Below are 115,343 nucleotides of genomic sequence, written 5' to 3' on the forward strand. Positions count from 1 at the left end.
GTTTATATGGAATGATTCCGGAGCAAAGTTTGAAATACAAGTTGGCTGATAAACTTATTCAGAAGACGGAATATGATGAGCTTATCAAATCTAAATTAAGCCTTAAAGAAAAAGATAAACTGAATAAAATTTCATTAGGTAAGTATATTAACTCATATGCCGGAGATGATAAATCAGGAGATAAAGTTGCTGTTTTATATGCTTCAGGATCTATCAATAATGGTGACGGATACAATGAAATCTATTCTGAAAAATATGTTAAGTATATCAAAGATCTACAGGAAAATGATAAAGTGAAGGCTGTGGTATTCAGAATTAATTCTCCCGGGGGGAGTGCTAATGCTTCCGACGAAATCTTGTTTGAGCTTCAGCAGCTTAAAAAGAAAAAGCCTCTTATTGTTTCTTTTGGAGACTATGCAGCATCAGGAGGATATTATATTGCCATGGCAGCAGATAAAATTTATTCTGAGCCTAATACGTTAACCGGATCTATCGGTGTTTTCGGAGTAATACCTTATTATAAGGATATTGCTAATAAAAATGGAATCCGTTCAGATATTGTGGCTACCAATGCCAATTCTCAATATTATTCAGGATTGAATGGAGTGACACCTTATGGTGTAAGTATGATTACAAGAAGTGTTGAGGGAACCTATAAGAGATTTGTACATTTTGTGACACAAAACAGAAAACAGACTTTTGATCAGATCGATAACATCGGAGGAGGTAGAGTATGGAGTGGTACACGAGCAAAACAAATAGGGTTAGTAGATGAACTTGGAACCTTAAATGATGCGGTAAAGTTTGCTGCGGAGAAAGCAGGGTTAAAATCTTATAATATAGCTTCGTATCCTAAGAAGATGTCTCCTTTTGAGCAGATCTTTAAAGATCTTAATGAAGATGATATTTCAGCCAGAATAATCAAAAGTAAAATAGGAAAAACTAATTATGAAATCTTACAGCAGATTACAGATGAAAAGCTAAGATCTGAAGTAAAGATGGAAATGCCTTATCAGATCAAGATCAACTAAATTATATATTGTTTTAAAAAAAGACCGGTTTGAATTTCAAACCGGTCTTTTACTTTTATAAATATTTTTTTTAGCTCTTCCTGGTGGCCATCCCAAATATCCAAAGGACGATAAGGGCACCTCCTACAGCTAAGAGCATACTTCTGAAATCAAAACTTTCAACAGTTCCCCATCCAAGTAAACTTCCAACAAATCCACCTACGAAAGCTCCAACAATTCCTAATATGATAGTCATCAACCAACCACCACCTTGTGTTCCAGGCATAATAAGTTTTGCAATTGCACCTGCGATAAGACCAAATATGATCCAAGTTAAAATTCCCATAGTTCTAAATTTTTAATTGTTAATATGTATGAAATGTGTTTTCTGTTCAAAGAGGACATGATAAAAATCACCTCTTCTTGAAGAATGAGTCAACAAATTCCGTACCATTAAACAATTGTAAATCCTGCATCTTCTCTCCAACCCCTATATACTTCACGGGAATCTGGAACTGATCAGAGATTCCGATAACGACTCCTCCCTTAGCAGTGCCATCCAGTTTAGTAATGGCCAAGGCATTAACTTCAGTGGCTGCTGTAAACTGTTTAGCTTGTTCAAAAGCATTTTGTCCGGTAGATCCGTCAAGAACTAAAAGGATTTCATGAGGAGCATCAGGAATAACTTTCTGCATTACTCTTTTGATCTTTGAAAGCTCATTCATTAAGTTGATTTTATTATGAAGTCTTCCTGCTGTGTCTATAATAACAACATCAGCTTCTTGTGCTACTGCACTTTGAACTGTATCAAAAGCTACAGAGGCCGGATCGGATCCCATATCCTGCTTAACTATAGGTACGCCGACTCTTTCACTCCAGATGGTTAATTGGTCTACTGCTGCTGCTCTAAAGGTATCAGCAGCTCCTAATACTACTTTCTTACCTTCTGATTTAAATTGATGAGCAAGCTTTCCGATGGTTGTTGTTTTTCCAACACCGTTTACTCCGACAACCATTATTACATAAGGTTTTTTGGACGCATCAATATTTCCTGTCCCTGCATGAGGGTTTTCCAGAAGTAATCCGGAAATCTCATCACGAAGTATATGATCCAGTTCGCTTACATTGACATATTTGTCTCTGGCAACTCTGGCTTCAATTCTTTCTATAATTTTGATAGTAGTAGAAGCCCCCACATCCGAAGCAATCAATACTTCTTCAAGATCATCCAATACTTCATCATCTACTGTACTTTTGCCGACTACGGCTTTTGTTATTTTTTCAAAGAATCCCTGGCTGGACTTTTCCAGTCCTTTGTCTAAGGTTTCTTTTTCTTCCTTTTTGAATATATTTTTAAACCAACTCATAGTTTCATTCTTATTTGCTTTTTTTTATTACTGCAGTTGCTTCTACTTCAATCAATACATCATCTCTGAATAATTTACTTACTTCCACAAGACTGCTTACAGGAGGATTTTGAAGATTAATATATAAGTCCCTGACTTTCCTAAAGTCCGGTGTTCTGGAAATATCTGTTATAAAGATTCCCAGTCTTATAATATCTTTTGCTGTTCCTCCATATTCTTTTAAAATACTCTCAATATTTGTAAAAATTTGTTGAGTTTGTTTTTCTACGTTATTATTTCCTATTAAATTCCCATCTTTATCTAAAGGTACCTGACCTGATAAAATCACCATTGTAGAATCTCCGTAATCTATGCTTACAGATTGGGAAAGCCCTTTAATAGGAAAAACATTTTCTGAGTTTTTATATTCTATCGTATTCATTGTTTTTTGACTGAACGAAAATAGAAACATTGCTGTAAAAACCAGAACAAGAATCTTTTTCATATTTCATTGATTAGTCATCTGGTAGGCAAAGATAACAAAAAAACTACCCAAAATATGAGTAGTTTTAATATTGTAAATAAAGTATAGGATTATTTTTTCAAATAACCATCAACTTCGTCTGCATTCATTACTTTTTCTTCGAAAACGTAAGCTCCTGATTTAGAAGACTTCACCATTTTCACAACTTTAGTCATTTTTTTTGACTGACCGCTTTGTAGGGTTGCTACTACTTTTTTTGCCATGGTAAATTATATTTTATAAATTACTTGATTTCTTTGTGTAGGGTATATTTCTTAAGAACCGGATTGTACTTTTTAAGCTCTAATCTCTCTGTTGTGTTCTTTTTATTTTTTGTAGAAATGTATCTAGACATTCCTGCCATACCGCTTTCTTTGTGCTCTGTACATTCAAGGATTACTTGAACTCTGTTTCCTTTTTTTGCCATGATTCAATTACTTTTTAATCAATCCGTTTCTTACAGCTCTTTCTAGAGCTTCTTCGATTCCAATCTTGTTAATCACTCTCAATCCATGAGCTGATACTTTCAGTGTTACGTGCTTATCTTGCTCCGGAAGGTAAAACTTCTTCTCCAATAAGTTAATTTCAAAACGACGCTTCGTTTTGTTATTAGCGTGAGAAACGTTGTTACCAACCATTGCACGCTTTCCTGTTATTTGGCAAATTCTTGACATATCTCGATGTTCTTATTTGTATAATATTTGAGAGTGCAAAATAACGAAGAATTTTTTAGATAGACAAATCTTTTGGAAAATATTTATAAATAACCTGTTGATTAATAATTGCGAAGAAATGCCCGATCAGTAGGTGTTGCCTGTGATAGAAGTAGAACTGATAAATTTCATGTAAAGATCGAAAGAAAAGGAAAATTAATCTTATATCTTTGTTTTTAATTAATCTAAATAAAAATAATATGAAGAAGATTTATGTTTTATTGTATATGATCCCTGTAAGTTTCGCAGCTCAGACTTTTTCCGAAGTACAGACCGATATTAGAAATTTTTATTATCCGGCTGGTGATACGGGAGATGTTAATAATGACGGATTTCAGGATATTGTAATCAATGGAGCTATAGATGCAGACGGAGATGGTAATGTAGATACAACTTTTAATGAGGTGTATAAAAATAATGGGACGACCTTTACTCCTTATGCTAATTTTGGAGCAGATGTTACTCATTTGGGGGATATTAAATTTATAGATTATAATAATGATGGTCTCGATGATATTATTTCTACAGGCCTGAGCTATATGGATATTGTTAATTATAAACATTATAGGTTTCGTAATACGGGTTCGGGGTTTATAAAAGAAGCCGATCTTCCTGGGAAAGTGTATGGCTCGATGGAGGTTTTCGATTTTAATCATGATGGACTGCAGGATTATGCAATCAATGGAACTCAATATGTTGATGGAGCAGGATTTGTTAATAAATTAGATTATTATCAAAATTCCGGTAATGGATTCCAGCAGTTTCAGGGCTGGATGGAGGGAGCCCAGAACAGCAGTTTTAAAATGGTTGATCTGAATAATGATCATCTTCTTGATATGATTATGCTCGGATATGATGTAAATAGTGTTCCTATGTTTAAAGTGTATTTAAATAATTCTGGTACCTTGATGCTGTCCCAAACGCTGCCGGCGCTTGCCAGTGGGAAGTTGGAGATTGCAGACTTTAATGCAGACGGTTATCAGGATGTTGTCGTGGCAGCCCAGGATGAGAACTATGCGGGGTATGTGGCAATACTAATGAATGACGGTACTGGTCATCTCAATATTCAGCAGCTTGCAGTTCCTGAAATTTCTGATCCTTCTCTTGCAACGGGAGATCTGAATAATGACGGCTATTATGATTTTATAGTGTCCGGGAATGACGAAAATAATGATGCTATTGTCAAAATATTTGTATATAATTCAAACAATCAAACATTTACAGAAAATATACCTACAGGTTTGTCTACTTTAGGAGGCCCGGGCTTTGTGCATTTACTTGACTATAACAATGATCATCATTTGGATGTTTTATTGTCCGGATTTGATTGGGCAGATTCGGGAATGCCTTCAGTGACTAAAATCTTCAGAAATGTTTCAACTGAAACCAATTTAAAGCCTGCGCCTCCTACAAACCTGAGTCTTACGAAAAACGGAAATCGATTTAATTTTTCATGGAGTGGAGCTAGTGATGATAAAACTCCTACAAGCGCACTGCGCTATGAAATAAAAGTGGGGACGACTTCAGGAGCCGGAGACATTGCCAAGTATGTAGTAACGACACCTTCATGGTTTTTAGAACTGGATCCATCTGTACAGAACGTTTATTGGTCAGTAAGATCAATTGATGCTTCAAGGGTATATTCTGATCCTTCTACGGCTCATACCTTAGGAGTTAAGGATGTAGTTGATCGAGAATTATTTACTATATATCCGAATCCTGCCTCAGATCGGGTGTTTATTAAAGGAGAAAAAGTAAGTGCAGTAGAAATGTACTCCATAGATGGTAAGAAGTTGAATGTGACACTAAATGCCGATCAATCTGTTGATATATCCGGACTTACTAAAGGCGGATATCTATTAAAAGTAAAAATAAAAGACCAATGGACCATTAAAAAACTCATCATTAAATAATTGAATGTTTTATCAATGAGAAAAGCCAGACGTCCAGCTGGCTTTTCTCTTTTTTTGTACCTTATTTTAAATGGGAATTATGCTTTTTTGCTCTGCATTTTAGCTTGAAATCTTTTGATTAAGAAATAGAAAAGCAAAAATCCTAATGCGAAAATTGAAAACCTGGATAGCAGATCTCCTGCTCTTGTATAAAAGCTTTGTTGATCATATAAGTTGACTTTTGCAAATAGTGTGGTCTGATCTCCATAAAAAGTATCTTCCAGAATCTCACCTTTGGCATTGATATGGGCTGAAATTCCACTGTTAGCAGCTCTGGCAATTTCTCTTCTCGTTTCTATAGCTCTTAATTTAGCATATGACAACAATTGCTTATGTCCTTCTGTAACACCCCACCATGAGTCATTTGTCATAATAGCCAGAAAATTAGCTCCTTTTTTAACATAGTCGGTTACGAATTCTCCATAAATACTTTCATAGCAGATGATAGGTGCCATTTGTCCTTTGTTGTAAGGATTTGAAAAAGCGACTCTTTCTTTATCTGTTCCTAATGATGCTACAGTTCCTCCTAAATTAAGCATAGCATCACCTAAAAGAGGCTTTAATACACTCATGTAAGGGAAAATTTCAACACCAGGAACCAATTTACCTTTGTGATAAACCTCTACTTTTTGATTAGGGATAACCTGGATGGCTGAATTATAATTGGAGACCCAAAGTCCTGGATTAAGCTGATAGGCTTCTTTAGGAAGATTAGTCTCACTGGTGAAAAACCGATGAGAAGAGATTCCTGTTGCAAAAACAGAACCAGGATGCTTGGAAAGAAAGCCTTTAATATTATTTAAAAGCAAGCTTTTTTCAAAAGCGGTCTCAGAGATAGAGCCTCTTCCGGGAATAGCTGTTTCAGGAGCAATATAATAATCAATTTTTCCTTTTGAATTTTTTTCAGCAAGATTTAACAGGTCATTTTCAATGGTTAAACTGTCTTTAGAGTATTTCTCAGCGTATGGATCAAGGTCAGGCTGAAGCATTAAAACATTAACTTGGCCGATAGGTTTTTCATCAAAGTTATTGTATTTCATTAATGAAATGATCATCGGCAGAATGATCAGAACAGCTATCAGGGATGTATTTCTGATCAAATCTTTTCTTTTTCGCCCTGCTTCCCAGGTTCTGACAGTATAAAAAATGAAAATATTAACCAATAGAATCCAGAAGCTTCCTCCTGTAGCCCCTAATGTGTCATACCATTGGATTAGTTTAGGATAATCTGCAAATACATTTCCAAGGTTTAACCATGGCCACGTAAGCTCCCAACTCATGTGGAATTTTTCGAATCCCATCCATATGGCTACAAGGAAAGCGAGTCCCCAATAGGTGCCTTGTGCATTTTTATACCAATGATAACATTGAAAAACCAGGGAGTATAAAAATGAATTGACCAATACAGGAAATACGACAGCCATTAAGGAATGGGTGCCATCCGGGTTTTTTGAGCCATATAGCCATCCGGTTGTCACAATGTTCCAGATAACAAAACATAGATAGGAAAGTCCGAAGACTACCCAGCTTTTTCTTTTGAAACTGGAAAACTTAGAAACACCATGCTCCATCATCAGTAGTGGAACAAGGGCAAAAAAGATAAAAAACGGAACCCCGTAGGTTGGCCATGATATGGACAACAGCATCGCTGAAATGAGCGTAAGTAAAACGTATTTCATTAAATTGATTTAACACACAAATTTAATGTTTTTGAAATGAATAAATTTGTACCTGATGTTAAAGAAATTTTATAAAATTAGTATTCTGGTCGTTTAGCCATTTAATTCTTTAGCACGCTGTTCAGCATTCAAAATGCCCTTCTTTAAGATTTCCTTTAAATGATTGGCTTCGAATGTTTTTAAAGCAGCTTCTGTTGTACCTCCCTTTGATGCAACATCTTTGATGAGATCTTCAAGATTTCTTTCTGAATTATTCATTAAATGGTAAGCTCCAAGCATGGTTTGCTTAACAAATAATTTAGATAGATTTTCATCAATTCCCATTTCAACCCCCGCCTTAATCATTGCATCGACAATGTAATAAAAATAGGCAGGCCCACTTCCGGAAAGTGCAGTAACCCCATCCAGTAACTCTTCATCTTCCAAATAAACAGATCTTCCAGTGCTGTTTAGTAGTCTTTCGATATTAATAAGTTGGCTGAAAGAAATCCCATCTGCAGATGTATAGCCTGTAATCCCCATTCCTAAAAGGGTGGGAGAGTTCGGCATTGCTCTTACAATAAGGGGGTGGTTTAAGAGCTTTTGTATTTTTTCAATTTTAATTCCCGCCATAATAGAAAGAACCATCTGATTTTTGTGTAGGGAAAATTGAATGTTTTCGACAACATTCTGAAAATCCTGTGGCTTTACAGCAATAATGATAAGATCGGTGTCCAGCTCTTTAACTTCATCAAAAGTTGAAATTTTAGAGTTTGGAAACTGTTCTGAAATAACAGGGATTTTAGATTGGTTTCGGGTAATTAAGTGTAAGTTTTCAGGCTTAATCAATTCATATTTCAAAAATGATTTTGAAAATGATAAACCCATATTTCCGGCTCCTAGAATAGCTATTTTCATCTTATGTTTTTGTTAATTTTTAACTAAAATAAGGTTTTTACTTTAAAATTGAAATGAAATTTGAGTGACAAAAAAAGCAACCTGAAAAATTGGCTGCTTTTTTATATTAAAAATGGATATCACTTTTATAAAATATTTACCTCTCTTTCGAGTTCTATTCCAAATTTTTCTTTTACAGAATTGATGATGGCTGTGGAAAAATCAAAAATTTCTTTTCCTGTAGCCCTTCCTGTAGCATTAATAATTACTAGAGATTGTAATTGATGAGAAGCTACATTTCCTATTTGTTTTCCTTTCCAACCGCATTGTTCGATCAGCCATCCTGCGGGAACTTTTACCATATTCCCATTGGGATAGCCCTGTATATCTGGAAACTGTGTTTTCAGAGTTTCAAACTGAAGTAAAGGGATGGTAGGGTTTTTAAAAAAGCTTCCGGCATTGCCAATCATCTTAGGATCTGGTAGTTTACTTTGCCTGATAGCAATAACGGCTTTTGAAACATCCTGTATAGTAGGATTTTCAATACCATTTTTTAATAGCTGGGTTTTAATAGCTCCGTATTCTGTTTTAATATGATGATCTTTTTTGGTGAGTTTAAAGGTAACTTCTAAAATCACATATTTTCCTTTTCCTTCTTGCTTAAAAATAGAATCCCGGTATCCAAATCTGCATTTTTTTAAATCAAAATCTTCAACGTTTAAGGTTTGAAGGTTGAGAACTTTGCAACTGACAAAGATATCTTTGATTTCAGTTCCGTAAGCGCCGATATTCTGCATAGGAGAGGTTCCTACATTTCCCGGAATTAAAGATAGGTTTTCTAATCCGCCATAGTTTTTCTCCAGACAAAACATAACCAGATTATGCCAGTTTTCTCCTGCTTTTGCTGTAATTAAAACACTGTTCTCATCTACGTTCTCTTCGTAAATTCCTCTTAAATTAAGTTGAACAGCTACTCCTTCAAAATCTTTGGTCAGCAATACATTGCTTCCGCCTCCTAAGAATAAAAGCGGTAAGGAATGAGAAGTGGAAAAATGGATGGCATTTTTCAATTCATCAATGGTTTGTACTTCTGTAAAATATCTTGCTTTGGCTTCGACCCCAAAGGTATTATAGGGTTTTAAAGAAAAATTTTCTTGCATGGGCTTATCGGTATTCTTTCGGCAGAATTTCCTGTATTCTGTTTTTGAGCTTTTGAAGCTGCTGATAGTGAATGGTATCATGGTAGGAATTCACATACACATGAGACTTTCTGGGTGTTCTGATCTGAAATGTTTCATCAATCCCGTCTACAGACTGAGCGCTTGGTGAGCTTTTGATCTTGTTTAATGTTTTAACGTCAATAGTGGAGGTTAATTGCTGCCAATTTTTACGGGTGATTTCGGAACCCCAGTATTGATGAGTTTTTTTGGCTGTCATGCCTTGCTCTAAAGAAATGGAGTCTTTAGTTATTTTTATAATCCTGTAATTTCCTAGGTTTCCTCCTATATTAGATACACTAATGAAGGTGATCTCATTGGAGTTTTTAATTACGGGAGCTTTTTCTTGTTTTTTATGACAGGAAAGAAATATCAGCAATAAAAAGGGTGAGAATATAGTTTTCAAACCAAAATTATTTATTGCTGACATCTTTACTTTATTTTTTATAGATTGAATTCCAATTTATATTGTTTAAGTGCATCCTTAAGAATTTCAGCACTTCTTCTTAAATCATCCTCTTTTAATACATAAGCGATTCTTACCTGTTTTTTACCTAATTCAGGATTGCTGTAGAATCCACCCGCAGGAGCTACCATAATCGTTTCATTATGATTGGAATACTTTTCTAAAAGCCATTGAGCAAATTTTTCAGTATCATCTACAGGAAGTTCTGCTACACAGTAGAATGCTCCTTTTGGTTTAGGACAGATCACTCCGGGAATAGCGTTAAGAAGATCTACCAGAATGTTTCTTCTGTGTGTATATTCTTCTCTTACTGCACGGATGTATGCTCCGTCATTCTGGTGAGCTGCTGTTGCTGCAATTTGTCCTAAAAGAACCGGACTTAGTCTTGCCTGGGCAAAAAGCATTGCTGCATCATGAATCTTTTTTGAACGGGTGATCAAACAACCAATTCTTACGCCACACATAGAGTAACGCTTGGATTCAGAATCGATGATAATACAGTTTTCACTCAATTCAGGAAAAGCAAGCATTGATATTTGTTGTTTTCCATCATATACATATTCTCTGTAAACTTCATCTGAAATAATAACGATGTCATATTTCAAAGCGATTTCTGCTAATTGCTGAAGTTCTTCACGAGTGTAAAGATATCCGGTTGGGTTTCCTGGATTACAGATAACAATAGCTCTTGTCCTTGCCGTTATTTTTTTCTCAAATTCTTCAATAGGAGGCAATGCAAAACCTGTTTCAATTGTTGAAGGAACTGCAACTACATTGACATTGAATGTGCTCGTGAATCCATTATAATTTGCGTAATAAGGCTCAGGAATAATAACTTCATCACCATCGTCGCATAAAGTTGAAATAGCAAAATTAAGCGCTTCAGAACCTCCATTCGTAACAATGAAATTATCAGGAGTAAGGTCATTAAAGCCTAAAGAGTGATAATAATCCGTAAGGGCTTTTCTGTACTCAATATTTCCTTCGGAAAGAGCATATTCCAATACTTTTAAATCAATATTTTTTAAAGCATTTAAAGCCGTTTCCGGAGTTTCAATATCCGGTTGTCCGATATTAAGGTGATATACTTTTATACCTTTTTGCTTTGCTTTTAAAGCAAAAGGAACCAGTTTTCTTACCGGTGATGGTGGCATATGTTGTGCCCTGTTTGAAATATTCGGCATTGTTTAAAAAATTTGTATGGCAAAAATAAGATTTAATTTTTCAATATTAAAATATTAGAGAATACTATCCGTAAAGATTTGCTTTTATAAGACATTATGTTCCGAAAAGGTTTTATTGATCCCGGTTTTTTTAATAAATCATTATTTATTCTAATTTTTTAAATGTGTATTGCTGATTGTTTGTGTTATGAGCTTGAAATATTGCAAATTGTTTAAATAAATCTGTTTTGTGTTGATTTTTTTATAAATTTACGATACTAATGTTAAATAACTATGAAAATAAATCGATTCTTTGGAGCATTGAGTGTTTGTGCTTTCTTTTCCGCGTCAGATATGATGGCGCAAAATTTTCAAACGATGCCGGTTCAGTCAGGCTATACGGCGGATGTTGTTGCTAATGGAGTTGGCTCAGCCATGTCTTCTACAACAATAGATGTGGATGGAGTTTCTTTTGCATTTGTTGCAAGGGATTTTCAGCTCACTTCTTCGAGTACGCCTATTAACTATGGAATTCCTGTCAATGGGGTGATCAATTCTGTAGTGGCAAGTACACCAGGATTGAGCTATCAACTGGGGGACTTGAGTGGTAATAATTCTTTAAGGCTTGCCACGATCGGAAGTTCGGGAACATTAACTTTTACGACACCGAAAGCCGCTTTTAAGTTATATATGCTTTCCACCAGTGGAAGCGGTACATCCAGCGTAAGTGCTACAGTAACTTTTGCTGATAATACAACACAGGTGTTTTCAGGGATAAGCCTTTCCGATTGGTATAATGGAGCAAACTATGCGATACAGGGAATCGGAAGGATCAACAGAACGAATAATGTCTTAGAGTCCAGTACCACTAATCCTAGGCTGTATCAATCTACACTGAACATCGATGCAGCTAACCAGACAAAACCTATACAAAGCATTACGATAGCCAAAAGTGCAGGATCTGGAATATCCAATATTTTTGCCATATCTGCTGATGCTTTTACAGACTGCTCCGCTCCGACATTGCAGCCTGTTGGTACCCTTTCTTCAAACTCTGCACAGGTTTCCTGGACTATTCCGCCAACGACAACAGCAGCAAGTTATGATGTATATTACAGCACAACCAATACCGCGCCTACAGGAACGACAACACCTAATATGACCGGAATTACCGGAACATCAACTACGATAGGAAGTTTGTCTTCATCGACAACTTATTATTATTGGGTGAGAACCAATTGTAGTACAGCAACAAGTCAGAGTGGGTGGTCTCTTGCCGGATCTTTTACTACGTTATGCGGAACCATAGTTCCTCCATATACCAATGCTTTTAGCCCTTTCCCGGGAAATTGCTGGGCCAATAACATTTCGGGAGGGACACCTACAACCGGACCAACCGGAACCAATTCCTTGTGGACTGAAGATGGATTTTTAAATGTTACGGGTACGGGTGCTGCAAGAATTAATCTTTATTTGAGTAATCGTACAGGTTGGCTAAAAACGGTTCCGTTTGATCTTTCAGCAGGTGGATATAAAGTGAAATTTGATTATGGGGTGACAACCTATTCCGGAACAGCTTCTTCGCCAATGGGTTCAGATGATGTAGTTCACTTTTTGGTATCTAACGATGGGGGAAGCACCTGGTCAGTATTACAGACATGGGATGTTAACAATGCTCCTACCAATAGTTCAACGGTATATTCGTATGATTTAACCAGTAATACGAGTTCAAATACGGTATTTGCATTTTATGGCACTGATGGAGCGGTAAGCGACGGACCGGATTATAACTTCTATGTAGATAATTTTACGGTGGAACCTGTTCAGCTAAGTACTTCTGAAGTGAAGAGCAATAAAAAAGTGATTAATATTCACCCGAATCCATTCAAAGATATCATATATATTTCGGGGACGAAAGATGTGAAATCCGTAACAATTACAGATGTTTCAGGAAGGCTTTTAAAAACTATTGACCAGCCGGCTAAGGAAATCAATTTAAGTGATTTAAATTCGGGGTTATATTTGATTACCATCCAGTTTAAAGATGGTTCAAAAAATACAGTAAAAGCTATTAAGCAGTAGATTTACTGAAATATAAATAAAAAGACAGCTGGAAATTTTCAGCTGTCTTTTTATTTTCAATTGGTTTGAAAAGGTATTGATAAATTTTGTTAATTTGAAAACTCAAGCAAATACATTAAGATGCAAATTTCCGCAACTTCTATAGAAGACTATATTTCGAAAATTCCTGAAGAAAGAAAAGAAGCGTTCAAAAGATTATTTGATATCATTAATGATAGTCTGCCCAGTGGGTTTAAGGATAATATCAGTTATGGTATGATAGGATGGGCAATTCCACTTGAAACTTACCCGGCAGGATATCATTGTGCCCCCGGCTCACCATTACCATTTATAAATTTGGCGTCACAAAAGAACTTTATAGCTTTATACCATATGGGAATTTATGCTAAACCAGAGCTTCTTGAATGGTTTGTTTCTGAATATCCGAAGCATTCTACAAAAAAACTGGATTTGGGGAAATCATGTGTTCGTTTCAAGAAGATGGACGGTATTCCATTTGAATTAATTGCTGAAGTGTGTAAAAAAATGACTGTTGAAGACTGGATTGAATGCTATGAAACAAATTTTAAAAAATAATCTGACACTAACTATTGTCAGCGTTCTTTTATTTTTCATCACCGGATGCAAAAGCCGGGAAAGTAGAGGGCTTCAAAATGGTGATTTCCTTTTTGTCACCGCAAAGGAAACAGGGCTCTCTGGAGCTATTAATAATGTGACACAGAAGCAGAAAACAGCTTCCTTTGATCATATTGGAATTGTTGAAATAAAAAATCAGCAATTCTACGTTCTGCATGCTGCACCAAAAGGAGGTTCTCAAAAGCAGTCTCTAAATGAATTTATTAAGGAACATACTGCAGAAAAGCAAAGTATTGTGGTGTACAGGCTGAAAGCACCATTTCAAAATACAATTCCTACTGCTATTGAGAAAGCGGAATCGATGTTGGGAAAGCCATACAATTTTAATTATATTCTGGATGAAAATTCTTACTACTGCTCTGATTTTATTGAGAGGGCATTTCGGAATGATCATATCTTCACATTGGAGCCTATGACGTTTATTGATCCGAAAACAGGGAAAACCAATATGTTCTGGGAAGAGTTTTATAAAAAGAAAAACCTGAAAGTTCCCGAAGGAGAGCTTGGTTGTAATCCTAACGGACTAGCTGGTTCGGATAAATTACAAAGAATAAAAGAACTGTAAATAGTAAAGAGAAACGAATGTTTCTCTTTTTTTATGTTAAAATTTAAATTATTAGTCCACTAATTTGGTAGACTAATAATTTTTTATATTTTTGTCAAAGATTTAACACAATAAGAAAATGTAAAGTCAAAATAGTCTAACCAAAAATTGCTTACCAATGATTACACCTAATCCAACATTGCAGGTTTTACCTAATAAGCTGAATCTGCAGAAAAAAGAATTGATACTGGAAATAGAATTAAATGGCAAAATGAAATTTGAATATTTATTAAATGCCATCTACAGTCAGTTTGGAATTTGTCACAGGGTGTTATCTGCCAATGTTGAATACATTGAAGGGCGAAGTTTTGGTTCGGTTCAGTTATATATTAATGCCAGTTCAGATGATTTTCGGGAGCTTGAACTTTATCTGAATAAAAATAAACTTTTGAATACGACGGTAGAGTATATCTGCAGGAAGTATTCTTAGGGGAGATTCATATAGTTTTAATTACGAAAGTGTTCAGTTTACTGAACGCTTTTTTTATTTTTTTAATAGTATCTGAAAAAATAGTACTTTTAAACTCAATAAAAACAAATAATTATGATCGCAATTCTTATTGTCATTGCTTTAATCGTTCTATTTCTTCTGTATGGAGTTTCTATTTATAACCGTCTGGTAAAACTCAGAAATTTGGTTCAGGAAGGTTGGAGCAGTATTGATGTTATGCTTAAAAAACGTCATGATCTTATTCCTAATCTTGTGGAAACTGTAAAAGGATATGCAACCCATGAACGTGAAACATTAGATAGTGTGACAAGGGCAAGAAGCCAGGCGGTAGGAGCTAATTCTGTGGAAGCAAAAGAGGCTGCGGAAAAGAATCTGAATCAAGCGATGATGAATCTTTTTGCAGTAGCTGAGCAGTATCCTGATCTTAAAGCTAATACCAACTTTCAGCAGCTACAGTCAGAGCTGACTTCCGTAGAGAATGATATTGAAAAATCAAGAAGATATTATAATGGAACGGTTCGTGAGAATAATACATTGGTGGAATCTTTTCCAAGTAATATCATTGCGAATATGTATAAATTTGAAAAATCGCCATTCTTTGAATTACAGAATATTGCAGAGAGAGAAGTTCCAACTGTAAAGTTTTAAAGAATGAAAAAGTTTTTGCTGCTTTTGAGCTTTCTGCTTTTTGCGGTTGGCTTTGCTCAGGAAGAACCCAGGAGTATAGATCAGACAGCAATTGCTGAAGGTGCTGAAAGAATACTTTCTTTTCATTCCGATATTGATGTCGATAAAAATTCAAACCTTACCATTACCGAGCAGATTAAAGTTCATAGTCTGGGTGATAATATCAAGAGGGGAATTTATCGTGCATTACCGCTATCCAGAAATTTAAATCATAAGACACAGAAGGTAAAATATACCATTCTTTCTATTAAAAAAAATGGGGTAGAAGAAGATTACCATGATCAGATAGAAGATGGATTTCTTAAAATATTTGTAGGTAATAAAGATGTTATACTGGACCCCGGAGATTATGAATATGAGGTAAAATATACAGCAGAAAACCAAATAGGATTTTTTGATAAGTATGATGAATTGTATTGGAATGTAAACGGGACCTATTGGGATTTTGACATCGATTCAATCTCTGCAAAAATTAATCTTCCGGATGGAGCCGGCATCATCCAGAATTCATGTTATACGGGAGCTTATGGAAGCGGCTCTCAAAGCTGTACTGCTACTATTTTATCGGATCATTCTATTGAATGGAAGGCCTCCGGACTTAAATCCAATGAGGGGCTTACAGTGGCTGTAGGTTTCAAAAAAGGAATTATGATACCTCCTCCGCCACCTACTGCTTTGGAAAAATATGGTATTTTGGTCGGTGGATTTATAGTGTTTTTAGGATTGTTGTACTATTATTACTCAACCTGGAAGAAATACGGAATCGACCCAGAAAAACCAATAGTTTTTCCCCAGTTTAATGTTCCTGAAAACCTTTCTCCCGCATCTTTAGGCTATTTGAAAAGTGAGAGTTTTAAAAATAAGTACTTAACAGCAGCTATTGTTAATCTGGCTGTAAAAGGATATGTTCAGATTATTGAGAAAGAAGATTCCGGTCTTTTGGGGTTGTTCAGTTCAAAAAAGTTTGCAATCAAGAAAATCAAAGAAGCAGATGCTTCATTGCCGAAAGAAGAAATTAATTTAATGAACACTTTATTTTCAAATGGTCAAAATGAAGTGCAATTTGATGGGAAATACGATTCGAAAATTGAAAGAGTAGTTACCAATTTTAGAGAAACCCTGAAATTTCAGCATGACCGGTTTTTAAATGAAGGGAATAACAGTTCAAAACTAATATTGCCAACCGTCACTGTTACCATTGTTTATGCTTTGGGATTATTTTTAAGTTATACCATATATCCTGAGGCGGAAAAAGTGGTTATTGGAATAGCGGTATACGTCATCCTTTTTATAACATTTGTTTTAATTATATTTTTATTTAAAAGCCTATCGTGGAAATTTCTCATTCCAATTCCCTTTTTAATATTTTTTGGAATAGGAGGGTTAATAAGCAACGGTCATGAAGTAGTTGAGAATAATAATTTTAATATCTGCTACATCTTTATTGCCCTGGCGTTTACTTCTTTAATGATTTATCAGTATTTGATTAAAAGACCTTCGGAGGAAAAGTTAAGAATCAAATCCCTTATTGAGGGATTTAAGATGTATATGGGTGCGGCTGAAAATGAGCAGCTCAAATTCCATAATCCTCCTCAGATGACCCCTCAGGTTTTTGAAGCATTGCTTCCTTTTGCGATGGTACTGGGAGTAGATGAGATATGGGGTAAGAAATTTGATGATCTGTTGAAAAAGATGGCAGATGGATCACAGTATGCCCAAACATGGTATATTGGAAATTCTATCAATCATTATAGTTTTGGAAATACATTAAATTCTAGTCTTACCAAATCTATCCAATCAGCGTCTACACAGCCTTCCAGTTCCGGTAGCGGATCAGGAGGTGGAGGCTTCTCCGGTGGAGGCGGAGGCGGAGGTGGTAGAGGTGGCTGGTAAGCTGAGATATCTATCCAATAAAAAAGCGTTCAAATTTTTTGAACGCTTTTTCTATATATAAATTGAAATATATTAAATTCTTTCAATATCGGCACCGATAGCTTTTAGTCTTCCGTCGATATTTTCATATCCTCTGTCGATCTGTTCAATATTATGAATGATAGATTTCCCTTCTGCAGAAAGCGCAGCAATAAGAAGTGCATTACCAGCTCTGATATCCGGGGATACCATAGTTGTCCCACGAAGAGGAGCTTCCTGGTTAAGTCCGATCACGGTAGCTCTGTGCGGATCACATAAGATGATCTGAGCTCCCATATCAATAAGCTTATCAACAAAGAATAATCTTGATTCGAACATTTTCTGATGAACCAGAATACTTCCTTTTGCTTGCGTAGCTACTACCAAAATAATAGATAATAAGTCAGGAGTAAAACCTGGCCACGGAGCATCGGAAATAGTAAGTATCGATCCGTCGATAAATTTCTGAATTTTATAATTTTCCTGAGCAGGAATATAAATGTCATCATTGCTTTGCTCAAGCTGGATTCCCAGTTTTCTGAAAGTATTTGGGATAACTCCTAATTGATTCCAGTTTACATTTTTTATGGTAAGTTCGGATTTGGTCATAGCAGCAAGACCAATCCATGAACCGATTTCAACCATATCCGGAAGCATTGTGTGTTCCGTTCCATGAAGGTGAGAAACTCCTTCAATGGTCAGTAAGTTAGAACCTATTCCTGAGATATTAGCTCCCATTCTGTTCAGCATTTTACATAATTGCTGTAGGTAAGGCTCACAAGCTGCATTATAAATTCTTGTTTTTCCTTTAGCTAAAGCTGCAGCCATTACAATATTAGCCGTACCGGTTACAGAAGCTTCTTCCAATAAAATGAATTTTCCGTTCAGTTCTTTAGCTTTTAAAGAATAAAAATATTCTTCTTCGTCATAATGAAATTCAGCCCCTAATTCTACCAATCCTTGGAAATGGGTGTCCAATCTTCTTCTTCCGATTTTGTCACCTCCGGGAGTTGGCATATAAGCTTCACCATATCTGGCCAACATAGGCCCCATAAGCATAATGGATCCACGTAATTTTGCGCCGTCTTTTTTGAATTCGTCTGACTTTACATAATCAAAATTGACATGATCCGCTTTAAAAGTATAGTCTCCCTGTCCGTTTTTCGTGATTTTTACGCCAAAATCGCCAAGTATTTCAATGAGTCTATTAACATCATGGATGTCAGGAATGTTTTTTATTCTTACTTCTTCATCAGTTAATAATACTGCACATAAAATTTGTAAAGCTTCATTTTTTGCCCCTTGTGGAGTAATTTCACCTTGCAGTCTTTTTCCTCCTCTTATTTGAAACGTTCCACTCATTTACTTTCTATTTTTATGATTGTTGTTATTGTTATGCCTTCTTTTGTTGGTTTGGTTTTTATTATTGCTGTTTCTGTTGTTGTTACTGTTGTTATTATTGCTTCGGTTGTTGGTAGTGTAATAGATTTTACTTTTTTCAAGAGAATCTATTCCTGTTAAATCCAATCTGTTTTCCGATAGCTCCTTCAAATGACGGAAAATAACGTCATCAGTAACATGTTCCTTATTATAAACATTGTAAGATTTCTTCATGTTATTGGCAATTACTTCAATAAGGGCTTCTTTTTCGTCCCCTGGTTCCAGTTCTATTGCTTTTTCTATTAATTGAAGAATACTTTTTCCGTAAAATTTAAAATCGCCCTGAAGTTTTGGATATTCCATTCTTTTGGGTTTTTCTTCAAGCTGCTCTTTTGTAGGAAAAGGATAAGGAGAATCTACATCCAAATCATGATTGGCTAAAATATATAGATGGTCCCAAAGTTTATGTTTATAATTCTCTTCATCACGAAGTTGTGGGTTTCTTTGTCCCATAAAATCAATGATTGCCATTGCCATTTCATTTCTTTCCTCTTTAGAAGAAAGCTCTTTGCAACGCTCAACCAACTGTTGTATAATTCTGCCATATTCCGGCATATTAAGCTGGGTTTTTTGGGTGTTATATTCCATAATATGCAAATATATGGATTAAAAGAAAAAATTATTAAAAATCTTAAAAGTTTATGATTTTTTAATGAAAAATTAGGATCGTGATTTTAATGATATTTTTGTCGATATGTAAAATTATTTAGATGGATTGTAATTTATTTCAATAAAATTGTAATTTAGTTATAAGATTAATAATTAAAATTACAACTATGAAAAAAACACATTTATTCTTTTCATTGATAACTTTAGGAATAATACAGTCTTGTCAGACGACTGATGAATCGATTGATAAGAATCCACAACAATTGGAGGTACATTCTAAAATTGTTAATGTAACCCAACATGATGGGAGGCCTTTCAGTACGAGAAGTGGTTCGCTTAATGGGAAGTTTGTTGCAGGACCTGGTGGAAGCGTTCTTATGCAAGGATTTTACTGGGATGTCCCGGATGGCGGTAACTGGTGGAATACGGTGAAAGATAAATTAACGGGTTGGTCAAATGCAGGTATTGGAGCTGTTTGGCTTCCTCCGGCTTCTAAGGCTCAGAACGGAGCCTACTCAATGGGGTATGATCCTACAGATTATTATGATTTCGGAAATTTTAATCAAAATGGAAGTGTAGAAACCCGCTTCGGTTCAAGAGCCGAGCTGGAGGCTCTGATCACTAAAGCTCATGCTGAAAATATGCAAGTGTATGCTGATATTGTGATTAATCATAATAGCGGTGGACAATCAGAGGCTAACCCTTATACAGGAACGAATACCTGGACTAATTTTTCGGGGATTGCTTCCGGGAAGTTTACCAGAAATTATAATGATTTTTATAAGAACGCTTACGGTAACAATGATGAAGGATCGTTTGGAGGCTTTCCGGATTTATGCCATGCTAATCCTTATGTACAGGATTGGTTGTGGGGACGAGATGACTCTGTTGGTAAATATTACAAAAATGTGATGAAGTTCGACGGGTGGAGATTTGATTATGTAAAAGGTTTTGGTGCCTGGGTGGTGAACAACTGGAATTCTAAAGTGGGCGGATTTTCTGTAGGAGAATTGTGGGATTCTAACGTCAATACACTGGAATCGTGGGCTAATAATGCGAATAGTTCCATATTTGATTTTGCTGCCTATTATAAAATGGACGAGGCTTTTGATAACGGTAATCTTAATGTTTTGAATGATGATATGATGTGGAAAAGGAATCCATACAAAGCAGTTACTTTTGTAGCCAATCATGATACAGATATCATTTATAATAAAATGCCTGCTTATGCTTATATCCTGACTCATGAAGGATATCCAACCATATTTTATAGAGATTATGAGGAATGGCTGAATAAGGAAAAATTAAATAACCTGATCTGGATCCATAATAATAAGGCTACAGGAACCACTTCCATTCTCTATACGGATAATGATGAATATATTGCCAGACGAAACGGGTATAATGGTAATCCGGGATTAGTGGTATATATCAATACTTCTTCAAGTTGGCAGGAAAGATGGGTAGATACCAACTGGAGCAGTAAACAGATCAAAGATTTTACAGGAGCATCAACCTGGTATCCTACAACACAGGCAGATAAAAGAGTAAAAATTCAATGTCCACCGAATAGTTATTCTGTGTGGTCACTGAATCAATAGTGCTTTAAAAGGCGGAATCGCCGAAGAGCTGAATGGCGAAATCGCGGATTTGTGAAATCGTAAAACCGTAGATGTGCAAAGTTGTTTTATATTATGCACAAACTTTGTCATTCAGAACAAAGCGTAACGAAGTGAAGGAATCTCAGCAATTCTGAACGGAAAATAAATATTTATTAATCAATGACAAGTATTATGGAAATTAATCATAGTGTTTGTCATTTGTATTTTAGTAAATGAAATAAAGTCTAAACTTCTATAAATTTTCTTTTCTGATTCTGATCGGGAAGAAAACATTTTTGGGAAGCTAATTTCATTCTGTTTCTTGAGATGAGATCATATACTTTATCACTCAAAGCAAGGGGAATGATTTTTCCTGCAGCAATAAGTTTATAGATACCACCTAACAGATTAGCAATTTGAAGAACGGCACGAGATTTTACTAAATAGTATTGATTAGGTTTCCACAGATACATGGTATTGAAAACCGTTGTCTCCAATCCTCTTTCGGATAAGAACTTTTGACCAAAATCAGATTGCAGAGAAGCGAACAAAAATTTGTTTTTTGTATCACGCTCCAGAATCCATTGTACCCAGAAGTTACAGACTCCACATTCTCCATCAAAGAAGACAATATATTTATCCTGCCAATTTTCCTGCATGATTTCTTAATTAAAATACCATTGATCTTTCGGTTTCTTCTTTTACTTTCTTAAAATACTTAATCAACTCTCCTCTTTGTTCGGGAGTTAATTTAGCATCCTGATGACCTAAAATATAAGATTCCAGAGGCATTTCCTCTTTTTTGACCATTTCTATACATTCCTGCAATTTGTGTGCCTGTCTTTCAGGTTCATACATTGCAAAGGTAGAAAAATTAAGCTTTTTTCTACCTTCATCGATGTGTTTTTTTAAAAACCATGAAGAAGGTGCTATACTTGAATACCATGGATATTTCGTCTCATTAGAATGACAGTCATAACATGAAGTGTTGATGATCTTGGCAACTTCAGGTGGTGTTTTCTTTATCTTTAAAAAATCCATACCGGGATTTACAGGTGGATTCGTCTTGTCAATTGGGAAAAACTGAATGATAATAAAAGCGACTAAAAGAACGATCAATACTTTTTTCATACCCTTGAATTTTTGTTATTTACACTGCTAAATGTAGTCATTTTTTTTATTATAGTAAAAGCTGGAATTATTCTAAATAGTGCATTTTTTTTGAGTTTTCATTACAAATTACAGGTAATTTTATTAACTTATTGCATTAAATAAGACTTAAAAAGATAGATTTAGTTATAGTTTTTAGCTATTATATAAATAAAATCAATAGATCGTGTTTATTGAAAAGGTTATTGTAAGTTTGTCTTGTTCATACCAATTATAAACGATATTAATTAATATAAAAAATTTAAACAAAAATGGAAAAGGATTCAAATGACATCAGTAAATGTCCGTTTCATAATGGATCAATGAAACAAAATGTAGCTGGTGGTGGAACTCAAAATCAGCAATGGTGGCCCAATCAGTTAAGAGTTGATATTTTACGTCAGCATTCATCTTTATCAGATCCTATGGATCAGGATTTTGATTATGCTGAAGCGTTTAAAAAGTTAGACCTTGAAGCAGTAAAGAGAGACCTTCATGCATTAATGACGGATTCCCAGGATTGGTGGCCGGCAGATTTTGGGCATTATGGTCCTTTATTTATTCGTATGGCTTGGCACAGTGCAGGTACTTATCGTGTAGGAGATGGTAGAGGAGGTGCAGGTGCAGGACAGCAGCGTTTTGCTCCGTTAAACAGCTGGCCGGATAATGTGAGTCTTGATAAAGCCAGAAGATTATTGTGGCCGATCAAACAAAAATATGGTAAAAATATTTCATGGGCGGATCTTTTAATTCTTACAGGAAATATTGCATTAGAATCTATGGGCTTCAAAACTTTTGGATATGCCGGTGGGCGTGAAGATGTATGGGAGCCGGATATGGATGTATATTGGGGTTCTGAAATCACTTGGTTAGGAGGAGACCTTCGTTATGCACACGGTTCAGAAGGAGTTGTAGATAAAACCGGAGGTGTTTTGGTTACTGATGATGATGCAGATAGTGCTGTCCATTCCCGTAATTTAGAGAAGCCTCTGGCAGCAGTACAGATGGGGCTTATTTATGTAAATCCTGAAGGTCCGGATGGTAATCCTGATCCTATTCTTGCTGCCAAAGATATCCGTGACACTTTCGGACGTATGGCAATGAATGATGAGGAGACAGTAGCATTGATTGCAGGAGGGCATAGTTTTGGAAAAACACATGGTGCCGGACCGGCTGACCACGTAGGTAAAGAACCGGAAGCAGCAGGAATTGAAGAACAAGGCTTAGGATGGAACAGTAGTTACAAAAGCGGTAGTGGAGCTGATGCAATTAGTAGCGGACTGGAAGTAACATGGACTAAAACTCCAACACAATGGAGTAATAATTTTTTTGAAAACCTTTTCGAACATGAATGGGAACTTACAAAAAGTCCGGCTGGTGCACATCAGTGGGTCGCTAAAGATGCTGAAAATAGTATTCCTGATGCATTTGATCCAGGGAAAAAACATAGACCAACTATGCTTACAACCGATCTTTCTCTAAGATTTGATCCGGTATATGAAAAAATATCCAGACACTTTTATGAAAATCCGGATGCCTTGGCAGATGCTTTCTCCCGTGCGTGGTTTAAACTTACGCATAGAGATATGGGACCTCGTGCCCGTTACCTGGGACCCGATGTTCCTGCTGAAGAATTGATTTGGCAAGACCCTATTCCTGAAGTGAATCATCCGCTGATTGATAGTAATGATATCGAATTGTTGAAAACAAAAATATTGAGCTCGGGATTAAGTACAGCTGAATTGGTAGCAACAGCTTGGGCTTCAGCTTCTACTTTCAGAGGAAGTGATAAGCGAGGTGGAGCGAATGGAGCAAGAGTTCGTCTGGCACCACAAAAAGACTGGGAGGTTAATAATCCGGTTCAATTACAAAAGGTACTGAGTGTGCTAGAGAATATTCAAAAAGAATTTAATGGAGAACAAGCTTCAGGTAAGAAGGTTTCATTAGCAGACCTGATTGTACTGGCAGGAACAGCGGCTGTTGAAAAAGCTGCGAAAGATGGTGGTCATGATATTGCAGTTTCCTTTACGCCGGGTCGTATGGATGCTTCGCAAGAACAGACAGACGTAGAATCTATGGGATATCTGGAGCCTGCGGCAGATGGTTTCCGTAACTACCTGAAGAGAAAATATTCAGTGCCAACAGAATCGTTATTAATAGATAAAGCACAATTACTAACCCTTACAGCTCCTGAATTAACAGTGCTGATAGGAGGAATGCGCGCTTTAGATGCCAATTTTGATGGTTCTAAAAACGGAGTGTTTACACAGAGACCGGGAGCTCTTACGAATGACTTCTTTGTGAATCTTCTGGATATGGGGACTCAGTGGAAAGCGATGTCTGAAGACAAAGAACTTTATTTGGGAACAGACCGTTCTACCAGCCAGCCAAAATGGACGGCTACCCGTGCGGATCTAGTATTTGGATCAAATTCAGAATTGAGGGCAATAGCTGAGGTATATGCTAGTTCGGATGGACAGGCTAAATTTATAAAAGATTTTGCAGCAGCCTGGACTAAAGTTATGAACTTGGACCGATTTGATATAGCCTAACTTTGTAGATTAAATATATGATATCAAGCCATCCTGATAAAGGGTGGCTTTTTTACTGTGCCCAATATTCTACATGACAATAATTTAATTATAACTAGCTTCTGATCGTGAATTATGTGATAAAAAATATCGTAAACATAGGCTTTTTCAGCCAGATGATATTTATCATTTTTGGATCTATGGTATATAATTTGTTTCTTAGTTTTTATTTGTTCTAATTTAAAATAAAATTATGTTTAAACTTATTATTTCACTTTCAGTGGTTGCCGTTTTAACGAGTTGTGCAACACCAATGCCTGCGGTAAAAAATGATATTAGCAGAAATGTTGATAATCTCCATACTAAACAAGATAAACCATTTGATTATTATAATAGTGCTCCAGGTCACCCAATGAGCACTACCCCACAAAAGAACCCATAAAAAAAACGGCGGAAGTTTTTGTTAAATCTTATTTGTGAAGTCATGAAAATCATGATTCATTTTTTAATTCAATTTATAATATTATGATCAAAAAGATATTTGTTTTCTCATTACTATCTTTGTTTACTCCTCTTTTTAGCCAATATTCAATTTCTGAAATAAGCAAAGATTCCTATCTTAAAGATTTTGATGTTGCTGCTGCTATTCTTTTGAATCAACATCCTAATCCTTATAGATTTCATAGCAAAGAAACTGTTACAAAGAAGTTGGATTCTCTTCGAAAGGCACTCGAAAAAGACCCCAGTTACATTAATTTTTATATTAATAGCCCCGGTAGGGTACTAGGCGATGGACATACTTCTTTTAGTACTGACGCCAATTATTATGAAGATTATCTCAATTCTACTTATTTTTTTCCTTTGATGACTTATGTTAATAATGGAAATGTCTATATAAATGGAGATAATAAATACAATATTGAAATAGGGAGTAAGCTTTTGGAAGTTAATAATAAAAGTATTGCTGATATTTTAAAGCAAATTCCGGCATCGGCTGATGGAAATATTAAAGTAGAGGACGTGGATGTATCTCAGTACATTTCATTTCTTAATAGAAATAAAGACAATACTTTTACGATAAAGTATCAGACCCTTAATGGAGAGCAGAAAAAAGCTAACCTGGAAGGGATTAAATTTACAGGATTTAACTACGAATCCAAACATGCTGTTTTACCGATTGATGCAACTTCTGAAATCTATGGGATTTTTGGGTATGAACTCAATCCTGATACATTTTATTTGTCTGTAAAATCATTCTCGTATGATGAAAGTTTTTTTTATGAGAAGCTGAAGAAATATTTTCAGCAAATTAAAAATAAAAAATATAAAAATCTTGTTGTAGATATCCGTAACAACTCTGGTGGTTCAGTTACCAATATTCCGCTTTTGTATTCGTTTATGTCAAAAGAAAAGATTTTCACAAACTCTTATAAATACGGGAGTAAAGTTATTGATATCAATTACAGTGATTACTTAATAGATCCGCAGACGGACCGATATTATTCAGAGAAAGATATCAGGGATTCCAATAATTTCATGAGACAACGGTTTGATAAATCTGAAAAAGGAGATTACTATTTTGGAAATAACAGGTTGGATGATACCTACATCAAAAACTATCCGAGAGATGGGCTGTTTTTCGATGGTAGGGTTGTTCTTCTTACTAATAATCGTACGTTTTCAGCAGCTACTTATTTTGCTTCCCTGTTTAAAAAAGAAAAAAGAGGAGATATTGTAGGAAAGGAAACGGGTTCTTGTAGTAATTTTACAACGGCAGCCTGGTTTCTTACTTATAAGCTGCCAAATACTAAAACGACTATTTCTATTCCACGTACAGAAATCTTTTTTAATAATAATGAAAATGATAACATTCCCAATTGTACGGGGGTGATTCCGGATCATAAGATCGATGATAATTTCTTTTTAAATGCTTTAAAAGAGAAAATAGATCCGGAGTTACAATATTCGGTTGAATTACTTTCTCGTACATCATAAATAAAGTAGGCGTTTGTTACTTTGATAAAATTAATCCGCGGAACAACCTGTTCAACGGATTAATTTTAGTTGTTTTGTTCTAAATAGTTTTATCTAAAACGCTTTGATTCAAAAATATTGATTCCTCCAGAATTTACATTTCCTCCAGATATTCTGGCATATATGGCCCCGCTTTGATAAAAGAAGACTAAGTTGCTGTTATTAGTTCCAAAGCTAAAAGTTATATCGGCTGTGTAAGAAGATATGTTGGTGCTACCATTATCAGATGTAGAGCTTGTCGCAGGGTAGCGAGTTGATCCAGAGCCGGAGCCAGAACTGAAATTAGATACTGAAAACCCTGAGTTAACTCCGAAGCTTATGGTAGCCAGAATATTCGATCCGGTACCAGCAGGACCGAAAACCAAACCCGAATAAACTTTGAATGTTACGACGCCATTAGCTGCAATGTCTGTAATTTTCACTCCTGCTACTGAATTTGGAACAGTATAGTTACCATCAAAACTTAAAGCGGTAGGAGAAGAAGGGTCATAGGCTTTTACAATATAACCATTGGCATCGATGTATGCCGGAGCCAGCTTGTCGTAGTTTACTCCGGGTCTGCTGTTTCCATTAGATTTATCTTCCGTGGAAGGAGGGTTAATGAGTCTGAGGTTGGAACGGGAAGTTGTTCCGTAAAGATTTACCAGTGCATCATTGGTCGTATTGGGTGCCTGGTTGTCTGGTTTTCCTATATAGGTTCTACTATCCTCATATATTTCCATATTGCTGGCATTGGAGGAGTTACTGTTTTCTACGCTCAGAACCTTATTTGTTGAAATAGCGGTCTTGGATTTAACATGCAGGGTTGCATTAGGGGCTGTTGTGTTAATTCCTACTTGGGAATAGATGCTCATAGGAACTACAAGGGAAATGAGCTTAATAAAATTTTTCATAACGTAATTTTTAAATTATCAATGCGTTTGTTAAAACTGTTTTTATGCTTAAATTGAAGAAAGGTTAAAAATTTTCTTATCTTAAACAAGGGATTTTTATTAAATATAAAAAAAAATTTCCATTCTACGAGAAAAAAATATGCCAAAGTAGTAATAAAATAGAATTTTTACTTTTTTGGTGGAAAAATGATATTATGATGTTTATTGTTTATTTATTTTTTAAATATTTTTTTCAACTTATTCAAAATTTTAAATTGATGGTGTTTTGGAGTTGATCGTTGGTATGGAAAATTTTTGATATGCTAATCTTTATAAAAAAAGTTGAAGGGATTAAATAGTTTGAGTTTCAATTGCTAAATATAAAGCCTTATCTTTGCAAAAAATTGAGCTCCAAAAGTTGGAGTAACTCATTAATAACTTATCCTGAGGTTGTCGAAGGATTATTAAACATTTTTTATGTCAAACATTGTTGCTATTGTTGGTCGCCCCAACGTAGGAAAATCCACATTATTTAATCGTTTGCTGGAGAGAAGAGAAGCTATCGTAGACTCTACAGCAGGGGTTACCAGAGACCGTCATTACGGAAAATCAGATTGGAACGGAGTAGACTTCACTGTAATTGATACAGGAGGATACGATGTAGGAACCGATGATATTTTCGAACAAGAAATCCGTAAGCAGGTACAGCTGGCGGTAGATGAGGCTACTTCTATCATTTTTATGATGAACGTAGAAGAAGGCCTTACCGATACAGATTATGAAATTCATGAACTTTTAAGAAGATCCAATAAGCCGGTTTATATTGTTATTAACAAAGTAGACTCTGCTAAGGAAGAAGTGGCTGCCACGGAATTCTATCAGTTAGGAATTGAAAAATATTATACCCTTTCATCAGCAACAGGTTCCGGAACAGGAGAGCTGTTGGATGATATCGTTAAAGATTTTCCGACTACGGATTATCAGGATCCTTTCGAAGGTCTGCCGAAAATTACAATTGCAGGACGTCCGAACGTAGGAAAATCTACTTTAACTAACGCTTTACTGGATGTTGAACGAAATATTGTAACCGATGTTGCCGGAACAACAAGAGATAGTATCCAGACATTATATAATAAATTCGGACATGAATTTGTCTTGGTAGATACGGCAGGAATGCGTCGTAAGGCAAAAGTTTCTGAGGATTTAGAATTTTACTCAGTAATGAGATCGATCCGTTCTATCGAATATTCTGACGTTGTAATCATTATGGTGGATGCAACTCAAGGATGGGAATCTCAGGATATGAATATCTTCGGATTGGCTCAGAAAAACAGAAAAGGAATTGTAATTCTGGTTAACAAATGGGATTTGATCGAAGATAAGAAAACCAATACCATCCGTGATTTTGAAAAAGTAATTAAAGATAAGATCGGACAGTTTCAGGATATTCCAATTCTATTCGTATCAGCTTTAACGAAACAAAGAATTCTGAAGGCTGTAGAAGTAGCCATGGAGGTATATGAAGACCGTAAGAAGAAGATTAAAACTTCAAAATTAAATGAAGTAATGCTTCCGATTTTTGAACAGACTCCACCTCCTGCGAATAAAGGAAAATACATTAAAATTAAATACTGTGTTCAGCTTCCTACACCGTCGCCGCAGTTTGTATTCTTCTGTAATCTTCCGCAGTATGTTAAAGAACCATACAAGAGATTTACTGAAAATCAGTTGAGAAAAGAATTCGGATTTACCGGGGTTCCTATTGAAGTGTATTTCAGACAAAAATAATCATTCATGGAAGTTTGGATAGCCTACTGTTTTCTGGATAGAAATAATTCTGAAAGAGTAGAAGAGCTATTTGCTCAGCTTCCTGAATCTCTTCAGCAATCTGTTAAAAAGTATCAAAATACAGATGACAGACTGGGAAGAATGATATCAAAATTATTATTAGAGATTCTGGTAAGGAAAATAATTCCTCACCAGAATTTTTTTTGGCATTTGTATCAGAAAGATTCTCTGTCAAAGCCTTATCTCGATGGGCTGGAATTTAATTTCAGTACCTCACATAATGAAAAGCTGGCAATAGTTTGTGCTACGCCAGCCGGCCAATGCGGTATTGATTCGGAAGTCGTAAAACCAATAAATCCATCTATTTATTTTGATTTTCTTCATCCCGAAGAAAAAAGATTCCTCAGACAATTCGAAAATCCTATTTTACCTTTCTATGAAATATGGGTAAAAAAAGAAGCTGCATTAAAAGCTTCGGAACTTGGCATATCTGTAGATCTTCAACTTGTAGATACTCATCAGGAATTAATTCTTATTGATAAACAAAAGTATGTAGCTCAGCCTCTCCTCTTATCGTCAGATTGTATAACGTATATGGCTACTAATACAATGGCCAGTATTATTCATAGAGAGGAAGTTATTTTTTAATTATCATCAGCAGGTATTCCAAACCTGGATTAATTATAACCACTTTTCATATAATAGCCTTACGGGTTGATATCCCTGTTTGGCTAACCAGCTTTGCATTGTAGTATTGCTACACAGAGTAAACCGATAGATTTTACGGATATTGTAGTCTTTATATGCTGTTTCAAATGCTTTATTAAGAGCCGTATAAATTCCATGTTTTCTGTATTCCTGCTTTACATAGCCTTCAGAAACATACAGATCATCAGCATCTCCCAATTCAAAGTTACTGTCATCTTTTTCATCAATATACCCGAATAAAAAGCCTATGGCTTTTCCATCCACTTCAGCAATAAGAAATGTTCCGTCATTTTCCTCTTCACAATCAGCCATAAAACGTAAATAATGTTTTCATATCTGGCTCCATTCTGCTGTTTTTTCATTCATCTCTTTTTCAGAAATGTGAAGCTCACCAACCAGCTCATCGACAATAGGAAGGTGGTCTGCTATCTTTATTTTTCGAATGGTATAATTCATTGGTCTGCTTTTTATTATTTTCCCCGTATTGGACTTCCGTGCCATGATGTATGATCAGAAAGTACTTCCCCTTTCATAATGAGAGAGAGGGAGTCAATGTTTACATGATCACCGATTTCGGTGTCATATAAAATGATGGTCCTTGAATGGATTGTAGTTTGTTTTCCGATTTTTACACTACCTACCTTCATAATTCTATCTTCAAAAAGATGGGTTTGGGGGCCGCAATCCTCATTCAGCATAGCTTCATCACCTATGGTGACCATGTCGTATTCTGTAATGTCTGTTGTATTCAGCCATACTCTTTTGCCTATTTTTACTCCCAGGAATCTCATGAAAAAAGGAAGCCACATTGTACCGCGTAAGAAATCCAGAAAGAACAGTACCGGCAGGGCTTCATATATAGTGGTAATCCCCTCGCTTAACCAGACTTTCATACTGTACATGGGCATTTCAGTTTTTTTATACTTTCCGATCAGAATCCATTTCAACAATACCATAAAGAAAAAAGAAGGTAATGCCACGATGCCTAAGTAATAAAAAGGAGAGAACAGTAATAAATAATGAATCTTTCCTTCCAGAAAATTACTGGTATAAGCAATAAACAACACACTACAAATAATGATAACGGTCTGAGGTAGTATAATTCTGATTCCCTCCACAATTCCTCTGGCGAGCTTAAGATGGAAAGGAGGATTATAAGTGAGGCTATCTTTGAATCCATCTGATTTCTGCCTCATAGGTAGTCCGATAGGCGGAGATCCGAACCAGTCTCTCTCTGATGAATGTTCTAACTGTTCTTCGGTAGGTGCTTTGCTCAATACCCCGATCAGCATATTATCATCAAGTTCATATCCTTGAGGGATCAGTCCACTGTTTCCTACAAAGCTGTTATTTCCTATTTTAGTCCTGGCCAGGATCAACTTCTGATTTCTTACATCGTGTTCTCCTAAAATTACTGCGTCGGCAATAAATGAACCTTCACCTATTTCTAAAAGGTTATGGGAGACGTCACTCGCTGTTGAGATTTCTGAGTTTTTACCAACTTTAGCACCCATCATCCTGTAAAATTTGCTAATGTAAATAGAAGCAAAAAGAGGGTGTACAATAATCAGTGAAAGGTTAAAGATTTGGTCTTTGATCCATTTTCTATAATATATAAAACTGTATACCGGGTATACTCCTGGTTTCATATTGTATTGCAGGCATCGTGTAATTATACTTACTACTCCTATAAATAATAATATATATACGGTGGCGAGAATCGGGGCCTGCCATAAATAATAAAAATTGTAGTCTGCAGAACGATCATCCAGATAATAAAGAGTATATAAGGTAGGAGCAAGGGGCAAAATAATTAATAGTGGAAAGAAAAACAGAGAACAGGCGTAAAGTAAAGAATATCTGTTTCTTTTTGATGCCGAAACTAATACAGGAACCCGAACTTCTGCTTCACTTTTTACTCCTGTTTTTTCAGCAGGGCTGCCGTTCCAAATTTCACCAAATCCAATAGTTTTTCCTTCATTCAGGCAGCTTAGGTCCTGAAGTTCTCCAAATTCTTCAATGGTTGTATTTCCACAAACAATGGCAGAAGATCCAAGATAAGAATGAGATTTGAGATGTACTTTTCTTATTTTAAGAAGTCCGTTTTCTACGGAAGCATTATCGATACTGCATCCGGAGCTTGTGGTTACATTTTCATCAATAGTGACCAGATCTTCTGCTGCAATAGGCAGAAGGCTTAATTGTGCACTGGGATGAACCTTTACTCCTAATAATCTTAAATATTTGGGATACAAAGGGGTTTCTACGATAAATTCGGAAGGCATCAATCTTTTAATGGTTTTCCAGAGCCACCATCTGAAATAATACCATCCCCAGAGTGGATAATCTCCTTCTTTTATTCTTCCGATAACAAGCCACTTGGTTAAAAGGATGATGATAGAATAAACCGGTGGGATTAAAGTGTATAGTAACACGGCGCTTAATAAGGCAAGGCCGGTTCCGTAGCCGTTAAGCTGAAAATAATAATAACTCAGATAAGGAAAGAATATCTGGAGGCTCAATAGTGAAAACACTGCCATCAGTGCGAGGGTCTGAGCAAAATTACAGGCATAATATTGAAAGATTGAAACCCTTTTAAAAGGTTCCTGGCTGGATGTTTCCTGTGTTTGTTTATTTTTCAGACATTCTGCATAAGCAGAAAGCGGACGTTTTTCATAAATATCTTTTAAAGAAGCATACGGGATGCCTGCTTTTTGTCGTAAGTGAGAAACGAGAGTAGCTGCGAGTAAAGAATGCCCACCAAGATCTGTGAAAAAATCATGATTGAGCTGAATGTCTTTTCCCGGAAAGACCCATTGCAGGGTTTGGAGAAGTTTTTCTTCTAAGGAAGCATCCGGATTGATCTCGATCGTTTCATTTTTTTCATGAAGAGTAAAGCTATCGGGAATGGGTAATTTTTTACGATCAATTTTTCCACTTGGCATTCTGGGCATTTCCTTCATCTTAATAATAGCTATCGGAACCATATATGGAGCGAGGAATTTAGCCAGTTCTTTCCGCATTTCATTCTCATCAAATGGGGAATCATCGTTCATTATAGCATATCCAACCAGCTGACCTTGTCCATTGGAATCTTCTTTTACGGCTACTGCTGCGGAGGAGATATCAGGTAATTGATTAAGACGCTCTTCTATCTCGCCAAGCTCAATCCTATAACCACGAAGTTTGATTTGATCATCTATTCTTCCCTGGAAATCAATAAAGCCATTTTCTCTTATAATGACTGCATCTCCGGTTTTATAAATTTTATCTCCCGGAAGTTCCGGGAAGGGATTGTCCAGAAATTTTTGCTCTGTCAATTCAGGGAGGTTGAAATACCCATTGCTTACTCCCGGTCCGGATATGATCATCTCACCACGTTCACCTCGGGGAAGAATGTTTAAGTTTTCGTCAACAATGGCAATATGATAATTAGGTAAAGGATTTCCTATGGTAAGTTCTTCTTCACGATTGAGTTTGGCCATATTTGAAGAAACCGTTGTTTCTGTTGGACCATAGCTGTTAATAAATGTCCGATATGGTTTTGCCCATTTTTCCTGCACCTGTTTCGTGCATGCTTCACCTCCTGCATTAACTATTCTTATGGAGGGAACTTCATCGATTATTGCCAGGATGCTGGGAACTGCATGAAGAACCGTGATTTTATTCTGTACCAGAACTTCACTTAATTCATCGATTGCTTTTACGGTAGTTGCATCGGCAATCCAGATGGTTGCACCAGAGAAAAGACTGATCCATACTTCTTCACACCACATATCAAAAGAAACTGAAAATCCCTGATAAACCGTATCAGTATCTTTTATTTCTATAAAATCTTCTTCGGATCGGATAAGATGACATATGTTTCTGTGGGTAATCGGAATTCCTTTGGGGTTTCCTGTGCTTCCGGAAGTAAATAAGACATAGGCCCAGGAATCAGGAGTATTATGATCTGGTGGATTCGGAATTACACTCTCAGGCTGTGGAGTAATTCTTATGGCAGGACAGTGGATGTGAGCATCGGTGTCAGAAAAATAAGTTTTTACGTTGATGTCGGTAAAAACTTTTTTTATCCGGTCTTCCGGCATCTCCCTGTCTAATGGAATATAGGTAGCTCCGGCTTTTAATATTCCCAAGATAGCTACCGGAAGCTCCAAACTTCTTGGATACCATACACCAACACAATCACCGGGTTGTACACCTTCATCTCGAAGCTGCAAGGCTACTGCGTTACTCCAACTGTTGAGTTCTTCATAGGATAGTTTTCTGTCTTTGAATATAAAAGCTGTTTTGTCTTTATAATTTTCAAATACGGGAGCTAATAATTCGGTAAGGGTTTCATTTTTTAGAAAATCGGGAACAATTTTTCCTAAAATAAGGCTTTTCATCATGTACTAATATGTATTGGGAAACTTTTATAAATATACTTTATTTCTGTTGATGTTCAATCTCCGATTTCGTTTTTTAATTGTAATTTTGCAGGAATTTAAGTGAACTAACTGTAATTAAAATTTAAATATTCATGCTTACTATTTTATCGGAAAACTTTTCCCTTGTTAATGAATGGATTAATGAACTTCGTAATGTAGATGTTCAACATGACCGGATGAGATTCCGAAGAAATATGGAGCGTATTGGAGAAATTGCCGCTTTTGAAATTAGCAAAGGATTAGAACAGAGAGAAGTTGAAATTCAAACTCCTTTGGATACGATTAAAGTAAAGGAAATTGCAGTTCAACCTGTTATTACTACTATTCTGAGAGCAGGAGTTCCTTTGTTTGAAGGGATTTTAAATTATCTTGACAGGGCTGACTGTGGCTTTGTAGCCGCTTACAGAAAACACGATGCCAATGATTATTTTTCGATCAAACAGGATTACCTTACATGTCCGAGCATTGAAGGGAGGCCTTTAATCGTTGGAGATCCTATGCTGGCAACCGGAGCGTCACTTATTGAGGCAATCAAAGATTTGCTTACCCATGGAAAACCTACTCAATTACATATTGTAGCAGCTATTGCTTCCAGACAAGGGGTGGAAACTATTGAGAAAGCTTATCCGGAAGCTAAAATATGGGTAGGTGCTATCGATGATGAGCTGACTTCTAAAGGATACATTACTCCGGGATTAGGAGATGCAGGAGACCTTAGCTATGGCGAAAAATTACAACGTTAATATTTAATATTCATTCCAGAAATCTTTCATCAGATCAATCAGTAACTTTGGACGTACTTTATCCATTGGATGTTTGGTATCCGGAAGTATGGACAGTTTTGCATTAAGGATGCTTCGGTAAAATCGTTTGCTTTCGTCTATGCTTACCATATTGTCTTTATCTCCAAGCATTACCTGAACAGGAAGGTTCATGGTGGCCAGGTTGTTTTGGTTTAGGACAGGATTTCTTCCTAAATCAATCATTAAATCAGCAATAGCGGAAAGCAGCTGCTTCCATTGAGAGCCATGTTGTGCTTCCAGTTGTTCTGCATATTGAGGGACTTTTGTAAGAATAGTTTCCGGATTTAGCATAGCAGTTTCTTTTAAAGCTTGTTCCTCTGTCCACTCGAATTTCGTTCCCAATGTTATAACAGAATGTACATAATCCGGTTGCTGTAAGGCGTAACAAAGCCCCACGTAACCTCCCATACTGTGTCCAAAAATATGAACATTTTTTAAATGGTTTTCTTTACAATAGGTGTGTATTTCCTGGACGTATTTTTCAATGGAAATGCCATCTTCGGGTAATTTGGTACCCCGATGTCCTGAAAATAAAGGGGTGTGCAGATGAAAATATCTTGATAATTCTTCCTTGTAAGGGATAAATAAATCACTGTGCCCCAAAGCTCCGTGAAGTAAAAGAAGGTTTTTCATAAGTATTAGTTTGGTGGAAAATTATAAAAAACATTTGAAATAAATAGAATATCACAATAAATAGCAAAAAAAATAATCATATTATTGAAATTATTGAATCAACTATCATTTATTACCCATTACCTATTACTCATTGCTCATTGCTCATCGTTGCTTATTCATCCATCGCTATTACTAAAACACTGACCTTATTATTTCCGTTACTTAAGATCTCCCAGGCAATAGTTCCGAGCGTATTTCCGGTGGTAAACACATCGTCAATTAAAAGAACGTGTTTTCCGGAAATGGGTCTGGTGACTGAGAACGTGTTTTGGCTCTCCAAACGATGCTTTTTATTCTTTAAAGCCTGAGCTTTAGAATCGTGATTTCTTTTGATCAAATGATGATCGTATAGGATCGTATAGAAGTCGGATAGAGCTTCCGTAAACAGATGCAATTGATTATATCCCCGTTCTTTTTGTTTCTTGGGATGTAGAGGAACGCTTACCAGAAGGTCAGGTTTTTTATTATTGAAGTCTAATCTTTCTGCAACCCATCCGGCCAGAATTTTCCCGGCTTTTTCTCTGGTTCGGTATTTTAATTCATGAATGATCTTTCTGCTTAGATTTTTTTCTTCAAACCGCATTAGGGCAAAAGCATTTTCAACAGGAAATAATAGCCGGCATTTTTCTTTAATCCTGCTTTCTTCGAAATAGGAGGAGTGATAGAAATGGATGTTGGAAAAACAAAGATTGCAGATCAATAGATCCGCACTAATTATCCGGTTGCAATGAATGCAACGGTTAGGGAAGAAGATATCCAGAATCATTTGTGTGTGTTTATAAAACTAATATAAGTAATATTTTAACAGATCCCGATATATTTTTCCTCTGAACTATGTTTGCAGGCTTTCAGTCTGTATTTCGAAAAATACATGATATGATAGCTTCATTTGTCATGCTTAGGGTATTTTATTTTTTATTTCCTGATTCTATTTCCTTACGTATTTTTTCGATGGAGGCCTTCATGCTGAGGTTAAAATATTCTTTTTCCAATCGAACAGGGGGTGCTTGCCTTACTTCACAATCGGCAATGCTGCATGACTCGCAGGTGACACCTACGTTGATCGTCTGTAAAGAAGGAGATTTGATAAAGTTTATCTTTTTTATCGTTTGGGAGTTCAATAATATTCCAAGACAATAACTTCTGTTGCTTCCGTCGGAAAAAGGGTTTTTCTGAGAAGTTGAGATTACCAGATAGCTTATCCCCTGATCTTTGTAATGGGAAATCTGGGCATCTGTCAAAGTTTCGTTTTGTTTTAAATGATGTAGGTTTTTTACGGCAATCCATCTTCTGCAATAATGTTCATTCGTTGCATTGGCATGAGGAGCCTGCTGATGATTGAGATGAAGTTCTTTTAAAATCTGTATTTTATCTGAACCTTTCTTTTTGACCAGACATAAATAGAAGAGATCTTTAATCCCAATCTCAGATGAAAGGATGTTGGTGAGCCTGTAATAAAAGGTTTCCGGAGAATTGGTAAAACTATCGATGAGGCTGGTGAAACTTTGAGGTTTCCAACTGTTTTGTAGAAAGAAGTCCGAGGTGTTTTCAATAATTTTTTCTTTCGAAATCAATAGAGCACCTGCAAAATAAGACGCATAGAAATTATTCAGGATTTCTTCAAAACTTCCGAAATCCAACCATGAATATGTATTGGGGCGATTCTTTAAATATAAAATCGTAAATCCTATTTCTTTGGCTAAGATAAAGACTCTTTGATCTTTCTCCAGCTTTTTATTAAGCAACAATAATTTCTTTTCCGGAATAAATAGAGAACGCAAATTGTCTAAAGTTCCATAAGGTTCAAAATCCTCTGATTGAATAGTATATTTGAATTTTTCAATCAAGATATTTTCTAATACTTCAGATTTTAAATTTTTATTGAATTCCAGATTGTTTTCTTTGGCAAACTGGATCACTTTTTCTTCGATTTCAGGAAAATAATTGTCGTATAATTCCTGAAAAGACCGCAGTACGGCAAAATAAAAACGTTCTTTTCCTAAATTGTAATTCTGGGAGATCTCAATCAGCGCATTGATAAAAGCGGTTACTTTTTTAGGAGCATCACTGATAATACTGATGAGGTTATTCTTGTTAATTCCGAAAAGATCTAAAGGAACTTCTTTAAAAAAATCGGATTGTAAAATTTCATTAAATGGAGCTAGGCTTTTATCCAGTTTTGTAGAAACCAGATCATCAAATGTGCAGTTCAGAGCTTCAGATAGCTGAATGATTTTATCATGTTTCGGATATTTTTTTCCATTTTCAATTTCATTAAGGTAAGATTTTGATAGACCGGTTTTTACGGCAAGGTCTTGCAAAGACCAATTTTTCTTTTGTCTTTGTTGTTTCAATTTTAATCCGAAAACCGTTTTGATAAAGTCGCTTTCTGCATTCATTACTCAAATATAAATAATTGATTGCGATTATTCGCATAATAATTTTAAAAAAAAAATAGCGAACGTTCGCTGTTTGTGAAAATTTTTATTTATGTTTGTAATATCAAATCACAAAATCAGATAGTTATGGAAACGCAGACTCAATTAAAAATAAAGGCTGGTAGCCAATTTGAAGAAGTTTTTACTCCGGAATTGACGGAATTTCTGATTGAACTTCATCAGAACTTCAACGGAAAAAGATTAGATCTTTTGGAAGAACGCAAAGAAACCCAACTGGATTTTGATCGCGGAAATCTTCCCCGCTTTTTTCCTCAGACGGAAGAAGTCCGAAAAGGGAACTGGTCTTGTTCTCCACTACCGGAAGATTTGCTGGACCGAAGAGTAGAAATTACTGGACCGGTAGATCGAAAGATGATTATTAATGCTTTGAATTCAGGGGCTTCTACTTTTATGGCTGACTTTGAAGATAGCAATTCCCCTACATGGAACAATTGTATAGAGGGACAGATTAACCTCTCAGATGCAATCAATAGAAAGATTGATTTCATTAATGAACAAGGGAAATCTTATAGCCTTAATGAAAAAACAGCAGTTTTACAGATTCGTCCAAGAGGTTTGCATCTTCCTGAAAAGCATATTGAGATTAACGGGGAAGAAACTTCCGGTTCGCTGGTGGATTTTGGAATGTATTTTTTCAGAAATGCTCACCAATTATTAAATAATGGAAGCGGTCCTTATTTTTATCTTCCCAAATTAGAACATTATAAGGAAGCCCGCTGGTGGAATGAGGTTTTTGTATTCGCGCAAAACTATCTGCAGATTCCTCAGGGAACTATTAAAGCAACGGTTTTAATCGAAACGATTACTGCGTCTTTTCAGATTGATGAAATATTATATGAATTAAAAGAACATAGTGCTGGTTTGAACTGCGGACGATGGGATTATATCTTTTCCTATATCAAAAAGTTCAGAAATCTTCCGGAATTTATTGTACCGGACAGAGATCAGGTAACGATGACTTCTCCGTTTATGACAGCCTATTCAAAAAGAGTGATTGAAATCTGTCACAAACGAAATGTACACGCAATTGGTGGCATGGCTGCACAAATTCCTATTAAAAATGATCCGGAAGCCAATGAGGTAGCTTTTGGAAAAGTAAAGGCAGATAAAGAAAGGGAAGTAAAAAATGGTCATGATGGAACCTGGGTAGCACATCCAGCTTTGGTTTCGATTGCTAAAGAAATTTTTGATCAATATATGCCTACTCCTAACCAGATTGATAAAAAGGTAGAATATCAGATTAAGGAAAGTAATCTTCTGGAAATTCCAAAAGGAGAAATTACAGAAAAAGGAGTCCGCAAAAATATCAATGTAGGGATTCTGTATCTGGAAAGCTGGCTGATGGGAATTGGCGCTGCTGCAATTTATAATCTGATGGAAGATGCTGCCACTGCAGAAATTTCAAGAACACAGATTTGGCAGTGGCTCAAGAATGAAGCGGTTTTAGCAGATGACAGAGTATTGACCCGTACCATGATCTTACAATGGGAAGCAGAAGAAATGGATACGATTGAACGGTATGTTGGAGCGGAACGTTTTAAAACCGGAAAGTTTAATCTTGCAAAAGAGCTTTTCAATGAGTTGATTTTCGCTGAAAAATTTGAAGAATTCTTAACGTTGAAAGCATATCCTTTTATTGAGTAAGTGCATTTGAGTGTTTGAGAGTAGGGGTGTTTGAGTTTAGTACTATAAAGAAAGCTTTTAATATTCTTAAATAATAGTTCGATACAGAATGGCGAACTATTATCTCCTGCAACCTAATCCCTACTACCTAATTATAATTAATAACAAATCCAAATATTATGAAAACAAGACAAGAAAAAATTCAGGCTATAGAGCAGGATTGGCTGAACAATCCTCGCTGGAAAGGAGTACAAAGACCCTATACTGCAGAAGAAGTACTTAAACTTCGGGGGTCTTACACCATCGATTATACCATTGCGACAGAAATGTCTAAAAAATTCTGGGAGAAATTAACTACGCAGGACTTTGTGGCTGGCTTAGGAGCTTTAACGGGTAACCAGGCGGTTCAGGAAGTAGATGCAGGACTGGAAGCAATTTATCTTTCAGGATGGCAGGTAGCAGCAGATGCTAATTTATCGGGAGAAATGTATCCTGATCAATCTTTGTATCCTGCGAATTCAGTGCCTTCTGTAGTAAAGAAAATCAACAATGCTTTATTAAGAGCGGATCAGATCCAATCGGTGAGCGGAAGTGGAGATAAAGAATATCTGGTTCCCATTATTGCCGACGCGGAAGCAGGGTTTGGAGGTAATTTAAATGCTTTTGAATTGATGAAGCAAATGATTGAGGCAGGTGCAGCGGCAGTTCATTTTGAAGATCAGTTATCCTCAGCCAAAAAATGTGGCCACCTGGGTGGAAAAGTGTTGGTGCCGACTCAGGAAGCAATCAATAAATTAATAGCAGCCCGTCTGGCTTCAGATGTTACTGGAGTGCCAAGTGTTATTATCGCAAGAACAGATGCAGATGCAGCTGATTTGCTGACATCAGATATTGACGATAGAGATAAAAAATTTGTAACCGGAGAAAGAACTTCAGAAGGCTTTTACGTGGTGAAGAATGGAGTAGAGCAGGGAATTGACCGTGGGTTATCTTATGCTCCATATGCTGATCTTATCTGGATGGAAACGTCTAACCCTGATCTGGAACAAGCCAGAAAATTTGCAGAAGGTATTCATGCTAAATTCCCTGGAAAAATGCTTGCTTACAATTGTTCTCCTTCTTTCAATTGGGCGGCCAAGCTGAGTGTTGAAGAGATGACCACTTTCCGTGAAGAATTAGCTAAAATGGGATATAAGTTCCAGTTTATTACACTGGCTGGTTTCCACGCTTTAAATACTGCGATGTTTGAGTTGGCTTTAGCTTATAAAGAAAAAGGAATGGCCGGATATTCTGAATTGCAGGAGCGTGAGTTTGCTTTGCAGCAAAAAGGATTCAGAGCGGTTAAACACCAGTCTTTTGTAGGAACAGGATACTTTGATGAGGTGCAAAATGTAGTGACCGGAGGTTCTTCAACAACTGTAGCGATGAAAGACTCTACCGAAATGGCACAGTTTCATTAAAAAATCATTTTTCGCATTATCCATATTATTTGAAAGCCTTCTCAGTTTTGAGAAGGTTTTTATATATTGAACGAGCTGGATAAAGTTTAAAATAGTTGATGATCATTTATTTTCCTGTATCATCCAGCCTTTACGGGAAGACAAATAACAAAGAATATTTATGATGAATAAAAATTATACTATATTTGAACACTAAAAAAACAAAAGTTCAAAAATAATTATTAAAAAAATGACGAAGTTTATTAAAGTACTTTTTATTACAGCAGGATTAACGCTGACAGCCAATGCCGTGAATGCTCAACAGAAAATAGGGCAGGTAAATTCTGAAGATATTTTTACAAGCTTACCTGAGGTAAAAACTATAAATACAACGATCGATAATCTTACAAAAGCTAAACAAACCGAAATAGATAAATTAATCGGGGACTATCAAACTAAGCTTAAAGTGGCTCAGGAAAAAGAAAAAACAATGACTGAGGCTAATAAAGAGGCGATAACAAAAGAACTTATCGCAGCTCAAACTGAATTACAAGGTATCGGTAAAAAAATTGAAGAGTCAAGAACAAACGCAGCTAAGGAAATTTCTGCTAAACAAAATGAGTTATATACTCCTTTACAGCAAAAAATAAACAGTGCGATCAGTGCTGTAGCTAAAGAAAGAAATCTTAACTATGTATTTGATGTTTCGTCTGCACAAGGAGGTAATAATTTAGTGTATACAGATGGAAGTGAGGATATCACGGCTTCTGTAAAAACTAAGTTAGGAGCTTCATCAACAGCTAAACCAGCTGCCAAATCTAAATAATCTCAATCGATTAAATATTTTTAAAGGAATCGGATGTTTCATCCGGTTCCTTTTTTATTTATAGCCATTAATGTTTGTTTTCCAGAGTAATTTATAATTTGTTATTCTACATTGTTTGCATCTTCAGGGTTTGGGAGAGATTTATTATTTTTGAGTAAAGTTTTCAGAGAATGAGTTTAGTGTATGAAAAACAAATCAGGGTTACAAAAACACATATTGATCAGAATAATCATGTCAATAATGTACAGTATGTGAGCTGGGTGGAGGAAATTGCAAGTGAGCATTGGGAATCTGTGAAATATAAAACCGAATATCCTGAAGATATATGGATGCTGCTTGATCACCATATTCAATATAAAAAACAAGTGTACTTAAATGATATTATCACTGTAAAGACTTATCCTAAAGCTCCGGAAGGTATCAGGCAGCCCAGAAAAGTAGAGTTTTACTGCAACGGACAGCTTGTTGTAGATTCCTTAACCCTTTGGGTTTTAATTGATTCTAAAGCGAAAAGGATTCAAAGATTAAAAAATGATTGGCTGGAGAAAATTTAGACAACTATAATTAAAAACAAAATGAAAAAAAAATTGTATGTTCCAATGGTCATAGCCCTAATGATCGCCATTGTTTCTTGTAGCCCTGATAAAAAGGAAAGTTCTGAAAAAATTCAGGTTTCCCCAATTGCTCAACAGCCGGGAAATGTAGATAAGCAAAATAGGGTAAGTGAATTGTCAATAGGTATTGTCCCTACAGAAAATGTGGATTTTGATATGGGATGTACAACAGAATATCAGAATAAAAAGGGAGTGATTTATGCAAAAGGTTCCGCTCCGAAATCTAAAGGATGGATTTCCTATATGAAGATCAATGATATTTTAGAAAATTTTTATACTCCTGATGGGATCACGGAATCTACCGATGGCGATGGATCTGTTATCGTAGCTCATCTTGAGAATGAGCGCTATGAAGTTGTTATCACTTCTAAGATTGGAAATTATTCCGAAGAAGCTGATTCTGTATCAGAACAGGGAACGATTGTAGTAACGGATAAAAAAAGCGGAAAGACAGTTTCGGTCGAATTTGAAGGGGGAACGGCTTGCTAAGTTATTAAATAAACTTGATTTTCATCTGTTTATTGAAGTGATACAAAAAATGAAAATGTACCCATTTTATTTTTCATTCTTTATAATCATACTATTGAACAGATATCCTATACTCACTCCAAATTCCTTACCTTTGCACGATGATACGTATTACAAAAATTTTTACATTCGAAACTGCCCATGTACTGTATAACTATGATGGGAAATGTAAAAATATGCATGGACATTCCTATAAATTGTTTGTAACAGTGAAAGGAAAGCCTATTAATGATTTAGAAAATCCTAAGAACGGAATGGTAGTGGATTTTGGAGATATTAAGAGTATCGTAAAATCCGAAATTGTAGATGTATGGGATCATGCAGTTTTAATCAACGGACTTTCCCCGCATAAGGAATTGGGAGAAGACCTTGAAGGAAGGGGGCATAAAGTAATCTATTGTACCTTCCAGCCAACATGTGAAAATATGTTGTATGCTATAGCTGCTAAAATAAAGTCCAAGCTTCCGGCAGAAGTTTCCCTCGCGTATCTTAAACTTCATGAAACCGAAAACTCTTACGGAGAATGGTTCGCAGAAGATAATGTATAACCGTATCCCATAAAAAATTCAATCGGTGTTAAAGACAACCATCAATTTACAACCTGGAAAAAAAGTATATTTTGCTTCGGATCAGCATTTTGGAGCTCCTAATCCTAAGGACAGCAAAGTGCGTGAGGAGAAGTTTATCCGCTGGATGGATGAAATCAAAGAAGATGCCCAGGTTTTATTCTTAATGGGTGACCTGTTCGATTTCTGGCATGAATGGAGGTATGTTATCCCAAAAGGGTATGTCCGTGTCTTAGGAAAAATTGCAGAATTGAAAGATAGGGGAATTCATGTTTATTTTTTTGTAGGTAACCATGATTTATGGATGAAGGATTACCTAGAAGAAGAAATCGGTTGTACTGTATTTTATAAGAAGCAGTATTTTGAAATGGGCGGAAAACAGTTTTTACTGGCACATGGAGATGGATTAGGACCTGGTGATAAAGGATATAAAAGGATGAAAAAGCTGTTTACCAATCCTGTGGCACAATGGGCTTTCAAATGGCTGCATCCTGATATTGCCATGAAAATAGCTTTGTATCTTTCCCAGAAGAATAAGATGATTTCGGGTGAAGAAGATAAGGCGTTCTTAGGAGAAGATAAAGAGTTTTTAATTATTTATTCAAAAGAGAAATTAAAAACCGAAAAGATTGATTATTTCATTTACGGACATCGCCATCTTCCTATGGTTTTAGATTTGGAACAAAAGGCTAAATACATTAATCTTGGAGACTGGATCTCCTATTTTACCTATGGTGTTTTTGAAGAGGATTTTGAATTAAAAACTTTTGACCGGTAGGAAAAAAAAATTACCTCTAAAAGAGGTAATCTTCGAATGAATAAATTCATTCTGTTTTTAATCCATATTCCGAATACAACATTGCAAGAATGCGACCAAAAATTTCATTTAATATTAAAAAAATATTAAAAAGGAATTATGGAGGTGTAATGTATTAAAAATGAGACGATAAGAATATTAAATGTTAAGAAATTGGAAAATATATTCAACATACGGACTGAGCAGGATTTTCTGAAAGCTTCATTGAAAACATTCCGGTATCAATATGAGAATGTTGAAGTATACAGAAAATTTGTGGACTATCTTAGAATCAATCCTGATGAGGTGGATGAGATAGCAAAGATTCCGTTTCTCCCGATAGAAATGTTTAAAAATCATCAGGTGCTTGATAAGAAGGTTTCTGCGGATTTGTTTTTTCAGAGTTCGGGGACTACGCAAATGAATTTGTCCAAGCATTTTATTGCTAATGAAAACCTGTATCGCGAAAGTATTTATAAAAGTTTCGAAGAATTTATCGGAAGACCGGAAGATTTTATTTTTCTCGGGTTATTACCCAGCTATCTGGAAAGACAGAATTCTTCATTGATCTATATGGTGGATTATTTAATGAACGTTTCTGCACAGCCTGAAAATGGATATTTTTTATATAATCATTCGGACTTGTTGGAGCTTTTAAATACTTTGGAGGGTAAAAAGGTCATCCTTTTTGGTGTTTCTTTTGCGCTTCTGGATTTTCTGGATTATTGCCATTCTGAAGAAAGCAGTGTTCCTTTAAACTTTCTAAAAAACCTGATTGTCATCGAAACTGGAGGAATGAAAGGTAGGAAAGAGGAAATGACCAAAGATGAATTGCTGGTCATTTTACAAGAGGGTTTTCAAACAGATCGAATCTTTTCGGAATATTCTATGACAGAACTATTATCACAGGCTTATTCTCTAGGAAATAATGAATATGAATGTCCGAAATGGATGAGAATTTTGGTAAGGAATGCAGAAGACCCACTTTCTTATGAAAAAGAAGGCAGAACCGGAGCAGTTAATATCATTGATCTGGCCAATATTCATTCTTGTTCTTTTATTGCCACTCAGGATTTAGGGAAAACTCTTCCTGGAAGTAGATTTCAGATTCTAGGAAGGATAGACCATTCTGATATCCGGGGATGTAGCTTGCTGGTAAGCTGAATATGAGTAATAAATAATTAATAAGTAATTTGCTCGCAATGGAGTTGACCTCCCACACTCCAACTCTCCGACACTCAAACCTTCTCACTCTCACACCTTCAAACTCAAAAATATGCTGAAAATAGAAGAGCTTGTTCATGCGTATATTCACTCTCATTGTGATTTTGAAAAAGAAATTGTCTTAACCAATCATTTTCATTCGGATTGGGAAGCGGACATGCTGATTATTGATGAATCAGGATTCAGCCATGAAATTGAAATCAAACTTTCGAAAAGTGATTTTAAGAATGATTTTAAAAAGTCTTACCTGAATACAACTACAGGGGAGAAGTTTTTAAAGCATGATAAAATATCTTGTGGAGATTATGTTTGTAATGCATTCAGTTTTCTTCTTCCTATGGGGATGGTAGAGTACACCGCCATTCCGAAGCATTGCGGAATTATTGAATTTTATCATAATGTTGATACTTGGGAAACTGAGTTTTATTCTATCAGAAAGCCGGTGCATGTACACGAAGACTCTTATTGGAAGCTTAATGATAAAGATCTTTTTATCCGGAAAATGGCATTGAATCTGCTTCAGCGGAAAATGGAAATCAAAGGAAAGCATGAAGAGCTTATTTTTAAGAATCCGTTTGAGATCAAAAAAAGAAAATAAAAAAATCCTGCCACTTTGGACAGGATTTTTTTATATCTATTTGTTATTTCTTTATTCAGCAAGTGGTTCATCAGCTGCACCTTGCAGTAAAAACTTATAAATTAATCCACCGGTAATGCCTCCAAGGATAGGGGCAACCCAGAACAGCCAAAGCTGGGACATGGCAATTCCACCTACAAAAAGAGCTTGGGAAAGAGATCTTGCAGGGTTTACGGAAGTATTCGTGATCGGAATAGAAATCAGGTGAATCAAGGTTAAACCAAGACCAATGGCGATTCCGGCAAACTTTCCGTTGGCCCACTTGTCTGTTGCTCCCATGATAATGATCAGGAAGAATGCGGTTAACAAAAATTCAGCTAAAAATGCAGCTCCCATAGAGTAGCTCCTGTTATGATAGCCTGGCATATCATAGAAGTTGGTCGCAAAGGCACCTGGCCCTTCAGTCGTAAATGCGCCTGCACCGTTCAGGATAATGTAAAGACAGCCTGCAGCAGCAATTGCGCCAAGACACTGAGCTGCAACATAAGAAATCACATCCTTTGCCTGAAATCTTCCACCGGCTAAAAGCCCGAAAGTAACCGCAGGATTAAAATGTCCACCTGAAATATGCCCCACAGCATAAGCCATGGTAAGAACGGTAAGACCAAAGGCCAAAGCGACCCCTAAAAGTCCGATACCGATGTCGGGAACTCCGGCAGCGAAAACTGCGCTTCCACAGCCACCGAAAACAAGCCAAAATGTGCCGAAAAATTCAGCAAATAGTTTTTTTATCATAATGTTTATTTTATATTGAAATCAAATTTATAGTTTAAATTTTATATTTTCAAATTAATTTTTAAAAAATATAAAATTTAAAAGGCAAAGGCGTATGAAATTGATAATGGTATCATGTATTTTTTGAAGATTGTGTTTTGGTGAAAGATGAGTCATAGTTGAATTGTATCACATAAATGTTTATTTTTCGTTTTTAAAATAAAAACATTGAAAATGAAAAAGTTTCTAGGTGTGATTTTTGGATGTCTCCTTGGTCAACTTCACTATGCTCAGGCTTCAAAAAGAACAGGTTTTTGCTATGATCTTACGGAGGTTTTGAAAGTAGAACCTACTCCTCTGTATAAACCTCATTTAGATGCTTCAAAAAGTTTCGGAGTTAAACTGTTAAAAGACACCAAGGCTGTTCAGAAATATATCAACAGTGGGAAATTTCATAAAATAAAGAAATCAGGAAAGGGATTTCGTGTTCAGAAATTAGACTACAGTCGACCCTATATGGTTTCTAAAGCTAAAGCAACTCTTGAAAAAATGGCAGCGCGATTTAGTAAAGAGACCAAGGGGCATACATTCACTGTTTCATCTATGACAAGAACGCTTGAAGATCAATGCAGGTTGCGTAAAGTGAATTCCAATGCTTCTTTAGGGATCAGTTCCCATAATTACGGAAACTCTTTTGATATCTCTTATATACGCTTTAATGATGTTCTGAAGTATAATCCTAAAATGGAAGTGGCATTGGAAAAGGTTTTAAAGTATTATGCGAATGCAGGCCGGATTTATTACATTAAAGAAAAACAGCAAAGCTGCTATCATATTACAGTAAGAAACTATTGATGATATAGCTGATAACATAGATCAGCGCTATATGAGACAATGCTCGTTTTCTTGTTGATGAGAAACTCAACATCCTTTTTTTTATGTTTAAAATACATGAATGCGTCTTCCACAGGCAATGGACTTGTGTAGGTAGTTTGGTTTGTATAAATTTAGGCAACTAAAAACCATGTATTTATGAACACATTAGACAAGAAAGGATATGACACTGCAGTAGACGCTTGGAAAAAATGTCTGGCAGACTATCCGAGAATGAAGACCCTGATTCCACCCAATTACGTTTTTACACTTTCTCCCGAACAGATTAAATGGGCTAAAACAGTCACTGATGGTAAAGTCAAGAATTTTCGGGTAGATATGGGGATTTTAGACCAAAAACAGGTAATTATTATTCTTGTCCGGATTGATGAAAAAGGACAGAATATAGTAGTAGACGGTTTCCCGTATAGTCTGCTGGGAGAAATGGAGAAGGATCTTCCTCTTTATGAAAAACAAAGCTATACACTCGTTAAAACAGCACTTCTTTCTAAAGATTTAAGGAGTGTAGACGATAACTCCAATACGACATTTCCAATAGCAGATCATCCTATTATGAAGCAGGATAAAGCTATTGAAGCTATTGAACAATGGAGAAATGAAGGGCAAAATTGGTTGTATATGGAATGTAGTGCGCCTTATAACGGAACCAGGATTTTTAGCAGTTTTTATGTTCCTATTTTAGACTTAACACTTCCTGAAGGGTTAAATTGGATTACCTGTACCTTCGCATTAAGATATTCCAGCATTTACCAGAGAATGCTTGTAAGTCTGGTTTTCATTTCTTTTTATAAAAATCTTGGAAATGATGTCTCCAGTCCGGCATATATATCAAATACGTATGACTGGTCACAGCCGTGTCCACCTATTTGCCAAATATAAACCCAGTAAAGACCCATTAAATGGAGGATGCTTTCAAAGTAATACTTTATTTTAATAATGGCTTTCTTTTAATTTGTGCTTTAATTGGACTCTTAAAATATAAACTGTTAAGAAGCACGGAAAAGTGGTATTTGTATTATATTATTTTTCTTTTTTTAATAGAAGCCGCTGTTAAAATTTCAATTTATCTTTTGCAATTGGGTAATGTAGATTTTTTATATCCTATCTATGTTTCTGGAGAGCTTTTTATGCTGGCAAGCCTGTTTATACGCAAATCGGCCTTGTCCTATTACTGGTATATTCCTGTTGCAGTTTTAATTGGATTTTTCTTTATAGAAAGTGATTTCGGAACACATGATCTAAAAAAGATAATTTCAAATATAGTCGTGATCTGTTTTGCAGGGTATTCACTTCTTACTGAAATGAGAAGAAGCAAGATCAGCGACCGCTTTATATTGGTCGATGGATTTATATTCCTGTATTATGCAGTATCTGTTTTTATATTTTTTATGCTGCGTCAGCTGAAAACTTTTTCTAATGATGAAGTTTATATGATCTGGGGAATGAATAATTTGTTATGTTCATTCTTGTATATATCAATCATTTATACCTTTTTAAAATTAAAGAAATAACCCTCAATATCAGCTTTTTTATTATTCTAATTATCGTTCTGGTAATTATTGTAGCTTTCGTATTGCTTGCTTATAAGTTCTTTATTGATCGTATTACTAAAGAAAAGAATGCTCAGTATGAGGCTGAGGTCCTTCATCAGAAAAGGTTGGTGCTGGAAAATATCAAAGCTCAGGAGGAGGAACGAAAACGAATTGCAGTAATGATCCATGATGACATGGGGAACAGGCTCAATATTCTCTCTTTATGGCTTAACAATCTGGATACAAAAGGAGATGAGCTCATTAAAAAAAACATTTACGGGCAGATGTCTGCTTTAATAGATTCAGCAAGGACGATATCCCATTCCCTTTACCCTGTGAACCTTGAATCGGTGGGGCTTGTTTTGTATATTGAAGAACTAATTGCGAATCTGTCCCATAAGATTCATATTTCATTGCATGTGGTTCCCGGTTATAAAAAGAAAGATGTTTTTGTAGAAGTTCAGCTATACAGGATTATACAAGAATGTACAACCAATGTTATTAAACATTCAAAAGCTACAAAAATCTGGATCTATATAAAAGATTATCCACAATATACAGCAGTAATTATTTCCGATAACGGGCAGGGGTTTGATTATGATTTGGTGAAAAAAGGAATGGGTATTAAGAATATAGAATCAAGAACCAAATCTATCAATGCTGTCCATAAATGGAAAAATATACCCGATAAAAGAAGCCGTTTAATTATTAAAATTCCATATAATAATGAATTCCAAGATCAAAATAGCGTTAATAGATGATGAGCAGCTAATTCTGGAAGGAGTGAAGCTATTATTATCTAATGAAGAGAATCTGTCGGTAACCCTGACAGCAGATAATGGGCCAGACTTTATCAAAAGCCTGGAAGACTTTTCCGGGAGTCATTTTCCGGATATTGCCCTGGTTGATGTACAGATGCAGCCTATGAATGGCTTTGAATTGGTAGGGATTCTTAAAGAGAAATATCCAGACCTTAAGATCATCATTTTATCGTCTCATTATAAAAGTTCGATTCTCGGCTATATGGTGAAGCTGGGGGTATCCGCTTTCCTCCCAAAAAATTCTAATAAGAAAACATTTATAGAGGCCATTACGATGGTATCCAAGAATGGTGTTTATTTCACTGCTGAGGATCACCAGATGCTGCTTTCATATATGAACAGCTCTACAAAGAAAAGGTCATTATTCGAAATGGAAGATGAGCTTTCCGAGAGGGAGAAAGATGTGGTAAAGCTGATCTGCCAGGAATTCACCAATAATGAAATTGCCGAAAAACTTTTTATAAGTCCCCGAACGGTCGAGAGCCATAGGCAGCGCGTTCTGGAAAAGATCGGTGCCAAAAATACAGTAGGTATTGTGATTTATGCCATTATCAATAATATTTATTCACTTGAAAAGATATAATTCCGTAGAAATACGGAATTTTTAATTTGGTGTTTTTTACGGTTTTATTCTCTGTTTTTTCATGGTTACTTTGAAATGTGTATCTGTCGGAAAGCTTAAAACCATTTTAGGCAGATCACTAGCCAAGTAAAATTGTGATTATGGAAAATAATATCATAACTGTCGGGATTTTTTTCGACGGTACAGGAAATAACGGGATTAATGCCACTTCTGGTAAAAAACTATTAGTGGATCATGACAGCTATCACGCTGCACCTACCAATATTTACAAACTTTTTAAACTATTCGGCGGAGATGAAAAACTATACGTTGAAGGTATAGGAACGGTAACCGGAGCTAAGGACAGTGATTTCGCCAAGGCAACCTGCAAGAATCCTATAGGATATTCCGGATATTCTTCCGATGATAAATTACGGGAAGCTTACACTTTTATCAAGCAGAAAATGCAGGATCAAACAAAAGAATATCAGTTTTATGTCTACGGATTCAGTAGGGGAGCTATGTTGGCTAGAAACTTCTGCTATGAACTCTTACGGTATGATTCCACAATACTGGGTACTATTACAATAAAGTTTCTGGGTGTTTTTGATACTGTAGAGTCTGCTCCTTTTAATGATTATAATGTGAGCTTGCTTCCCGGTCTCGAAAATGCGCTTCAATTATGTGCCGTAAATGAATGTCGGTATTTCTTTCCATTGACCGGTTTTTTTGAAGACTCCAGAAATATGGATGATTCGAAGCTTATGGTGGGGAATTCTGTATGGAAGGAAATCTTTGTTCCGGGTGTTCATGCAGATGTAGGTGGTGGATATCTTGATTGTTCCCAGTCAGTATATGTATCCGCCAACCATTTACGAAGGTTTGACGTTGAATCTTATATTTCAAATGTCAGAAATAAAGCAAGAGATTCCGAAGGAAATGAAATATGGAATCCGGTTTTACAGAATTTTCAGATCGATAAGGGGGAAGTTCTTTCTCAGGCATATGTAGAAAGAAAGATGGTATACAATGATCTTTCTAAAGTATACGGGAAATTAATGTTAATTCAGACCAATGCACTGGTCCCGATTTTTAATACAGAATTTGATGAAGCTGATTTCAAAATGAATGAAGACCACTCTTATTTAGAATCATTGTATGGGGAATTAGAAAAATATGCGCAAAACCTAACGCCCGATCTGAAACCTGCATATGATTATGAAAAGTTGGTTGACTATACACACCTATCTGCCAATTTTGGGTTGTATAAAAAAGGACAACTTCAGAAATCAGCGGGCTTACTGTATGCGGAGGAAATCAATAACGGACTCAATGTCCCCAGCAGATCATTGGCAAATAATTTTCACCCCATACTCCAGACTGAGATGCATGTGCTGGAAGACACGGTAATTACAGATTTTGTATATGGAAGCAACATTCCCAATAATGATAACTGGACCCGTTCTATATTGATTAAATAAAGGTCCATATTAATTTAATGTTCGTACTTTTCACTTTTAACCGGATCAGAGAGCTTCTCAAAATGGGGAGCTTTTTTATTTCTGGCCTATTCATTTCTTTTTCCGTATTTTTGCACCCGAAAAATATTCAGTATTAATTCTTAATTATATCATTACAATGCTTTCGGTTCAAGGTTTAGGGTTACATCATTCAGGAAACTATTTGTTTCAAAATGTGAATTTCACAATTAAAAAGGATGATAAAATTGGTTTAGTAGGTAAAAATGGAGCAGGGAAATCCACTTTATTAAAGATGCTTTCCGGAGAAATTACATTCTACGAAGGAAACGTAGTGCCCGATGGAAATATTACCATTGGTTTCCTGAAGCAGGATCTTGATTTTGTAAAAGGAAGAACGGTATGGGATGAAACCATGCAGGCTTTTGAGCAGATCAATGCATGGAAAAATGAGCTCGAAGAAGTGAACCATCAGATGATTACCCGAACGGATTACGAAAGTGATGCTTATACTGATTTAATTAACAGAATGACGGAACTCAACGACCTTCTCATGAACCATGATGCCTATAATCTTGAAGGTGACATGGAGAAAGTATTGTTTGGATTGGGATTCAAGGCTGATGATTTTCAAAAAATCACCGATGAGTTTTCGGGAGGATGGAGAATGAGAATTGAATTGGCAAAACTGCTGCTTCAAAAAAATGATGTTATGCTTCTGGATGAGCCTACCAATCACCTGGATATGGAATCGATTATCTGGCTGGAAAACTTCTTGAAAGATTACCCTGGAGCCATTGTATTGGTAAGTCACGATAAGCAGTTTATGACGGCAGTTTGTAACAGAACTTTTGATGTGAACAACAGGAAAGTAGATGATTATAAAGCCGATTATACCAAATATCTTGAACTTAGAAAAGATAGAAAAGAAAAATTGATTCAGGCTAAAAAGAATCAGGATGCAGAAATAAAACATACGGAAGAGCTGATTAATAAATTCCGTGCGAGTGCTTCCAAAGCAGCTTTTGCACAATCATTGATTAAAAAGCTTGAAAAAGTAGAGCGTATTGAAGTGGAAAATGATGACGTTTCCAAATTCAATATCCGTTTCGTGCAATCTGTAGTTCCTGGAAAAGTTAATTTTGAGGCTGAAAAATTAGGAAAGGCATACGGAAATAAGCAGATCTTTGATGATGTGGATTTTATTGTACAGCGTGGAGACAGAATTGCTCTTTTAGGCCAGAACGGACAGGGAAAAACAACATTGGCAAAAATTCTTGCCGGTGAAATTAAAGACTATACCGGAACCTGGAATCTGGGACACAATGTGAATATCGGATACTTTGCTCAAAATCAGGAAGAGGTACTGACCCCAAATAAAACGGTTCTGGAAGAAGCGGAAGACGCTGCCACGGAAGAAACGAGACCAAGAGTAAGAGATTTGTTAGGATCTTTCCTGTTTCAGGGAGAGGCGGTAACGAAAAAAACAAAAGTGCTTTCCGGGGGTGAAAGAAACCGTCTGGCACTTTGTAAACTGTTACTACGTCCTTTCAATACGTTGATTATGGATGAGCCTACGAATCACCTGGATATCCAGTCTAAGGAAATCATCAAACTGGCTTTACAGAAATTTGAGGGAACTTTGATTGTGATTTCTCACGACAGAGAGTTCTTACAGGGATTATGTGATAAAATCTATGAATTCCGTGACGGAAAGATGAAGGAATTCCTGGGAAATATAGATGAATATCTTGAATACAGACAAAAAGAAACAATCAGGGAAATTTCTGCGGAAAAAGCAAAATTGCATAGTGAAGATGTGAAGGAAGTAAAGGCAAAAGCTGAAACGAAAGTTGAAGACAAACAGCCTTCAACGAGTCAGCAGCCAGCAGCTATCCTTAGTAAAGAGCAGAAAAATCTTCAGAATAAGATTAAAAAAGTAGAGGAGAAAATTTCAGAACTTGAAACGAAGTCTGAAGAAATGGAAGCTTCTTTTGCAAAGGAAAATCCTTCTGAAGAGTTACTGGAAAAATATAATAAAATCAAAGAAGAATTAGACCTGGCATTGCAGGAGTGGGAACATTTAGCGACTCAACTGGAATAAGAATAAATGTCTGTTTTTAACTTCGTTGATGATTTTTATAGCATAATTAGAATTATTATTGTTATTTTTGATGCATGATTTTTAAGGAAAGCAGGCAATTTAAGAATTTTATCTCCAAACTTTTGTTTGGGATCTACTTTCTTGCGTTGTTTTCCCAGAGTTTTCACCATCATGATTCCGTAGATAATTTTAAAATATTTCACCTTAAAAAAGCTGAAAATACAATCTCAAAAAATATAGCTAAAGAAAAGGCCGGAGACTGTCTGGCCTGTCATTTCCTTGCGACAGGACATACTTTGGTACCCGAAGAATTTAATTTTAATTTCGAAGGGTATACCCATGAAATCAAGCAGATTATTGCTGTTCAGGAGATCATCTGGTCTCAGACTAAATTCACTTTTCAACTTCGGGGTCCCCCTACAATTTCATAATTAATAGATTTTTATTGGCTTTAATGGAGAGCTGATATTTGGTATTTAATGGTTATGGCTTAAAAAGTCGTTACATAGATACTTGATATAAACAGCTGGGATTATCTTCATTAATGCATTGTACATTTTACGTTGTACAAAAAATAAAGCAAGCAACTTTTACGAAAAAATGTACTTTTTAAGTACACAATCTATCTATTTACAATGAAATTGATATACAGTTTACTGCTGATCTTTTGTGGATTGACATTAATAAACGCACAAAAGACTTACACGGTGGAAGGAACCGTTCAGGATTTTCATGATAAAAGCATGCTCGAAAATGCAGAGGTGAAGATTGGGAATTTTACGGCCAGGACCGATAAAAAAGGTAAGTTTTTACTAAATAAGATTCCTGCGGGATCTTACACTCTCATTGCCAGGCATCCTGATTGTCATGATTATACTGAAAACATAGAAGTAACACAGGCTCTTCACTTAACCATTACTCTGGAACATCATGTTCAGGATATTGAGACAGTAACCATCCATGGGAGTCATAGGAAGAACGGATCATTGGTTGTAAAGACTCTTGATAAGGCAGAAATCGAACGAAACGCTACGGATAATTTAGGAAATTTACTCTCTAAAATTTCCGGGGTTACCGCCTTGAAAACTGGAAATAACATCTCAAAACCTATTATCCACGGGCTTTATGGAAGCCGGATTGCCATTATGAATAATGGGGTAAGGCTTGCTGAACAGGAATGGGGAGTAGAGCATGCTCCCAATGTGGATATTAATAATTTCCAGCACATTGATGTGATTAAAGGAGCGTCTGCCTTAAAATATGGAAGTGACGCAATCGGAGGAGTTGTCGTGCTGGAACCTGAAATATTTCCTAAAAGGGATACCGTAAAAGGTTCTGTGAATCTCTCGGGAATTTCTAACGGAAGGGGGCTCGGACTGGATGTGAATGTTGCTAAAACATGGAAAAACGGATGGGCGGTAAAATCTGGTGGTTCCATCAAAAAATTGGGCGATCAGCATACCCCTGATTACAACCTGATGAATACCGGAATGGACTTTTCATCCTTCAATTTTACAGTTCAAAACAATACCTATGAAAAAGGAATCTCATTTGATTACTATCTGACAAATCAGAATATCGGAATTTACAGAGGTTCACATGTAGGAAATAATAATGATTTCTATAATGCCATGACATTGAATATTCCGGTTTATACAGGAACTTTCAGTTATAATATAGATAATCCAAGACAGGTAATAGAACATCATATTGCTAAAATCTCAGCTTTTAAAAGATTTGAAAATATAGGAAAGGTCTCTGCGACGTACAGTTTCCAGTATAATCACAGACAGGAGTACGATATCAGAAGGGGAGACCTGAAAGATATTCCTTCTTTGGATTTGGCATTAATGACTCACCAGTTTAATCTGAATGATTTATTAGAAAGAGAAAAATGGTCTCTGGAAACGGGGATTGATGCCAGCTTTCAGAATAATTACTCAGATCCTGCGACAAAAGCAAGACGCCTGATTCCTAATTATGATAAATACTCTACAGGGATTTATTCCGTATTCAAGTACAAAATTTCGGATGTTTTGAATGTTGAAGCCGGAGTACGATATGACTTCAACCGTTATGATGTTACGAAATGGTATGATAAGAGAGATTGGGATAATCTCTATAAAGATCTGTATCCTCAGTTTTACGTAAGAACCAATCAAAACAGGGTTTTAACGAGGCCTCAGCTTAATTATGAAAATGTTTCATTTAATGCAGGACTGGAATATCATCCGAATTCAAATTTTAATCTGAAGTTTAATTATGCAAAGGTAGGACGTACTCCTAATATTGCAGAACTGTTTTCAGACGGATTGCACCATTCTGCTGCTGTGATAGAAATTGGAGATATGGGGCTGAAAAATGAACAGGGGCATCAGTTTAATTGGGTTGCGGATGCAAGATTCAATGTTCTTAGAGGATTAGACATTTCTGTAAATCCATATTTTTTCATTACCAAAAATTATATCAATGAAATTCCTACAGGAGTACAGAACACAATCAGAGGTGTATTTCCTGTATGGGCTTACCAGCAGATTGATGCTAAAATGTATGGAATTGATCTGGACATCAACTGGAAGCTTACAGATGATCTTACTTATATAGGAAAAGGAAGTTATGTGCATGGTCAGGATGACACGCATAATGAACCGCTGATCTTAATGATGCCACCTAATTTCTCCAATGCTCTGCAATTTAAAAGGGAGAATTGGAACCAATTCTATTTTAGCTTGGAAAACCAAACATTTTTAAAGCAAAACAGATTCCCGGTACATAATGCACCTGTTACTATTTATGAAAATGGAGCGGAAGTAGAAAAGATTGTGGATTTTAGTACCCCTCCCAACGGATACTCCCTTTGGAATATCCAGACTGGTATGAATATCAGTAAAAACCTTTCTGCCGGACTTATTATTAATAACCTGTTTAATGTTTCATACAGAGATTACCTTAATCGTATGAGATTTTTTGCAGACGAAGCAGGAAGAAATTTCATTTTGAATATTAGATACAGATTCTAATTATTCAATAATTACAAATCAAGTTTTTAAAAATTTAAATTAAAAAAAATGAACAAATTATTCAACACTAAAAATATCATCAGATTATTAGCTATTTTATTGATTACTTTTTCTATTGTTTCTTGTCAGAGAGACAATGCATCAGAAGAAGATGACCTTCCTCAGGAAGACCTTACCAATATCATTTTATTGGTAAAAGATGTTGCGACACAGGTAACAGTACCTTATAACTATAGCGTTGGAGCCGGAGGAGCACAATCTATAAAACTGGATGATGGAAAGACCTATGAAGTAGAGGTGCAGTTTAAGAACGGGAATGAAGATGCAACACAAGAAATAAAAGATGCTAAAGATGAACACTTCTTAGTATATAATTTCCCTAATGCTGATCTTACGCTGACCCGTACCGATGATGCTTCTTCTACCAGAGCAGATGGAAAACATGTGGGACTTAAAACAAGATGGGTAGTGAATAAGGCAGTAAAAAATTCAGCTGCACAGAGCCAGCTGATTCTTACTTTATATCATGAGCCGGCCAGTGTTTCGGAAGCTTCTTCTGTAAGTGGAAACGGAGTAGTATACGGAGCTCAGACAGGAGGTGAAACAGATGCTCAGGCAACGTATACAATTACCAATTAAAATACGAAGACTTTAATAAAAAACCACTGATTTATTCAGTGGTTTTTTATTTATAAATATTTGATGCCGAAGAATTTATCTTTAGTAGTTTATTTTGATAAAAATTTCATATTTTTGCAACCTAAAATTTTAATCAATAATGAAGGTTACCGCACAAAACCATGATGACGTAAGTGCATTACTTACTGTAACATTGGAAAAATCTGACTACAAAGACAAAGTAGAGAAGCAGTTGATTAATTATGCTAAAAATGCGCAAGTTCCTGGTTTCAGAAAAGGAAAAGTGCCTTTAAGTATGGTTAGAAAACAATATGAAGCAGGTATTGCATTCGAAGAAATCAACAAGCAAGTTTCTGAAGCTTTAAATAACTATGTAAACGAAAGCAAGTTAAGATTAGTTGGCCAGCCTGTACCTCAGCCTGTAAATGATTTCAATCATAATGCAGATCAACTTGAAGTTGCTTTCGAAGTAGGGTACGAGCCTGAATTCACCATAGATTTAGCTAAATACGAAGCACCTCACTACAAAGTAGAAGCTTCTGAAAAAGAAATCAGCAAGAGCATTGAAAATATGCAAAAGCGTTTCGCAGAGCAGGTTCCACAAGATAAAATAACTAAAGACTCTTATGTTGTTTTAGAAATTTCTCAGGTAGTGGAAGAAGATGCTGAAGGAGAGCACCACCACCATCCAAAGAATGCTACTATTACTGCTGAAAACAAAGAAGCTTTCAAGTTAGTAAAATCTTTGAAAATGGACGGTTCTGTAAAAGTTTCTAAAGAAACATTAGCAGGAGATGAAGAATTGGCTAAAGAATTAGGATTCACTAAAGAAGAAGTTGAACACTTGCACCATGCTGAAGTAGAAGTGAAAGTAAAAGATTTCTATAGCTTAAACTTAGCTGAACTGAATCAGGATTTATTCGATAAGGTATATGGTGAAGGAAATATTAAGTCTGAAGAAGAGCTTAAAGAAAAAGTAAAAACTGAATTAGACGAATACTTCCAACAAAATGCTGATGTTCACTTTGTAAACAAAGTATTGGAACAAATTACAGAGAAAGAAGAAGTAAAACTTCCTGAAACTTTCTTAGTGAAGTGGTTGGTATTCTCTAACCAGAATATTCAGTCTGAAGAGCAGGCAAAAGAGATCCTTGAAGCTGAGAAAAAACAATTGAGCTATCAGATCATCGAAGGTAAATTGATGAATGATAACGATATTAAATTGGATTATGCTGATGTTCTTGGACAAGCTGAGCAATTAGTAAGAAACCAATTGGCTATCTACGGAATTCACCACTTAGGAGATGATGAAATTCAAAAATATGCAGTTGAAATGTTGAAAGACCAAGAGCAGGTAAGACAAATTTCTTCTGAAGTTGCTATGACAAAATTGAAAGATGTAATTCTTGAAAAAGCTAGCAAAAAAGAAACTGCAATTTCTCACGACGAATTCTTAGAAGAACTTAAAAAGTAATTTATTTTTTTAAGATAAATATTTAAAACCACCATTATTTGGTGGTTTTTTGTTATAAAATACTTAGATTCTATATCAATCAATATTCATATATTTACGTATTAAATTTTATATATGAAAAAGATAATCATTCCATTTTTCTGTGCGGTGCTTTTTTCCACTTCAGTAGCAGCACAGCAAACAACGGCTGCCGCTAAGACGGAAGCAACCAAATCGAAACTAACACCTAAAGAAGTAATTGATAATTATCTTAAGGCTCTTGGAGGAAAAGATAAATTAGAGGCTATTAAAACAACGATTACCGATAATACACTTACCGTACAAGGGATGGAAATTGCCATGACCACTAAAAAGATGGGAAATAAGTTCAAATCGGTTCAGACTGTAATGGGTCAGCAGATGACACAGCTTTTCGATGGTGAAAAGGGAACGTTTGATCAGATGGGACAAAAAATGGATATTCCTGCAGATAAAATTGCTGATTTGAAAAAAGGAAGACCAGTGGACGCATTAGGATATGATCCTGCTACATTCCAGACAGTAACTGTTGAAAAAATTGATGGGAAGGATTATAATGTATTATCTTCAGACAAAGGAAAATACTTTTTTGATGCAGGTACTGGATTGTTATACAAAACAGAATCAAAAGAAGGAACTGCCATTGTAAAGAGTTATATGACTGTAGACGGATTGAAATTTCCAAGTGAAATAGATGCAGAAGGAAACGGTCAGAAGCTTCTGATTAAAACGACTAAAATTGTTCTTAATTCAGGAGTAACAGAAGCTGATTTTAAATAAGCACTACATTTATTTATACCATAAAAAAGCCGCAGAATTTTCTGCGGCTTTTTTATTTTTAGTTTCCATATTCTTTTTTCCATTCGTCTGCTGCTTCGCTTAAAACGGTATAGAATTCTTCTCCATACTTTCGGATCAGCGGCGTTTTAAGGAATTTGTATACCGGAACATGCAGCTCTTTTCCTAATGCACAAGCATCACTACACACAGACCATTCATGGTAGTTTAACGCTGTAAAGGCAGAATATTCTGTAATACGGATAGGGTAAAGATGGCATGAAATAGGTTTCTGCCAATCCACGGCGCCGTCTTCATAAGCTTTTTCAATTCCACATTTCGTAATACCTTTCTCATCAAACGTTACATAAGCACATTCACGATCTTCAACCATAGGGGTTACGTACATTCCATCAGAAGGGTCTGTAGTCCATGTTCCCTGCTCTTCAAGAGCTTTGATACCCTCTGGGGTAAGATAGGGCTTTATCTTGTCAAAAATACTATCTAAAATCTCAAGCTCATTTTTATCTAATGGAGCCCCTACATCGCCTTCCACACAACATGCACCCTTACATTTCGTAAGGTTACAAACAAACTCTTCGGAAAATATTTCCTCAGAAATTAATTTATCGTCTATCTGAATCATAATCTTTTTAAAATAAATTAAAATAAGTACCTACTTTAAAGGTAACCAAACTAATAATAATCAGCCATAAGCCGGCTTCCTGCATCCAGTATTTAGGTAAAAACCGCATCATCCTGCTGAGTATAATACTGGCAGGGAATGCCAAAAGCAATAAATACTCGTAATTATTATTCATATAAAGAATAGTAGTTACCAGCTGCGCCAGGGAAAATACCAGAAGAAAAGTATATTTATATCTGCTTATCGGACTCTTTTTGTTATAATTTTTAAAATGGTCATATACTGAATAGATCAACATGAGTGCAACTGGGAGAAGGGGAATAATGCTTTGGTAATCTTTTATCAAGGTCATTTTACCAAATGGAAAATAATCCGGATTCCAGGTGGTAAAGTCTAAAAAGAACATGACAGAGAAGTAACTGAATACAATCAAAATAATTCCCAGTAAAAATCTAAATAGATTTAAACCTATCTTTTCTGAAGTAGCGACAACGTGTATTACTACAAATACTGCCATGGGCCAGGTGGTCGGTAAAAAAATAAAATTTAATGCTACAATCGAACCCACCAATACATAAGACCTTTTCCGTGTATCTTCATTGGCACTGGTAAGTAAAAGTAAAATAAAAGAATTGGTAAGCAGTGCAACTGCAATTCCAATGTCTAAATTTCCGGGATAAAGCCCAAAAATAAAGAATGAATATAAAAATAATGGGAGATGAGTCTGATAATTAAGTGCAATACTATGAAAACAGAAATAACCCAAAGCGATTCCCAAAAATGTAATTCCGGCAACAATTGCTTCGTAAGTGTTGAAATTCAGTATGTTAAATATTATTACTATTAAAAGAAGAAAACCAATATAAACAGGAATTGAAAAAATATTGCTTTCTTTTGAAAGTAATTTAAACATTTTTTATAAATTTGTACAAAGTTAATTTAAAAAAGGAAAATAATGACGTCTTTCTTTCTATTCTTAAGCAAAGTTTTCAAATGGTCTTTCGGTTTCTTTGATTCCTTTGGAAATGTTTTAAACTGGATTCTATTTATCGTTTGCTGCGTACTATTTACTTATTGGTGTTATGTTCTAGTGGTTACACTAGGAGGTGATAAAGATAAAGAGTACTATTCTCCAACGGAAGGTAAGCATCCTTACTATGATCCTAATATCTACAAAAAAGAAGGTTAATTAATTGGTTATATAGTAAAAAACCGATCAAATAATTTATTTGATCGGTTTTTTTATATTAACGATTAAAATTTAATTTTTGTTATTCGTGAATCGGAATGACCAAAACCGGAACGGTAGAGCTTTTCGTTAAGCTTTTTGTAAGACTTCCTACAAAAACATCATAAATTCCACTTCTTCCGTGTGAACCCATTACGATATAGTTGGCATTCTTTGAGCTGGCATAATCTAATATAATGTCTTTAGCAATGCCTTGCTTTAAGAGATGTTCGCACTCGATATAGTGTGAAACGATTCTCTGTTCAAGTTTATTAAGTTGTACGAGTTCTTCCCGGATTTCATTTTCTTCAACTTCAGGAAAATATTGGAACCCCATATCACCGATGGCAAAGCCAATGTCTGTTGGTGCAACATGAATCAGGTTGATTCTTCCGTTTACTTCTTTAGCAAACTTAATGGCCCCGTCTACAAGTTGTTCCGTTTTGTCCCCAAAATCTACGGGCAGTATAATGTTTATCATAACCTTTAATTTTGTTATCTAAAGATAGTAAAAAAAATACAAAATACGTTGTTAAATACTTATAATATTCGGATATCCAGAATTTTTTCTTCTTCAAGGAATGCTTCCAGTACATCATTTTCATCAACTTTTCCTACTCCTTTTGGAGTTCCTGTGTAAATAAGATCTCCTACTCTTAAAGTGAAATATTGAGAAGCGAATGCAATGATATCATCAAACCCGAACATCATGTCTTTGGTATTTCCTTTCTGAACTTCCTCTTTATTTTTTAACAATGAAAATTCTAAGTTTTCCAGGGTGTAATTTTCCTTTTTAAAGAAATTTCCGACTACGGCAGACCCGTCAAAACCTTTTGCCAGCTCCCAGGGTAAACCTTTGGACTTCAGCTGACTTTGAAGATCCCTTGCCGTAAAATCAATTCCTAAACTGATTTCATCATAATGTTTATGGGCAGCTTCTTTCTGGATATATTTTCCTCCTTTTGAAATCTTTACCACTACCTCGAGTTCATAATGAATATCATTGGAAAATTCCGGAATGTAAAAATCATTTCCTTTCAAAACCGCAGTGTCGGGTTTCATGAAAATAACCGGATTTTCAGGAATTTCATTGCCTAATTCTTTTGCATGTTCACTATAATTTCTTCCTATGCAGATAATTTTCATATTTTTTTCTTTTTATTGTCATTGCGAGGCACGAAGCTAATGATGTCTCCTCTAAAATGAGCTTATTTAATTCTAATGCGTAAATACATTCTCACAATAATAACAAACGAATGTATGGCTTGTTAATAGTGAAATTCCGAAAAAACTGGTCGCACTATCGTCTCTGTAAATGTGGTTAGAACCACATTTAGGACATACAAAATCAAACTTAGGATCTTTGATGGTATGTTCTACTTCCAGAGAATATTTTTCATTCTCTTTATAGTCTTCCAAAGCTTGCTTTGCTTTTTCTACATCCTCTTCAAAAACCTGCAGCTGAATTCCGCCCACAGCCTGAGAAAGAAGCCAGTCCGATTGGATGAGCTGCTCATTGGCTATGAAACTCTGGATACCTCTTTCAGCCAGGATCTGTTTGTCCCTGTTAGCTTCAAGAGCGGTTTCGTAAAATTTAAACTTAACTAAATCTGACATTTTTTAAAATTTACTGGATAGTTGAATTTTTGTAAAAATCTTTTTAGTGTATAATGGAAAATCAGCATTCTGTAACCAGCCAAAATATCCAAGATCTTTTTGAAAAACAGCCTTTACTCCCTGTCCTTTATACTTTCCAAAGTTAAAAACTTCTTCCATTTTATCATTAAAGCCAATAAAGCCTGCTAAATCTGCATGTTTATTGTGAAATGTAAACTCACTTAATGCGGCAATTTCGTTCGGAACATCTTCATATTTTCCTACCTGAGCATCAAGTACTTCAAAAGTAGCCATTACATCAGCTTCTGCAGAATGGGCATTCTCCAGAGTTTTGCCACAATAGAACTGGTAAGCGGCCCCCAGATTTCGGGGTTCTTTTTTATGAAAGATGGTCTGAGCATCGACCAATTTGAATTTGCTTAAATCAAAATCAATTTCTGCACGCAATAATTCTTCAGCTAAAAGAGGAACATCAAAGCGGTTGGAATTAAAACCTCCCAAATCCGAACCTGCAATCATTTCCATTACTTTAGGAGCTATTGATTTGAAAGTAGGAGCATCTTTGATATCTTCATCGTATATTCCATGAATCTGGCTCGATTCTAAAGGAATAGGCATTTCCGGATTAATACGCCATGTTTTGCTTTCTCTTGAAGCATCCGGGTTTATTTTTAAAATGCAGATTTCTACAATTCTATCTTTACCGATATTAGTCCCTGTCGTTTCCAGGTCAAAAACACAAAGTGGTTTATATAATTTTAAATTCATTTTTTTTAATTTGAAAGAGAGTTAATTTGATAATTTGGAAATGATGTTAAATGCCTATTTTTTGTATCTGACTTCTAACATCTTGTATCTAACTTCTAATTATTTAAGTTGTTTCTGAAATAAGAGTGATATTAAAATATAATAGAGTATAACCATCGGAATACCAACAGTTTTAAATATAATCAAAATAATAATGGCGCCTATTAACAAAGCCAGTTTTGGATAGTTGTCCTGTAGTTTCATCGACTTGAACTTCATAGCAATCATTTTAATAGGACTAACAAGCAACCATGAAAGGATTACTGTTAGTGCTAGTAATAAAGCCGTATTGCGGAATAAAAATTCAAAACTTTGGGTTTCTCTGAATGCATAATACAGCCCAAAAATTAAAATAGTATTGGAAGGGGTATTCAATCCTTTGAAGTAATATTTCTGGTCTTCATCCAGGTTGAATATAGCTAACCTTAAACAAGAGAATAAGGTAACCAGGAATCCCAAATAGCTGTACCATGGAAAATCCGGATAAGAGCTGTCGGCAAGAGCTACAAACATGGTGAGTCCAGGCAGGAACCCGAAGCTTACCATATCTGCCAGCGAATCCAGCTGAACTCCAAGATTGGAATTGGCCTTTAATGCCCGGGCTACAAACCCATCGAAAAAGTCCAGAACCAGTGATAGAATAAGGCAGATGGCAGTCGTCTGATAATCGCCTAAAATAAGATGAACTGCACCGACGCATCCTGAAAATAAATTTCCTAAGGTTAAGGCATTGGCAAGGTTGTTTTTAATAAAATTCATATTAATTTTCCATAAGTTTTAAATGTAGTTTTCTCAATTGAAATATAATTCCAAAAAATGAAAAAAAGGCTATAATTACTGTAAAAAGCAATGATGCAGAAACGGAAATAGAGGCATCGAAATTAAAATATTTTGAAGCCTGAAAAAAGAGGGCTTCTCTTACCCCAATTCCGGCAAAGGATATTAAACTTAAAACAGAGCTTCCCAGAAATGTAATCATATAAATCATAAAGTTATCATGAACTCCTAAACTCTTCAATAGTAATACAAAACATATCACCTGTAAAGTCTGAATTACAATTGAAAATAAAAATGCTTTAAAAAAAATATTCTTGTACGTAGGGAATAGTTTTTTGGTAATTATAAAAGTGAATGCTATTCCAGTAGCAATCATTGGCAAAATTAATAAAATCCATTTTTTTTCAAACAGAAATGCTGAAAAAGAAAGGATCAAAACACAAATAGCTAATAAACCACTCAGTCGGTCATTAAAAAGCGTTGAAGTCATTTTTTTTGCACTCCATCCAAACTTTTTATTCAAAATATATACCTTATATGCATCACCACCGATACCGCCGGGAATAAAAAAGTTGTAGAACATGCCTAAAAAATAAAGCTCCAGATTACTTCTGAAGTCTAAATTAAAATGATTGGCCTGCAAATAAAATTCCAGTCTTTTGGTTGATAAAACTTGGGATGCCAAGAAGAAAACAGCAGCTATAATCAAATAGAAAACATTCAGCGTAGACCAGATCCTGGCAACGTTTCGGAATGGTATCTTTTTAAAGATAAAATACAACAAAGCAATACTGATCAAGATCTTTATTGTATTAATGGCTATTCTTTTAAGACTTATTTTCCCCAAAATTTATAATTTTTCTAATATTGAAAGGGCGTTTACTCTGGGATTCATAATATGTTTTCATCAGCATATCGATAATGATTCCCGTAGTGAAAAACTGAATGCCTATAAAAATCAAAAGTACACCTAAAATTAATAAAGGTCTTCCTCCTATATCGTGTCCCATTAATTTAAAAATCAAAAGATAGATGTTGATCAATACTCCGACTGAAAAAGTAATCAAACCGATATTTCCGAAAAGGTAAATAGGCTTTGATAAATATTTTTGATTAAACAGAACCAGAAGCAAATCATTGATAACTTTAAAAGTTCTGTTCATTCCATATTTCGAAACCCCGAATTGTCTTGCATGATGTTTTACAGGCATTTCTGCAATATGAGCACCATTTAAATGGGCCATCAAGCTGATAAAGCGATGGTTTTCTCCATATAAATTCAGGTCCTTGGCTGTTTCATTGGTAAAAACCTTCAAGGCACAGCCCTGATCCGAAATATTAAGTTTAGTAGTTTTTTTATAATGAGATTGGCAATTCTTGATGGGATAGTTCGAATGGAAGAGTCTTTTCTTTTCTGGCGTTTTCCTACCACAAGATCATAAGGACCGCTTTCTAATATGTCGACCATTGCCGGAATGTCACTGGGATCATTTTGAAGATCTCCGTCGAGTGTAATGATGTAATCACCTGACGCGTAGTCAAAACCGGCCATCATTGCTGAGCTTTGGCCATAGTTTTTCTTCAGTTGAATCAAAACAACGTGGGGGTTATTTTTTTCCATAATTTCCTGGACGGTTTTATCCTTTGAATGATCATCGATAAGGATCAGCTCATAGTTATAATGACTCATTACTTCATGGACACGATCTATAAGCAATCCGGCATTTCCCTCTTCATTATACATGGGAATAACCAGAGAATAAAATATATTGTTTTTCATCAATAGTTCTGATTTGTTAAATTTGTGTTGCAGACTCCTGCAAAAATACTAAAAAACAAATTTAAGATGAACCAAAATCGACTACTATCCCAGAGCCAAATTGTATTTCTGTATATTGGCTTTTCATTAGTTTATATTTCAGGTCTGTTTATAGAGCTTATGGAAAATGATTCTGCCCAACATGCATCTATGGCAATGAGAATGGCTTTGAATGATGATTTTTTCAATATTTATAAAGGCGAAAATCCATATCTGGATAAACCCCATATGCATTTTTGGCTCGCTGCTCTTTCAATGAAGTTTTTTGGTATTAATCATATTGCTTACAGAATTCCCGCTCTGCTAAGCTTGGCGTTAGCTGCTTTTTCAACGAAAAAATTAGCAGATTTACTTTATGGGAACGAAAATACAAGCTATGTAGCCTCTTTAATTTTTTTATCGGCACAAACCATCATTCTATCGGCACATGATGTGAGAACAGATGCTGTTTTAACGGGGTTTGTTATTTTTTCGATTTGGCAGTTTGTAAGATTTATTAGAAATCAGAATGTTTCAAGTGTAATACTTGCCGGTCTGGGAGCTGCTTTTGCGTTTTCTTCGAAGGGGTTAATAGCTCTTGTCATTATTGGGTTTTGTGTTTTTGCTTATCTGTTGTACTCAAGAGAATGGAAGAAGTTTTTTAATGTCAAAATTATTATTGCTGCGATAAGCTTTATGGTAGGTATTTTACCGATTCTGTATGCGTATTATAATCAATTCGGTGAAAAAGGGATTCAGTTTATTTTATTCAATCAAAGTGTTGACCGGCTTACCGCCAATGGATTTGAAGAGACAAGTCCTGATTATCTTTTCTTTTTTCATACTTTATTATGGGCATTTTTGCCATTTTCTCTTGCTTTTTATTTAGGCGTATTTGAAAAGACCGCTTTTTTTGTTAAAAATAAATTCAAAAGAAAAGAGGGGGTAGAGTTTTTAACTTTAGGTGGTTTTTGGCTGATCATACTTGTTTTTTCGATCTCAAAATTCAAGCTCCCACATTACTTAAATGGATTGATCGGGGTACTTTCAATTTTTACGGCTGCTTATTTGTTTGAACTGTTTAAAAAGGATGAGATCAAAAAAATAAGGATTTTATATATCATTCAATTGGTCGTCATTTTTGCAGGTATATTAGGTGCCGGCTTAATAACATATTACTTTATTGGAATCACAGATATCATTTTGTATGTCGTATGTATTCCTATTTTTATTTACTTGGTCATTAAGATTTTCAGAAAAGAAAATATTTTTAAAAAATATGTTTTTGTATCGTTATTATTTGCAATAGCACTTAATGTCTACCTTAATACTCAGTTTTATCCGATTCTTACACAATATCAGGGAAGTCTTAGGCTGGCTGAGTTTGTTAACGATAATCAGGTCGAGAAAGATAAAATTTTTATGCTTAAAGGCTATGAGCCCTGGGCTTTTGATTTTTATACACGTCGAAATACACCGAGAACTGAGGAGGATACGTTGAAAAAAGGAGATTATCTGGTTATTTATGATGAAGATTTAAAAAATCTAAAAAAGGAATATAAAATTATAGACCGGGAGAATCATTTCAGAATCACAAGACTTTCATTAAAGTTTTTAGATCCTAAAACCCGTCCGAAACAATACGAGAGTATTTTTCTGGTTGAAGTTTTAAATTAAATTCCAGATCTGTTGTATTCATGCTTTCGAAATCATGGATAAGATTATAAAATATGCATGATTATTGAGTATAGTCTATAACCTAAAAAAGCATGAACAGACGCCATATGTCAGTGTATGAGCACATTATTTTTAATGTTGTCACAATAATATTTTTTAAATATTATTAACTAAAAAATAACTTAATGTTTATTTAATGTGAATTTGCTGTAAATTTGGCGGATGAAATTTTTTAAGGAATTTAGAAAGCAGGAAGTTCTGGCATTGATGTATAGGATCTTTTTAGCATATGTTTTCTATCAAATTGCCAGGTTTCTATTCTGGTATTTTAATAAAGAGGCGATAAAGGTAGGGTCTGTTGCAGATTATTTTAATCTGTCATTTCATGGAATTGCTTTTGATACAACTGCGATTTTATACGTTAACTCTTTGTTTATCCTGTTGAGCCTTATCCCTATTGTTATCAATACCCAAAAAGGATACCAGAAAATGTTGTTCTGGCTGTATTTTATCACCAATGGAATTGCCTATGCAATGAATTTTGGTGATTTTGTATATTTTAAATTTGCACAAACAAGACTTACCTCTGCCGCATTCCAGGTAGCTGAGCATGAGACCAATATAGGTAAAGTATTTACTGCAGCTATCATACAGAATCCATTCGTTCTTTTATGGTTTGTTCTTTTGATGGCATTGTGGGTTTTTCTTTATAAAAAAGTGAAGGTTACAGAGCATAAACCTGTGAAACTGATTCCTTATTTCACATGGTCAATTCTTTGTCTTTGCGTTGTTGCTGTTTTAGTAGTCGGAGGTATCCGGGGTGACTTTAAACACAGTACAAGACCAATCAATCTGGTAGATGCCAATCGTTTTGCTAAAATACCATGTCAGGGAAATCTGGTTTTGAACAGTACTTTTTCATTTTTCAGAACGTTGGGAACCAATAACTTCAAAGAGGTACACTATGTCGATGAAAAATTTATCAACGATAATATTCAGCCCTATAAAACCTATGACAGGAAGGTAGCTCAGCGTCCCAATATTGTTATTTTTATTGTTGAATCTTTCAGTAGAGAGTATTCAGGAGCTTTTAATAAAGATAAAAACATAAAAGATTACGTTTCTTATACACCGTTTATTGATAGTTTGGCTAATAAAAGTCTTATTTTTCCTAATACTTTTGCTAACGGAAGACAATCTATTCATGGCATGAGCAGTGTTCTTGCAGGCATTCCAAGCCTTACCGATGCCTTTACAAACTCTCCCTACTCCAATCAGAAAATACAATCTATCGTGTCTGTTTGTAATGAACTGGGATATGATACATCATTCTATCACGGAGCTCCTAACGGATCCATGGGATTCTTAGGTTTTGGAAATATTCTTGGATTCAAGCATTATTTTGGGAAGACTGAATACAATCACGATGAAGATTTTGACGGGATATGGTCTATATGGGATGAGCCATTTTTACAATATTTTGCAAAGAATGTAGGAAAAACCCAGCCTTTTATGGCAACTGTTTTTACTGCTTCATCCCATCATCCTTTTAAAATTCCTGAGAAGTATCAGGGGAAATTTAAGAAAGGAAAAAATCAGATGCATGAACCTATTCAATATACTGATTATTCGATTAAAAAGTATTTTGAAACAGCTAAAAAGCAGCCTTGGTACAATAATACTATTTTTGTTTTTACAGGGGATCATACCAATGAAGTTTATTATCCTGAATATGAAAAGAGTATGAACCGTTTTGCTGTTCCCATTCTCTTATATTCACCCAATCCGGAGTACCATTTAAAAGGAATTAACCTGGAAGAGGCACAGCAAATTGATATTTATCCTACATTGGCAGATTTGATAGGCTACAATAAAAAAATCAGAAGTTGGGGAAGGAGTCTGGTGAGTGATAAAAAATATCCTTCCATCATTGCCAATTCAGATGGCGGAATGGAGCAATTCATTATGGGGAATTATATTTATCGTTTTGATGGAAAAAATGTAGTGGGAATCTATGATAAGGGTGATCTGGGACTAGAAAAAAACTTAGTGGACCATATAAAGACACCAGAAACCGAAAAAGGAAAACTGATGGCGAAAGCGTGGTATCAGGATTATATGGACAGAGTGATAAACCGAAAACTGAACTAGCATTTCAACAAGTGTTTAATTTTTAAAATTGGTATGCGTCTTGTTATATATGCCTAGGATAATAAATATTTTTGTTTGTTTAAAATTAATTTATATTTTTAGCAATGAATAACGAACGAAAATATTGTATCAGAAATAAATTAACAAGAATATGAGAAAATTATTATTTACCGTAGCGCTTTCAATAGTAAGTGTAATGTCTTTTGCACAGGTAGAAGGCAAGTGGAAGACAATAGATGATGAAACAAAACAAGCAAAGTCTATTGTAGAAATTTATAAAAAGAGTGATGGCCTGTATTATGGAAAAGTGTCACAATTACTTATAAAGCCGGCAGATCCTAATTGTACTTCATGTAAGGATGATAGAAAAGGAAAGCCTATTTTAGGAATGGAGATTATCAGAGGATTGAAGAAAGATGGAGATGAATACACTGGAGGAACAATTACAGATCCTAAAACAGGGAAAACATACAAATGTACGATTACAAGATCCGGAGATCAATTAAATGTAAGAGGATATGTAGGTTTATCTTTGCTTGGAAGAACGCAGATCTGGCAGAAAGTAAACTAATCAGATTTAAATAAAAAATTAAATAACGGCATTTCATTTAAATGAGATGTCGTTTTTATTATGTGTATAATAAAAAAACACTATTTTTGTAGTCTAAATTTTTCAAAAAAATATGGCAGAATATACTTTTCGTGAGGTAATTGCACAAGCAATGAGTGAGGAAATGCGTAAAGACGAATCCATTTATTTAATGGGAGAGGAAGTTGCAGAATACAACGGTGCGTATAAGGCTTCAAAAGGAATGCTGGATGAATTTGGTCCTAAAAGAATAATCGATACACCAATTGCAGAATTAGGTTTTACCGGAATTTCGGTAGGTGCTGCAATGAATGGGAACAGACCCATTGTAGAATTTATGACATTCAATTTCTCTTTAGTAGGGATTGACCAGATTATTAATAACGCGGCTAAAATCCGTCAGATGAGTGGAGGACAATGGAACTGTCCAATTGTTTTCCGTGGTCCTACTGCTTCTGCAGGTCAATTAGGAGCTACCCACTCTCAGGCTTTTGAAAGCTGGTATGCCAACTGTCCAGGTCTTAAAGTAGTGGTTCCTTCAAACCCTTACGATGCGAAAGGATTATTAAAAACAGCAATTCAGGATAATGACCCGGTTATCTTCATGGAGTCTGAACAGATGTATGGAGATAAAATGGAAATTCCTGAAGAAGAATATTACTTACCAATCGGAAAAGCTGATATCAAAAAAGAAGGTACAGATGTGACTTTGGTTTCTTTTGGAAAAATCATGAAAGTGGCTATTCAGGCTGCAGAAGATTTGGCTAAAGAAGGAATCTCTGTAGAAGTAATCGACCTTAGAACAGTTCGTCCATTGGATTATGATGCGATTTTAACTTCTGTAAAGAAAACAAACAGATTGGTTATTTTAGAAGAAGCATGGCCATTTGCCTCTATTTCTTCTGAAATTGCATATATGGTACAGCAAAAAGCATTTGATTATCTGGATGCACCTATCAAGAGAGTTACTACTCCTGATGCACCTGCTCCATATTCAGCAGCTTTATTTGCAGATTGGTTCCCTAAACTTGAAAAAGTGAAAGAGGAAATTAAAAATGCGATGTATATTAAATCATAGAGAAAAACTTCCGAAAGGAAGTTTTTTCATTTATTATATTCATGAAGAAAAGTTCTTGAGGTCATAAATTTAGTGTAGATTTGCGCTTTTAAAATTAGCTGATATGGCAGAAGTTACAGAGGGCGGTCATCATTTTGACCTGAAAAAGCTTTCATTTGTAGGAGTTATTGTCTCTCTTGGAATCGTTTTCGGGGACATCGGAACATCACCGCTTTACGTAATGAAGGCAATCGTGAATGCCCGAAAAGATGGTGCAGCGATGCCATTTGATGAATATATCGAAGGTGCGCTTTCGTGTATTATCTGGACGTTAACTCTTCAGACAACAATAAAATATGTTATTATCGCCTTAAGGGCAGATAATAAAGGTGAAGGGGGAATTTTAGCCCTTTATTCACTAGTAAAGAAACTTAAGAAAAAATGGCTCTATGTGGTCGCCATTATCGGAGCCTCAACGCTTGTGGCAGATAGTGTAATTACGCCTTCCTTAACGGTAATGTCTGCTATTGAAGGGCTTAAAATATACAATCCTGAAACTCCTGTCGTACTGATTACGCTGATTATTCTCTTTGTAATCTTTGTTGTGCAACAATTTGGAACCGCTTCTATTGGTAAGTTTTTCGGACCAGTGATGGTTACATGGTTCCTGGCCTTAGGAATTTTTGGATCTGTTCATATCTTTGATCATGTTGAAATCATAAGAGCATTCAATCCGATATATGCCTATAATCTGATTACCCATTCATCGAGTGCCATTGTTATTATGGGAGCTGTATTCCTGTGTACAACCGGTGCTGAAGCATTGTATTCAGACCTGGGGCATTGTGGAGCTAAAAATATCAGAGTAAGCTGGGTTTTTGTTAAAGTAATGCTTATTCTTAATTACCTTGGACAGGGAGCGTGGTTATTGGATAACTATCATGAAGTGTTCAACGGAGTGAATCCTTTCTTTGGAATTATGCCTCAATGGGCTGTATTACCAGGTGTTATTTTGGCAACAGCCGCTGCAATTATTGCCAGCCAGGCGGTAATTACAGGATCGTTTACTATGTTCTCGGAGGCGATGTCTATTTCATTCTGGCCTAATCAGCATATTGAATACCCTTCAGGGATCAAAGGACAAATGTATATTCCGGGGGTGAACTGGGGGTTAATGGCTTTCTGTTTTGTTGTGGTTGTATTCTTCCAGAAGTCCGAAAGGATGGAAGCAGCCTATGGTTTAACGATTACCATAACCATGTTAATGACCACCATCTTATTACTTTTCTGGTTAAGCAGAACAAGAGTAAATAAAATCTTTATCATTGGTTTTGCTGTTGTTTATCTTTTCCTTGAATCAGGATTCTTCTATGCGAATGTTATCAAATTTGTTGATGGAGGATGGTTAACAATGGTATTAGGAGGCTTTATCGCAGTATGTATGTACGCATGGTATAACGGTAGATTGATAAAAGCCAACTTTATCCAGTATGTAAAGATTGATAAATATGTGTCGATTATTAAAGACATGAAACTGGACGAAACCATTCCTAAATATGCAACCAATCTTGCTTATCTGAGCAGAGCGAAAAGGAATGACGAGGTAGAATCAAAGATCATTTATTCGATTATTAAAAAGCAGCCGAAGAGAGCGGATCACTATTTTATTTTAAGTATTGTGAACCAGGAAGATCCCTATACTTTTAAATATACGGTAGATGAGATCTTACCGGGAACAGTTTTCAAAGTCAACTTCCTTTTAGGATTTAAGGTAGACCGTAGAATCAATGACTATTTCAATATGGTTTTAAAAGACCTGATGGCAGATGGAACGATACCTTCAAGAAGCAGTCATCCGTCGCTCAGAGCCCACAATATACCTCCTGATTTAAAGTATGTCATTATAGATAATACATATATCAACGATATACTTTTAACGGTGAAACAAAAGATCACCCTTAATATTTACAACTTTGTGAAGTATATCGGAAGTGATGATTTTAAAGCCTGGGGAGTTACTTCGCATAACGTGGTGGTGGAATCAGCGCCAATTACTGAAGAGACTTTATATGATAAGAAAATAGAACAGGCAGGTTTCTTACGGCATAACTTCTAAGTTTCAGTAAACAAGCATACTATCTATTTAAATAAAAATTAATAAATTTGTATATAATTTTTTTAATGGATACTGTACAAAAAGAAAAGAATATAGCTTTAATCAAAGATGTTTTGAGAAACTACTTATTGGAAAAGGGTTTCAGAAACACTCCTGAGAGATACACCATATTGGAAGAGATCTATAATATGGATCATCACTTCAATGTGGATGATCTCTATCTTCTCATGATGCAAAAGAAATATCATGTTTCTAAAGCAACGATTTATAATACTATTGAGATCTTCCTCGATGCTGGATTGATCCGTAAACACCAATTTGGAGAAAAAACATTGACTTCTTCATCTTATGAAAAGTCATATTTCGATAAACAACATGATCACCTTGTGATTTATAAAAAAGATTCAGACAAAGAGATCGAAGAGATCATAGAATTTTGTGATCCTAGAATTCAAGGGATCAAAGAAGCAATTGAAGAAGCTTTTGGCGTAAAGATTGATTCTCATTCGCTATATTTTTATGGCGTTAAGAATGACTAATCAATGAGACTGATTCTTTTTCTATTACTTTTTGCTTCCTCTTTTACTTTTGCGCAAGGACAACAAAAACCTGCGCAAAGGGATCCATATTTACAGGTTCCGGTAAAAAATCCGCCCCAACAAGTGCGCCCTGAAGATAAAGTTAAAATCATTCATGCCGATTTTGTAAAAAAAGATCCGGCAAAATATGATGGGAACCAATACCTACAGGGAAACGTAAAAATTGAAAACCAGGGTTCTATTCTTACAGCTGATGAAGTTGTACTTTATAGCGAAGAAAATTTTGTGAAGGCTATTGGGAATACCAGGCTCCAGAATACAGATGGTTCAGTGATTACTGCAGGGGAAATGGAGTACGACGGGAATACCCAAAAAGGGGTTGCCAGAAAGAATGTAGTGCTTACAGATCCTAAACAGACGATAAGAACAGATATCATGTACTATGATAAGCTTTCTAATCTTGCTTATTTTAATACCGGAGGAACAATATCAGACGGTCAGAATGTAATGTACACGAAGACGGCTACCTATTTTCTGGATACTAAAATGATCGACTTTGTAGGGAACGTAAAGATTGATACTCCTGACTATATCGTTGAGGGACCTAATATCAAACAAAATCAAAATACCAAAGTTGCCGAATTTTTCGGCCCGACTACCATTACGAATCGGGCCCATCCTAAGAATTATGTATATACCGAAAGAGGTACATACAAGATGAATTCCAAGGAGGCTTTTCTTAATAAAAACTCAAGAATACATTATAATGATAAAATTCTTACCGGGGATGATATGTACTTTAATCAGCTCACAGGTTTTGGAACGGCAACCGGAAATGTAACATTAGATGATCCTAAGGAAAAAAGATACATCAAAGGAGGGTATGGAGAAATTTTTGAAAAGAAAGACTCTTCCATGATGACTAAAAATCCTTATGCTGTAAAAATTCTTGAGAAAGATTCCATGTATTTTGCTGCTGATAAAATTATTTCTTTTCAGAAACCTGATGAGAATGATGCAACAGCTAAGAAGAGTTTTTTGAGAGCTTTCAGAAAAGGAAGGTTTTATAAATCCAACGCTCAGGGAAGAGCAGATTCCATCGCTTTCAATGAGACAGACGGAATCATGCATATGTATACAGAACCTATCCTATGGAGTGGAGAAAAGCAGGTTACCGGCGATAAGATAGAAGCTTACTTCAATACAAAAACTGAAGATATAGACTCTTTAAAAGTTATAGGAAATGCTTTTGCGATCAGTAAAGTAGATTCTTTAAATCTTAAGGATGAATTCAATCAGGTGAAAGGGAAATTGATGACCGTTTACTATGAGAAGAATGATATTAAAGAGACGAAGGTGATAGGAAACGCTCAAGCTATCAGCTATGCTGATGACTTTAATGAAAAGACCAAAGAAAATGAAAGAATCGGGATTACCCTTACTACATGTGGGATTATAGATGCCCTATTTGAAAGCAGAGTTCTTCAGATTGTTTCCTGTAATATTGGAGCTATTTCAGATACCTATCCTATGAGTAAAATAGAGCCATCCAAAAGGAAATTTCCTGATTTTAACTGGAACACCAAAGACCGGATCAGGAAATGGCAGGATATATTGGTGGACAGCCCTGGATATGAGGAAATAAAATATGAATCCGATACTAAGCTTTATGACTCAGCCAAAGAAGCTGTTGAAAAGGAAAAAGCAAAAGAAGAAGCTAAAAAGCCAAAGCGGACAAGAAAATAATTGAATATAAAATAAGATAAGACCAACTGCGAAGTTGGTCTTTTTTATGTCTCATTAATTTCGGCATTTAATGAATGTTTTTTAGCTTTGCTAAAATTTTTATTGACATGGAATTGCAAAAGGATTTCTTTACCTATCAGGCACAGACTACTCAGTTTGCGGCGGGATTTGAAGTGGAAAAAGCGGAAGGAAGTTATATTTTCGGAACGGATGGAAAAAAATACCTTGATTTTGTCGCCGGAGTTTCCGCAAATACCCTGGGGCATTCGCATCCTAAGGTAGTTAACGCAATTAAAGAGCAGGCAGATAAGTATCTTCATGTTATGGTATATGGAGAGTATGCACAGGATAAGCCGGTTGCTTTATGTAAGCTTTTAGCAGAAGCTACCCCTGATCCGTTGGAAATTACTTATTTGGTCAACAGTGGGGCAGAGGCCATAGATGGAAGTCTGAAGCTGGCTAAAAGATATACAGGAAGAGAGGAAATTATTTCTTTTAAAAATTCTTACCATGGGAACACACACGGAGCATTAAGTGTTTCCGGAAATGAATACCATAAGAGGGAATTTCGTCCTCTTTTACCCATGATCTCTTTCATAGAATTCAATGATGAAAAAGACCTGGCTAAAATCACAGAAAAAACAGCTTGTGTTATTCTGGAAACCATCCAGGGGGCAGCCGGTTTTTTGGTACCGGAGAATGATTATCTGAAGAAACTAAAAACGAGATGTGAAGAAGTAGGAGCTCTGCTGATTTTAGATGAAATTCAGCCCGGATTTGGAAGAACGGGAAAATTATTTTCATTTGAACATTACGGGATAGTTCCGGATATTCTGGTCATGGGAAAAGGAATGGGCGGAGGTGTTCCGGTAGGTGCTTTTATGAGTTCCAGAAAAATAATGGATTCTTTATCCCATTCACCTAAACTAGGGCATATTACCACTTTTGGAGGCAATCCTCTTATTGCCGCTGCCAGCCATGCAACATTGAAAGAGGTATTGGAAAGCGGGTTGATGGATCAGGTGGATGAGAAAGAAAAGCTCTTTAGAGAGCTCTTAGTGCACCCTAAGATCAGGAATGTCAATGGACGAGGATTGATGCTGGCTGTGAATTTAGGAAGCCCGGAATACACGTTGAATGTAGCTAAAAAATGTATGGAAAAAGGGCTTGTTGTATTTTGGCAATTGTATAGAAACGAATACTTGAGGATTTCTCCTCCGTTAACAATATCTGCCGACGAGATCAGACAAGGATGTCAGATTATTCTAGAGGTACTGAATGAAAACTAATAAAAAATCTCTTCTGATCAGAAGAGATTTTTTTATGCTTTGCATTAAATATTTTCCTTTAAAATTATGCTGGAATGGGGATTTAATATCCGTGACAAATATCATACAGATTGCATAAAAAAATAAATACATTTTTGTGTAATAAAAAAATTAATTTATATATTGCGAGACGATAAAACAAAGATTATATGGCGAAACATAAAGTCCATTACGAATTTCCAATGCATTGTCTTTCAGAGATTTTATATGAGTATCTGGCGACTGCGGAAGGATTGTCAGAATGGTTTGCGGATGAGGTAGTAGAGAAAGGTGATGACTTCTTTTTTAGTTGGGGTGGAGGTCCCGCAGAGAAGGCGACTTTGATTAGATATAAGCCAGAAGGTTTCGTACGTTTCAGATGGGAAGAGGACGAAGGAACGAAGAATTTCTTTGAGATGACTATCACTATTGATGATATTACCGAAGATTTAGCGTTAAATATTACGGACTTTTGTGAAGAAGGAGATGAAGAGGAAAATGCAATGTATTGGGAGAATCTTATAGAAAATCTTAGAATAAAATTAGGTGCAGCTTAATGGCAGGCTGTATAAAATGGTAAAACTGATGAACGATTTATCGTTCATTATTTTTTTATAAATAAATCAGACATTGGAAAATCAATATTTTACATCAGACGAGTTGAATGTGAAGAATAGAGCATTTCTGGTAGGAGATGCGGTGAAGGTTTCTTTTTTTGTAAGGGATGCTAAGCTTATCATGGACGAAGAGTGTTATTTCTTCTTAATGGCTTCCATGAGAAAGATGAGAATGAATATTCCTCTGACATATACCCTGGAGTTTTTTCAGGCTCTTTTTCAAAAAGATGTTATTGAAGGCAAGGGAGTAAAAAATGGGATTATTAATTTTCAGGTTTATAGAAATTCTAACGAATTGACCCTGGCAAAATCATCGGTCTCGTATTTTTATGAAGTGGATGAAAAAGAAGATGTGTTGGCGCTCCATGGAAGATCTTTAGAACTTGACCTGATCAAAGAGATCAATGTTAATAATAACTTATTAAGCAATATCAGAGTTCATTGCCCTGAGAACATTTACGGACAGATTTATGCCCAGGAAAATGATTTGGATGACGTGATCCTATTGAATCCGAATAAAAGAATTGCACGTTCCACTTCAGGGAATCTTTTATTCCTGGAAGGGAATGTAATTAAAGTTCCGAAGCAAACAGAAGGGGCTTATATTTCTCCGCTAATGGAGAATTTTGTAACTTTTTTACATAAAAATAATCTTGCAGATATCCAGGAACACGAGATTATCGCATTTGAATCTCAGAAAGCCGAAGAAATTTTAATGATTTCAGATGAAAAGGGCATGTTTTCTGTAGGAAAGATAAGAAATAAGACTTTTGAACATTCCCGTTTCTCAGAACTGGTAGAAAAGTGGAAAGAGAGTTTTTAAATTGACAAACCCGGTAAACAACAAAGTTCCGAAAGTCCTTTACCGGGTTTTATTCTGAATAGATCAGAAATTGTATTTTTTGAATTCATAGACAAAAGTCTACAAAGTAATCAGCAATTTTTAATGCTTTTATTTATTAGCCCGTTTTACCTTTACTGGTTTCAGGGTTAAAAATACATCCGGAAAGAAAAATAAGATAAGTTGATTTAAAACTTTCATTGTCAGTGATTTTTGGTTTATCAAAGAACGTGAATTCTTTCTTAAAAATTGGTTAAGGTAAGCTTAAAATTTGTTAATTTTTTATATGCTTCACTTTTGACGGATACGAATCAGTTCAGAGAAATATCTTCTGGAGAATTGGCCCAAAGTAGGTATTCCCCTCCAAGATTTTGCATGATAGACTTCCACAGGGTTTGGTCGTTGGGTAATGTATAATCTAAATTATAAATATCCACTACAGTCCACATTTTTTTTTGGACTTCATGGTCTAATTGACCTGCAGACCACCCTGAATAGCCAGAGAAGATCTTCACATCGTCAATTTTTAATTCACCGCTCAATACAGCACTGATAATATTTTCAATGTCTTCCGTTAAATAGAATCCATCTGCAATATCCGTGTAAATTTCGGTCACTTTTTTTCCTTTGACAATAAAAAATACTTTGTCATTTTCTACTGGTCCACCGTCATATACCTCGATTTTGAAGTCGAAAAAATTTTTGAACTTACTACTCATCTGGCCGTTTTTTTTATTTAATATCAAACCAAATGCGCCGCTTTCGTTGTGTTCAATAATTAGGACTACCGATCTGGAAAAAATATCGCCGGAAATATCAGGTGTGGAAATTAATATTTTACCTTTGTATGAGTAATTCATACTCAAATTTAATAAAAATTATTTATGGAAAACCTTCATGACAAGAGAAAAGTATATGAGAAATCCCAACTTATTGAAAGTGAGATAAAACAAAATCCTATGGAGCAATTCAGGGATTGGTTTCTTGAAGCCTCAGAGACTCCAGGGATTTCTGAAGCGAATGCTATGGCTATTTCCACTGTAGAAGATGATGGTTGTCCCCGGACAAGAATGGTTCTGCTAAAGGCGTATACCCACGAAGGATTTATTTTCTACACCAATTACGGCAGCAGGAAAGGAAAAGCTATAGAGAAGGGGCATAAAGTCTGTCTTCACTTTTTCTGGCCGATGTTGGAAAGACAGATTATTATAAAAGCAGATGTAGAGAGAATTGCGGAAAACCTGAGCGATGGGTACTTTCATTCAAGGCCAAAAGGAAGCCAGTTAGGTGCAGCAGTTTCTCCACAAAGCCAGGTAATTCCTAACAGGGAGTTTTTGGAAGTAAAGCTGAAAGAGCTTGAACAAAAATATGAGAATAGTGAAGTTCCCAGACCGGAAAACTGGGGTGGATATCTTGCGAAGCCTTATGAGATAGAATTCTGGCAAGGACGTCCTAATAGATTACATGACAGGATTATTTATAATCTGGAAGATCTGGACTGGAAAGTTTCACGGTTAGCTCCATAATAGCAAAATATAGGTTCATTGAAATATAGAATTAATTTCAATAATCTATAATATTTAAAAATTTTTGAATACAAAATAAAAAAGAGGCTGTCTCAAAAGGACAGTCTCTTTTTAGTATTTCATTGAAAAAAGATTTCGATATTTTGAATAAAAAAAATATCTTGGAAAAAAGAAGATATAAGTCAAAAAAGCAGTCTGTTTTAGGCTGCTTTTGACATTTTCTTTAGATTGTGGCAATTGCGAGTATGCCGATTTCTACCTCGACTTTATTTTTTCCCCGAAGCATGAATCGTTTAAAATTTTTGTTGTGTTTGAGCTCTGCAAAAACAGGTTCAACATCATGGCATCTTTGTTTTCTGAGTTTGATGCCCTTGCTGGTATTAAGAAGTTTGAAAACCTTTTCTCTGATTTTTGCCAATTTAGGATTGTTTTGTGAAGTGGTTATTTGTCCAGATTTCTGATCTTTTCTGAAGTAATTATATTTAACATAAGCTTTTATTTTCTTAGATTTTAACAAGTTGTAATTTTCTTCTGAGCCATAACCAGCATCAGCAACAAGCTCTTTGGGAGCTTTATGATAGCTTTCTTCAAAACCCAGTAAATGAGTCGCTAATGTTTTGGTGTCTGTTGGGTTGGGATGAATTGAATAATGTAAAATGAATTGTCTATGGGTAGAAATTTGTAGATTGTAAGCGGGTTTTAGTTGTCCGTTTCGCATATGATCCTCCTTCATTCGCATAAAAGTAGCGTCTGTATCGGTTTTGGAATAGGAATTTCTATCTTCTAATAATTCTTGCTGTTTTTTATATTTCTCTAAATTATCTGCCCAGTTTTTCTTAGCATAATTCAGTTTCTGACGAACTTTTGAAGCTACTTTTTTATCTTTCAAAACTTCATTGATCTTTTCGATGGTTTGAGTTACTTTTTCAGAATCTACTTCTTTAAAATCAATACTTTCTGTATTTTCAAGCTCGTCTTTGGCAACTGTTTCTGCATAGTTCCAAAGCTCTTCTAATTGCTCTGCAATCCTTTCTTTGTGTTTTTTGACAGCTCTTCCCCAAACAAAAGTATAGCGATTGGCATTGGCTTCTATCTTGGTGCCATCTACAAAAGTGGTTTTCATACTTACCAAACCTTCCTTTTCCAAAAGAAGAACAATTTGTGTGAAAATAGCTTTAATCTCACCTTTCAATCGTTCACTACGGAACCTGTTTAAGGTGTTATGATCGGGACGGCTCATTGCAGAGAGCCACATAAAATGGATGTTTTCTTTCAAGGCCTGCTCCATTTTGCGGCTTGAATAGATATTGCTTAAATAGCCATAAATCAAAACTTTCAAAAGCATTTTCGGGTGGTAGCAAGATGTTCCGCCAGGTTTGTAGGTTTTAATTAAGCTTTTGATATCCAAGCCATCAATAATGTTTGAAACAATTTTCACAGGATGTCGCTCATCAATCAACTCCGATAAATTGGGAGGAAAAAGCAGATTTTCTTTGGGGGTGTAATCTTTAAAGACTACTTTTGACGTACTTAACACAATGCAAATTAATCAATTTGCAACTATTAGGAAAGCGAAAGCTTTCCTTTTTGCATAAAAAAGGCTATCTCTTTTGAGACAGCCTCTTGAATTTTACTAATCTGAATGATTATTTTTTCTTAGCACCAGAAACTGCTGTAGATAAGTCAGCTCCAGCCTTGAATTTAGCAACTTTTTTAGCAGCAATTTTGATTGGTTTTTTAGTTGCAGGGTTAATACCTTGTCTAGCAGCTCTCTCAGCAACTGAGAAAGTACCGAATCCTACTAAAGAAACTTTTCCGTCTTTTTTCTTTAAAGTAGTAGTAACGTTAGAAATGAAAGATTCAAGTGCAGACTTAGCTGCAACTTTTGTAATTCCTGCGTCTTTTGCGATTGCGTCGATTAATTCAGACTTGTTCATAATTTTTAATATTAAAGTTGGTTCGTAATTATAGCAAATATAATACTATTTTCTAATTGTGCAATTTTTTTATTAAATGTTGTGCAATTTTTTCACTTTTTCATGAAAAACATCAAAATATGATAATTAGGTTTTTCACGAAAAATCTACGTTACCCGTTACTAAAATCATGCCAAATGCTTATGTGTATTGACTTTAGCTAAATGATAATATTATTCTCTCTATTTATTAAATCCTAAATTTGTATAAACAATTAATATAATTGGCGATATGATTGTAGATTTAGTAAGTAAAATCGCAAAATTTTAATTTAAAAAAAATTAAATACCTGTGTATCTGGTGCTTTTAAAATCATTTTAAAATCTGATTTGTAAATTTTTATTAATAAATTTGCAGTATGTTAATAGAAGTTTTCAAATCTAAGATTCATAGGGTAAGGGTGACGGCCTCTGACCTTAATTATATCGGAAGTATAACCATTGATGAGGATCTGATAGAAGCTGCCGGATTGGTAGTGGGAGAAAGAGTATACATCGTTAATGTGAATAATGGGGAGCGTTTTGATACGTACATTATAAAAGGTAAGAGGAAATCCGGAGAAATATGCTTGAACGGACCTGCTGCAAGAAAAGTTCAGAAAGATGATATCATCATTATCATTGCTTATGCGCAGATGACTCCTGAAGAAGCAAAGACTTTCCAGCCGAAAATTGTTTTCCCGGATGAAAAAACCAACCTGCTTACTTAATTCATGGAGAAAAAGTCGACTAGTCCATTAAAATCAATCATTACAATTGTAATTTCGCTTGCATTTGCAGGCTTTTTTTTATGGCTTGCCTTAAAAGGGCTTGATTTTAAAGTAATACAGAAATCACTGGCTAAAGCCAACTATCTATGGGTGCTATTTGCTTCCGTGTTTGGAATTTTGGCATATTGGTTCAGGGCTATCCGTTGGAACCTTTTGTTGGAGCCTATGGGACACCAGATTTCTAACTCCAATTCTCTATGGTCTATTTCTTTTGGATATCTGATGAACCTGACGATTCCAAGAAGTGGTGAGGTGGCAAGAGCTACAGCATTGTATGGAGTGGAAGGAGTTCCTGTAGATAAATCTTTCGGAACGATTATATTGGAAAGGGTAGTGGATCTGATTTGTATGATGGGCTTTTTAGGATTGACCCTTATCTTTAAATACAAGGCTATTCTATCCTTTTATGAAAACTCTGGAATACAGCCTAATCCTAATAAAATTATAATAGGATTGCTGGTATTGGTTATCGGAACAATACTCTTTTTCGTTTTTAAAAAGAAGCTTTCAACTATTCCTGTTTTAGGAAAAGTTATCGGCTTTATAGATGGTATTTTTCAAGGAATTACTTCTATTTTTAGGCTAAAGCAGAAAGGGAAATTCATTTTGTATACATTAGGGATATGGATATCTTACTATTTTGCTGCTTATCTGGTGTGTTTTGCATTACCTGAAACTTCAGATTTTACAATTGCTGATGGATTTTTTATCATTGTAGTCGGCACATTGGGAATGATTGTTCCGGCCAGTGGAGGCATCGGAGCATTTAATCTCGCGATGAAATTTGGTTTTATGGCTCTATTTATCTCTATGGGGAAAAGCGCCGAATTAGGGAGTGAAATGGGGCTTACCTATTCCTTTATCTCTTTGCCCCTGCAAATTGTGATTATGCTGGTAATGGGACTGATTTCCATTCCTATGTTGGCTAAGGCAAGAAACAATAGAGTGAGTCATGCTGATATGGAAAATTAAATATTTTTAAATATATTATAAAAGCCCGGTCAATAAGATCGGGCTTTTTTATTGAAATATGATTTTCATAAAATAAGAATGTTCATCTTCACCAATAATTGTAAAACCTAAATCCGAATATAGTTTTTGTGCTTTATTAGTTTTTAAAACACTTAACGAAACGGATTTTCCGGTTAATGATGCTTCTGCAATAATATCCTGTAGAATGGCTTGTCCAATTCCTTTACCTTGCAGGTTGGGATCAATCTGAAGTTGCATCACTTCTATTTCATCTGTACGTCTGTCGATCTTCAACAAGCCGATAGGTTGACAGTCTAAAATAATGATATGAGCTTTTTCGAACTGATAGAGTACCCGCTTTAGTGTATATTCTTTTGTGGTGGGGAGATTGGAATTTTGATAGTGTTCGGTCATCGTTTTCATTCTTAGGTTAAGTAAGAATTCGACGTCGTTTTCCTGAGCCTTTCTGTATTCTAATTGCAGATTCATTGTATTTACCCTTTTCAATGTCACAGAAAAACGAAAATGTTTTTCAATGAAACGAATATATCGAAAAATAAATACTTATAAAAGTTTAAAGAAGCCCCTTTTCCCTATTTTGATTTTTGTTTCTCCTATGAGTTCTATTTCTTCATTAGGATCCAGTATTTTTATATTGTTGACCTGGATTCCTCCGCTTTCAATCAGTCTCCGGATTGCGGATTTACTTAAATCATTTTTTAGCTGATGGCATAATTCTATGATCATTATTTTATTCTGAAGGTGATTTAAAGAAACGATATAAACTGGTTGAAAGATCTTTTCTTCAAAGTTCTTATTTTGAAACTGATTGCTGAAAAACTCTTCAGCAGATTCTGCTGATAAAGCATCATGATATTGGGTGATGATATTTTTTGCGATTGATTTTTTAATGATCATGGGGTTCTCTCCCTGATCCATTCTGGATTTTAAATCCTGCTTTTCCTGAATGGAGAAATTGGTAGTGAGATTAATAAATTCATCAATCATAGCATCAGGAATCGACATAGTTTTTCCAAACATTTCGTTAGGATGATCGGTTAATCCAATAATATTATTCAGCGATTTACTCATTTTCTCTTTCCCGTCGAGCCCTTTCAGTAGGGGCATGCACATGACAATTTGTGGCGGTATTCCATGAGTTTCCTGAAGCTGCCTTCCCATGGTGCAATTGAATAACTGATCAGTTCCTCCCATTTCTATATCACATTCTATTTTTACAGAATCAAATCCCTGTAAAATAGGATACACCAGTTCGTGCATAGAGATTGGGGTATTTTCTGTGAATCGTTTGTTGAAATCGTTTCGGTGCATCAGCTGAGCTATTGTCACTTTTGATAGTAACTGAATCACTTCCGAGAAGTCCAGATGGTCTAGCCAGTCGGAATTAAATACGATTTGTGTTTTATCGATATCGATCACTTTTGAAAGTTGATTGATATAGGTTTGCGCATTATGCTGTACATCTTCAATACTTAAAGGTTTTCTGGCTTTGTTCTTCCCCGTAGGATCACCTATCCTTGCCGTGAAGCTGCCGACAACAATAATAATCTGATGTCCCAGGTCTTGAAACTGTTTCAATTTTTTAAGAACAACGGCATGCCCCAGGTGTAAGTCCGGAGCAGTAGGATCGAATCCTAGTTTGATGCTTAATTTTCTGTTTTCATTTTCGGCTTCTTGCAGCTTGTTCTCAAGCCCATTTTCCGGTAGAATAATATCTACGTTTTCTTTTAATACATGGATCATTTTATTCATTTTTTTTGCATGAAAAAAGCCCGAACATACAATGTTCGGGCTCTATATTATTTTAAAATTATTTTACTGAATTAGCTATATAGAAAATCTTCCCGAACCATAATCGGGTAGTAATACTCGCTGAAAAAAGGAAGACGTAATATGTTATTTAACTGTTTCATCTGAACAGCAAATATAGAAGTTTTTTTGATATTCATCAGAAACAGAAAGTAAAAAGTTGTTTCCTGATCAGAGAAAGATTGAAGAATTTTTTTTTATACTAATTTAATGAGATATATTTATTGTTAAATACAAATTATATACGAGATGAAAGCAATAGTTATTGAGCAGCCAGGTGGAGTAGAACAACTGATTCATACGGAAGTGCCTAAGCCAACGCCCGGAAAAGGTGAAGTTCTGGTAAAAGTAAAAGCGATAAGTGTCAACCCTATCGATACTATCGTAAGAGCAGATGAAAATGAATTTGCATGGGCATTCGGTGAAAAACGTCCGGTGATTCCCGGTTGGGATATTTCCGGTGATGTTGTTGAGAAAGGACCAGAGGCCGAGTCTTTTAATGTAGGGGATGCTGTTTTGGGATTAGTAAATTTTCCGGGTATCGGAAATGCTTATGCAGAATATGTTGCCGTTCCTGTTTCGCAATTGGCATTAAAGCCGGATCATGTTTCTTACGAAGAGGCTGCTGCTGCTACCCTTGCAGCAACTACGGCTTGGCAAGCCATCGTCACCAACGGAAAGGTGAAAAAAGGAGATAAAGTTTTGATTCATGCAGCCTCAGGTGGTGTTGGGCATTATGCGGTACAGATTGCCAAATCCTTTGGAGCTTATGTTATAGGTACTACTTCTGGAGCAAATATAGATTTTATAACTTCGATTGGAGTGGATGAGCCTATTGATTATACTCAGAAAGATTTTAGCCAGGAGGTATCTTCAGTAGATATTGTTTTGGATCCTTTTGGAGGGACTGTACTTGAAAAATCAGTAGGTATAATGAAGCCGGGTGGAAGGATCATTTCATTGCTTTCTCCTGAAGTTAATGAAGCAGCGACAAAAATAGTGGAGGAAAAAAATATAGAAATAATTCCGATGGTTGTTGAGTCTAATGGTGATGACATGAAGTCTATTGCAGGATTATTAGATAAGGGAGCATTGAAATCACATGTTGATTTTGTTTATCCTTTTTCTGAAATGGATAAAGCACATCTGCAGATAGAAAAACGGCGTACTGTTGGAAAAATAGTAGTTAATAATCTATAAAAAATACCGGCTGCACATACAGCCGGTATTTTTTTTATGTGAGTTTAGATTAAAATATCTCAATATTCAGAGCTTTCTGAATTACGAACGATATTTTCCAAACTGCCGTTGATTTCAGCATAAGTATTTCTAATCTGTTCTTTCCAGACTTCCAGATCTTCAGGTTTTACTCTGTCAGCCTTATCAAAAAAGAAATGCTGGTTGATTTCGAATCCACAATAGGTAAATATTCCTTTGTCAGAGGTAAGAGAGAGGGCTTTATCCATTCCGATACGCTCATATTCTTCATTAGATTTACCATGCGTATTGATAATAACTGTTTGTTTGCCTGTTAATAAACCTTTTTGAATTCCCTGATCATAACGGTAGGCATAACCATAGCTGAAAACCCGGTCTATATATCCTTTCATAATAGAAGGCATTCCTGTCCACCAGATGGGATAGATGAAAGTGACATGATCTGCCCAGGTAATGAATTCCTGCTCTACTCTGATATCGTCAGCAATTTGTCCCATTCTTTGTTCCTGGATATCCTGTAAAGAAAGGACAGGATTAAAATTAATCTGATTTAGATCCCTTACAATGAGTTCATGATCTTCAGATGTTAGAGTTTCTATTACAGTTTCCAATAAATGGTGATTTAAACTGTTTTCATTTGGGTGCGCATAAATAATTAGATGTCTCATTTTTTCTACTTTTTTAAATTTTATATGACAAAGGTAGAAGAGAGGACAAAGAGAAAATTGTAAGAAAACGAAATGTCGTTTATTCAGATTTGGGATTGCAGATATCCTGTTGGAATTTCAGATATTGAGAAGGTGATAGGTGGATGAAATGTTTAAAATCATGGATCAGCTGGCTTTGATCATAGTAATTACATTGATCGATGATGGAGAACCATTCTACTTTATTCTGGTTTTCTATTTCCTTTTCTATTAGCTGTATTGCTTTTGAAAAACGATTATAACGGTTGATTTCTTTTGAAGAATATCCGAACTGTTCCTTCTGCTTGAGTTGAATGGTTCTTTCACTTTGATTCGTTTTTTCTGCTATAGCTTTAATGGGATTTATATTTTCATTTTTAAAATGACTTAAAAGCTGACTGGTAGAATCCTGGTTTTGGAGATAAGGTCTGCAAAATTCCAGGATGTGATCTATCTGAGCCTTCGTAGAGTTTATGTTTGAAAGACGGTACCATAAATCGGTAAAACAGTTTTCTGCTAATAATTCATCGGGATTTATTGCTGAATGCTGGTCAACGATAACTTGTCCAAAAAACCTGAAAAACGCATCATCTTTAAAATTGGCTACTAAAATAGAAGTTTTCACTGGTAAAGTATATTCAAAAGAATGTCTTATAGGCCCAAATACCAGGCATTTGTCAACGGTTATGGTGGTGTTTTCTTTCGTTGTCATTGAAGCTCTTTCGCCAAAGCAAAACAGCAGGATAGTCTGGTAGGTGGGGAGTAACGTTTTCGTGATGGGGTGCCCTGAAGTATTCTCAGCAAAATAAAAATGAGAAAATATATTTTCGAATTCGTGAGGTACGGAAATTTTGAAATTATTGTATTCTGGTTCTTGCATAGCCGATTTTATAAGTTTTTTTTCATTTTATAGTTGATAAAATCAACGCCTTTTACCGCTACTGTTTGTTCTTGGATTACTTTGAATCCCATGTTTTCAAAAAAGGGTTTGGCTGTTTTACTTACATCTGCTGTCAGGATTTTTTGATTTTGCTTAATTGCTTCCTGTTCCATATGAGTATACAATAGTGAACCTATTCCCTTACGAAGGTAATCTTTATGAACAAATAGGAAATCAATATAATGCCCTTTATCCAGAGTACAGAAACCGGTGATTCTGTCATGATCTGTTGAGACTAAAACCAGTTGATTTTTGAAAACCCGCTCCCATCGTTCTTTATTTTCAATACCTGAACTCCAGACTCTGATTTGTTCATCATTGTAATCGTGGATGCATACATGATGAATGGTATCTGTAAAAAGCTGTTGCAGCTCATATAAATCTGTGTCTTTTGCTTTTCTGATCATAACCGTTAGAGTATATCTGATATAATTTAATTCTCTTAAAACTTTTGTTAATTAATGCTATGTATAAAATCGGCGGAAGTTCTTAATAATCATGGAGTTTGATGATAGGACCTTTGTAAAATCGGGTAAGGTCATATAACTCTGCAAAATATTGGTGGAGTATAGGTTCTGAATAGTCGATGAATTGATTTTCTGAATTTTTCAGGCCTGAATCAAATTCATCTTCTGCAAAAGAATATATGGTTTTATGCTCAGTTTTTAAAAAATCTATCAAAAGAAGATTAGGATTTTCTTTTTGATAAAACTGACTGACTAGCCCTGTGAAAAACAGCCCATAAATTAGAAATGGACTTAAATTTTCGGCATTGGATTTATAAGATAAGGAATTTTGAGAATGATCCTGATAATCAGCTAATATTTGGGAGAAATTTTTAACATTCGGCGGTGGAATGTCATAAAACTGATCTATTCCATGAACATATAATTGATTGATTACTTCTTCATTGCTATTTTGATCGGAATTTGTGTCCTTATATTCGTTTTCGAACCAATGAATGATAGAACGAAATTCTTCCGGAGAAAGATTTTCAATACTGTCTTTTACTTTTGTTTTAATAATTTCAAAGCTGGTCTTTCGATCCTCATCCAGAAAGTTAAGAACCGTTTCTTCTTCACTGCACAGCTTATTATACAAATTAATTTTGGCAATGTTAGGATTTGTTTTTATGAAATAAATTTCTTCTGCCATACTATTTTGTCTCGAAATTTTAAATAATTGCCACTAAGTGGTTACTAAAGATACAAATATGTTGGCGTATAATGCTAAAATTTTTAATGGATTTGTATGCAGTGCTTTATTCTATTTCTTCAAAGTTTGATGGAGTACAATTCTGTTTCCTTCAGAGTTTTCAAATTCAGCGATAGTAAAAGCCATATTTTTCATTCAGTGCTTACTTCAAAGAAAATGATAGTTCAATCGTTTCATTTTTATTATTGGATATACTTCTCAATTTCTGCTGTAATCTCATCCAGGTTTCCAAATTTTCTGGATATAATTTTTCCATTTTGATCCACCAAGATTTGTAATGGATAGCCTGTAGCGTGCAGTTTGGTACGGAATTCTTTATTCAGGTCAAAATAATTTTCCCAGGTTACTTTATTTTCGGCTAGTATTTTATTCGCACGCTCCATTCTCTCTTTCATCGTATCATCAGCAACACTTATAAATTGTACTCCTTTAGCCTTATAATTTTCGTATAGACTAACCAGTTTAGGAACGTCTTTAATGCACGGTTTGCAGGTAGTTGCCCAATAATCTATTAATGTGATTTTGTAATCTGAAAAGGTTGATTTATTGATCTTATCAGACGCATTAAGCTGAAGATCAGGAAAATTTTCTCCCACGCCTGTAGAACTTTCTATCTTAAGAACCTTATCAAATTCTTTATAACTGAAGATTCCTTTAACCTTTTTAGAGAATAATGACATGTTCTCAACATAACTTCTGTCAAAACCGTATTTTGAAAAATCATTCACAATTTCCCAAAATGCTACATATGAGCTCGGATTTTCATTGATGTAAGCTTTCAATAGCTTCTGTTTATATTCAATGTCTCTTGGGTCATTAGCCTCATAGGGCTTTAATTTTTTATCTGCTATTTCAAGCTGTTTTTTCAACCTTTTGTATTCTGCATTAGTTGATGTTTCGGAACCTGAAATAAAATCCAGATTTTTATTCTTAATCTGGATAGTGTAGTCTCCCTTTTCGATGAAGAAAATATCAGATCCATATCCTCCTTTTTCGATAGCATTAAAGTATCCAAATATAATAGGTTGGGGGTATTCTATTTGCCCGGTCACTATATTTGGATCATTAATCTTTATAAAAGCAGTATTAAAACCTTTCATAAATCTTACATTTTTGTTGGGCTGTATCGTGAAATTGTACAGTTTGTGAGTTTCTCCCATTCCCATTGGAGGAGCTATAGATATTGAGTCTTTCTCAAACACTGGAGCACTAATCTCCATTTTAAAATTGCTCTGGGAATAAATGGAACAAAATGATAAAAGAAATATAAATTGTGAAATTTGTTTCATAAATAAGATTTAAAAACTAAAGATATTATTTTTATTAACGATCTACATTAATGTTTTGAAGAAATGCTACAAAAAAAGAGACTAAAAAGCCTCTTGATGATCAATATGTAAATCTTTTTAAAAATCCATCACGGTATCCAATCCTCTTCTAAGTCCTTTAAACGTTCCTATTTTTTCAATGGCCAATAATCCTCCTTTGACATAAGGTTCGGCACTGGTTCCGGAATCGTGTCTGATGATTAATTTTTCGTCTTTTAATCCAAAAATAGTTTCTACAGCAATGACATGTCCAGGAAGTCTTACGGAATGAACATGCACACCTTCCATATCTGCACCTCTCGTTGCTTTTTCACCAATCAGCTGTTCATCAGGAATATGAACTAGGGGCTTTTGAACCTGGGCAAGACGATGTGCGAGCTCTCTTACCGTTCCACTTGGTGTATCAATTTTAAGCTCATGCGCATAATCGATGATTTCATAATTGGGAATATATTTTGCGGCAATTTCTGCGAATTTTTGTAAAAGGACAACCGTAATGGCAAAGTTTCCAACAGCCAGTACGGAAGTATTATTTTCCAAAGCTGTCTTTTCAATTTCAGTGTAATCTTCTGTCGTTAATCCTGAAGTCCCGACAATAACTCTTTTCCCTCTTTTCAGGGCAGCAAGTATATTGACTTTAGCAATGTCGGGTTTGGTATAATCAAACAATACATCAAAATCCACTGAGTCGAGTGCTTTTTCAATCGTATCAAATACCGGGATCTTATCATCTCCCAGATTCAGGAGTTCGGCAAGGTTTTTCCCATTATTGGAACGGGATAAGCCTCCTGAAAGTTGCATTCCCTCTTGTTTAAAAATAGCTTTACTCAGCTCAGAGCCTGCCCATCCGGTAGCTCCTGCAACGAATACTTTGATCATGATTTTTTTGTTTAAGTTAATACTATTTTTATTCTACCTCAAAAATTGCCTGAATCTCTACGGAAGAATTAACGGGGATTGAAGAAGCTCCCAAGGTAGCTCTGGCATGTTTTCCTTTTTCTCCGAATACTTCTACTGTTAAATCAGAAGCGACATTCATTAAGTCGGCATGTTTGGTATAGTCATCTTTGGTGTTGAAAATTCCGGTTAGTTGTACACATCGTTTCACACGATCTAAATCGCCGCCTACAGCTTCATTTAAAACCGATAAAACATTTAGCATTGTTGCTTTTGTTGCTTCTTTCACCTGATCTTCGTTCAATGTCACTCCGAGTTTTCCCGGATTTAAAATTTTACCATCTTTCAGAGCCACCTGATTAATAAAGATCAAGTTCCCGGAACGTACAAAAGGCTGATAATTTCCGGCAGGTTTAGGAACTTGCAGAAGCATAATCTGTTTTTGTTTTAAAACAGCATTAATGTCGGCAGACTTTTCATTTGAAGAATTGTTTGTAGCGGCTTTATTGGCAAAGGTTCCTTTTAGTGCTGTGGCTACTTTGGCAAAGTTTTCTCCCTGTAGCCTGGCTATATAACGTTCGCTTTCACTGGGACGTTCTACATTTTTTACAGATGCCAGACTGGTTACTCCTAATACCGTATTTCCCTGAGGAATATTTTTATTTACATTTTCAATACCACGAATGCCATTCGAAACTAAAACCATTCCATGAACTGCCAGGCTATTCCAAAATGATTGTATTGCCAGCTCTTTTCCGGCACCGCTTCCCGCAGACATAAATACGGTAGCAGGCATGCCTTCTAAAGAGTGATTCGTCCATAAGCTAACGGTTTTTGATAAAAACTCACTCATTCCAGTACTGATATTTCCGAAATAAATGGGAGAGCCAAAAGCAATTCCATCATACGTAGCTAATTCTTCAATAGAAGCAACTGGAATATCTTTCAATTTAGGATTCGTTGATACTTTTATCTGCTTAATTATAGCTTGTGCATTTCCTTTGTTTTCAATTCCTTTTGATATTTCTTTGGCTAATTCATAGGTTCCACCATTATCTGAATAAAAGAGAACCAAAACTTTGGCTTTATGTTCTTGTGCCATGATAGATTGGGTCATTATCAGGAGTAAAAAAACACTGATAATCTTGCTTATATTTTTCATAATCTTTTAGGTCTAAAATTCAAATACAAAATTAATTATGTCGTTTTTATTAAATTTGCCAAAAACAATATGCAAAACGCCAAAATAAAATGTGGGTTAATTGAAGAGGGTAAGGGCCTCTACAACGATGCTATTTCGAAAGATGCTTATGTGTGGTATGAAAAGGATTGGCAGCATGACGATTACGAGCATATACACGAAAGAGCCCAGCTCACCTATGTGGAAGAAGGATATCAGTATTTGCATATTGAACAGAAGATTTATCTTGTTCCTAAAAATCATGTAATCTGGATTCCTTCGGGAGTAAAACACCGGACTACTTCTGAAGCAAAAACAGTAAACCTGATGGTTATCTTATTTAAAACAGTCATTCGATCTGATTTTTTTAAAGACGTACATGTTTTTGCTGCACCCCCGGTTTTAAAAGAAATGCTTTTATATGCTTCTAAGTGGAACAAACTAGAATCTGAAGATGGAGAACAGAAGTTGTTTTTGAAAGCTTTATTAAACAGTTTGCCTAACTTTTGCAATGAGAGCCGGTTTTTAGAAATTCCTGTTCCGGAAGACCATCGGCTTATTCCGGTTTGCGATTATGTTAACAATCACTACCATGAGAATCTGAATGTAGGAGATATGGCCGATCTTGCAAAAATGTCTGTACGAAGTTTACAACGGATATTTAAAGAAGAAACAGGGATTACGCTCCAGAAGTACGGGCAATTGATCAGAATTTTAAAAAGTGTAGAACTTATCGACACCAAACAGTATACATTGAGTGAAATTGCTTTCAAAGTGGGGTATAAAAGCTTGTCGGCTTTTACATCTTCTTATATTTCTATTATGAAAGAAGGGCCGAAAGTAAAGAAAAATATCAGTTTCTAATCTCCATAAATAATTAATCTGCTTCGATATTTTTCAGCATGAAGAGAAGTTGAGCCATATATTGACAACTCAACTTGCAAAGGCCATTGGATGATCCTGATTATTTTTGGCTTTCCCTTACAGCCCGAATCAGTTTATCATTACGTTTTTCTGCTCTTTCGTTGGTTAGTGACATAGCAGCCCAAATAGCAGCAGGAATCCAGCCAATCACAGTGATTTGTAAAATAAAACATACAATTCCGGTCAATATTTTCCCACGAACGATGAACGATAAAAATGGGAGTAAAATAGCTAATAACATGATGTAAGTGTTTTTTTAATGGTGATACTTTTTCCAGGTAATTTAGTAAAATATTTTTATTTAAAATACCATCTTTCTTTTAATGATATCCAATTATTACGAATCTTGAACCGTTCTTTAATGAGACTGGGGATCAAAATAAGCTTTAAAAGTAAGCGGGTTTTCGGTTTTGTCTTCAGCTTCCTCAAGATACTCAAGGTACTCCTCCTGATGCTTTTCCATATAGATCATGACGATGGCCAGGTTGATAAATAGGTTTTTGTCTTCAGAATGTAAAGTTAATGCAGTCTTTAAATACACTAATGCCTTTTCGTTCTCTCCCATATCAGAATAGATTGCACCCATATTGATTAAAGCGGACGTGTTTTTGGGTTCAATGCTTAAAATTTCATCTAATTCTTTGATTAAAAGTTCATTGATGGTATCCCAATGATCATCATTTTCCCATCTTTTTGCCTGGAGTTTTTTTACGTTTTCTAATCTTAATGTTATATTATCCATGATCTGAAATTACTAATGGTCATTGGTTATTTTTTAGGTTTTATCTGATACGAAGTTCGGAATAAAAAACAGAAGTAATATCCTATTTATTATTTTGGTTAGCAGGCAGGATCCATTGTATTAAACTTTCACGTTCTACAATATTCCAGGAGTGCGGATGCTTTTTTCCATTCGCTCTGATTCCTCTGTTTTTTGTTTTTATAAATTCAGCTTGCTGGTTTCCTAAATCAAGTAGAGATAAATAAGCCTTTTCTAGTTTATAGGCATTGAGATCTTCATACTTTCGGTTTTTATTCTTCATTTGCCATTCCAGATCGGGTTCACAATACAGCCTTACTTTAATGTTTCTTAAATCTTTTATATTTTCAAGGGAATTTAATGATACAAGATAGGGCGAAAAGCTTTTGTATTTCTCGATGTTTTGTTTTGGATTACCGATTTCTTTTTCCAATAAATTAACTAAAAAGTGTCCTTCTTCTACAGCTTCCTGGTCTATATTTTTTGTGATATCATTTTTTGCCCCTTGATATAATTCTTCAAGATCAATCGGTGAATCAACAACGATGAGACCCTTGGGCTGGATTGGGTTTCTTGTTTTTATGAGATAGCTGGACAATAAAATGGCAACATTACCGCCACTGGAAAACCCTCCAATAAATATATTTTCTTTTTTGATGTTGTTTTCATTAAAGATGCTATTTAATGTTTGCGCATATTCTTTCTTTTCCACTTCGGTTAAGTAAAGCTGCTGATTGTAATCGAGAAGTAAGGTACTGATTCCTTCTTTTTCAATATCTTTTAGAAATTTAGCTTCAGTCTTTGTATTTTCAATGTCACAAGGATAGCATGGGAATAGAACAAGTACTGCTTTTTGTTGAGGTGTTATTTTCAATTCAAAGTGATTCCCTTTTATTGTTTTTATTTCCTGGCCGCTTATTTTGTAGGATAACAGAAAGCATAAGAAGAGGGGGATACAGATATTTTTAAACATATTAATTTTATGATTTAGCCAAGTTCTAAAAATAGAAAAAGCTTTTGAAGTTCAAAAGCTTTTTAATTGTATCCTTGAAATAACAAAAAGTAGGTTATTTTTCTACTGAAATCAAGAGCATCATGGGACGTCTTAATTCGTCTTTCATTTCTGCGAACTCTTTTAGCATTTGATCGCTAGGTTCCGGTTCGGTAATTTCTTTTATCTTGAAACCTTGTTTTAAAAGACTGCTGAGGTAACCGGTCAGAGTTCTATGATATTTTACTACATTTTCGCCTAAAAATGTAGTATCTCTTTTTCCTTGAATAAAATAATGATCTACAGGCCAATGCTGTTTTTCTCCATGAGACCCATAAGCCCAGTCCTGACTTCCTTCTGCTGTGAATATGGGGTGTTCTACTGAAAATACAAAATGTCCGCCAGGCTTTAGCCATTGGCATATATTCTGAGCCATTGTATTAAATGATTCTATATAATGGAAGGTTAAAGAGCTTAATATAAGATCAAATTGCTCAGCAGGATAGTCAACCTCTTCAAGAGCTTTTTGTACATATTCAATGCCATCAAGCTGATTAATTTCTCTGGCTTTTTCCAGCATTTTTTCGGAAAGATCAATCCCTGTTACAGATTTTGCTCCCTGCTCGACGGCATACCGACAATGCCAGCCAAAACCACATCCCAGATCAAGCACTGTTTTTCCGGTGAAGTCCGGCAGCATCTTTTTAAGAGCATGCCATTCTCCGGCTCCTTCCAATCCTATTTGAGAACGAAGCATTTTTTCATATTGCTCAAAAAAAGAGCTATCGTCGTATTTATTTTCTTTCATTACAGAATATCTGATTTTTGTATGATATTATCCAAAAGCTCTTTTCAGCAGGCTTTCTACTTTGGGTTCGCTTCCTCTGAAGTTTTTATACAGTTCCATCGGATCTTTTGTACCTCCTGAAGAGAGAAGTATTTTATATTTAGCAGCAATTTCAGGGTTAAAAATTCCGTTTTCTTTAAAATATTGAAATGCATCGGCATCCAGTACTTCCGCCCACTTGTACGAGTAATAGCCTGCAGAATATCCACCCTGGAAAATGTGTGAGAAACTTGGGCTCATAGCTGTTTCAGGGTTAGAAGGATAAAGCTGAGTTGCTTTTGTATACTGATCTTCAAATTCTTTCACACTTTCGTTGCCTAATTCTCCTACATTAGTATGATACATCATATCCAGAATTCCGAAACCTAATTGCCTCATCGTCTGATAGCCTTCCATAAAGTTTTTGGATTGTTCTATTCTTTCGATTTTATCATCAGGAAGCACTGCTCCGGTTTTATAATGCTTGGCAAAAGTCTTCAGGAATTCGGGTTCGTAACAGAAATTTTCAAGAAACTGTGATGGTAATTCTACGAAATCCCACTTTACGGAAGTTCCTGAAAGACCCGGGTACTGAGTATTAGCCAGTATTCCATGAAGGGCGTGACCAAACTCATGGAATAATGTGGTTACCTCCTGGAATGTCAATAAACTAGGAGTATCTTTTGTCGGTTTACTAAAATTGCAGACAATAGAGATATGCGGACGTGAATTTTCGCCATTCTTTTTGTATTGATTTTTGTAGCTTGTCATCCATGCTCCCGCTCTTTTTCCTTTTCTTGGAAAATAGTCTACATAAAGTAAAGCCTTATATTCGCCATTTTCTTTTACTTCATAGGTTTTTACATCATCGTGATATTTCGGAATGTCATTTCTTTCCTCAAAGGTTAGCCCAAAGAGCTGATGCGCTAATCCGAATACGGCATCTTGTACCTGGTTCAATGGGAAATATGGTTTTAGCTCTTCGTCATTCAGATCAAATTTTGCTTTACGAAGTTTTTCAGCATAAAACGGATGATCATAAGACTGCATTTCATCAATACCATCAGCCTTAGCCAATAATTTTAATTCATCAATTTCTGTTGTGGCAAAAGGCTTCGCTTTTATCAACAGCTCATTCAAGAAGTCAAGAACCTTGGTGGGGGATTTTGCCATTCTTTCTTCCAAAACAAAGTCAGCATAATTTTTATATCCCAGCAGCTCTGCTTTTTGCTGTTTTAGGCTGACAATCTCTTTGATGAGCTCCTGATTATCGAACTCTCCGCCGTCAAATGATTTTTTACCATTCGCTAAAGCCAATTCTTTTCTCAGTTCACGATTTTCTGCATAAGTCATGAATGGAATATAGCTGGGGTATTGTAATGTTATTACCCATCCTTCCAGATTTCTTTCTTTAGCCTCTTCAGCGTATTGCTCAATTATAGCATCCGGGATTCCTGCTAAATCGTCTTTGTTGGTGATATGTTTAAAATAAGCATTAGTAGATGCCAGTACATTTTGTCCAAATTTCAGTGATTTTAAAGACAGATCCATATTGATCTTCTTTAGTTTTTCTTTATCCTCCTCATTCAGTAAAGCTCCACTTCTTACAAAACCTTTATATGTTTCTTCCAAAAGCATTTTTTGTTCTTCATTGAGATTGTATTTCTCTCTTTCATCATATACTTTTTTAATCTTGTTGAACAAAGGTTCGTTCTGGGAGATCTTTGAAGAATATTCTGTTAAAATCGGAGATACTTCTTCCGCTATCTGTTGCAGTTCATCACTTGTTTCAGCAGAATTTACATTGAAAAAAATATTGGAAAGAACATCCAGCTTTTCACCTGAATAAGCTAAAGCTTCAATAATATTTTCAAAAGTGGGTGTTTCCGGATTATTGACAATTGCATTGATTTCGTCTTCAGATCTTTTGATTAACTCTTTAAAAGCAGGAAGATAATCTTCATTTTTAATATGATTAAAAGGTGCAGTATGGTAGGGGGTATTGAAATTTTCTGTTAGAATATTCATTGTTTATTTTTTTATTAATGTAAGAATAATTTGTAAAAAATGAAATCCTCAAAAATAGTGCCTTATTATCAAGTTATGACAAAGATGCTTATCTTTAGTTATTTAATGATTCACCTAATGAAAAAAATACTCTTTTGCTGTCTTTTCGTATATGGTTTCGCTGATGCTCAAATGGAGATCCAGCCCTATGGTGCTACGCCTTCTGAAAGACAACTGGCCTGGCATGATATTGAAGTTTATGGACTGATTCATTTTACACCTACGACTTTTGAAGATAAAGAATGGGGATATGGTGATGCTGATCCGAAAATTTTTAATCCTACCCATTTTGATGCAGATCAAATTGTAAAAGCAGCTAAAGCCGGCGGATTAAAAGGAATAATATTAGTAGCCAAGCATCATGACGGGTTTGCATTATGGCCTACTCAAACAACGGGATATAATATCTCAAAAAGTCCTTTCAGAAACGGTAAAGGAGATATGGTAAAAGAGGTACAGCTTGCTGCTCAAAAATACGGATTGAAATTCGGTGTTTATTGTTCCCCGTGGGATAGAAATAATCCGGAATATGGAACAGCTGATTATCTTTCAGTTTATCAGGCCCAGCTAAAGGAACTATACAGCAATTATGGAAACCTGTTTATGAGTTGGCATGATGGTGCGAATGGTGGAGATGGTTATTATGGAGGTGCCAGGGAAACAAGGAATATAGATAATACCGTTTATTATGATTGGAAAAATACCTGGAATATTACCCGTAAAATGCAGCCTATGGCTAATATATTCAGTGATGTTGGTCCTGATGTTCGATGGGTAGGTAATGAAAAAGGTCATGCCGCTGAAACAAGCTGGGCAACCTTTACTCCGTTGGCTCCGGAAGGAAAAAATGAAGCTGTACCCGGACAGGCTAACTATCCGCAGAGTCCTACAGGTATAAGGAATGGACAATTTTGGATGCCGGCGGAATGTGATGTTCCCCTCAGAAAAGGTTGGTTTTTTCATGCTCAGGAGAAACCCAAGACTCCCGAAGCTTTATTTGATCTTTACCTGAAAAGTGTTGGGAGAGGTGCCGGATTAGACTTAGGGCTGGCTCCAGATACCCGAGGTCAGCTTCATGAAGATGATGTAGCAGCATTACAGACTTTTGGAATGATGATCGAAAAGACTTTTGCTAACAATCTGGCGAAAGGAGCGACTATCAAAACAAGTAATAGCAGAGATCAAGTGCATATTCCTGCTAATTTATTAGATAATGATCAACATAGTTTTTGGGCAACTTCGGATAATGTACATCAAGCAAGCCTGGAAATCAACCTTCCCGTTCCCCAAACATTTGATATCATAAGCTTGCAAGAGTTTATTCCTTTAGGACAAAGAATTGAAGCCTATACTATTGAAGTGTTTAACGGTAAGGTATGGGAAAAGATTTACGATGGGACGAGCATTGGAGCCAAGAGATTGATTAAGTTGACTCATCCGCTTACCACTGACAAACTGAGAATTAATATCACAGAATCGCCGGTTTGTATTACACTCAGTGAGCTAGGGCTTTATAAAAAAACAATACTGTAACGATATGAATACTCAGCTTACAGTGGATCTTAGTATGTCATTCTACTTTTTTGATAATCTTGTCATAAGAGAAGAAAGAATTCTACCGGAACATTTACTTTTGATCTAACATTTAAACTATAAAAACTATGAAAACAATTTTGAAAATTTTGGGAATATTGATCGTACTGGCCATTTTATATGTAGTCTTTGCTATGTTGGTTTTTAGTAAAGACTATCATTTTGAAAGATCAGTTATTATTAATGCTCCTAAGGAAAAAGTATGGCAACATGTAGGATCTACAAAAGCATTTAATACATGGAACCCTTTCGCCAAAGCAGATAAGAATATTATGATTACATATTCGGGAGCCAGTGGTGAAGTAGGGGATTCGTACCACTGGAAAGGTAATGATGAAGTAGGTGAAGGGGAACAGACTGTAACTGCGGTAGTGCCTAATGAAAAACTAACCAGCAAACTTCATTTTATCAAACCTTTTGAAGGAGATGCAACTGCGAATTTTATTTTGACTCCGGAAGGAAATAAAACAAAAGTAACCTGGGCCATGGATAATGAGCTCAATACGATGATGAAAGTGATGAAGCCTATGATGGATAATCAAATGGGAAAAACCTTTGACCAGGGCTTAAGGGAGCTGAAAAAATTAGCAGAACAATAAAAAATGAAAGCCTTGTCAATCCACAAGGCTTTTTTTAAAACATAGTTTTAATTTTTTTGGAAGATAAATGTATTATTTAAAAAAATATTATCTTTATGTAAAGATTTAGATTTATGGAGAAGATCGTATTTGAAAAAAATGATATAAGAACCTATGTCAAAAATGTGATTGCTGAAAAAATAGATAAATTAAAAAAATTCATAGAATTTACTTTAGATGCAAGTCGCGATATCAAAAAAACTCCAAAATATGACAGCATGCGTGAGGAAATGCAGGAAGAGATTTATCAGATGCAGAAACAGCTTGGAGCTCTCAATGATTTGCAGAGGAATATGTCAAGAGTTTTAAATAATACTACAGAAAGGGTACAAATAGGTTCTTTAGTCATTACGAATAAAGCCCGTTTTTATATTTCGGTTTCTTTAGGAGAATTCTTTTTTGAAGGAGACCGGTTTTATGCAATATCTCCCGAAAGCCCAATGGCAAAAAAAATGATGGGAATGAAATCCGGAGATGCCTTTACGTTAAATAATATTCATCAGGAGATCGTAGAGGTCTTATAATTTTTTTAGTGTTACATAGATCTTACGATTTTCATTTCAAAATAAAGTAAAAACTTCAAATTTAATTTGAAGTTTTTACTTTTAAAAATACAGGTATAAATAGATTACATATTGTAATTTTGTGTTTATGAATAAGACCGAAACTTTAAAAACAATTATAGAACAAAGAAGAAGTATTTTCCCTAAAGATTATACGGAAACAGAAATATCACAGGATGTTCTTGATGAGATCCTGCACTCCGCTACATTGGCTCCGAATCATAAGCGTACAAAACCATGGCGTTTTAAAATATTTAAAGGGGAAGAAAAAGCTCAGCTGGCTGCCGAAATGCAAAGTATTTATAAAGCAACACAACCTGAACAAACATTCCTGGAGAAAAAATATAATGATATAGGCTTTAAAATTAATAAAGCGGATGTTGTGGTGTCTATTGTCGTTAATTTCAGTGGAATGGTTCCTGAGTGGGAAGAAATTGCAGCGGTTTCCATGGCTGTACAAAATATGTATCTTACCTGCACAGCCAATGAAGTAGGTTGTTACTGGAGCTCTCCCGGTATTGTCAGTCACTTGAAAGATTCTTTAACCATTGAAGAAAACCAAAAATGTTTAGGGCTTTTCTATATGGGAAGATTGGATTAATTGAGTCAATTTGAAAATCTATTAATGAAAAAAAATATCAAATTATTGCATTTTCAAATTACCAAATCAAAAAATTGTTTATCTTTGCACACTTAAATATTTAACTGGGACGAGTTCCCTTAAAATTCAAACATTATGTCAGTAAAAATCAGATTACAAAGACACGGTAAAAAAGGAAAACCTTTTTTCCACATCGTGGTTGCAGATTCTAGAGCAAGAAGAGATGGTAGATTCATCGAAAAACTAGGAACTTACAACCCAATTACTAACCCTGCAACTATCGATTTGAACGTTGATTCTGCTGTAAAGTGGTTAAACAACGGTGCTCAACCAACTGATACTGCAAAAGCTATCCTTTCTTACAAAGGAGCACTTTACAAAAAACACTTACAAGGTGGTGTTGCTAAAGGAGCTTTTGATGAGGCTGAAGCTGAAAAGAGATTCGCAGCTTGGGTAGATGCTAAAGAACAAAAAGTACAAGGAAAAGTAGAAGGTTTAACTAAAGCTCAGGCTGATGCTAAAAAAGCTGCTTTAGAAGCTGAAGCTAAAGTAAATGAAGCTAGAGTAGCTGCTGCTGCACAAGCTGAAGCTGATGCTAAGGCTGCTGAAGAAGCTGCTAACGCACCTGCTGAGGAAGTTGTTGCTGAAGAAACTACAGAAGGAGAAGCTCCTGCTGCAGAAACTGAAGAAAACACTGAAGCTTAAGAAACACCTGTATGCGTAAAGAAGATTGCTATTTTTTAGGAAAAATCACACGCAGACATGGCCTTGCGGGAAACGTTATTCTTAAATTGGATACCGATCAACCCGAACTTTACAATAAACTGGAATCAATATTCGTTGAAATCAACGGATTATTGGTTCCTTTTTTTATTGAAAAATCTTCATGGAGCAAATTAGATGCTCTGAATATTGCTTTCAAAAATTCCTCTGAGGCATTAGTAGAACAGTCACTGGGTAAAAGTGTTTACTTACCACTTGCTACGCTGCCCAAACTTTCCGGTAAAAAGTTTTATTATCATGAAGTCATCGGATTTAATATTCTTGATGAAAATGATAATGACTGTGGTGTCATCAGATCTATTAACGATCAGACCGCTCAGAATTACTTTGTGACCAACCTGGATGGAAAAGAGGTCGTTATTCCTATTATTAAAGACTGGATTCTTGAAGTAAACAGAGAAGAAAGGTTTATTAAAATGCAATTGCCTGAAGGTCTTATCGATGTCTTTTTAGTTCCTTCTAAAAAAGACGAGTAATTTTTTATTACTTATTCCCATTTATTATTGATATACAGATCGTAGATTGTTATTTATCAACTATCAACTATCAAACCCAATAAGGATTTCTATAACTTTTCTTTTAAATGATCAATCTGTTGTTGCATAGTATTAAAGAATACTTTTCTGTCTCGGTTTCCGGAAGTGTTCAGTGATCTGGAGTTTTTAATCTGATGTTCAAAATAGCTCAATGAATCCTGGCAGGTCATCTTGTCATTGGTCATCATATAGCCAAACATACTAAACGGAACAAAAAAAAGAACACTGCTGATCATTTTTAAATAAAATACTATTGTTTAAAATTACTAAATCATTAGCAAATATCTGAAAATTAGGCTGATGGATGGTTTTGTATTCCAGATTTTCTAATAGTTTTTTTAAATCTTCTAATATTAGTATGGCTTCTTCCTTTTTTAATAATCCAATTTCAGAGTAGAAAGAAATTTGTCTTAAAGCACTCATGATCGTAGTATCATTCCAAACCTCTGTGACATTCTGTTTTTCGTACAGCTCAATAAGTGATTCATTTTTAGGTGAATGGTATTGTATTTTGAATTCATTAAATGGGCTCAGAAACTGATCCTGGTTCAATAAATTCATCCATACGTAAAATTTGAAACGCGATAAGATAGAATCTGAAATCGTATAGAAAAATGGGATATCTTTCGCAGAATAAAAGACCTGTGAATTAGTGATATTGTGGAAAACATCAAGAATTTTAAGTGAGTTTTCAAAATAGTTTAATAAGTCTTCTGTGGTTCGTACAGGTTGGGTTCTTTTTACTACCAACTGGTTTTCAGTTCCTAAAAACTGATCCAAAGAAATCTGATAATGTTTAGCGAGTTCCAATGCCTCTTCGAAACTGAACTTAGCCTTTAGTGAAGTACGTCGGTGTGCAGCATCATAACTTATATTCAGAATATTAGCAATCTCATCATTCAATGAGCGATCACCTATCTTTCTTCGAATCTCTTTTAATAATGCTTCCTGATGCATAATTTGTGATTTTCACAAATGTAGTATTTTTTTTAATTCCTTTTCACATTGAGACTGGTGTGTTCTACGGATAATTTTGAACTATAATTTTAAAGTAAGCAATTATGAAAACAAATTTTTTATTAATAGTATTTCTATTTCTATGCAGCTTTTATTGTGCGCAGGATAGTTTAAAGATGAATTCGGAGAAAGCAAAAGTATTCGGCTTTTCACCTTCAAAGAATGTTAAGAATGTCAACGGTGTTTTATTTAAATATTATGATGAGGAAGATAGTTTAAAGCCTAAAAAGACCAACGGAATCAATATGGGATTTAACTTTTTGGGAATTTTTATGCCACCTTTATTATTGGTTAGTCTTCCCACAGCTGATAAATGGAATCTTACGGATTACGAAGTTGTTTCTAGGGATAGCATGAATAAAATTAATGGATTACAATTGTCGCTAATTAATATGGAGCCAACGATAACCAATGGGGTTGAGATCAGTATGTCAAGTAATATTGGGACACAGGCAATTATAAATGGGGTTTCTTTTTCTCCATTTTTTAATATCCATCATGAAATGAGAGGACTTTCAGTAGCTCCTTTAGCTAATGTTGGCAAAAAATGTAGAGGACTTCAGATAGGGGTCTACAATAAATGTGACAATTTCAGAGGAGTACAGATTGGATGGTGGAATGAAAATGAAAAAAGAAAACTACCCTTGATTAATTGGAATTTTAAAGCAAAAAAATCATGAAAAAGTTACCTTACATATTCATCGCAATACGATTTTTTATTGCTCCAACTGTACTCTTACTAAGTTATTTGAAAGGAGAGGAGTCCAGATCTTTAATCTTAGTATTGATGTATATTGGATTATTAACAGATATTTTTGATGGAATCGTTGCCCGAAAGACTGGGGTTTCCTCCGAAAAATTGAGAAGGTTAGATAGCCAGACAGATCTTATTTTTTGGTTCTCTTTAGGGTTTTCATCTTATATTCTGAATCCTGAACTGATCAAAAATGAATGGGCTAGTATTCTCCTGATTTTCATTATGGAGGCTTTATGTTACATAGTGAGCATATGGAAATTTGGAAAAGAAACCTGTACACATGCTTTTCTTGCAAAAATGTGGGGATTGAGTCTGCTGATTGCCTTTACTTACCTCATTGGGTTTCAAGAAATTGGTTGGGCATTTTATGTGACCATCGGTCTAGGATTGATTTCTCATGTTGATGTGATTCTCATCATTTTATTGCTTCCAAAATGGGAATATGATGTTCCGAGTTCCTACCACGCTTGGGAAATTAGAAGTGGTAAACGGAGGAAAAAAACAATATTCTTTAACTAAATAAGCGTGAATAGTAGATTTTTATATTAAATAATTGATAATGATTTTTTAAAAGGCAGCGTAATCATCAACTTGCGCTGTTTTTTTGTAACTTTGCCAACATTAATTTTTATACGAAAATTTATAATCAACAAATGAAAAAGCAGACGATTAAAGAAATCCTGAAGGATTACAAAAAGGTATTACATCATGACATTACTGTTTACGGTTGGGTAAAAGCTTTCCGTTCAAATCGCTTTATAGCATTAAATGATGGTTCTACAATTAATAATTTGCAAATAGTTGTTGATTTCGAAAATTTTGACGAAGCAGTGATCAGTAAGATCAGTACCGCTTCTTCTCTTAAAGTAGTAGGAGAAGTAGTAGAAAGTCAGGGAGCAGGTCAGACGGTAGAGATTATTGCTAAAAAGATTATTGTTTTAGGAGATAACTTTACAGAAGAATTGCAAAGTACTATTCTTCAGCCGAAGAAACACAGTTTAGAAAAACTTCGTGAGCAGGCGCATTTAAGATTCAGAACCAACTTGTTTGGAGCTGTATTCAGAGTACGTCATGCGGTAACTTTTGCGATTCATTCATTCTTTAATAAAAATCATTTCTTCAACGTTCATACACCGATCATTACAGGTGCAGATGCAGAAGGAGCAGGAGAAATGTTTGGAGTGACCAGTTTTGATCTGAATAACATTCCAAGAACTGAAGATGGGGAAATTGATTACAGCCAGGATTTCTTTGGTAAGCAGACTAACCTTACGGTTTCAGGGCAGCTTGAGGGAGAAACTGCGGCTATGGGATTAGGAAGAATTTATACATTCGGACCTACTTTTCGTGCTGAGAACTCAAATACCACCCGTCACCTTGCTGAATTCTGGATGGTAGAACCTGAGGTTGCTTTCAACAACCTTGAAGATAACATTGATCTTGCTGAAGATTTCTTAAAGTATGTAATCCAATATGTATTGGATAACTGTAAAGATGATCTGGAGTTTTTGGATAAGAGATTTGTTGAAGAACAAAAATCTAAACCGGAAAAAGAAAGAGCTAAGGAAGGTCTTATAGAAAAATTGCAAAATGTAGTAGCTAAACGTTTCATGCGTGTAAGCTATACGGAAGCTATCGAAATATTATTAAACTCTAAAGAGAACAAAAAGGGTAAATTCCAATTCCCTATTGAGGAGTGGGGAGCTGACCTTCAGTCTGAGCATGAAAGGTTCCTTGTAGAGAAACATTTTGAAAGCCCGGTAGTTTTATTTGATTATCCAAAGGATATCAAAGCATTCTACATGCGTTTGAACGATGATAACAAAACAGTAAGAGCAATGGATGTTCTTTTCCCGGGAATTGGAGAGATCATTGGAGGGTCTGAAAGAGAAGAAAGAATTGAAGTTCTAAAACAGAAAATGCAGGAAATGCATGTTGAAGAAGAAGAACTTTGGTGGTATATGGATACAAGAAAATTTGGTTCTGTGCCTCATGCTGGATTCGGATTAGGTCTTGAAAGACTTGTTCTTTTCGTAACAGGAATGACGAACATCAGAGATGTAATTCCTTTCCCAAGGACGCCAAAAAGTGCAGAATTTTAAATACAAAAAAAGCCTTAAATTGAGTTTTAAGGCTTTTTTTATTTTCTAATAGCTTATTATGTTAAATTATATCTAGCAAAAATCATGCTAAATATGATGTTTCTGAAAAAAATTCATTAAATTCGTAGAATATGTTATGTTAAAACAGAAAGAGTACTATGCTTAAACAACACTTACAACTCAAATTAGGACAAAAGTTGGCTCCCCAGCAGATCCAGTTGATGAAGCTTATTCAGCTTCATACATTGGAATTTGAAGAGGAATTGGAAAGAGAGTTAGAAGAAAATCCTGCATTGGAAATTGCCAAGGAAGAATCTAAAGAGGATGATTATGCTGCTCTTGAGGATTCTTATGAAAATGAAGGAACAGAAAGCATTGAAACTGATTTTGATGTGAATGAATATCTCTACGATGATGAGCCTAACTATAAAACAGCATCCAGTAATTATTCTGCAGATGATGAAGAATTTGATAATGAAAGCCTTTTAACAGAAGGCCAGTCTTTATATGACTATTTGCTGGAGCAGATTCACCTGGCGAACATTAATGAAGAAGATGTCAGAATTGCTGAATACATTATCGGAAATTTAGATACTGACGGATATTTGAGAAGAGAAATAAAATCTATTGTTGATGATTTGGCGTTTTCGCAAGGAATCTATACAACAAAAGAGAAAGTCGAAGATATCTTAGAGAACTATGTTCAGAAGCTTGATCCACCAGGAGTAGGGGCGAGAGGACTTCAGGAATGTCTTTTATTGCAGATTGAAAAGAAAGTAAGCTCTGATAAAGCTGTTTCTTTAGCTGCTAATATTCTGAGACATCAGTTCGATGCATTGACGAATAAGCATTACAATAAGATTATTCAGAAGTATGATATTGAAGAAGAGGATCTTAAAGATGCTTTAGAAGAAATTTCGAAATTATCTCCGAAAGTAGGGGGGAACTTTGATACTCAGACGATTACTATTAATCAGGAGATTATTCCGGATTTTGTCATTCAGGTAAAAGACGGACAAGTGGTTCCTATGCTTAATAGTAAAAATGCACCTACATTAAGAGTTTCTGAGGAATATAAAGATATTTTAACGACGTACTCTCACGATAAAAATTCTTCTGAGCATAAGCAGGCTGCTTTATTCATCAAACAAAAACTGGATGCAGCTAAATGGTATATCGATGCTATTAATCAGCGCCAGAATACCTTATTGCAAACCATCACTGCTATTGTTAAGTTCCAGAAAGAATATTTCATCACAGGAGATGAAAAATCATTAAAGCCAATGATTCTTAAGGATGTTGCTGATATTACAGGATTTGATATTTCAACCATATCAAGGGTAGTCAAAAGTAAATATGCGGATACTCCTAATGGAATCGTTTATCTTAAGGACTTGTTTTCGGATAGCTTAACGAATGATGATGGTGAAGAAGTTTCTACAAAAGAAATCAAAACGCATCTTCAGGAAGTAATCAGTAAAGAAAACAAAAGAAAACCATTGACAGATGATGCGCTGGTTGTTATTTTGAAAGAACAAGGGTATAATATTGCAAGACGAACAATTGCAAAATACAGGGAACAGCTTAATATTCCCGTGGCCAGATTAAGAAAAGAACTATAATAGAAGATATAAAAAAAGCATTTCAATTTTGAAATGCTTTTTTCTTTTTATAGGCACAAAAGTTACTTTTTTAGCTGATCAAGTTTTAATTCTCTGACAGAGACTTCACGCATTTCCACTTTACGTATCTTTCCGGAAATGGTCATAGGGAATTCATCTACAAATTTCCAATATTTAGGAACTTTATAATGAGCAATTTTACCCTTGCAATAATTATTAAGTTCTTCTTCGGTTACTTCGAATCCTTTTCTTATTTTGACCCAGGCCATTACTTCTTCACCAAATTTTTCACTAGGTACACCAATGATTTGAACATCAAAGATATTCGGATAGGTATATAAAAAATCTTCAATTTCTTTTGGTGAAATGTTTTCGCCTCCACGAATGATCAAGTCTTTTATTCTTCCTGAAATGGTAATATAACCTTCCTGGTCCATTATAGCTAAATCTCCGGTATGCATCCACCGTGAATCGTCGAGAACCTTTCGGGTGTTCTCAGGATCATTCCAATATTTGAGCATAACAGAGTAGCCTCTGGTACAAAGTTCTCCATGTTGACCTTGTTCTACCACCTTTCCATTTTCATCAATGATTTTTATTTCAAGATGGTCCTGTACAGTTCCGACAGTACTTACCTGCTTTTCTAAAGGAGTTCCGATCAGGGTTTGTGTAGAAACCGGAGATGTTTCGGTCATTCCGTAACATATGCTCATCTCTTTGATGTTCATAAGATTTTCAACCTTTTTCATAATTTCCGGTGGACATACTGAGCCCGCCATGACTCCTGTTCTTAAATTGGAAAAGTCATACGTATCAAAATCTTTTACAGCTAATTCTGCAATAAACATGGTAGGAACGCCATAGAGAGAAGTGCATTTTTCGTCAGAAACTACTTTTAGGGTTATGTCCGGATCAAAGCTATCGTTAGGAATAACAATACATGCGCCATGGGCGATACAGCAAATGTTTCCGATCACCATTCCGAAACAATGATAAAAAGGAACAGGGATACAAACCCGGTCTTTTTCTGTATATTTTAACCGGACTCCGATAAAATAACCGTTATTTAAAATATTATGATGGGAAAGTGTAACTCCTTTTGGAAATCCTGTAGTTCCTGAAGTATATTGAATATTTACAGGATCATCGAATTCAATTTCTTCTTCAGCAGCTTGTAGTGTTTCATCCGTGACAGTTTTTCCTCTTTCTAAAAAAGTATTCCAGGTATCATCAAAAAAAACAGACTCTTCCAAGGTAGGGCAAACTTCCTTGGCATATTCTACCATTTCTTTATAATTACTGGTTTTGAAGCTTAAGGAAGAAAAAATAAATCGGACTTCGGATTGATTCAGTACATACGTTAACTCATGAGTTCTGTATGCAGGGTTTATATTAACGAGAATAGTGCCTATTCTTGCAGTAGCATATTGTAATAACACCCATTCATACCGATTGGCTGACCATATCCCTATCCTGTCACCGGATTGAGCGCCCAGATGTAGTAAGGCCTTAGCAACAACAGTAGTTTGTTCGTAAAATTCCCTGTATGTGGCGCGATAATTCTGATGTACAGAAATCAACGCCTCCTGATTGGGATATTTATCAACTGCTTTCTTAAAATTATTTCCTATCGTTTCCCCCAGTAAAGGGATGTTTGAAGCACCAGATACATAAGATAAAGCCATAGTAAAAGATTTGTTTATTTAAATTTAACAAATAAATCTTAAGAAGGCTGCTTATGAAAAGTTAATTTTCCTGAGAATCGATATCCTTTAGTTGGGTAAGATTTTTATCTAATCTTTTCATGATAATACCATATACCAGTCTGTAATAGAGCCAAACTAATAGAACGGTAAGTGCTGTACTCAGGACAACACCAACTAAGAAACCGGTGAGGGTTGAATTCGTAATATTTATATTCTGGATATCTACAATGTAAAATATAAAGATGATGAATACTGATGTAAAAGCAATTAATAATCCGATATTGATCAGGATAAAAGCGTTAACCGTTTTTTTGAATTGAATAATTTTGAGAATGAATTTTTTTAAATTCTCCTCAATTTTTATCTGTTTATGGTTTTGGTAAAACTTATAAACAAAGTAAGCAGTTATGGATAAGCTTAATACCTTTAAAGTTAAGTATATATTATCAAAAGCTTTGTCTACCTGTGGAGTTCTATCTACTCCCAGTTTTTCCAGAATATTGATAAAACTGTTGGATTCTTTACCCTGTATGATATAAAATAATCCTACAGTAGTAAAAAATAGGAATTCAATAACGCTGATCCAGAAAATATACTTCACATAATTGCGTGACTTTCTGTTGAGCATCTGAAGAATTTCATTATTGTCATATTTATGCTGAACAGGCTGTTCCTGCCATGTCTTCTTAAAACTGTCTAAATCAAAATCAGGCATACTTTTCCATCTGTTCTTTAAGGGTTTTCTTTAATCTATTCATCTTCACACGTGCATTTACTTCGGTGATCCCGAGGTTTTCTGCGATATCCTTATAGGGCAAGTCATCCAGATACATCATTACTATGGCTCTTTCTACATTCGGAAGGGTTTTGATCACAGTATATAAAAGAGAGATCTGCTGTTGTTTCTCATCATCATCTTCTATAAAATCTCTGTGGTTGATATCCAGCTCGTTGGTAGGAAGGCTTTTGCTTTTTTTTCTGAAAAGTGTAATGGCTGTATTAAGGGCTACACGATACATCCAGGTAGAAATCTTGGAATTACCTTTAAAAGAGTCGTAGCTTCTCCATAGTTGCAAAACAATTTCCTGAAAAAGATCTTCTTCGTCTTCGAGAGAATTGGTATAAAGCCGCGAAACTTTAATAATCAGTCCCTGATTATCTTTGATAAGCTGCGCAAATTCTTTTTCTCTGGAAATCAAAATAGATGTATAATCGCACGAAGATACTAATAATGTGTTAATTTGAAAATTTGAAAATGAATTAATTAAGAAAAATACATAATAAAATGGGAATTAAAAGGTATTTTATCAGTGTTGATTGAGTTTTTGTGTTAAATATTTATTGATTTTCTTTAAATAGTTAGATTGGTAAACTGTTGAGATCGGGTAGCTTATTATATTTTCAGAATTCACACATTAACTCATTTTCAAATTAGCACATTTTCAAATTAACCTCTATCTTTGCACCCACGAGAAAGTCGGCTTGTTGATCTTTACTTCGGTAGAGGTAGGAAAGTCCGGACACCATAGAGCAGTAAAGCGGATAACATCCGTCACCCGTGAGGGTAGGACAAGTGCAACAGAAAGCAAGTACAGTTCGGCTGTAGTGAAACCAGGTAAACTCTTTACGGTGCAATGATAAGTATATCGGTTCTTTTCAGTAATGAAGATAGGAGTTGCTCGCTCTGAAAGCCGAGGGGTAATCAGCTCAAGTCTTGCAGTAATGTAAGACGTAGATAAATAACAGGCACTTCTCAGAAGTACAAAATCCGGCTTACAGATTTTCTCGTGATTTTTTGACGACTTATTAAGGACAGAACAAATTAAATAAAAAAAGCGGAAAATTATTTTTTCCGCTTTTTATTTGAGAAGAATGGCAATAATGCTATTCGTTTTCGAGTACCTTTTTCGCATCCTGTAAGCTTTTTAGCTCTTTATCAGAAAGTTGAGGGTATTTTAAATCCATTTTTTCCAAGGTATCTATAATAATCTGGATGGCAGCTACTCTTGTAAACCATTTATTGTCAGCAGGTAGTACATACCATGGGGCATAATCCTTAGAGGTTTCATTGATTGCTGTTTCATAAGCAACCATATATTTATCGAATAATGCTCTTTCAGGTAAATCGGCCGCAGAGAATTTCCAGTTTTTATTCTGCTCGTTAATCCGGTCTAAGAATCTTTCTTTCTGTTCTTTTTTAGAAACATTCAAGAATATCTTTACGATAGTGGTTCCGTTTTCAGAAAGATGTTTTTCGAAATTTCTGATACTTTCATATCTGTTTTCCCAGAATGTATCATCAAAATCTTCTACGGAGCTCCAGGTCTTTTCACTTAAATTATACTCAGGATGTACTTTACAAACCAAAACGCTTTCATAGTGAGAACGGTTGAAAATTCCAATCATTCCTTTCTGTGGTAAAGCTATATAATGTCTCCATAGAAAATCGTGGGCGTATTCTTTCGAGCTAGGAGTTTTAAAGCTGGTCACATTACACCCTTGAGGGTTTACGCCTCCGAAAACATGTTCTATTAAGCTGTCTTTTCCTGCAGCATCCATGGCCTGAAGGATAACGAGAAGAGATTGGGTTCCATCAGCATAAAGTCTTTCCTGGAGTTCTCTAAGCTTTTCTTTTTCCATTGCTAATAATTGCCGGCCTTCCTGTTTGGTAAGCTTTCCCTGATATTCTGTTGGTGCTTTTTTTATTGAAAATTTTCCTTTTACTTCAAAATCGTCTGAGAAATTGGTGTCCATATTTTTATTATTTATAATAAATGTAATAAAAAAACCGTCTCCATGGAGACGGTTTCTTTATTTTTCTGAGTAGAGCTTACTTTGCAGCTGCTACTTTTTTAGCTGCCTTAGCTGCTTTTTTAGCCACTTTAGCGTCTACTGCTGTTTCTACTTTAGCTGCTGCTGTTGTTGTAACCTCAGGAGCGTTTGCATCTACATTTCCTTTGATATAGATTACGCTTCTGCTGTTTGCAGGGTCATTAGAATATACCTCAATCATCTTGTTGAAAGCTCCGTTAAGAGTGGTGTTATATCCAACTTTGATTTTAGCAGATTTCCCAGGCATAATAGGATCAGTGCTGAATTCCGGAGT

At 35.4% G+C, this 115,343-nt stretch carries 118 protein-coding genes, 1 other RNA gene and 1 pseudogene (2 of these 120 only partly in view); 63 read left to right on the forward strand and 57 right to left on the reverse strand.

From position 1 onward, the window contains the following. Positions 1-1,031, forward strand: the 3' portion of a protein-coding gene (sppA, locus tag CJF12_RS18115) for a signal peptide peptidase SppA (protein WP_034683815.1). It extends 724 nt beyond the left edge of the window; the window shows 1,031 of its 1,755 coding nt (coding positions 725-1,755); its start codon lies off the left edge, out of view; its stop codon occupies positions 1,029-1,031. Positions 1,032-1,101: 70 nt separating this feature from the next. Here the strand turns inward: sppA and CJF12_RS18120 are convergent, their stop codons facing one another. The 6 genes from CJF12_RS18120 to rpmB form a co-directional block, all read right to left on the reverse strand. Then, on the reverse strand, positions 1,102-1,356 hold the full coding sequence (locus tag CJF12_RS18120; protein ID WP_034683816.1) for a GlsB/YeaQ/YmgE family stress response membrane protein: 255 nt from the start codon (positions 1,354-1,356) through the stop codon (positions 1,102-1,104). A gap of 67 nt (positions 1,357-1,423) precedes the next feature. Continuing rightward, positions 1,424-2,377, reverse strand: coding sequence for a signal recognition particle-docking protein FtsY (gene ftsY / locus CJF12_RS18125; RefSeq protein ID WP_034683817.1), 954 nt, complete (start codon positions 2,375-2,377; stop codon positions 1,424-1,426). Between the two features lie 10 nt (positions 2,378-2,387). Beyond that, positions 2,388-2,861, reverse strand: a complete 474-nt coding sequence (locus CJF12_RS18130; RefSeq protein ID WP_051887254.1) for a RidA family protein — start codon at positions 2,859-2,861, stop codon at positions 2,388-2,390. An 89-nt stretch (positions 2,862-2,950) separates the two neighbouring features. Beyond that, complete coding sequence (locus CJF12_RS18135; protein WP_002976755.1) at positions 2,951-3,103, reverse strand: DUF4295 domain-containing protein; 153 nt, start codon at positions 3,101-3,103, stop codon at positions 2,951-2,953. 20 nt (positions 3,104-3,123) lie between these two features. Next, positions 3,124-3,306, reverse strand: a complete 183-nt coding sequence (rpmG, locus tag CJF12_RS18140; protein WP_034683820.1) for a 50S ribosomal protein L33 — start codon at positions 3,304-3,306, stop codon at positions 3,124-3,126. 7 nt (positions 3,307-3,313) lie between these two features. After that, a complete protein-coding gene (gene rpmB / locus CJF12_RS18145; protein ID WP_007841810.1) occupies positions 3,314-3,553 on the reverse strand; it encodes a 50S ribosomal protein L28 in 240 nt (79 codons plus the stop codon). 239 nt (positions 3,554-3,792) lie between these two features. On the opposite strand from rpmB, the gene CJF12_RS18150 reads away from it, so the two are divergent. Next, on the forward strand, positions 3,793-5,505 hold the full coding sequence (locus tag CJF12_RS18150) for a T9SS type A sorting domain-containing protein (protein WP_034683823.1): 1,713 nt from the start codon (positions 3,793-3,795) through the stop codon (positions 5,503-5,505). A 77-nt stretch (positions 5,506-5,582) separates the two neighbouring features. On the opposite strand, the gene lnt is transcribed toward CJF12_RS18150, so the two are convergent. The 5 genes from lnt to CJF12_RS18175 form a co-directional block, all read right to left on the reverse strand. Continuing rightward, the gene (gene lnt, locus CJF12_RS18155) at positions 5,583-7,223 is read right to left on the reverse strand and encodes an apolipoprotein N-acyltransferase (protein WP_034683826.1); all 1,641 of its coding nucleotides are present in this window, start codon (positions 7,221-7,223) and stop codon (positions 5,583-5,585) included. 93 nt (positions 7,224-7,316) lie between these two features. Beyond that, positions 7,317-8,120 (reverse strand): pyrroline-5-carboxylate reductase, encoded by an 804-nt coding sequence (proC, locus tag CJF12_RS18160; protein ID WP_034683828.1) that lies wholly within the window; start codon positions 8,118-8,120, stop codon positions 7,317-7,319. 125 nt (positions 8,121-8,245) lie between these two features. Beyond that, a complete protein-coding gene (gene murB, locus CJF12_RS18165) occupies positions 8,246-9,259 on the reverse strand; it encodes a UDP-N-acetylmuramate dehydrogenase (protein WP_034683829.1) in 1,014 nt (337 codons plus the stop codon). Positions 9,260-9,263: 4 nt separating this feature from the next. After that, complete coding sequence (locus tag CJF12_RS18170; RefSeq protein ID WP_034683830.1) at positions 9,264-9,746, reverse strand: hypothetical protein; 483 nt, start codon at positions 9,744-9,746, stop codon at positions 9,264-9,266. 14 nt (positions 9,747-9,760) lie between these two features. Next, positions 9,761-10,966: a pyridoxal phosphate-dependent aminotransferase gene (locus CJF12_RS18175; RefSeq protein WP_034683832.1), complete on the reverse strand. Its 1,206-nt coding sequence runs from the start codon at positions 10,964-10,966 to the stop codon at positions 9,761-9,763. A 273-nt stretch (positions 10,967-11,239) separates the two neighbouring features. Between CJF12_RS18175 and CJF12_RS18180 the strand changes: the two genes are divergently transcribed. From CJF12_RS18180 to CJF12_RS18205, 6 genes are all read left to right on the forward strand, one after another. Further along, positions 11,240-13,027, forward strand: coding sequence for a T9SS type A sorting domain-containing protein (locus CJF12_RS18180; protein ID WP_084675629.1), 1,788 nt, complete (start codon positions 11,240-11,242; stop codon positions 13,025-13,027). 120 nt (positions 13,028-13,147) lie between these two features. Further along, positions 13,148-13,603, forward strand: a complete 456-nt coding sequence (locus CJF12_RS18185) for a DUF1801 domain-containing protein (RefSeq protein WP_034683836.1) — start codon at positions 13,148-13,150, stop codon at positions 13,601-13,603. Continuing rightward, positions 13,581-14,228 carry a YiiX/YebB-like N1pC/P60 family cysteine hydrolase gene (locus tag CJF12_RS18190; RefSeq protein ID WP_084675630.1) on the forward strand — a complete coding sequence of 216 codons (648 nt, stop codon included), beginning with the start codon at positions 13,581-13,583 and terminating at the stop codon, positions 14,226-14,228. The genes CJF12_RS18185 and CJF12_RS18190 overlap by 23 nt, the downstream gene beginning before the upstream one ends. 157 nt (positions 14,229-14,385) lie before the next feature. Then, complete coding sequence (locus CJF12_RS18195; protein WP_034683837.1) at positions 14,386-14,697, forward strand: NIL domain-containing protein; 312 nt, start codon at positions 14,386-14,388, stop codon at positions 14,695-14,697. 114 nt (positions 14,698-14,811) lie between these two features. Further along, a complete protein-coding gene (locus CJF12_RS18200) occupies positions 14,812-15,366 on the forward strand; it encodes a LemA family protein (protein ID WP_034683838.1) in 555 nt (184 codons plus the stop codon). Positions 15,367-15,369: 3 nt separating this feature from the next. After that, positions 15,370-17,298, forward strand: coding sequence for a DUF2207 domain-containing protein (locus CJF12_RS18205; RefSeq protein WP_034683840.1), 1,929 nt, complete (start codon positions 15,370-15,372; stop codon positions 17,296-17,298). Positions 17,299-17,370: 72 nt separating this feature from the next. On the opposite strand, the gene murA is transcribed toward CJF12_RS18205, so the two are convergent. Next, positions 17,371-18,678, reverse strand: a complete 1,308-nt coding sequence (murA, locus tag CJF12_RS18210; protein WP_034683842.1) for a UDP-N-acetylglucosamine 1-carboxyvinyltransferase — start codon at positions 18,676-18,678, stop codon at positions 17,371-17,373. Next, positions 18,679-19,344 (reverse strand): DUF4290 domain-containing protein, encoded by a 666-nt coding sequence (locus tag CJF12_RS18215; RefSeq protein ID WP_034683844.1) that lies wholly within the window; start codon positions 19,342-19,344, stop codon positions 18,679-18,681. A gap of 188 nt (positions 19,345-19,532) precedes the next feature. Here CJF12_RS18215 and CJF12_RS18220 point away from each other — a divergent pair, with 188 nt between their 5' ends. Further along, on the forward strand, positions 19,533-20,966 hold the full coding sequence (locus CJF12_RS18220; protein WP_034683847.1) for an alpha-amylase: 1,434 nt from the start codon (positions 19,533-19,535) through the stop codon (positions 20,964-20,966). Between the two features lie 245 nt (positions 20,967-21,211). Here CJF12_RS18220 and CJF12_RS18225 read toward each other — a convergent pair whose 3' ends face one another. Both CJF12_RS18225 and CJF12_RS18230 read right to left on the reverse strand, forming a co-directional pair. Continuing rightward, on the reverse strand, positions 21,212-21,625 hold the full coding sequence (locus CJF12_RS18225) for a thiol-disulfide oxidoreductase DCC family protein (RefSeq protein WP_034683849.1): 414 nt from the start codon (positions 21,623-21,625) through the stop codon (positions 21,212-21,214). Positions 21,626-21,635: 10 nt separating this feature from the next. Continuing rightward, the gene (locus tag CJF12_RS18230) at positions 21,636-22,097 is read right to left on the reverse strand and encodes a heme-binding domain-containing protein (RefSeq protein WP_034683851.1); all 462 of its coding nucleotides are present in this window, start codon (positions 22,095-22,097) and stop codon (positions 21,636-21,638) included. Positions 22,098-22,387: 290 nt separating this feature from the next. On the opposite strand from CJF12_RS18230, the gene katG reads away from it, so the two are divergent. From katG to CJF12_RS18245, 3 genes are all read left to right on the forward strand, one after another. Beyond that, positions 22,388-24,667: a catalase/peroxidase HPI gene (gene katG, locus CJF12_RS18235; protein ID WP_034683854.1), complete on the forward strand. Its 2,280-nt coding sequence runs from the start codon at positions 22,388-22,390 to the stop codon at positions 24,665-24,667. 232 nt (positions 24,668-24,899) lie between these two features. Next, the gene (locus CJF12_RS18240) at positions 24,900-25,088 is read left to right on the forward strand and encodes a hypothetical protein (protein WP_034683856.1); all 189 of its coding nucleotides are present in this window, start codon (positions 24,900-24,902) and stop codon (positions 25,086-25,088) included. Positions 25,089-25,171: 83 nt separating this feature from the next. Then, a complete protein-coding gene (locus tag CJF12_RS18245) occupies positions 25,172-26,641 on the forward strand; it encodes a S41 family peptidase (protein ID WP_034683859.1) in 1,470 nt (489 codons plus the stop codon). Positions 26,642-26,730: 89 nt separating this feature from the next. On the opposite strand, the gene CJF12_RS18250 is transcribed toward CJF12_RS18245, so the two are convergent. After that, positions 26,731-27,573 carry a hypothetical protein gene (locus CJF12_RS18250; protein WP_034683862.1) on the reverse strand — a complete coding sequence of 281 codons (843 nt, stop codon included), beginning with the start codon at positions 27,571-27,573 and terminating at the stop codon, positions 26,731-26,733. Between the two features lie 456 nt (positions 27,574-28,029). On the opposite strand from CJF12_RS18250, the gene der reads away from it, so the two are divergent. Both der and CJF12_RS18260 read left to right on the forward strand, forming a co-directional pair. Continuing rightward, a complete protein-coding gene (gene der, locus CJF12_RS18255) occupies positions 28,030-29,340 on the forward strand; it encodes a ribosome biogenesis GTPase Der (RefSeq protein WP_034683863.1) in 1,311 nt (436 codons plus the stop codon). A 6-nt stretch (positions 29,341-29,346) separates the two neighbouring features. Then, positions 29,347-29,988, forward strand: coding sequence for a 4'-phosphopantetheinyl transferase family protein (locus CJF12_RS18260; RefSeq protein ID WP_034683864.1), 642 nt, complete (start codon positions 29,347-29,349; stop codon positions 29,986-29,988). A gap of 33 nt (positions 29,989-30,021) precedes the next feature. Here CJF12_RS18260 and CJF12_RS18265 read toward each other — a convergent pair whose 3' ends face one another. The 3 genes from CJF12_RS18265 to CJF12_RS18270 are packed head-to-tail and all read right to left on the reverse strand — an operon-like array spanning position 30,022 to position 34,439. Further along, the gene (locus tag CJF12_RS18265) at positions 30,022-30,360 is read right to left on the reverse strand and encodes a GNAT family N-acetyltransferase (protein ID WP_034683866.1); all 339 of its coding nucleotides are present in this window, start codon (positions 30,358-30,360) and stop codon (positions 30,022-30,024) included. Positions 30,361-30,378: 18 nt separating this feature from the next. Next, entirely contained in the window at positions 30,379-30,504 is a 126-nt protein-coding gene (locus tag CJF12_RS20370; RefSeq protein WP_262483409.1) for a hypothetical protein, read from the reverse strand. 14 nt (positions 30,505-30,518) lie between these two features. After that, entirely contained in the window at positions 30,519-34,439 is a 3,921-nt protein-coding gene (locus CJF12_RS18270; RefSeq protein WP_034683869.1) for a Pls/PosA family non-ribosomal peptide synthetase, read from the reverse strand. Positions 34,440-34,570: 131 nt separating this feature from the next. Between CJF12_RS18270 and upp the strand changes: the two genes are divergently transcribed. After that, entirely contained in the window at positions 34,571-35,221 is a 651-nt protein-coding gene (gene upp, locus CJF12_RS18275; protein WP_034683872.1) for a uracil phosphoribosyltransferase, read from the forward strand. Positions 35,222-35,224: 3 nt separating this feature from the next. Here upp and CJF12_RS18280 read toward each other — a convergent pair whose 3' ends face one another. The 3 genes from CJF12_RS18280 to CJF12_RS18290 all read right to left on the reverse strand — a co-directional run bounded on the left by CJF12_RS18280 (position 35,225) and on the right by CJF12_RS18290 (position 38,355). Further along, positions 35,225-35,914 (reverse strand): alpha/beta fold hydrolase, encoded by a 690-nt coding sequence (locus CJF12_RS18280; protein ID WP_034683875.1) that lies wholly within the window; start codon positions 35,912-35,914, stop codon positions 35,225-35,227. 154 nt (positions 35,915-36,068) lie between these two features. Next, entirely contained in the window at positions 36,069-36,722 is a 654-nt protein-coding gene (locus CJF12_RS18285; RefSeq protein ID WP_034683877.1) for a ComF family protein, read from the reverse strand. Between the two features lie 142 nt (positions 36,723-36,864). Then, positions 36,865-38,355: a helix-turn-helix domain-containing protein gene (locus CJF12_RS18290; RefSeq protein WP_034683879.1), complete on the reverse strand. Its 1,491-nt coding sequence runs from the start codon at positions 38,353-38,355 to the stop codon at positions 36,865-36,867. A 126-nt stretch (positions 38,356-38,481) separates the two neighbouring features. Here CJF12_RS18290 and aceB point away from each other — a divergent pair, with 126 nt between their 5' ends. From aceB to CJF12_RS18335, 9 genes are all read left to right on the forward strand, one after another. Further along, positions 38,482-40,059 carry a malate synthase A gene (gene aceB / locus CJF12_RS18295; RefSeq protein ID WP_034683880.1) on the forward strand — a complete coding sequence of 526 codons (1,578 nt, stop codon included), beginning with the start codon at positions 38,482-38,484 and terminating at the stop codon, positions 40,057-40,059. A gap of 158 nt (positions 40,060-40,217) precedes the next feature. Beyond that, positions 40,218-41,498: an isocitrate lyase gene (gene aceA, locus CJF12_RS18300; protein WP_034683882.1), complete on the forward strand. Its 1,281-nt coding sequence runs from the start codon at positions 40,218-40,220 to the stop codon at positions 41,496-41,498. A 229-nt stretch (positions 41,499-41,727) separates the two neighbouring features. Next, positions 41,728-42,303 carry an OmpH family outer membrane protein gene (locus CJF12_RS18305; RefSeq protein ID WP_034683885.1) on the forward strand — a complete coding sequence of 192 codons (576 nt, stop codon included), beginning with the start codon at positions 41,728-41,730 and terminating at the stop codon, positions 42,301-42,303. A gap of 170 nt (positions 42,304-42,473) precedes the next feature. Beyond that, positions 42,474-42,857 (forward strand): acyl-CoA thioesterase, encoded by a 384-nt coding sequence (locus CJF12_RS18310; protein WP_034683888.1) that lies wholly within the window; start codon positions 42,474-42,476, stop codon positions 42,855-42,857. Positions 42,858-42,878: 21 nt separating this feature from the next. Further along, on the forward strand, positions 42,879-43,406 hold the full coding sequence (locus tag CJF12_RS18315; protein ID WP_034683891.1) for a hypothetical protein: 528 nt from the start codon (positions 42,879-42,881) through the stop codon (positions 43,404-43,406). A 140-nt stretch (positions 43,407-43,546) separates the two neighbouring features. Beyond that, positions 43,547-43,993 (forward strand): 6-pyruvoyl trahydropterin synthase family protein, encoded by a 447-nt coding sequence (locus CJF12_RS18320; protein WP_034683894.1) that lies wholly within the window; start codon positions 43,547-43,549, stop codon positions 43,991-43,993. Between the two features lie 25 nt (positions 43,994-44,018). Then, a complete protein-coding gene (locus tag CJF12_RS18325; protein WP_034683895.1) occupies positions 44,019-44,789 on the forward strand; it encodes a UDP-2,3-diacylglucosamine diphosphatase in 771 nt (256 codons plus the stop codon). A 192-nt stretch (positions 44,790-44,981) separates the two neighbouring features. Then, a complete protein-coding gene (locus tag CJF12_RS18330; RefSeq protein WP_034683896.1) occupies positions 44,982-45,971 on the forward strand; it encodes a LuxE/PaaK family acyltransferase in 990 nt (329 codons plus the stop codon). 112 nt (positions 45,972-46,083) lie between these two features. Beyond that, complete coding sequence (locus CJF12_RS18335) at positions 46,084-46,629, forward strand: hypothetical protein (protein ID WP_034683898.1); 546 nt, start codon at positions 46,084-46,086, stop codon at positions 46,627-46,629. A gap of 51 nt (positions 46,630-46,680) precedes the next feature. Here the strand turns inward: CJF12_RS18335 and aqpZ are convergent, their stop codons facing one another. Next, complete coding sequence (gene aqpZ / locus CJF12_RS18340) at positions 46,681-47,400, reverse strand: aquaporin Z (RefSeq protein ID WP_034683956.1); 720 nt, start codon at positions 47,398-47,400, stop codon at positions 46,681-46,683. Between the two features lie 216 nt (positions 47,401-47,616). On the opposite strand from aqpZ, the gene CJF12_RS18345 reads away from it, so the two are divergent. The 12 genes from CJF12_RS18345 to CJF12_RS18400 all read left to right on the forward strand — a co-directional run bounded on the left by CJF12_RS18345 (position 47,617) and on the right by CJF12_RS18400 (position 60,704). Further along, on the forward strand, positions 47,617-48,237 hold the full coding sequence (locus tag CJF12_RS18345) for a DUF5715 family protein (protein WP_034683901.1): 621 nt from the start codon (positions 47,617-47,619) through the stop codon (positions 48,235-48,237). A 177-nt stretch (positions 48,238-48,414) separates the two neighbouring features. Beyond that, the gene (locus CJF12_RS18350) at positions 48,415-49,155 is read left to right on the forward strand and encodes a hypothetical protein (RefSeq protein ID WP_034683904.1); all 741 of its coding nucleotides are present in this window, start codon (positions 48,415-48,417) and stop codon (positions 49,153-49,155) included. A 20-nt stretch (positions 49,156-49,175) separates the two neighbouring features. Next, on the forward strand, positions 49,176-49,787 hold the full coding sequence (locus CJF12_RS18355; protein ID WP_034683906.1) for a hypothetical protein: 612 nt from the start codon (positions 49,176-49,178) through the stop codon (positions 49,785-49,787). Further along, complete coding sequence (locus CJF12_RS18360) at positions 49,733-50,569, forward strand: sensor histidine kinase (RefSeq protein ID WP_084675632.1); 837 nt, start codon at positions 49,733-49,735, stop codon at positions 50,567-50,569. The genes CJF12_RS18355 and CJF12_RS18360 overlap by 55 nt, the downstream gene beginning before the upstream one ends. After that, positions 50,535-51,212, forward strand: coding sequence for a response regulator transcription factor (locus tag CJF12_RS18365; protein WP_034683907.1), 678 nt, complete (start codon positions 50,535-50,537; stop codon positions 51,210-51,212). The genes CJF12_RS18360 and CJF12_RS18365 overlap by 35 nt, the downstream gene beginning before the upstream one ends. Positions 51,213-51,352: 140 nt before the next feature. Further along, positions 51,353-52,672 carry a T6SS phospholipase effector Tle1-like catalytic domain-containing protein gene (locus CJF12_RS18370; RefSeq protein ID WP_051887255.1) on the forward strand — a complete coding sequence of 440 codons (1,320 nt, stop codon included), beginning with the start codon at positions 51,353-51,355 and terminating at the stop codon, positions 52,670-52,672. A gap of 157 nt (positions 52,673-52,829) precedes the next feature. After that, positions 52,830-54,773, forward strand: a complete 1,944-nt coding sequence (locus tag CJF12_RS18375; protein ID WP_034683908.1) for an ABC-F family ATP-binding cassette domain-containing protein — start codon at positions 52,830-52,832, stop codon at positions 54,771-54,773. Between the two features lie 74 nt (positions 54,774-54,847). After that, complete coding sequence (locus CJF12_RS18380; protein WP_034683910.1) at positions 54,848-55,204, forward strand: hypothetical protein; 357 nt, start codon at positions 54,848-54,850, stop codon at positions 55,202-55,204. Between the two features lie 204 nt (positions 55,205-55,408). Continuing rightward, positions 55,409-57,793 (forward strand): TonB-dependent receptor, encoded by a 2,385-nt coding sequence (locus tag CJF12_RS18385; RefSeq protein WP_034683912.1) that lies wholly within the window; start codon positions 55,409-55,411, stop codon positions 57,791-57,793. 48 nt (positions 57,794-57,841) lie between these two features. Beyond that, positions 57,842-58,432 (forward strand): hypothetical protein, encoded by a 591-nt coding sequence (locus CJF12_RS18390; RefSeq protein WP_034683915.1) that lies wholly within the window; start codon positions 57,842-57,844, stop codon positions 58,430-58,432. Between the two features lie 139 nt (positions 58,433-58,571). Next, positions 58,572-59,906, forward strand: coding sequence for a trigger factor (locus CJF12_RS18395; RefSeq protein ID WP_034683917.1), 1,335 nt, complete (start codon positions 58,572-58,574; stop codon positions 59,904-59,906). A 114-nt stretch (positions 59,907-60,020) separates the two neighbouring features. Next, entirely contained in the window at positions 60,021-60,704 is a 684-nt protein-coding gene (locus CJF12_RS18400) for a hypothetical protein (RefSeq protein ID WP_034683919.1), read from the forward strand. Between the two features lie 58 nt (positions 60,705-60,762). On the opposite strand, the gene CJF12_RS18405 is transcribed toward CJF12_RS18400, so the two are convergent. Further along, positions 60,763-61,347, reverse strand: a complete 585-nt coding sequence (locus CJF12_RS18405; protein WP_034683922.1) for a DUF3109 family protein — start codon at positions 61,345-61,347, stop codon at positions 60,763-60,765. Between the two features lie 7 nt (positions 61,348-61,354). After that, the gene (locus CJF12_RS18410; protein ID WP_034683923.1) at positions 61,355-62,260 is read right to left on the reverse strand and encodes a DUF6427 family protein; all 906 of its coding nucleotides are present in this window, start codon (positions 62,258-62,260) and stop codon (positions 61,355-61,357) included. Positions 62,261-62,302: 42 nt separating this feature from the next. Here CJF12_RS18410 and CJF12_RS18415 point away from each other — a divergent pair, with 42 nt between their 5' ends. Further along, on the forward strand, positions 62,303-62,536 hold the full coding sequence (locus tag CJF12_RS18415; protein ID WP_034683925.1) for a DUF6341 family protein: 234 nt from the start codon (positions 62,303-62,305) through the stop codon (positions 62,534-62,536). Positions 62,537-62,618: 82 nt separating this feature from the next. Here the strand turns inward: CJF12_RS18415 and CJF12_RS18420 are convergent, their stop codons facing one another. From CJF12_RS18420 to CJF12_RS20430, 8 genes are all read right to left on the reverse strand, one after another. After that, positions 62,619-63,056 carry a universal stress protein gene (locus CJF12_RS18420; RefSeq protein WP_034683927.1) on the reverse strand — a complete coding sequence of 146 codons (438 nt, stop codon included), beginning with the start codon at positions 63,054-63,056 and terminating at the stop codon, positions 62,619-62,621. A 59-nt stretch (positions 63,057-63,115) separates the two neighbouring features. Further along, entirely contained in the window at positions 63,116-63,721 is a 606-nt protein-coding gene (locus CJF12_RS18425; protein WP_034683930.1) for a fumarylacetoacetate hydrolase family protein, read from the reverse strand. 72 nt (positions 63,722-63,793) lie between these two features. After that, positions 63,794-64,192 (reverse strand): putative signal transducing protein, encoded by a 399-nt coding sequence (locus CJF12_RS18430; protein ID WP_034683931.1) that lies wholly within the window; start codon positions 64,190-64,192, stop codon positions 63,794-63,796. A gap of 3 nt (positions 64,193-64,195) precedes the next feature. Next, a complete protein-coding gene (locus CJF12_RS18435) occupies positions 64,196-64,960 on the reverse strand; it encodes a 3'-5' exonuclease (protein WP_034683932.1) in 765 nt (254 codons plus the stop codon). 99 nt (positions 64,961-65,059) lie between these two features. Then, positions 65,060-65,758, reverse strand: coding sequence for a CDP-alcohol phosphatidyltransferase family protein (locus CJF12_RS18440; RefSeq protein WP_034683933.1), 699 nt, complete (start codon positions 65,756-65,758; stop codon positions 65,060-65,062). A 1-nt stretch (position 65,759) separates the two neighbouring features. Then, positions 65,760-66,623 (reverse strand): lysylphosphatidylglycerol synthase transmembrane domain-containing protein, encoded by an 864-nt coding sequence (locus tag CJF12_RS18445; protein WP_051887256.1) that lies wholly within the window; start codon positions 66,621-66,623, stop codon positions 65,760-65,762. Continuing rightward, positions 66,604-67,092 (reverse strand): hypothetical protein, encoded by a 489-nt coding sequence (locus CJF12_RS20425; RefSeq protein WP_316930824.1) that lies wholly within the window; start codon positions 67,090-67,092, stop codon positions 66,604-66,606. The genes CJF12_RS18445 and CJF12_RS20425 overlap by 20 nt, the downstream gene beginning before the upstream one ends. Next, entirely contained in the window at positions 67,089-67,556 is a 468-nt protein-coding gene (locus tag CJF12_RS20430) for a glycosyltransferase family 2 protein (protein ID WP_316930825.1), read from the reverse strand. The genes CJF12_RS20425 and CJF12_RS20430 overlap by 4 nt, the downstream gene beginning before the upstream one ends. Positions 67,557-67,622: 66 nt before the next feature. On the opposite strand from CJF12_RS20430, the gene CJF12_RS18455 reads away from it, so the two are divergent. From CJF12_RS18455 to CJF12_RS18500, 10 genes are all read left to right on the forward strand, one after another. Continuing rightward, positions 67,623-69,251, forward strand: coding sequence for an ArnT family glycosyltransferase (locus tag CJF12_RS18455; protein ID WP_034683961.1), 1,629 nt, complete (start codon positions 67,623-67,625; stop codon positions 69,249-69,251). Between the two features lie 222 nt (positions 69,252-69,473). After that, positions 69,474-71,402, forward strand: a complete 1,929-nt coding sequence (locus tag CJF12_RS18460) for an LTA synthase family protein (protein ID WP_034683935.1) — start codon at positions 69,474-69,476, stop codon at positions 71,400-71,402. Between the two features lie 151 nt (positions 71,403-71,553). Next, complete coding sequence (locus CJF12_RS18465; protein ID WP_034683937.1) at positions 71,554-71,973, forward strand: DUF2147 domain-containing protein; 420 nt, start codon at positions 71,554-71,556, stop codon at positions 71,971-71,973. A 112-nt stretch (positions 71,974-72,085) separates the two neighbouring features. Further along, positions 72,086-73,069, forward strand: a complete 984-nt coding sequence (locus CJF12_RS18470; protein ID WP_034683938.1) for a pyruvate dehydrogenase complex E1 component subunit beta — start codon at positions 72,086-72,088, stop codon at positions 73,067-73,069. A gap of 103 nt (positions 73,070-73,172) precedes the next feature. Continuing rightward, positions 73,173-75,164, forward strand: coding sequence for a KUP/HAK/KT family potassium transporter (locus tag CJF12_RS18475; RefSeq protein ID WP_034683940.1), 1,992 nt, complete (start codon positions 73,173-73,175; stop codon positions 75,162-75,164). Between the two features lie 65 nt (positions 75,165-75,229). After that, positions 75,230-75,703, forward strand: coding sequence for a Fur family transcriptional regulator (locus tag CJF12_RS18480; RefSeq protein WP_034683942.1), 474 nt, complete (start codon positions 75,230-75,232; stop codon positions 75,701-75,703). A 3-nt stretch (positions 75,704-75,706) separates the two neighbouring features. Next, entirely contained in the window at positions 75,707-77,449 is a 1,743-nt protein-coding gene (locus CJF12_RS18485; RefSeq protein ID WP_034683943.1) for an OstA-like protein, read from the forward strand. 107 nt (positions 77,450-77,556) lie between these two features. After that, positions 77,557-78,738 (forward strand): aspartate aminotransferase family protein, encoded by a 1,182-nt coding sequence (locus tag CJF12_RS18490; protein ID WP_394336993.1) that lies wholly within the window; start codon positions 77,557-77,559, stop codon positions 78,736-78,738. 188 nt (positions 78,739-78,926) lie between these two features. Next, positions 78,927-79,313 carry an START-like domain-containing protein gene (locus CJF12_RS18495; RefSeq protein ID WP_007840736.1) on the forward strand — a complete coding sequence of 129 codons (387 nt, stop codon included), beginning with the start codon at positions 78,927-78,929 and terminating at the stop codon, positions 79,311-79,313. Between the two features lie 73 nt (positions 79,314-79,386). Next, a complete protein-coding gene (locus CJF12_RS18500; RefSeq protein ID WP_034683945.1) occupies positions 79,387-80,196 on the forward strand; it encodes an aminotransferase class IV in 810 nt (269 codons plus the stop codon). Between the two features lie 329 nt (positions 80,197-80,525). On the opposite strand, the gene CJF12_RS18505 is transcribed toward CJF12_RS18500, so the two are convergent. Next, entirely contained in the window at positions 80,526-81,074 is a 549-nt protein-coding gene (locus tag CJF12_RS18505) for a YqgE/AlgH family protein (protein ID WP_034683947.1), read from the reverse strand. Positions 81,075-81,098: 24 nt separating this feature from the next. Between CJF12_RS18505 and pdxH the strand changes: the two genes are divergently transcribed. Then, positions 81,099-81,740 (forward strand): pyridoxamine 5'-phosphate oxidase, encoded by a 642-nt coding sequence (gene pdxH, locus CJF12_RS18510; protein WP_034683949.1) that lies wholly within the window; start codon positions 81,099-81,101, stop codon positions 81,738-81,740. A gap of 223 nt (positions 81,741-81,963) precedes the next feature. Here the strand turns inward: pdxH and CJF12_RS18515 are convergent, their stop codons facing one another. Next, on the reverse strand, positions 81,964-83,277 hold the full coding sequence (locus CJF12_RS18515; RefSeq protein WP_095591210.1) for an IS1182 family transposase: 1,314 nt from the start codon (positions 83,275-83,277) through the stop codon (positions 81,964-81,966). Positions 83,278-83,386: 109 nt separating this feature from the next. After that, positions 83,387-83,677 carry an HU family DNA-binding protein gene (locus tag CJF12_RS18520; RefSeq protein ID WP_034682524.1) on the reverse strand — a complete coding sequence of 97 codons (291 nt, stop codon included), beginning with the start codon at positions 83,675-83,677 and terminating at the stop codon, positions 83,387-83,389. 397 nt (positions 83,678-84,074) lie between these two features. Here CJF12_RS18520 and panD point away from each other — a divergent pair, with 397 nt between their 5' ends. Together panD and CJF12_RS18530 are read left to right on the forward strand one after the other, a co-directional pair. Then, positions 84,075-84,425 carry an aspartate 1-decarboxylase gene (gene panD, locus CJF12_RS18525; protein ID WP_034682525.1) on the forward strand — a complete coding sequence of 117 codons (351 nt, stop codon included), beginning with the start codon at positions 84,075-84,077 and terminating at the stop codon, positions 84,423-84,425. Between the two features lie 3 nt (positions 84,426-84,428). Next, the gene (locus CJF12_RS18530) at positions 84,429-85,457 is read left to right on the forward strand and encodes a lysylphosphatidylglycerol synthase transmembrane domain-containing protein (RefSeq protein ID WP_034682526.1); all 1,029 of its coding nucleotides are present in this window, start codon (positions 84,429-84,431) and stop codon (positions 85,455-85,457) included. Between the two features lie 48 nt (positions 85,458-85,505). Here CJF12_RS18530 and CJF12_RS18535 read toward each other — a convergent pair whose 3' ends face one another. Both CJF12_RS18535 and tyrS read right to left on the reverse strand, forming a co-directional pair. After that, positions 85,506-85,946, reverse strand: coding sequence for a GNAT family N-acetyltransferase (locus CJF12_RS18535; RefSeq protein WP_034682527.1), 441 nt, complete (start codon positions 85,944-85,946; stop codon positions 85,506-85,508). 75 nt (positions 85,947-86,021) lie between these two features. Beyond that, the gene (gene tyrS, locus CJF12_RS18540) at positions 86,022-87,221 is read right to left on the reverse strand and encodes a tyrosine--tRNA ligase (RefSeq protein WP_084675611.1); all 1,200 of its coding nucleotides are present in this window, start codon (positions 87,219-87,221) and stop codon (positions 86,022-86,024) included. Between the two features lie 315 nt (positions 87,222-87,536). On the opposite strand from tyrS, the gene CJF12_RS18545 reads away from it, so the two are divergent. Continuing rightward, on the forward strand, positions 87,537-88,487 hold the full coding sequence (locus CJF12_RS18545; RefSeq protein ID WP_034682529.1) for an NADP-dependent oxidoreductase: 951 nt from the start codon (positions 87,537-87,539) through the stop codon (positions 88,485-88,487). 59 nt (positions 88,488-88,546) lie between these two features. Here the strand turns inward: CJF12_RS18545 and CJF12_RS18550 are convergent, their stop codons facing one another. The 7 genes from CJF12_RS18550 to CJF12_RS18580 form a co-directional block, all read right to left on the reverse strand. Beyond that, positions 88,547-89,173 (reverse strand): NAD(P)H-dependent oxidoreductase, encoded by a 627-nt coding sequence (locus CJF12_RS18550; protein ID WP_051887208.1) that lies wholly within the window; start codon positions 89,171-89,173, stop codon positions 88,547-88,549. A gap of 79 nt (positions 89,174-89,252) precedes the next feature. After that, positions 89,253-90,071 carry a helix-turn-helix domain-containing protein gene (locus CJF12_RS18555; protein ID WP_034682530.1) on the reverse strand — a complete coding sequence of 273 codons (819 nt, stop codon included), beginning with the start codon at positions 90,069-90,071 and terminating at the stop codon, positions 89,253-89,255. An 8-nt stretch (positions 90,072-90,079) separates the two neighbouring features. After that, entirely contained in the window at positions 90,080-90,538 is a 459-nt protein-coding gene (locus CJF12_RS18560; protein WP_034682531.1) for a GNAT family N-acetyltransferase, read from the reverse strand. A gap of 82 nt (positions 90,539-90,620) precedes the next feature. Continuing rightward, positions 90,621-91,286, reverse strand: a complete 666-nt coding sequence (locus tag CJF12_RS18565; protein ID WP_034682532.1) for a hypothetical protein — start codon at positions 91,284-91,286, stop codon at positions 90,621-90,623. 242 nt (positions 91,287-91,528) lie between these two features. Next, positions 91,529-92,635, reverse strand: coding sequence for a TlpA family protein disulfide reductase (locus CJF12_RS18570; protein WP_084675607.1), 1,107 nt, complete (start codon positions 92,633-92,635; stop codon positions 91,529-91,531). 117 nt (positions 92,636-92,752) lie between these two features. Further along, the gene (gene dapB, locus CJF12_RS18575) at positions 92,753-93,553 is read right to left on the reverse strand and encodes a 4-hydroxy-tetrahydrodipicolinate reductase (protein WP_095591211.1); all 801 of its coding nucleotides are present in this window, start codon (positions 93,551-93,553) and stop codon (positions 92,753-92,755) included. Positions 93,554-93,581: 28 nt separating this feature from the next. After that, positions 93,582-94,733, reverse strand: a complete 1,152-nt coding sequence (locus CJF12_RS18580; RefSeq protein ID WP_034682535.1) for an NAD(P)H:quinone oxidoreductase — start codon at positions 94,731-94,733, stop codon at positions 93,582-93,584. A 69-nt stretch (positions 94,734-94,802) separates the two neighbouring features. Between CJF12_RS18580 and CJF12_RS18585 the strand changes: the two genes are divergently transcribed. Beyond that, a complete protein-coding gene (locus CJF12_RS18585; protein ID WP_034682536.1) occupies positions 94,803-95,615 on the forward strand; it encodes a helix-turn-helix domain-containing protein in 813 nt (270 codons plus the stop codon). Between the two features lie 100 nt (positions 95,616-95,715). Here CJF12_RS18585 and CJF12_RS18590 read toward each other — a convergent pair whose 3' ends face one another. The 5 genes from CJF12_RS18590 to CJF12_RS18610 all read right to left on the reverse strand — a co-directional run bounded on the left by CJF12_RS18590 (position 95,716) and on the right by CJF12_RS18610 (position 100,280). Further along, complete coding sequence (locus CJF12_RS18590; RefSeq protein ID WP_034682537.1) at positions 95,716-95,916, reverse strand: YqaE/Pmp3 family membrane protein; 201 nt, start codon at positions 95,914-95,916, stop codon at positions 95,716-95,718. A gap of 117 nt (positions 95,917-96,033) precedes the next feature. Next, entirely contained in the window at positions 96,034-96,417 is a 384-nt protein-coding gene (locus tag CJF12_RS18595) for a tetratricopeptide repeat protein (RefSeq protein ID WP_034682538.1), read from the reverse strand. An 82-nt stretch (positions 96,418-96,499) separates the two neighbouring features. Then, a complete protein-coding gene (locus CJF12_RS18600) occupies positions 96,500-97,408 on the reverse strand; it encodes an alpha/beta hydrolase (protein ID WP_051887209.1) in 909 nt (302 codons plus the stop codon). A gap of 94 nt (positions 97,409-97,502) precedes the next feature. After that, positions 97,503-98,234, reverse strand: a complete 732-nt coding sequence (locus CJF12_RS18605; RefSeq protein ID WP_034682539.1) for a class I SAM-dependent methyltransferase — start codon at positions 98,232-98,234, stop codon at positions 97,503-97,505. Positions 98,235-98,261: 27 nt separating this feature from the next. Then, positions 98,262-100,280, reverse strand: coding sequence for a M3 family metallopeptidase (locus CJF12_RS18610; RefSeq protein ID WP_034682540.1), 2,019 nt, complete (start codon positions 100,278-100,280; stop codon positions 98,262-98,264). 117 nt (positions 100,281-100,397) lie between these two features. On the opposite strand from CJF12_RS18610, the gene CJF12_RS18615 reads away from it, so the two are divergent. From CJF12_RS18615 to rimM, 6 genes are all read left to right on the forward strand, one after another. Continuing rightward, positions 100,398-101,852 carry an alpha-L-fucosidase gene (locus tag CJF12_RS18615; RefSeq protein WP_051887215.1) on the forward strand — a complete coding sequence of 485 codons (1,455 nt, stop codon included), beginning with the start codon at positions 100,398-100,400 and terminating at the stop codon, positions 101,850-101,852. 128 nt (positions 101,853-101,980) lie between these two features. Next, positions 101,981-102,511 carry an SRPBCC family protein gene (locus CJF12_RS18620; RefSeq protein ID WP_034682541.1) on the forward strand — a complete coding sequence of 177 codons (531 nt, stop codon included), beginning with the start codon at positions 101,981-101,983 and terminating at the stop codon, positions 102,509-102,511. A gap of 113 nt (positions 102,512-102,624) precedes the next feature. Further along, positions 102,625-103,074, forward strand: a complete 450-nt coding sequence (locus CJF12_RS18625) for a hypothetical protein (protein ID WP_034682542.1) — start codon at positions 102,625-102,627, stop codon at positions 103,072-103,074. 127 nt (positions 103,075-103,201) lie between these two features. Further along, positions 103,202-103,714, forward strand: a complete 513-nt coding sequence (locus tag CJF12_RS18630; protein WP_034682543.1) for a nitroreductase family protein — start codon at positions 103,202-103,204, stop codon at positions 103,712-103,714. A 135-nt stretch (positions 103,715-103,849) separates the two neighbouring features. Further along, a complete protein-coding gene (locus tag CJF12_RS18635; protein WP_034682544.1) occupies positions 103,850-104,419 on the forward strand; it encodes a 30S ribosomal protein S16 in 570 nt (189 codons plus the stop codon). Positions 104,420-104,430: 11 nt separating this feature from the next. After that, positions 104,431-104,973: a ribosome maturation factor RimM gene (rimM, locus tag CJF12_RS18640; protein ID WP_034682545.1), complete on the forward strand. Its 543-nt coding sequence runs from the start codon at positions 104,431-104,433 to the stop codon at positions 104,971-104,973. Positions 104,974-105,062: 89 nt separating this feature from the next. Here the strand turns inward: rimM and CJF12_RS20290 are convergent, their stop codons facing one another. Together CJF12_RS20290 and CJF12_RS18645 are read right to left on the reverse strand one after the other, a co-directional pair. Beyond that, positions 105,063-105,269, reverse strand: coding sequence for a hypothetical protein (locus CJF12_RS20290; protein ID WP_228379068.1), 207 nt, complete (start codon positions 105,267-105,269; stop codon positions 105,063-105,065). Continuing rightward, entirely contained in the window at positions 105,235-105,990 is a 756-nt protein-coding gene (locus CJF12_RS18645; protein ID WP_228379069.1) for a helix-turn-helix domain-containing protein, read from the reverse strand. The genes CJF12_RS20290 and CJF12_RS18645 overlap by 35 nt, the downstream gene beginning before the upstream one ends. A gap of 104 nt (positions 105,991-106,094) precedes the next feature. Here CJF12_RS18645 and CJF12_RS18650 point away from each other — a divergent pair, with 104 nt between their 5' ends. The 4 genes from CJF12_RS18650 (at position 106,095) to rpoN (ending at position 110,531) form a co-directional block, all read left to right on the forward strand. Beyond that, positions 106,095-106,730 (forward strand): LA_2272 family surface repeat-containing protein, encoded by a 636-nt coding sequence (locus CJF12_RS18650; RefSeq protein ID WP_131329509.1) that lies wholly within the window; start codon positions 106,095-106,097, stop codon positions 106,728-106,730. Continuing rightward, entirely contained in the window at positions 106,727-107,326 is a 600-nt protein-coding gene (locus CJF12_RS18655; RefSeq protein ID WP_034682547.1) for a CDP-alcohol phosphatidyltransferase family protein, read from the forward strand. The genes CJF12_RS18650 and CJF12_RS18655 overlap by 4 nt, the downstream gene beginning before the upstream one ends. Before the next feature lie 134 nt (positions 107,327-107,460). After that, entirely contained in the window at positions 107,461-108,909 is a 1,449-nt protein-coding gene (gene asnS / locus CJF12_RS18660) for an asparagine--tRNA ligase (RefSeq protein ID WP_034682548.1), read from the forward strand. 158 nt (positions 108,910-109,067) lie between these two features. Beyond that, positions 109,068-110,531 (forward strand): RNA polymerase factor sigma-54, encoded by a 1,464-nt coding sequence (rpoN, locus tag CJF12_RS18665; RefSeq protein ID WP_034682549.1) that lies wholly within the window; start codon positions 109,068-109,070, stop codon positions 110,529-110,531. Between the two features lie 62 nt (positions 110,532-110,593). Here the strand turns inward: rpoN and CJF12_RS18670 are convergent, their stop codons facing one another. From CJF12_RS18670 to CJF12_RS18680, 3 genes are all read right to left on the reverse strand, one after another. After that, positions 110,594-112,216: an AMP-binding protein gene (locus CJF12_RS18670; protein WP_194293662.1), complete on the reverse strand. Its 1,623-nt coding sequence runs from the start codon at positions 112,214-112,216 to the stop codon at positions 110,594-110,596. 61 nt (positions 112,217-112,277) lie between these two features. Then, a complete protein-coding gene (locus CJF12_RS18675) occupies positions 112,278-112,952 on the reverse strand; it encodes a hypothetical protein (protein WP_034682551.1) in 675 nt (224 codons plus the stop codon). Further along, positions 112,945-113,436 carry an RNA polymerase sigma factor gene (locus tag CJF12_RS18680; protein ID WP_034682552.1) on the reverse strand — a complete coding sequence of 164 codons (492 nt, stop codon included), beginning with the start codon at positions 113,434-113,436 and terminating at the stop codon, positions 112,945-112,947. Before CJF12_RS18680 ends, CJF12_RS18675 begins: the two co-directional genes overlap by 8 nt. Positions 113,437-113,706: 270 nt before the next feature. Here CJF12_RS18680 and rnpB point away from each other — a divergent pair. Further along, positions 113,707-114,029: RNase P RNA component class A (gene rnpB, locus CJF12_RS18685), an RNA gene on the forward strand. Positions 114,030-114,121: 92 nt separating this feature from the next. Here the strand turns inward: rnpB and CJF12_RS18690 are convergent. Then, complete coding sequence (locus CJF12_RS18690; protein ID WP_034682553.1) at positions 114,122-114,991, reverse strand: polyphosphate kinase 2 family protein; 870 nt, start codon at positions 114,989-114,991, stop codon at positions 114,122-114,124. 193 nt (positions 114,992-115,184) lie between these two features. After that, positions 115,185-115,343, reverse strand: a pseudogene (locus CJF12_RS18695) (DUF1573 domain-containing protein); its annotated part runs 198 nt beyond the window's last position; the annotation flags it as partial.

The organism is Chryseobacterium piperi, from assembly GCF_002285635.2.
GTDB classification, from domain to species: Bacteria; Bacteroidota; Bacteroidia; order Flavobacteriales; family Weeksellaceae; genus Chryseobacterium; species Chryseobacterium piperi.

Bases quoted from the DNA above. Each gene is read 5' to 3' on its own strand.
- CJF12_RS20370 (WP_262483409.1), bottom strand. From the start codon at position 30,504: ATGAATTATACCATTCGAAAAATAAAGATAGCAGACCACCTTCCTATT.
- tyrS (WP_084675611.1), bottom strand. From the start codon at position 87,221: ATGATCCATGTATTAAAAGAAAACGTAGATATTATTCTACCGGAAAAT.
- CJF12_RS18550 (WP_051887208.1), bottom strand. From the start codon at position 89,173: ATGAGACATCTAATTATTTATGCGCACCCAAATGAAAACAGTTTAAAT.
- CJF12_RS18245 (WP_034683859.1), top strand. From the start codon at position 25,172: ATGATCAAAAAGATATTTGTTTTCTCATTACTATCTTTGTTTACTCCT.
- CJF12_RS18520 (WP_034682524.1), bottom strand. From the start codon at position 83,677: ATGAACAAGTCTGAATTAATCGACGCAATCGCAAAAGACGCAGGAATT.
- CJF12_RS18590 (WP_034682537.1), bottom strand. From the start codon at position 95,916: ATGTTATTAGCTATTTTACTCCCATTTTTATCGTTCATCGTTCGTGGG.
- CJF12_RS18310 (WP_034683888.1), top strand. From the start codon at position 42,474: ATGAGTTTAGTGTATGAAAAACAAATCAGGGTTACAAAAACACATATT.
- aceA (WP_034683882.1), top strand. From the start codon at position 40,218: ATGAAAACAAGACAAGAAAAAATTCAGGCTATAGAGCAGGATTGGCTG.
- CJF12_RS18220 (WP_034683847.1), top strand. From the start codon at position 19,533: ATGAAAAAAACACATTTATTCTTTTCATTGATAACTTTAGGAATAATA.
- CJF12_RS18495 (WP_007840736.1), top strand. From the start codon at position 78,927: ATGGCGAAACATAAAGTCCATTACGAATTTCCAATGCATTGTCTTTCA.
- CJF12_RS18670 (WP_194293662.1), bottom strand. From the start codon at position 112,216: ATGGCTTTATCTTATGTATCTGGTGCTTCAAACATCCCTTTACTGGGG.
- CJF12_RS18650 (WP_131329509.1), top strand. From the start codon at position 106,095: ATGAAAACAAATTTTTTATTAATAGTATTTCTATTTCTATGCAGCTTT.
- CJF12_RS18365 (WP_034683907.1), top strand. From the start codon at position 50,535: ATGAATTCCAAGATCAAAATAGCGTTAATAGATGATGAGCAGCTAATT.
- CJF12_RS18170 (WP_034683830.1), bottom strand. From the start codon at position 9,746: ATGTCAGCAATAAATAATTTTGGTTTGAAAACTATATTCTCACCCTTT.
- CJF12_RS18385 (WP_034683912.1), top strand. From the start codon at position 55,409: ATGAAATTGATATACAGTTTACTGCTGATCTTTTGTGGATTGACATTA.
- CJF12_RS18420 (WP_034683927.1), bottom strand. From the start codon at position 63,056: ATGATAAACATTATACTGCCCGTAGATTTTGGGGACAAAACGGAACAA.
- CJF12_RS18175 (WP_034683832.1), bottom strand. From the start codon at position 10,966: ATGCCGAATATTTCAAACAGGGCACAACATATGCCACCATCACCGGTA.
- CJF12_RS18260 (WP_034683864.1), top strand. From the start codon at position 29,347: ATGGAAGTTTGGATAGCCTACTGTTTTCTGGATAGAAATAATTCTGAA.
- CJF12_RS18615 (WP_051887215.1), top strand. From the start codon at position 100,398: ATGAAAAAAATACTCTTTTGCTGTCTTTTCGTATATGGTTTCGCTGAT.
- CJF12_RS18415 (WP_034683925.1), top strand. From the start codon at position 62,303: ATGACGTCTTTCTTTCTATTCTTAAGCAAAGTTTTCAAATGGTCTTTC.
- CJF12_RS18240 (WP_034683856.1), top strand. From the start codon at position 24,900: ATGTTTAAACTTATTATTTCACTTTCAGTGGTTGCCGTTTTAACGAGT.
- CJF12_RS18635 (WP_034682544.1), top strand. From the start codon at position 103,850: ATGTCAGTAAAAATCAGATTACAAAGACACGGTAAAAAAGGAAAACCT.
- CJF12_RS18215 (WP_034683844.1), bottom strand. From the start codon at position 19,344: ATGGAATATAACACCCAAAAAACCCAGCTTAATATGCCGGAATATGGC.
- CJF12_RS18335 (WP_034683898.1), top strand. From the start codon at position 46,084: ATGCTGAAAATAGAAGAGCTTGTTCATGCGTATATTCACTCTCATTGT.
- murA (WP_034683842.1), bottom strand. From the start codon at position 18,678: ATGAGTGGAACGTTTCAAATAAGAGGAGGAAAAAGACTGCAAGGTGAA.
- rpoN (WP_034682549.1), top strand. From the start codon at position 109,068: ATGCTTAAACAACACTTACAACTCAAATTAGGACAAAAGTTGGCTCCC.
- proC (WP_034683828.1), bottom strand. From the start codon at position 8,120: ATGAAAATAGCTATTCTAGGAGCCGGAAATATGGGTTTATCATTTTCA.
- rpmB (WP_007841810.1), bottom strand. From the start codon at position 3,553: ATGTCAAGAATTTGCCAAATAACAGGAAAGCGTGCAATGGTTGGTAAC.
- CJF12_RS18135 (WP_002976755.1), bottom strand. From the start codon at position 3,103: ATGGCAAAAAAAGTAGTAGCAACCCTACAAAGCGGTCAGTCAAAAAAA.
- CJF12_RS18625 (WP_034682542.1), top strand. From the start codon at position 102,625: ATGGAGAAGATCGTATTTGAAAAAAATGATATAAGAACCTATGTCAAA.
- CJF12_RS18390 (WP_034683915.1), top strand. From the start codon at position 57,842: ATGAACAAATTATTCAACACTAAAAATATCATCAGATTATTAGCTATT.
- CJF12_RS18620 (WP_034682541.1), top strand. From the start codon at position 101,981: ATGAAAACAATTTTGAAAATTTTGGGAATATTGATCGTACTGGCCATT.
- CJF12_RS18180 (WP_084675629.1), top strand. From the start codon at position 11,240: ATGAAAATAAATCGATTCTTTGGAGCATTGAGTGTTTGTGCTTTCTTT.
- CJF12_RS18345 (WP_034683901.1), top strand. From the start codon at position 47,617: ATGAAAAAGTTTCTAGGTGTGATTTTTGGATGTCTCCTTGGTCAACTT.
- CJF12_RS18150 (WP_034683823.1), top strand. From the start codon at position 3,793: ATGAAGAAGATTTATGTTTTATTGTATATGATCCCTGTAAGTTTCGCA.
- CJF12_RS18250 (WP_034683862.1), bottom strand. From the start codon at position 27,573: ATGAAAAATTTTATTAAGCTCATTTCCCTTGTAGTTCCTATGAGCATC.
- CJF12_RS18130 (WP_051887254.1), bottom strand. From the start codon at position 2,861: ATGAAAAAGATTCTTGTTCTGGTTTTTACAGCAATGTTTCTATTTTCG.
- CJF12_RS18320 (WP_034683894.1), top strand. From the start codon at position 43,547: ATGATACGTATTACAAAAATTTTTACATTCGAAACTGCCCATGTACTG.
- CJF12_RS18560 (WP_034682531.1), bottom strand. From the start codon at position 90,538: ATGATCAGAAAAGCAAAAGACACAGATTTATATGAGCTGCAACAGCTT.
- CJF12_RS18570 (WP_084675607.1), bottom strand. From the start codon at position 92,635: ATGAAACAAATTTCACAATTTATATTTCTTTTATCATTTTGTTCCATT.
- CJF12_RS18120 (WP_034683816.1), bottom strand. From the start codon at position 1,356: ATGGGAATTTTAACTTGGATCATATTTGGTCTTATCGCAGGTGCAATT.
- CJF12_RS18285 (WP_034683877.1), bottom strand. From the start codon at position 36,722: ATGATTCTGGATATCTTCTTCCCTAACCGTTGCATTCATTGCAACCGG.
- CJF12_RS18370 (WP_051887255.1), top strand. From the start codon at position 51,353: ATGGAAAATAATATCATAACTGTCGGGATTTTTTTCGACGGTACAGGA.
- CJF12_RS18565 (WP_034682532.1), bottom strand. From the start codon at position 91,286: ATGGCAGAAGAAATTTATTTCATAAAAACAAATCCTAACATTGCCAAA.
- CJF12_RS18530 (WP_034682526.1), top strand. From the start codon at position 84,429: ATGGAGAAAAAGTCGACTAGTCCATTAAAATCAATCATTACAATTGTA.
- katG (WP_034683854.1), top strand. From the start codon at position 22,388: ATGGAAAAGGATTCAAATGACATCAGTAAATGTCCGTTTCATAATGGA.
- CJF12_RS20430 (WP_316930825.1), bottom strand. From the start codon at position 67,556: ATGAAAAACAATATATTTTATTCTCTGGTTATTCCCATGTATAATGAA.
- panD (WP_034682525.1), top strand. From the start codon at position 84,075: ATGTTAATAGAAGTTTTCAAATCTAAGATTCATAGGGTAAGGGTGACG.
- CJF12_RS18585 (WP_034682536.1), top strand. From the start codon at position 94,803: ATGCAAAACGCCAAAATAAAATGTGGGTTAATTGAAGAGGGTAAGGGC.
- CJF12_RS18185 (WP_034683836.1), top strand. From the start codon at position 13,148: ATGCAAATTTCCGCAACTTCTATAGAAGACTATATTTCGAAAATTCCT.
- CJF12_RS18505 (WP_034683947.1), bottom strand. From the start codon at position 81,074: ATGAATTACTCATACAAAGGTAAAATATTAATTTCCACACCTGATATT.
- CJF12_RS18225 (WP_034683849.1), bottom strand. From the start codon at position 21,625: ATGCAGGAAAATTGGCAGGATAAATATATTGTCTTCTTTGATGGAGAA.
- upp (WP_034683872.1), top strand. From the start codon at position 34,571: ATGCTTACTATTTTATCGGAAAACTTTTCCCTTGTTAATGAATGGATT.
- CJF12_RS18690 (WP_034682553.1), bottom strand. From the start codon at position 114,991: ATGGACACCAATTTCTCAGACGATTTTGAAGTAAAAGGAAAATTTTCA.
- dapB (WP_095591211.1), bottom strand. From the start codon at position 93,553: ATGATCAAAGTATTCGTTGCAGGAGCTACCGGATGGGCAGGCTCTGAG.
- CJF12_RS18485 (WP_034683943.1), top strand. From the start codon at position 75,707: ATGAGACTGATTCTTTTTCTATTACTTTTTGCTTCCTCTTTTACTTTT.
- CJF12_RS18435 (WP_034683932.1), bottom strand. From the start codon at position 64,960: ATGAATTTAAAATTATATAAACCACTTTGTGTTTTTGACCTGGAAACG.
- ftsY (WP_034683817.1), bottom strand. From the start codon at position 2,377: ATGAGTTGGTTTAAAAATATATTCAAAAAGGAAGAAAAAGAAACCTTA.
- CJF12_RS18360 (WP_084675632.1), top strand. From the start codon at position 49,733: ATGTTCATTCTTGTATATATCAATCATTTATACCTTTTTAAAATTAAA.
- CJF12_RS18400 (WP_034683919.1), top strand. From the start codon at position 60,021: ATGAAAAAGATAATCATTCCATTTTTCTGTGCGGTGCTTTTTTCCACT.
- CJF12_RS18355 (WP_034683906.1), top strand. From the start codon at position 49,176: ATGGAGGATGCTTTCAAAGTAATACTTTATTTTAATAATGGCTTTCTT.
- CJF12_RS18305 (WP_034683885.1), top strand. From the start codon at position 41,728: ATGACGAAGTTTATTAAAGTACTTTTTATTACAGCAGGATTAACGCTG.
- CJF12_RS18265 (WP_034683866.1), bottom strand. From the start codon at position 30,360: ATGGCTGATTGTGAAGAGGAAAATGACGGAACATTTCTTATTGCTGAA.
- CJF12_RS18595 (WP_034682538.1), bottom strand. From the start codon at position 96,417: ATGGATAATATAACATTAAGATTAGAAAACGTAAAAAAACTCCAGGCA.
- CJF12_RS18395 (WP_034683917.1), top strand. From the start codon at position 58,572: ATGAAGGTTACCGCACAAAACCATGATGACGTAAGTGCATTACTTACT.
- CJF12_RS18555 (WP_034682530.1), bottom strand. From the start codon at position 90,071: ATGCAAGAACCAGAATACAATAATTTCAAAATTTCCGTACCTCACGAA.
- rimM (WP_034682545.1), top strand. From the start codon at position 104,431: ATGCGTAAAGAAGATTGCTATTTTTTAGGAAAAATCACACGCAGACAT.
- CJF12_RS18200 (WP_034683838.1), top strand. From the start codon at position 14,812: ATGATCGCAATTCTTATTGTCATTGCTTTAATCGTTCTATTTCTTCTG.
- CJF12_RS18375 (WP_034683908.1), top strand. From the start codon at position 52,830: ATGCTTTCGGTTCAAGGTTTAGGGTTACATCATTCAGGAAACTATTTG.
- lnt (WP_034683826.1), bottom strand. From the start codon at position 7,223: ATGAAATACGTTTTACTTACGCTCATTTCAGCGATGCTGTTGTCCATA.
- CJF12_RS18410 (WP_034683923.1), bottom strand. From the start codon at position 62,260: ATGTTTAAATTACTTTCAAAAGAAAGCAATATTTTTTCAATTCCTGTT.
- CJF12_RS18535 (WP_034682527.1), bottom strand. From the start codon at position 85,946: ATGAATCTGCAATTAGAATACAGAAAGGCTCAGGAAAACGACGTCGAA.
- CJF12_RS18655 (WP_034682547.1), top strand. From the start codon at position 106,727: ATGAAAAAGTTACCTTACATATTCATCGCAATACGATTTTTTATTGCT.
- CJF12_RS18580 (WP_034682535.1), bottom strand. From the start codon at position 94,733: ATGAAAAATATAAGCAAGATTATCAGTGTTTTTTTACTCCTGATAATG.
- CJF12_RS18195 (WP_034683837.1), top strand. From the start codon at position 14,386: ATGATTACACCTAATCCAACATTGCAGGTTTTACCTAATAAGCTGAAT.
- CJF12_RS18315 (WP_034683891.1), top strand. From the start codon at position 42,879: ATGAAAAAAAAATTGTATGTTCCAATGGTCATAGCCCTAATGATCGCC.
- rpmG (WP_034683820.1), bottom strand. From the start codon at position 3,306: ATGGCAAAAAAAGGAAACAGAGTTCAAGTAATCCTTGAATGTACAGAG.
- der (WP_034683863.1), top strand. From the start codon at position 28,030: ATGTCAAACATTGTTGCTATTGTTGGTCGCCCCAACGTAGGAAAATCC.
- CJF12_RS18440 (WP_034683933.1), bottom strand. From the start codon at position 65,758: ATGAATTTTATTAAAAACAACCTTGCCAATGCCTTAACCTTAGGAAAT.
- CJF12_RS18645 (WP_228379069.1), bottom strand. From the start codon at position 105,990: ATGCATCAGGAAGCATTATTAAAAGAGATTCGAAGAAAGATAGGTGAT.
- CJF12_RS18350 (WP_034683904.1), top strand. From the start codon at position 48,415: ATGAACACATTAGACAAGAAAGGATATGACACTGCAGTAGACGCTTGG.
- CJF12_RS18190 (WP_084675630.1), top strand. From the start codon at position 13,581: ATGAAACAAATTTTAAAAAATAATCTGACACTAACTATTGTCAGCGTT.
- CJF12_RS18290 (WP_034683879.1), bottom strand. From the start codon at position 38,355: ATGAATGCAGAAAGCGACTTTATCAAAACGGTTTTCGGATTAAAATTG.
- aceB (WP_034683880.1), top strand. From the start codon at position 38,482: ATGGAAACGCAGACTCAATTAAAAATAAAGGCTGGTAGCCAATTTGAA.
- CJF12_RS18480 (WP_034683942.1), top strand. From the start codon at position 75,230: ATGGATACTGTACAAAAAGAAAAGAATATAGCTTTAATCAAAGATGTT.
- CJF12_RS18600 (WP_051887209.1), bottom strand. From the start codon at position 97,408: ATGTTTAAAAATATCTGTATCCCCCTCTTCTTATGCTTTCTGTTATCC.
- CJF12_RS18455 (WP_034683961.1), top strand. From the start codon at position 67,623: ATGAACCAAAATCGACTACTATCCCAGAGCCAAATTGTATTTCTGTAT.
- CJF12_RS18470 (WP_034683938.1), top strand. From the start codon at position 72,086: ATGGCAGAATATACTTTTCGTGAGGTAATTGCACAAGCAATGAGTGAG.
- CJF12_RS18405 (WP_034683922.1), bottom strand. From the start codon at position 61,347: ATGATTCAGATAGACGATAAATTAATTTCTGAGGAAATATTTTCCGAA.
- CJF12_RS18230 (WP_034683851.1), bottom strand. From the start codon at position 22,097: ATGAAAAAAGTATTGATCGTTCTTTTAGTCGCTTTTATTATCATTCAG.
- CJF12_RS18475 (WP_034683940.1), top strand. From the start codon at position 73,173: ATGGCAGAAGTTACAGAGGGCGGTCATCATTTTGACCTGAAAAAGCTT.
- CJF12_RS18280 (WP_034683875.1), bottom strand. From the start codon at position 35,914: ATGAAAAACCTTCTTTTACTTCACGGAGCTTTGGGGCACAGTGATTTA.
- CJF12_RS20290 (WP_228379068.1), bottom strand. From the start codon at position 105,269: ATGATCAGCAGTGTTCTTTTTTTTGTTCCGTTTAGTATGTTTGGCTAT.
- CJF12_RS18270 (WP_034683869.1), bottom strand. From the start codon at position 34,439: ATGATGAAAAGCCTTATTTTAGGAAAAATTGTTCCCGATTTTCTAAAA.
- CJF12_RS18610 (WP_034682540.1), bottom strand. From the start codon at position 100,280: ATGAATATTCTAACAGAAAATTTCAATACCCCCTACCATACTGCACCT.
- CJF12_RS18205 (WP_034683840.1), top strand. From the start codon at position 15,370: ATGAAAAAGTTTTTGCTGCTTTTGAGCTTTCTGCTTTTTGCGGTTGGC.
- CJF12_RS18465 (WP_034683937.1), top strand. From the start codon at position 71,554: ATGAGAAAATTATTATTTACCGTAGCGCTTTCAATAGTAAGTGTAATG.
- murB (WP_034683829.1), bottom strand. From the start codon at position 9,259: ATGCAAGAAAATTTTTCTTTAAAACCCTATAATACCTTTGGGGTCGAA.
- CJF12_RS18425 (WP_034683930.1), bottom strand. From the start codon at position 63,721: ATGAAAATTATCTGCATAGGAAGAAATTATAGTGAACATGCAAAAGAA.
- CJF12_RS18460 (WP_034683935.1), top strand. From the start codon at position 69,474: ATGAAATTTTTTAAGGAATTTAGAAAGCAGGAAGTTCTGGCATTGATG.
- pdxH (WP_034683949.1), top strand. From the start codon at position 81,099: ATGGAAAACCTTCATGACAAGAGAAAAGTATATGAGAAATCCCAACTT.
- CJF12_RS18380 (WP_034683910.1), top strand. From the start codon at position 54,848: ATGATTTTTAAGGAAAGCAGGCAATTTAAGAATTTTATCTCCAAACTT.
- asnS (WP_034682548.1), top strand. From the start codon at position 107,461: ATGAAAAAGCAGACGATTAAAGAAATCCTGAAGGATTACAAAAAGGTA.
- CJF12_RS18675 (WP_034682551.1), bottom strand. From the start codon at position 112,952: ATGCCTGATTTTGATTTAGACAGTTTTAAGAAGACATGGCAGGAACAG.
- CJF12_RS18630 (WP_034682543.1), top strand. From the start codon at position 103,202: ATGAATAAGACCGAAACTTTAAAAACAATTATAGAACAAAGAAGAAGT.
- CJF12_RS18605 (WP_034682539.1), bottom strand. From the start codon at position 98,234: ATGAAAGAAAATAAATACGACGATAGCTCTTTTTTTGAGCAATATGAA.
- CJF12_RS18545 (WP_034682529.1), top strand. From the start codon at position 87,537: ATGAAAGCAATAGTTATTGAGCAGCCAGGTGGAGTAGAACAACTGATT.
- CJF12_RS18430 (WP_034683931.1), bottom strand. From the start codon at position 64,192: ATGTCAGATTTAGTTAAGTTTAAATTTTACGAAACCGCTCTTGAAGCT.
- CJF12_RS18490 (WP_394336993.1), top strand. From the start codon at position 77,557: ATGGAATTGCAAAAGGATTTCTTTACCTATCAGGCACAGACTACTCAG.